The organism is Amycolatopsis saalfeldensis (assembly GCF_900110575.1).
Taxonomy (GTDB): Bacteria; Actinomycetota; Actinomycetes; order Mycobacteriales; family Pseudonocardiaceae; genus Amycolatopsis; species Amycolatopsis saalfeldensis.
Genome location: NZ_FOEF01000025.1, coordinates 1 through 115,343, shown reverse-complemented (window position 1 = coordinate 115,343; position 115,343 = coordinate 1). Strand labels below are relative to the sequence as shown.

At 72.2% G+C, this 115,343-nt stretch carries 90 protein-coding genes, 1 rRNA gene and 2 pseudogenes (1 of these 93 running past the window's edge); 33 read left to right on the top strand and 60 right to left on the bottom strand.

The features are described 5' to 3' along the window. A protein-coding gene (locus BMY97_RS48860; RefSeq protein ID WP_091627797.1) for a helix-turn-helix domain-containing protein crosses the window boundary here: on the top strand, window positions 1-834 show its 3' portion. It extends 177 nt beyond the left edge of the window; 834 of the gene's 1,011 nt are visible here — the last part of the coding sequence; its start codon lies off the left edge, out of view; the stop codon is at window positions 832-834. 35 nt (window positions 835-869) lie between these two features. Here BMY97_RS48860 and BMY97_RS49445 read toward each other — a convergent pair whose 3' ends face one another. From BMY97_RS49445 to BMY97_RS39015, 14 genes and pseudogenes are all read right to left on the bottom strand, one after another. Then, window positions 870-1,127, bottom strand: a complete 258-nt coding sequence (locus BMY97_RS49445; RefSeq protein ID WP_342744082.1) for a maleylpyruvate isomerase N-terminal domain-containing protein — start codon at window positions 1,125-1,127, stop codon at window positions 870-872. A 209-nt stretch (window positions 1,128-1,336) separates the two neighbouring features. Further along, window positions 1,337-2,185: pseudogene (locus BMY97_RS39070) on the bottom strand (glycoside hydrolase family 16 protein); the annotation flags it as partial. Window positions 2,186-2,376: 191 nt separating this feature from the next. Further along, complete coding sequence (gene glgB, locus BMY97_RS39065) at window positions 2,377-4,578, bottom strand: 1,4-alpha-glucan branching protein GlgB (RefSeq protein ID WP_091627794.1); 2,202 nt, start codon at window positions 4,576-4,578, stop codon at window positions 2,377-2,379. Window positions 4,579-4,581: 3 nt separating this feature from the next. Beyond that, on the bottom strand, window positions 4,582-5,973 hold the full coding sequence (locus tag BMY97_RS39060; protein ID WP_091627792.1) for a maltokinase N-terminal cap-like domain-containing protein: 1,392 nt from the start codon (window positions 5,971-5,973) through the stop codon (window positions 4,582-4,584). Between the two features lie 5 nt (window positions 5,974-5,978). Further along, complete coding sequence (treS, locus tag BMY97_RS39055; RefSeq protein WP_091627854.1) at window positions 5,979-7,793, bottom strand: maltose alpha-D-glucosyltransferase; 1,815 nt, start codon at window positions 7,791-7,793, stop codon at window positions 5,979-5,981. A 127-nt stretch (window positions 7,794-7,920) separates the two neighbouring features. Continuing rightward, window positions 7,921-9,897, bottom strand: coding sequence for a maltotransferase domain-containing protein (locus tag BMY97_RS39050; protein ID WP_091627791.1), 1,977 nt, complete (start codon window positions 9,895-9,897; stop codon window positions 7,921-7,923). A gap of 245 nt (window positions 9,898-10,142) precedes the next feature. After that, window positions 10,143-12,290 (bottom strand): glycogen debranching protein GlgX, encoded by a 2,148-nt coding sequence (glgX, locus tag BMY97_RS39045; RefSeq protein WP_091627789.1) that lies wholly within the window; start codon window positions 12,288-12,290, stop codon window positions 10,143-10,145. Between the two features lie 80 nt (window positions 12,291-12,370). Next, window positions 12,371-14,101 carry a malto-oligosyltrehalose trehalohydrolase gene (gene treZ, locus BMY97_RS39040; RefSeq protein WP_091627852.1) on the bottom strand — a complete coding sequence of 577 codons (1,731 nt, stop codon included), beginning with the start codon at window positions 14,099-14,101 and terminating at the stop codon, window positions 12,371-12,373. Beyond that, window positions 14,098-16,380: a malto-oligosyltrehalose synthase gene (gene treY, locus BMY97_RS39035; RefSeq protein WP_091627788.1), complete on the bottom strand. Its 2,283-nt coding sequence runs from the start codon at window positions 16,378-16,380 to the stop codon at window positions 14,098-14,100. Before treY ends, treZ begins: the two co-directional genes overlap by 4 nt. After that, window positions 16,377-18,506 carry a glycogen debranching protein GlgX gene (glgX, locus tag BMY97_RS39030; RefSeq protein WP_091627786.1) on the bottom strand — a complete coding sequence of 710 codons (2,130 nt, stop codon included), beginning with the start codon at window positions 18,504-18,506 and terminating at the stop codon, window positions 16,377-16,379. The genes treY and glgX (BMY97_RS39030) overlap by 4 nt, the downstream gene beginning before the upstream one ends. A 57-nt stretch (window positions 18,507-18,563) precedes the next feature. Then, complete coding sequence (malQ, locus tag BMY97_RS39025) at window positions 18,564-20,540, bottom strand: 4-alpha-glucanotransferase (protein ID WP_091627784.1); 1,977 nt, start codon at window positions 20,538-20,540, stop codon at window positions 18,564-18,566. A gap of 227 nt (window positions 20,541-20,767) precedes the next feature. Then, window positions 20,768-21,790: a M1 family aminopeptidase gene (locus BMY97_RS39020; protein WP_218156977.1), complete on the bottom strand. Its 1,023-nt coding sequence runs from the start codon at window positions 21,788-21,790 to the stop codon at window positions 20,768-20,770. Next, a complete protein-coding gene (locus tag BMY97_RS47910) occupies window positions 21,762-22,028 on the bottom strand; it encodes a hypothetical protein (RefSeq protein ID WP_218156976.1) in 267 nt (88 codons plus the stop codon). Before BMY97_RS47910 ends, BMY97_RS39020 begins: the two co-directional genes overlap by 29 nt. Before the next feature lie 86 nt (window positions 22,029-22,114). Beyond that, window positions 22,115-22,975 carry an LLM class F420-dependent oxidoreductase gene (locus BMY97_RS39015; RefSeq protein ID WP_091627783.1) on the bottom strand — a complete coding sequence of 287 codons (861 nt, stop codon included), beginning with the start codon at window positions 22,973-22,975 and terminating at the stop codon, window positions 22,115-22,117. A 97-nt stretch (window positions 22,976-23,072) separates the two neighbouring features. Here BMY97_RS39015 and BMY97_RS39010 point away from each other — a divergent pair, with 97 nt between their 5' ends. Further along, complete coding sequence (locus BMY97_RS39010) at window positions 23,073-24,218, top strand: permease (RefSeq protein WP_091627851.1); 1,146 nt, start codon at window positions 23,073-23,075, stop codon at window positions 24,216-24,218. A gap of 96 nt (window positions 24,219-24,314) precedes the next feature. Continuing rightward, window positions 24,315-24,623 carry a DUF3040 domain-containing protein gene (locus BMY97_RS39005; RefSeq protein ID WP_091627781.1) on the top strand — a complete coding sequence of 103 codons (309 nt, stop codon included), beginning with the start codon at window positions 24,315-24,317 and terminating at the stop codon, window positions 24,621-24,623. A gap of 12 nt (window positions 24,624-24,635) precedes the next feature. Here the strand turns inward: BMY97_RS39005 and BMY97_RS39000 are convergent, their stop codons facing one another. Then, window positions 24,636-25,118 carry an Lrp/AsnC family transcriptional regulator gene (locus BMY97_RS39000; RefSeq protein WP_091627779.1) on the bottom strand — a complete coding sequence of 161 codons (483 nt, stop codon included), beginning with the start codon at window positions 25,116-25,118 and terminating at the stop codon, window positions 24,636-24,638. A gap of 133 nt (window positions 25,119-25,251) precedes the next feature. Between BMY97_RS39000 and BMY97_RS38995 the strand changes: the two genes are divergently transcribed. Further along, complete coding sequence (locus tag BMY97_RS38995; protein ID WP_091627777.1) at window positions 25,252-27,564, top strand: transketolase-like TK C-terminal-containing protein; 2,313 nt, start codon at window positions 25,252-25,254, stop codon at window positions 27,562-27,564. A gap of 15 nt (window positions 27,565-27,579) precedes the next feature. Here BMY97_RS38995 and BMY97_RS38990 read toward each other — a convergent pair whose 3' ends face one another. Together BMY97_RS38990 and BMY97_RS38985 are read right to left on the bottom strand one after the other, a co-directional pair. Then, complete coding sequence (locus BMY97_RS38990) at window positions 27,580-28,662, bottom strand: alcohol dehydrogenase catalytic domain-containing protein (protein WP_091627775.1); 1,083 nt, start codon at window positions 28,660-28,662, stop codon at window positions 27,580-27,582. A 34-nt stretch (window positions 28,663-28,696) separates the two neighbouring features. Then, entirely contained in the window at window positions 28,697-30,112 is a 1,416-nt protein-coding gene (locus BMY97_RS38985; RefSeq protein ID WP_091627773.1) for an aldehyde dehydrogenase family protein, read from the bottom strand. A gap of 218 nt (window positions 30,113-30,330) precedes the next feature. On the opposite strand from BMY97_RS38985, the gene BMY97_RS38980 reads away from it, so the two are divergent. The 3 genes from BMY97_RS38980 (at window position 30,331) to BMY97_RS38970 (ending at window position 32,740) form a co-directional block, all read left to right on the top strand. Next, window positions 30,331-30,777, top strand: coding sequence for a hypothetical protein (locus BMY97_RS38980; RefSeq protein WP_091627772.1), 447 nt, complete (start codon window positions 30,331-30,333; stop codon window positions 30,775-30,777). 158 nt (window positions 30,778-30,935) lie between these two features. Continuing rightward, complete coding sequence (locus BMY97_RS38975) at window positions 30,936-31,733, top strand: trypsin-like serine peptidase (protein WP_091627770.1); 798 nt, start codon at window positions 30,936-30,938, stop codon at window positions 31,731-31,733. Window positions 31,734-31,780: 47 nt separating this feature from the next. Then, window positions 31,781-32,740 (top strand): SDR family NAD(P)-dependent oxidoreductase, encoded by a 960-nt coding sequence (locus tag BMY97_RS38970; RefSeq protein WP_091627768.1) that lies wholly within the window; start codon window positions 31,781-31,783, stop codon window positions 32,738-32,740. A 12-nt stretch (window positions 32,741-32,752) separates the two neighbouring features. Here BMY97_RS38970 and BMY97_RS38965 read toward each other — a convergent pair whose 3' ends face one another. The 3 genes from BMY97_RS38965 to BMY97_RS38955 form a co-directional block, all read right to left on the bottom strand. After that, window positions 32,753-33,562 carry a hypothetical protein gene (locus BMY97_RS38965; protein WP_091627767.1) on the bottom strand — a complete coding sequence of 270 codons (810 nt, stop codon included), beginning with the start codon at window positions 33,560-33,562 and terminating at the stop codon, window positions 32,753-32,755. Between the two features lie 96 nt (window positions 33,563-33,658). Next, window positions 33,659-35,179 carry a CehA/McbA family metallohydrolase gene (locus BMY97_RS38960; protein WP_091627765.1) on the bottom strand — a complete coding sequence of 507 codons (1,521 nt, stop codon included), beginning with the start codon at window positions 35,177-35,179 and terminating at the stop codon, window positions 33,659-33,661. A gap of 398 nt (window positions 35,180-35,577) precedes the next feature. Further along, window positions 35,578-36,027 carry an Lrp/AsnC family transcriptional regulator gene (locus BMY97_RS38955; RefSeq protein WP_091627763.1) on the bottom strand — a complete coding sequence of 150 codons (450 nt, stop codon included), beginning with the start codon at window positions 36,025-36,027 and terminating at the stop codon, window positions 35,578-35,580. A gap of 92 nt (window positions 36,028-36,119) precedes the next feature. Between BMY97_RS38955 and BMY97_RS38950 the strand changes: the two genes are divergently transcribed. Continuing rightward, window positions 36,120-36,971 (top strand): LLM class flavin-dependent oxidoreductase, encoded by an 852-nt coding sequence (locus BMY97_RS38950; protein WP_091627761.1) that lies wholly within the window; start codon window positions 36,120-36,122, stop codon window positions 36,969-36,971. After that, window positions 36,968-37,384, top strand: coding sequence for a nucleoside deaminase (locus BMY97_RS38945; protein WP_091627759.1), 417 nt, complete (start codon window positions 36,968-36,970; stop codon window positions 37,382-37,384). The genes BMY97_RS38950 and BMY97_RS38945 overlap by 4 nt, the downstream gene beginning before the upstream one ends. A gap of 48 nt (window positions 37,385-37,432) precedes the next feature. Here BMY97_RS38945 and BMY97_RS47425 read toward each other — a convergent pair whose 3' ends face one another. Further along, on the bottom strand, window positions 37,433-37,594 hold the full coding sequence (locus BMY97_RS47425; protein ID WP_177231749.1) for a hypothetical protein: 162 nt from the start codon (window positions 37,592-37,594) through the stop codon (window positions 37,433-37,435). A 169-nt stretch (window positions 37,595-37,763) separates the two neighbouring features. Between BMY97_RS47425 and BMY97_RS38940 the strand changes: the two genes are divergently transcribed. Beyond that, a complete protein-coding gene (locus BMY97_RS38940) occupies window positions 37,764-38,285 on the top strand; it encodes a 2'-5' RNA ligase family protein (protein ID WP_245787727.1) in 522 nt (173 codons plus the stop codon). Here the strand turns inward: BMY97_RS38940 and BMY97_RS38935 are convergent. Genes BMY97_RS38935 through BMY97_RS38925 form a run of 3 tightly spaced genes read right to left on the bottom strand, consistent with a single transcriptional unit; the run spans window position 38,227 to window position 40,359 of the window. Then, the gene (locus BMY97_RS38935; protein WP_091627756.1) at window positions 38,227-39,297 is read right to left on the bottom strand and encodes a hypothetical protein; all 1,071 of its coding nucleotides are present in this window, start codon (window positions 39,295-39,297) and stop codon (window positions 38,227-38,229) included. The genes BMY97_RS38940 and BMY97_RS38935 overlap by 59 nt on opposite strands. Before the next feature lie 10 nt (window positions 39,298-39,307). After that, complete coding sequence (locus tag BMY97_RS38930) at window positions 39,308-39,898, bottom strand: hypothetical protein (RefSeq protein WP_245787726.1); 591 nt, start codon at window positions 39,896-39,898, stop codon at window positions 39,308-39,310. Between the two features lie 11 nt (window positions 39,899-39,909). Then, on the bottom strand, window positions 39,910-40,359 hold the full coding sequence (locus BMY97_RS38925) for a helix-turn-helix domain-containing protein (RefSeq protein WP_091627754.1): 450 nt from the start codon (window positions 40,357-40,359) through the stop codon (window positions 39,910-39,912). Window positions 40,360-40,575: 216 nt separating this feature from the next. Between BMY97_RS38925 and BMY97_RS38920 the strand changes: the two genes are divergently transcribed. Then, window positions 40,576-41,505 (top strand): NAD-dependent epimerase/dehydratase family protein, encoded by a 930-nt coding sequence (locus BMY97_RS38920; RefSeq protein WP_091627752.1) that lies wholly within the window; start codon window positions 40,576-40,578, stop codon window positions 41,503-41,505. 10 nt (window positions 41,506-41,515) lie between these two features. Then, window positions 41,516-43,687, top strand: coding sequence for a glycosyltransferase (locus BMY97_RS38915; RefSeq protein WP_091627749.1), 2,172 nt, complete (start codon window positions 41,516-41,518; stop codon window positions 43,685-43,687). Here the strand turns inward: BMY97_RS38915 and BMY97_RS38910 are convergent. Beyond that, on the bottom strand, window positions 43,617-44,123 hold the full coding sequence (locus tag BMY97_RS38910) for a GtrA family protein (RefSeq protein ID WP_091627747.1): 507 nt from the start codon (window positions 44,121-44,123) through the stop codon (window positions 43,617-43,619). The two genes, BMY97_RS38915 and BMY97_RS38910, sit on opposite strands and share 71 nt — an antisense overlap. Before the next feature lie 180 nt (window positions 44,124-44,303). Here BMY97_RS38910 and BMY97_RS38905 point away from each other — a divergent pair, with 180 nt between their 5' ends. After that, window positions 44,304-45,458 carry an NAD-dependent epimerase/dehydratase family protein gene (locus tag BMY97_RS38905; protein ID WP_091627744.1) on the top strand — a complete coding sequence of 385 codons (1,155 nt, stop codon included), beginning with the start codon at window positions 44,304-44,306 and terminating at the stop codon, window positions 45,456-45,458. A gap of 53 nt (window positions 45,459-45,511) precedes the next feature. On the opposite strand, the gene BMY97_RS38900 is transcribed toward BMY97_RS38905, so the two are convergent. Next, complete coding sequence (locus BMY97_RS38900; protein ID WP_091627741.1) at window positions 45,512-46,105, bottom strand: maleylpyruvate isomerase family mycothiol-dependent enzyme; 594 nt, start codon at window positions 46,103-46,105, stop codon at window positions 45,512-45,514. Between the two features lie 141 nt (window positions 46,106-46,246). Here BMY97_RS38900 and BMY97_RS49250 point away from each other — a divergent pair, with 141 nt between their 5' ends. The 6 genes from BMY97_RS49250 to rpmJ all read left to right on the top strand — a co-directional run bounded on the left by BMY97_RS49250 (window position 46,247) and on the right by rpmJ (window position 54,530). Further along, on the top strand, window positions 46,247-47,929 hold the full coding sequence (locus tag BMY97_RS49250; protein WP_281246958.1) for an SWIM zinc finger family protein: 1,683 nt from the start codon (window positions 46,247-46,249) through the stop codon (window positions 47,927-47,929). Window positions 47,930-48,148: 219 nt separating this feature from the next. After that, a complete protein-coding gene (locus tag BMY97_RS38885; protein WP_091627739.1) occupies window positions 48,149-49,591 on the top strand; it encodes a DUF5691 domain-containing protein in 1,443 nt (480 codons plus the stop codon). After that, window positions 49,588-50,673: an ATP-binding protein gene (locus tag BMY97_RS38880; protein ID WP_091627737.1), complete on the top strand. Its 1,086-nt coding sequence runs from the start codon at window positions 49,588-49,590 to the stop codon at window positions 50,671-50,673. Before BMY97_RS38885 ends, BMY97_RS38880 begins: the two co-directional genes overlap by 4 nt. Beyond that, complete coding sequence (locus BMY97_RS38875) at window positions 50,670-52,850, top strand: DUF5682 family protein (protein WP_091627734.1); 2,181 nt, start codon at window positions 50,670-50,672, stop codon at window positions 52,848-52,850. Before BMY97_RS38880 ends, BMY97_RS38875 begins: the two co-directional genes overlap by 4 nt. A 332-nt stretch (window positions 52,851-53,182) precedes the next feature. Continuing rightward, window positions 53,183-54,322, top strand: coding sequence for a VWA domain-containing protein (locus tag BMY97_RS38870; protein WP_425425396.1), 1,140 nt, complete (start codon window positions 53,183-53,185; stop codon window positions 54,320-54,322). Window positions 54,323-54,407: 85 nt separating this feature from the next. Beyond that, window positions 54,408-54,530 carry a 50S ribosomal protein L36 gene (gene rpmJ, locus BMY97_RS38865; protein ID WP_091627732.1) on the top strand — a complete coding sequence of 41 codons (123 nt, stop codon included), beginning with the start codon at window positions 54,408-54,410 and terminating at the stop codon, window positions 54,528-54,530. 64 nt (window positions 54,531-54,594) lie between these two features. On the opposite strand, the gene BMY97_RS38860 is transcribed toward rpmJ, so the two are convergent. Next, window positions 54,595-55,068 (bottom strand): TetR/AcrR family transcriptional regulator, encoded by a 474-nt coding sequence (locus BMY97_RS38860; protein WP_091627845.1) that lies wholly within the window; start codon window positions 55,066-55,068, stop codon window positions 54,595-54,597. Window positions 55,069-55,074: 6 nt separating this feature from the next. Between BMY97_RS38860 and BMY97_RS49440 the strand changes: the two are divergent. Further along, window positions 55,075-55,440, top strand: a pseudogene (locus BMY97_RS49440) (alpha/beta fold hydrolase); the annotation flags it as partial. 533 nt (window positions 55,441-55,973) lie between these two features. Here the strand turns inward: BMY97_RS49440 and BMY97_RS38850 are convergent. The 5 genes from BMY97_RS38850 to BMY97_RS38830 form a co-directional block, all read right to left on the bottom strand. Continuing rightward, window positions 55,974-58,316, bottom strand: coding sequence for a polysaccharide lyase 8 family protein (locus BMY97_RS38850; RefSeq protein ID WP_177231747.1), 2,343 nt, complete (start codon window positions 58,314-58,316; stop codon window positions 55,974-55,976). 115 nt (window positions 58,317-58,431) lie between these two features. Then, a complete protein-coding gene (locus BMY97_RS38845; RefSeq protein WP_091627726.1) occupies window positions 58,432-59,886 on the bottom strand; it encodes an aldehyde dehydrogenase (NADP(+)) in 1,455 nt (484 codons plus the stop codon). A 32-nt stretch (window positions 59,887-59,918) separates the two neighbouring features. After that, window positions 59,919-61,064, bottom strand: coding sequence for a hypothetical protein (locus BMY97_RS38840; protein ID WP_091627724.1), 1,146 nt, complete (start codon window positions 61,062-61,064; stop codon window positions 59,919-59,921). Window positions 61,065-61,068: 4 nt separating this feature from the next. Beyond that, complete coding sequence (locus BMY97_RS38835; protein WP_091627721.1) at window positions 61,069-62,325, bottom strand: glucarate dehydratase family protein; 1,257 nt, start codon at window positions 62,323-62,325, stop codon at window positions 61,069-61,071. Next, entirely contained in the window at window positions 62,325-63,266 is a 942-nt protein-coding gene (locus BMY97_RS38830; protein WP_091627718.1) for a 5-dehydro-4-deoxyglucarate dehydratase, read from the bottom strand. The genes BMY97_RS38835 and BMY97_RS38830 overlap by 1 nt, the downstream gene beginning before the upstream one ends. Before the next feature lie 221 nt (window positions 63,267-63,487). Between BMY97_RS38830 and BMY97_RS38825 the strand changes: the two genes are divergently transcribed. The 5 genes from BMY97_RS38825 to BMY97_RS38805 all read left to right on the top strand — a co-directional run bounded on the left by BMY97_RS38825 (window position 63,488) and on the right by BMY97_RS38805 (window position 69,943). Then, window positions 63,488-64,303: an IclR family transcriptional regulator gene (locus BMY97_RS38825; RefSeq protein ID WP_091627716.1), complete on the top strand. Its 816-nt coding sequence runs from the start codon at window positions 63,488-63,490 to the stop codon at window positions 64,301-64,303. Window positions 64,304-64,392: 89 nt separating this feature from the next. Continuing rightward, on the top strand, window positions 64,393-65,217 hold the full coding sequence (locus BMY97_RS38820) for an NAD-dependent epimerase/dehydratase family protein (RefSeq protein ID WP_091627712.1): 825 nt from the start codon (window positions 64,393-64,395) through the stop codon (window positions 65,215-65,217). Window positions 65,218-65,284: 67 nt separating this feature from the next. Next, window positions 65,285-66,169, top strand: a complete 885-nt coding sequence (locus BMY97_RS38815; RefSeq protein WP_091627709.1) for a helix-turn-helix domain-containing protein — start codon at window positions 65,285-65,287, stop codon at window positions 66,167-66,169. Between the two features lie 95 nt (window positions 66,170-66,264). Continuing rightward, the gene (locus BMY97_RS38810) at window positions 66,265-68,175 is read left to right on the top strand and encodes a maleylacetate reductase and hydroxyquinol 1,2-dioxygenase domain-containing protein (RefSeq protein WP_091627708.1); all 1,911 of its coding nucleotides are present in this window, start codon (window positions 66,265-66,267) and stop codon (window positions 68,173-68,175) included. A 13-nt stretch (window positions 68,176-68,188) separates the two neighbouring features. Then, window positions 68,189-69,943, top strand: coding sequence for an FAD-dependent oxidoreductase (locus tag BMY97_RS38805; protein WP_091627705.1), 1,755 nt, complete (start codon window positions 68,189-68,191; stop codon window positions 69,941-69,943). A gap of 30 nt (window positions 69,944-69,973) precedes the next feature. Here BMY97_RS38805 and BMY97_RS38800 read toward each other — a convergent pair whose 3' ends face one another. From BMY97_RS38800 to cmk, 7 genes are all read right to left on the bottom strand, one after another. After that, the gene (locus BMY97_RS38800; RefSeq protein ID WP_091627703.1) at window positions 69,974-71,518 is read right to left on the bottom strand and encodes a hypothetical protein; all 1,545 of its coding nucleotides are present in this window, start codon (window positions 71,516-71,518) and stop codon (window positions 69,974-69,976) included. Window positions 71,519-71,570: 52 nt separating this feature from the next. Further along, window positions 71,571-72,371, bottom strand: a complete 801-nt coding sequence (locus BMY97_RS47905) for a peptidylprolyl isomerase (RefSeq protein WP_245787725.1) — start codon at window positions 72,369-72,371, stop codon at window positions 71,571-71,573. Between the two features lie 790 nt (window positions 72,372-73,161). Continuing rightward, window positions 73,162-74,565 carry a M1 family metallopeptidase gene (locus tag BMY97_RS38790; RefSeq protein ID WP_091627697.1) on the bottom strand — a complete coding sequence of 468 codons (1,404 nt, stop codon included), beginning with the start codon at window positions 74,563-74,565 and terminating at the stop codon, window positions 73,162-73,164. An 82-nt stretch (window positions 74,566-74,647) separates the two neighbouring features. Further along, complete coding sequence (locus BMY97_RS38785; RefSeq protein ID WP_091627694.1) at window positions 74,648-78,541, bottom strand: Pls/PosA family non-ribosomal peptide synthetase; 3,894 nt, start codon at window positions 78,539-78,541, stop codon at window positions 74,648-74,650. Window positions 78,542-78,814: 273 nt separating this feature from the next. After that, the gene (der, locus tag BMY97_RS38780) at window positions 78,815-80,302 is read right to left on the bottom strand and encodes a ribosome biogenesis GTPase Der (RefSeq protein ID WP_091627843.1); all 1,488 of its coding nucleotides are present in this window, start codon (window positions 80,300-80,302) and stop codon (window positions 78,815-78,817) included. A 15-nt stretch (window positions 80,303-80,317) separates the two neighbouring features. Continuing rightward, the gene (locus BMY97_RS38775; RefSeq protein WP_177231746.1) at window positions 80,318-80,977 is read right to left on the bottom strand and encodes a lysophospholipid acyltransferase family protein; all 660 of its coding nucleotides are present in this window, start codon (window positions 80,975-80,977) and stop codon (window positions 80,318-80,320) included. After that, a complete protein-coding gene (cmk, locus tag BMY97_RS38770; protein WP_091627690.1) occupies window positions 80,974-81,687 on the bottom strand; it encodes a (d)CMP kinase in 714 nt (237 codons plus the stop codon). Before cmk ends, BMY97_RS38775 begins: the two co-directional genes overlap by 4 nt. 187 nt (window positions 81,688-81,874) lie before the next feature. Here cmk and BMY97_RS38765 point away from each other — a divergent pair, with 187 nt between their 5' ends. The 3 genes from BMY97_RS38765 to BMY97_RS38755 are packed head-to-tail and all read left to right on the top strand — an operon-like array spanning window position 81,875 to window position 83,969. Further along, window positions 81,875-82,243, top strand: a complete 369-nt coding sequence (locus BMY97_RS38765; protein WP_091627687.1) for a DUF4267 domain-containing protein — start codon at window positions 81,875-81,877, stop codon at window positions 82,241-82,243. Window positions 82,244-82,290: 47 nt separating this feature from the next. Further along, window positions 82,291-82,773, top strand: a complete 483-nt coding sequence (locus BMY97_RS38760; protein WP_177231745.1) for a cation:proton antiporter regulatory subunit — start codon at window positions 82,291-82,293, stop codon at window positions 82,771-82,773. Beyond that, window positions 82,773-83,969, top strand: coding sequence for a cation:proton antiporter (locus tag BMY97_RS38755; RefSeq protein WP_091627681.1), 1,197 nt, complete (start codon window positions 82,773-82,775; stop codon window positions 83,967-83,969). The genes BMY97_RS38760 and BMY97_RS38755 overlap by 1 nt, the downstream gene beginning before the upstream one ends. Before the next feature lie 53 nt (window positions 83,970-84,022). Here BMY97_RS38755 and BMY97_RS38750 read toward each other — a convergent pair whose 3' ends face one another. From BMY97_RS38750 to BMY97_RS38710, 9 genes are all read right to left on the bottom strand, one after another. Further along, window positions 84,023-85,918, bottom strand: a complete 1,896-nt coding sequence (locus BMY97_RS38750; RefSeq protein WP_091627840.1) for a Xaa-Pro dipeptidyl-peptidase — start codon at window positions 85,916-85,918, stop codon at window positions 84,023-84,025. Between the two features lie 139 nt (window positions 85,919-86,057). After that, entirely contained in the window at window positions 86,058-86,810 is a 753-nt protein-coding gene (locus BMY97_RS38745) for a pseudouridine synthase (protein WP_091627679.1), read from the bottom strand. Continuing rightward, on the bottom strand, window positions 86,800-87,669 hold the full coding sequence (gene scpB, locus BMY97_RS38740; RefSeq protein WP_425425398.1) for an SMC-Scp complex subunit ScpB: 870 nt from the start codon (window positions 87,667-87,669) through the stop codon (window positions 86,800-86,802). Before scpB ends, BMY97_RS38745 begins: the two co-directional genes overlap by 11 nt. Window positions 87,670-88,208: 539 nt before the next feature. Then, the gene (locus tag BMY97_RS38735) at window positions 88,209-89,132 is read right to left on the bottom strand and encodes a segregation and condensation protein A (protein WP_091627676.1); all 924 of its coding nucleotides are present in this window, start codon (window positions 89,130-89,132) and stop codon (window positions 88,209-88,211) included. Beyond that, on the bottom strand, window positions 89,132-89,536 hold the full coding sequence (locus tag BMY97_RS38730; RefSeq protein ID WP_091627672.1) for a cobyrinic acid a,c-diamide synthase: 405 nt from the start codon (window positions 89,534-89,536) through the stop codon (window positions 89,132-89,134). The genes BMY97_RS38735 and BMY97_RS38730 overlap by 1 nt, the downstream gene beginning before the upstream one ends. Next, a complete protein-coding gene (locus tag BMY97_RS38725) occupies window positions 89,533-90,540 on the bottom strand; it encodes a ParA family protein (RefSeq protein ID WP_091627670.1) in 1,008 nt (335 codons plus the stop codon). The genes BMY97_RS38730 and BMY97_RS38725 overlap by 4 nt, the downstream gene beginning before the upstream one ends. Before the next feature lie 216 nt (window positions 90,541-90,756). Beyond that, a complete protein-coding gene (gene xerD / locus BMY97_RS38720) occupies window positions 90,757-91,659 on the bottom strand; it encodes a site-specific tyrosine recombinase XerD (protein WP_091627837.1) in 903 nt (300 codons plus the stop codon). 101 nt (window positions 91,660-91,760) lie between these two features. Beyond that, window positions 91,761-92,393: an NUDIX domain-containing protein gene (locus BMY97_RS38715; RefSeq protein ID WP_091627667.1), complete on the bottom strand. Its 633-nt coding sequence runs from the start codon at window positions 92,391-92,393 to the stop codon at window positions 91,761-91,763. Further along, complete coding sequence (locus tag BMY97_RS38710) at window positions 92,390-94,090, bottom strand: CTP synthase (RefSeq protein ID WP_091627664.1); 1,701 nt, start codon at window positions 94,088-94,090, stop codon at window positions 92,390-92,392. The genes BMY97_RS38715 and BMY97_RS38710 overlap by 4 nt, the downstream gene beginning before the upstream one ends. Window positions 94,091-94,210: 120 nt before the next feature. On the opposite strand from BMY97_RS38710, the gene aroA reads away from it, so the two are divergent. Further along, window positions 94,211-95,491 (top strand): 3-phosphoshikimate 1-carboxyvinyltransferase, encoded by a 1,281-nt coding sequence (aroA, locus tag BMY97_RS38705; protein WP_091627662.1) that lies wholly within the window; start codon window positions 94,211-94,213, stop codon window positions 95,489-95,491. A 6-nt stretch (window positions 95,492-95,497) separates the two neighbouring features. Here aroA and BMY97_RS38700 read toward each other — a convergent pair whose 3' ends face one another. Further along, window positions 95,498-96,184: a GntR family transcriptional regulator gene (locus BMY97_RS38700; RefSeq protein ID WP_091627659.1), complete on the bottom strand. Its 687-nt coding sequence runs from the start codon at window positions 96,182-96,184 to the stop codon at window positions 95,498-95,500. A gap of 144 nt (window positions 96,185-96,328) precedes the next feature. Between BMY97_RS38700 and BMY97_RS38695 the strand changes: the two genes are divergently transcribed. Further along, window positions 96,329-97,768 (top strand): NCS1 family nucleobase:cation symporter-1, encoded by a 1,440-nt coding sequence (locus BMY97_RS38695; protein ID WP_091627656.1) that lies wholly within the window; start codon window positions 96,329-96,331, stop codon window positions 97,766-97,768. Then, a complete protein-coding gene (locus BMY97_RS38690) occupies window positions 97,768-98,487 on the top strand; it encodes an aspartate/glutamate racemase family protein (protein WP_091627652.1) in 720 nt (239 codons plus the stop codon). The genes BMY97_RS38695 and BMY97_RS38690 overlap by 1 nt, the downstream gene beginning before the upstream one ends. On the opposite strand, the gene BMY97_RS38685 is transcribed toward BMY97_RS38690, so the two are convergent. Then, complete coding sequence (locus tag BMY97_RS38685; RefSeq protein ID WP_091627649.1) at window positions 98,484-99,626, bottom strand: acyltransferase; 1,143 nt, start codon at window positions 99,624-99,626, stop codon at window positions 98,484-98,486. The genes BMY97_RS38690 and BMY97_RS38685 overlap by 4 nt on opposite strands. 287 nt (window positions 99,627-99,913) lie before the next feature. Between BMY97_RS38685 and BMY97_RS38680 the strand changes: the two genes are divergently transcribed. Together BMY97_RS38680 and BMY97_RS38675 are read left to right on the top strand one after the other, a co-directional pair. After that, entirely contained in the window at window positions 99,914-101,188 is a 1,275-nt protein-coding gene (locus BMY97_RS38680) for an alginate lyase family protein (protein ID WP_177231744.1), read from the top strand. Window positions 101,189-101,425: 237 nt separating this feature from the next. Continuing rightward, window positions 101,426-103,297, top strand: a complete 1,872-nt coding sequence (locus BMY97_RS38675; protein ID WP_245787724.1) for a glycosyl hydrolase family 18 protein — start codon at window positions 101,426-101,428, stop codon at window positions 103,295-103,297. A gap of 84 nt (window positions 103,298-103,381) precedes the next feature. Here BMY97_RS38675 and BMY97_RS38670 read toward each other — a convergent pair whose 3' ends face one another. The 10 genes from BMY97_RS38670 to rrf form a co-directional block, all read right to left on the bottom strand. After that, window positions 103,382-104,329 carry a copper transporter gene (locus tag BMY97_RS38670; RefSeq protein ID WP_091627643.1) on the bottom strand — a complete coding sequence of 316 codons (948 nt, stop codon included), beginning with the start codon at window positions 104,327-104,329 and terminating at the stop codon, window positions 103,382-103,384. Next, window positions 104,326-105,510 (bottom strand): putative cytokinetic ring protein SteA, encoded by a 1,185-nt coding sequence (gene steA / locus BMY97_RS38665; RefSeq protein ID WP_091627834.1) that lies wholly within the window; start codon window positions 105,508-105,510, stop codon window positions 104,326-104,328. The genes BMY97_RS38670 and steA overlap by 4 nt, the downstream gene beginning before the upstream one ends. A 96-nt stretch (window positions 105,511-105,606) precedes the next feature. Further along, on the bottom strand, window positions 105,607-106,761 hold the full coding sequence (locus tag BMY97_RS38660) for a DUF1266 domain-containing protein (RefSeq protein ID WP_091627641.1): 1,155 nt from the start codon (window positions 106,759-106,761) through the stop codon (window positions 105,607-105,609). A 9-nt stretch (window positions 106,762-106,770) separates the two neighbouring features. Then, complete coding sequence (recN, locus tag BMY97_RS38655; protein WP_177231743.1) at window positions 106,771-108,552, bottom strand: DNA repair protein RecN; 1,782 nt, start codon at window positions 108,550-108,552, stop codon at window positions 106,771-106,773. Window positions 108,553-108,652: 100 nt separating this feature from the next. After that, on the bottom strand, window positions 108,653-109,579 hold the full coding sequence (locus BMY97_RS38650) for an NAD kinase (protein WP_091627830.1): 927 nt from the start codon (window positions 109,577-109,579) through the stop codon (window positions 108,653-108,655). Then, complete coding sequence (locus tag BMY97_RS38645; RefSeq protein ID WP_091627638.1) at window positions 109,579-110,412, bottom strand: TlyA family RNA methyltransferase; 834 nt, start codon at window positions 110,410-110,412, stop codon at window positions 109,579-109,581. Before BMY97_RS38645 ends, BMY97_RS38650 begins: the two co-directional genes overlap by 1 nt. A 5-nt stretch (window positions 110,413-110,417) precedes the next feature. Then, window positions 110,418-110,618: a hypothetical protein gene (locus BMY97_RS38640; protein ID WP_091627636.1), complete on the bottom strand. Its 201-nt coding sequence runs from the start codon at window positions 110,616-110,618 to the stop codon at window positions 110,418-110,420. Between the two features lie 16 nt (window positions 110,619-110,634). Then, entirely contained in the window at window positions 110,635-111,621 is a 987-nt protein-coding gene (locus tag BMY97_RS38635; RefSeq protein WP_091627633.1) for an HAD-IIA family hydrolase, read from the bottom strand. Further along, the gene (locus BMY97_RS48835) at window positions 111,614-112,870 is read right to left on the bottom strand and encodes a tetratricopeptide repeat protein (RefSeq protein ID WP_245787723.1); all 1,257 of its coding nucleotides are present in this window, start codon (window positions 112,868-112,870) and stop codon (window positions 111,614-111,616) included. The genes BMY97_RS38635 and BMY97_RS48835 overlap by 8 nt, the downstream gene beginning before the upstream one ends. Window positions 112,871-115,062: 2,192 nt before the next feature. Then, window positions 115,063-115,179: ribosomal RNA gene (gene rrf, locus BMY97_RS38625) — 5S ribosomal RNA — on the bottom strand. Window positions 115,180-115,343: the final 164 nt, after the last annotated feature.

The window sequence follows — 115,343 nt, the reverse complement described above, 5'->3', positions numbered from 1 at the left end:
TCGCGGCTGGCCACCGGCGGCCTGGCGAGCCGGGTGCCCGGACGGCCCGCGCGCTACCTCGCGGCGCCGCCGGACATCGCGCTGGGCGGGCTCGCGGCCGAGCGGGCCGCCGAACTGCGCGGTGCGCGCGCCGCGATCGAGGACCTGATGGAGGTGCACCGCGAGGCCAGCCGGTTCACGCACCCGGCCGAGCTGGTCGAGGTGGTCACCGGCGCCGAGAACATCGACAGCCGCGTCCGCCGGCTCCAGGACGGCGCCCGCACGCAGATCCGCGGCTTCGACCGCCCGCCGTACGTCAGCCCGCCCGGCGCGAACCTCGGCCACGAGCACCGCCGGCTGACCGACGGAGTGGTCTACCGCGTGATCTACGACCGCGAGGCGATCGCCCTGCCCGGCCGTCTGCACGGCGACATCCTGGTCAGCGGCACCCACGGCGAGCGCTCGCGGGTGCGCCCGCACCTGCCGATCAAGATGGTGCTGGCCGACGAGCAGACGGCCGTGATCCCGATCAGCTCCTCCCCGCACGTGGTGGACGCGGCGTACATCATCCACGCCTCCGCGTTGCTCGACGCGCTGGTGACGCTGTTCGAGGCGGAATGGGACCGCGCGGTGCCGCTGAACGAGGCACTCAGCCCCGCAGCCACCGGCCGCGACCCGGAGACGAAGGAGCTCCTGGCGTTGCTCGCGGCCGGCCAGACCGACGCCGGCATCGGCCGCGCGCTGGGCTGGAGCCCGCGCACCACGCAACGCCGCGTCCGGGCGCTGATGACCGAACTGAACGCCACCACGCGCTTCCAGGCCGGGATGAACGCCCGCGAGCGCGGCTGGCTCTGACCGGCGGTGGCTGCGGCGCTAGACGGCGCGGCCGGTCAGCGCCTCGCCGAACGAGAACCGGTAGGTGCCCGGCAGGTCGGTGCCGAGCCAGGCCTTCCGGGACCGCTGTGCCGCGTGCTCCCGGGCCGTTGCCGAGCAGATCGCCGTCGTAGCGGTCGCCGACCTGTGCGGGGTTCGCCGGCGAGGATGTGCGGTGCCCGAAGGTGCTCGCCGACCAAGTGGTTGACCGAGTCGCGGACGGTCCATTCGATGCACGGCGTCGGATCGTCCCAGACCCCGTCCGGGCTGCCCACGCGACGGCGATCCGGCAGTGCTCCGGGGCCTCGCCCGGCCTGGGGTGAGCCAGGCCGGGCGAGCCGCGGGGACCCGCGCCAACGGGATCCCCGCCCGCCGCCGTGGAGCGAGCAGCGCCACCGGCGGCGTCCGGTGGGGTGGCGGTCACCGGAGGTGGGCCCGGCCCGCGCCGTGCACGGCCGATCCCTTGCCCGCCAAGGACTTCTCAGCTCACGTGCACGTAGTCCACGACCAGCTGCTGCGGGAACTGGGTGCTGCCGTCCGGGTCGCCCGGCCAGTCGCCGCCCACGGCGAGGTTCAGGATCAGGAAGAACGGGTGGTTGTAGACCCACTGGTTGCCGTTGAGGTCCGCCGGGGTGCGGGTCTCGTAGGCGTTGCCGTCCACCGACCAGGTGATGCTCTCGCCGTTCCAGTCCACCGCGTAGGTGTGGAAGTCGTCGGAGAAGTTGGGGCCGTTGTACGCGGCGCCGATGCCGTTGGCGCCGGAGTAGCCCGGGCCGTGGATCGTGCCGTGCACGGTGGTCGGCTCCTTGCCGATGTTCTCCATCACGTCGATTTCGCCGTCGGTCGGCCAGTTGCTGCCGCCGAGCATCCAGAACGCCGGCCACATGCCCTGCCCGCGCGGCAGCTTCATCCGCACCTCGATGTGCCCGCCACTGGTGGAGAACTTGCCGGAGGTGTTCAGCCGCGCCGAGGTGTACTCGCACGCGCCGTACCAGCAGTTGTTGCCGGAGTTCTCCTTCTTGGCGGTGATCACCAGGTGGCCCTGGCCGTCGAGCGCCGCGTTGGCCGCGCCCGCGGTGTACCACTGGCGTTCGTGGTTGTTGCCGCCGTTGTCACCGGTCTCGTAGTTCCACTTCGAGCCGTCGGCCGGGCTGCCCGCCGGGCCGTCGAAGTCGTCGGTGAACGAGTCCAGGACTTTCGCGTCTTTCGCCGGCGACGGCGTCGGGGCCGCGCTTCCGGCCGGGGCCGCCGCGAGCGTGACCGCCGCCGCGACCGACAAGGCTGCCGGAATCGCCAGCAACCGCCACCGTGCGGACGTTTTCAGAGACTTCATCGTCATCCTCGTCCCTCGAGGAGCGGCCTGGCGGCGCCACCCCGGGTTTGTTGTGGATGGCAACAAAGTATGCCCGCGCCGTTCTTCACAGGCAAGACAAGACGTGAGACATTTTCCGACATCCGGTGCGGGCAGGACGGATCCGGGGTGCGTCCGGGCAGACCCGGCCGTCCCGCCCTGCGGCGGTCCGCTCAGCCCAGCGCCGGGGTGACCTCCTCGGTCAGCCACAGCACGCCGCTCGGCGGGAGTTGCAGCACGGCCGACGCGGGCTGGCCGTGCCACGGCTCCGCGGTCGCCTCCACCGAGCCGAGATTGCCGACGCCGGAGCCGCCGTAGGCTTCCGCGTCGGTGTTCAGCAGCTCGGTCCAGCGGCCCGCGGCGGGCAGGCCGACGCGGTAGTCGTGATGCGGCACGCCGGCGAAGTTGGCGACGCAGGCCAGGCGCGAGCCGTCGGAGCCGATGCGCAGGAAGCTCAGCACGTTGCCGCCCGAGTCGTTCGCGTCGATCCACTGGAAGCCCTCGGGCCGCACGTCACCGCTGAACAACGCCGGGGTGTCGCGGTAGATGCCGTTGAGGTGGCGCATCAGGTCGCGCACGCCGCGGTGCAGCGGCTGCTCCAGCAGGTGCCAGTCGAGCGAGTCCGACTCCGACCATTCCCGCGGCTGGCCGAACTCGCCGCCCATGAACAGCAGCTGCTTGCCCGGGTGCGCCCACATGAACGCCAGCAGCGAGCGCAGCCCGGCCGCCTTGTTCCAGTCGTCGCCCGGCATCCGCTGCCACAGCGATCCCTTGCCGTGCACCACTTCGTCGTGAGAAAGGGGCAGCACGAAGTTCTCGCTCCAGGCGTACACGAGCGAGAAGGTCATCTCGTTGTGGTGGAACGCGCGGTGCACCGGCTCGTGCCCGAGGTAGCGCAGCGTGTCGTGCATCCAGCCCATGTTCCACTTGAAGCCGAAGCCGAGGCCGCCCAGGTGCGTCGGGCGCGTGACGCCGGGCCAGGCGGTGGACTCCTCGGCCACCATCACCACACCCGGGTGTCGCTTGTAGACAGTCGCGTTCAGCTCCTGCAGGAACCGCACCGCGTCGAGGTTTTCGCGGCCGCCGTACTCGTTCGGCAGCCACTCCCCCTCCTTGCGCGAGTAGTCGAGGTAGAGCATCGAGGCGACGGCGTCCACGCGCAGGCCGTCGAGGTGGAACTCCTCCAGCCAGTACAGCGCGTTGGCCACCAGGAAGTTGCGGACCTCGTTGCGGCCGAAGTTGAACACGAGCGTGCCCCAGTCCGGCTGCTCGCCGCGGCGCGGGTCCTCGTGCTCGTAGAGCGGGCTGCCGTCGAACCGCGCCAGCGCCCAGATGTCGCGCGGGAAGTGCGCGGGCACCCAGTCCACCAGCACGCCGATGCCGCGCTGGTGCAGGTGGTCGACCAGGTAGCGGAAATCGTCCGGGTCGCCGAAGCGCGAAGTCGGCGCGTAGTAGGAAGTGACCTGGTAGCCCCAAGAACCGCCGAACGGGTGCTCGGCCACCGGCAGGAACTCCACGTGGGTGAAGCCGGTTTCCTCGACGTACTCGGCCAGCTGGTCGGCCAGCTCGCGGTAGTCCAGGCCCGGCCGCCACGATCCGAGGTGCACCTCGTAGACGCTCATCGGCGCGTCGGCCCAGTTCGTCGCCTCGCGGCGCGCGGCCCACTCCTCGTCGGCCCAGGTGTACGAAGACTGCGTCACCTTCGACGCGGTGGCGGGCGGGACCTCGGTGGCGAACGCCATCGGGTCGGCCTTCTCGTGCCAGTGCCCGTCCGCGCCGAGGATCCGGAACTTGTAACAGCTGCCGACCGCGACGTCCGGGATGAACAGCTCCCAGACGCCCGACGAGCCGAGCGAGCGCATCGGGTGCCCGCGGCCCTCCCAGGCGTTGAAGTCGCCGATCACCCGCACCCCGCGCGCGGTCGGCGCCCACACCGCGAAGGACACGCCCTCGACGGTGCCGTTCGGGGTCTCGTACGCGCGGACGTGCGCGCCGAGCACGTCCCACAGCCGCTCGTGCCGGCCCTCGCCGATCAGGTGCTGGTCCAGCTCGCCGACGGTGGGCAGCCAGCGGTACGGGTCGTCGGTGACCACGGTGTGCCCGTCGTAGTCCACCTCGATCCGGTAGTCGCCGGGGTGCTCGGCCAGCTCGGCCGCGAACAGCGCGTCGGCCACCCGCTCCAGCGGGAACCGGGTCTCCCCGGCCAGCACCGTGACGGATTTCGCGCCAGGGCGCAGGAAGCGCGCGTAAATGCGCCCGCCGTCCGAGTGCACGCCGAGCACCGAGTGCGGGTCGTGGTGGGATCCGGCGAGCAGGTTGTCGATGTCCTGCGGCGACGGGGCGGCATCGGGCAGGTCCCGGGGAGCCGTGGTCACTGGTCACTCACCTCCGTGCGTGATGCGGGCGATCGCCGCGAGCGGGACGGCCAGCCAGTCCGGCCGGTTCGCGTGCTCGTAGGCGACCTCGTACACCGCTTTGTCGAGTTCGAAGGCACGGAGCAGTTCCCCGTGCTCGCGCGGGTCGCCCAGCGGCGCGGCGGCGCCGAGTGCGTAACCCTCGCAGAAGGCGGCGCGGTTGCGGCGCGCCCACTCCAGGGCCCGCTCGGTCAGCGCCGGGTCGTCCGGCTGGCCGACAAGCAGTTGCTGGGCCGCGTAGTCGAACGAGCGCAGCATGCCCGCGACGTCGCGCAACGGCGAGCGCAGCGCGTGCCGCTCCGCCACCGGCGCGGCCGGCTCGCCCTCGAAGTCCAGCAGCAGCCAGCCGCCGACGGTGCGCAGCACCTGGCCGAGATGCAGGTCGCCGTGGACGTACTGCATCGAGATCGGCGAGGAGCCCGGCGGCAGCTCACGCACGGCGTCGAACGACGCGCGCAGCGCCGGCACGTGCTCGGCCAGCTCCGGCACGGCGTGGGCGACCTCGTCCAGCCGGTCGGCCATCGCCTTCACGGTGCGGTCCAGCTCGTCGGCGTCGACCGGCTCGGTGCCCAGCGCCGACGCGAGGTCCGCGTGCACCTTCGCCACGGCCGTGCCCAGCCGCTCGGCCTCGCCGGCGAAGTCGCCGCCCAGCTCCTCCGGGTGCAGCTCGGACTCCGCCATCAGGTCGCGGACGCTGGTGGTGGCCATCGCCCAGCCGTCGACGGCGTCGGGCAGGTACACCTGCAGCATGCCGATCGTGGTGGGCTCCCCCGCCAGCTCGCCGGTGATCGAGCCGACCACCTCGGCGATGTGCTCGCAGCCCGCGGTCTGCAGCGCGCGGTGCAGCAGCAGGTCCTTGTTGAGGCCGGGGCTCAGCTTGCGGAACAGCTTGAGGATGTACTGCCCGCCGTAGACGAGCGAGGTGTTGCTCTGCTCGGAGGTGATCGGCCGGGCCCGCAGGCCGCCGGTCAGCTCGGCGCCCGGTTCGTGCTCGAAGACCAGCGGGCCGACGCGCCCCTGGGCCACGATCTTGTCCAGCAGCAAGGCGGTCAGGTCCGCGTCGCCGCTCGCCTCGTAGAAGTTCAGCCCGCCGTCGGCCCCGATCCACGACGAAGACGCGATCTCCGGCGGGTGCGACCGACGGCCGACCAGCAGCTGGTACGGCTCCTGCCGGTCCCCCTGGATCACCTCGACGACCACGTGCAGCAGCTGCGGGTCGCCGTCGATCAGGACCGTGGCCCCGAGCGGCCGCACCGCGGTCACCGGCCGGTCCTTGCCCGCGAACCACCGCTGGGACGGCAGCCAGCCCGGGAGCTCGGTGACCAGTTCGTCGACCAGGTGACCGGGGTCGGTCAAGGGACTCACCTCATCTCGCCTTCGTCTTCCGGCTCGAGGAGCTGGAACCAGTAGAACCCGTGACCGGGCAGCGTGAGCAGGTACGGCAGCTCGCCGATGCCCGGGAAACGGACCCCGCCGGTCAGCTCGACCGGCACCCCGCCGCGGTGCGCGGCGAGGTCCAGCTCCACCGGCTGCGGGAAGCGCGAGAGGTTGTTCACGCACAGCACCACGTCCTCGCGCCCGTCCGGGCGCCGCCACTGGCGCTTGTAGGCGAGCACGCTCGGGTTCGACCCGCCGAGGTCCACGAAGTCGCCCTCGGCGAACGCGTGGTGCTGCTTGCGCACCTCGATCATCCGCCGGGTCCAGTTCAGCAGCGAGGACGCGTTGTTCGACTGCGCCTCGACGTTGAGCGCCTGGTGGCCGTAGACCGGGTCCATGATCACCGGCAGGTAGATCCGGCCGGGGTCGCAGGCGGAGAAGCCGGCGTTGCGGTCCGGGGTCCACTGCATGGGGGTGCGGACCGCGTCGCGGTCGCCGAGCCAGATGTTGTCTCCCATGCCGATCTCGTCACCGTAGTACAGAACGGGCGAGCCCGGCAGGGACAGCAGCATCGCTGTGAACAGCTCCTGCTGGTTGCGGTCGTTGTCCAGCAGCGGCGCCAGGCGGCGGCGGATGCCGATGTTGGCCTTCATCCGCGGGTCCTTGGCGTACTCGGAGTACATGTAGTCGCGCTCTTCGTCGGTGACCATCTCGAGGGTCAGCTCGTCGTGGTTGCGCAGGAAGATGCCCCATTGCGTGCCGCTCGGGATCTGCGGGGTCTGCAGCAGGATCTCCGAGATCGGGAACCGCGACTCGCGGCGCACGGCCATGAAGATGCGCGGCATCAGCGGGAAGTGGAACGCCATGTGGCACTCGTCCCCGCCGGTCGCCGGGTCGCCGAAGTACTCGACCACGTCCGAGGGCCACTGGTTCGCCTCGGCCAGCAGGATCCGGCCCGGGTACTCGTCGTCGACCACCTTGCGGCAGCGCTTGAGGAACTCGTGCGTGCGCGGCAGGTTCTCGCAGTTGGTGCCCTCCTGCTCGAACAGGTAGGGCACGGCGTCCAGGCGGAACCCGTCGATGCCGAGGTCGAGCCAGAACCGGAGCACGTCCAGCATCGCCTCCTGGACCTCGGCGTTCTCGAAGTTCAGGTCGGGCTGGTGGGAGAAGAAGCGGTGCCAGTAGAACTGCCCGCGCACCGGGTCGTAGGTCCAGTTGGACGTCTCGGTGTCGACGAAGATGATGCGCGCGTCGGCGTAGCGGGAGTCGTCGTCGCTCCACACGTAGTAGTCGCCGTACGGGCCGTCCGGGTCCGAGCGCGACTGCTGGAACCACGGGTGCGCGTCGGAGGTGTGGTTCAGCACCAGGTCGGTGATCACCCGGATGCCGCGTTTGTGCGCCTCGGTGAGCAGGTGCACGAAGTCGTCCACGGTGCCGAACTCCGGCAGCACGGCGCGCCAGTCGCTGATGTCGTAGCCGCCGTCGCGCAGCGGCGAGGCGTAGAACGGCGGCAGCCAGAGGCAGTCGACGCCCAGCCACTCCAGGTAGTCGAGCCGGCCGGCCAGCCCGCGCAGGTCGCCGGTGCCGTCGCCGTTCGAGTCGGCGAACGCGCGCACCAGCACCTCGTAGAACACCGCGCCCTTGAACCAGTGCGGGTTGCTGGGCGCCTGCTCGGCCGGCTCGAAGTCGCCCGCCTGCGGTTCGACCAGCATGCCGTCGGCGTCCATCGCCTCCCCGGTGTGGGGCACGCCCTCCAGGGTCGTTCCCAGAGTCGCGTCGGGCCGGTCACCCTTGTCCATGAACTCCACCTCGTCCCGCGTTCGCTGGGTACGTTCGATCGTCCCTGCCGCATGCCGCGGGCGCAGGGTGGTTGATGAATCCGCTGAGTTGCCGGGGTGCTGAGTTGTCGAGAAGCGCCGCGAGTCGTTACGCGAGCCGGCGCCGGACGGAGACCACGTGGGCCACCGCGCGCCACGGTTCGAGCCGGACGAAGTTCGCCTGGCCCCAGTCCCAGGTTTCCCCGGTGACCTCGTCGTGCGCGATCAGCCGCTCGTGCCACTCGAACCCGAGCGCGTCGAGGTCGAGCCAGAGGGTGCCCTCCTGGGCGCCGTGCGGGTCGAGGTTGACCACCGTCACCACGGTGTCGCCGGTGGCCGGGTCCTGTTTGGAGTAAGCCAGCAGCGCGCCGTTGTCGATGTGGTGGAACCGCAGCGACCGCATGCCGTGCAGCGCCGGGTGCGCGTGCCGGATCGCGTTCAGCTTGGTGATCCACGGTTCCAGCGAACGGCCTTCGGCCAGCGCCCTGGCGAAGTCGCGCGGGCGCAGCTGGTACTTCTCCGAGTCGAGGTACTCCTCGCTGCCCGGGCGCACCGGCTCGTGCTCGAACAGCTCGTAGCCGGAGTACACCCCCCAGGTCGGCGACAGCGTGGCGGCGAGCGCCGCCCGCAACGCGAACATGCCGGGGCCGCCGTGCTGCAGCGACTCGTGCAGGATGTCCGGGGTGTTGACGAACAGGTTCGGCCGGCCGTGGTCCCAGTGCTCCACCAGGTCGACGCCGAACTCGACCAGCTCCTCCTTGGTCGTGCGCCAGGTGAAGTAGGTGTAGCTCTGGGTGAAGCCGAGCTTGGCCAGCCCCCACAGCCGCGCCGGGCGGGTGAACGCCTCGGCCAGGAACAGCACGTCCGGGTGCGCGTCCTTGACCGACTGGATCAGCCAGGCCCAGAAGTCCGGCGGCTTGGTGTGCGGGTTGTCCACCCGGAAGATGCGCACCCCGTGCGAAACCCAGTGGAGCACGACCCGCAGCACCTCGTCGTAGATGCCGCGCGGGTCGTTGTCGAAGTTGACCGGGAAGATGTCCTGGTACTTCTTCGGCGGGTTCTCGGCGTACGCGATCGAGCCGTCCGGGCGGGTGGTGAAGAACTCGGGGTGCTTGAGCACCCACGGGTGATCGGGCGCGGCCTGCAGCGCGAGGTCGAGCGCGACCTCCAGGCCGAGGCCCTCGGCGCGCGCGGTGAACTCGTCGAAGTCCTCCATCGTGCCGAGGTCCGGGTGGATCGCGTCGTGGCCGCCCTCGTCGGCGCCGATCGCCCACGGCGAGCCGACGTCCTCCGGCCCGGCGCCGAGGGTGTTGTTGGGGCCCTTGCGGTTCACTCGCCCGATCGGGTGGATCGGCGGCAGGTACACGACGTCGAAGCCCATGCCCGCGACGCGATCGAGCGCGTCGGCGGCGGTGGCGAAGGTGCCGTGCACCGCCCGGCCGTGCTCGTCGACCCCGCCGGTGGACCGCGGGAACAGCTCGTACCAGGAGCCGAACGCGGCGCGCTTGCGGTCGACCCACAGCTTGAGCGGCTTGCCCTTGGTGATCAGCTCGCGCACCGGGAACTCGTGCATCAGCCGGCGGATCTCCGGCGACAACGCGGGGCCGACGCGCCCGGCCAGGTCGCACTCGTCGTCGCGCAGCGCCGCGGCGGCGCCGGCCAGCAGGCCGCGCTCGGCGCGGCGGTCGGGGCGGCGGGACACGCGGTCGAGCAGGCGCGCGCCGTTCTCGAGGTCGTTCTCCAGCTCGCCGGGCCCTTGCCCGGCCGCGATCTTGACCTCCACGGCGTGCTCCCAGGTCGCCCAGGGATCGCTCCACGCGTCGACGCGGTAGGTCCACATGCCCTCGGCGTCGGGCACCACCACGGCGGCGAACCGGTCGAGCCCGGTGCCCTGCTCCACCATCCGGGTCTGGCGCGACACCCGGTCGCCCGGCCCGCGCCAGGCGACGGTGGCCGACACCGCGTCGTGGCCTTCGCGCCACACCGTCGCGGACACCGGGAAGTGTTCTCCCACAACGGCTTTGGCCGGATACCGGCCACAGCTCACGGTGGGCGTGACCTCGTCGATACCGAGCCGGCCGGTCATGGCAACGCCCCTTTAACCGAATTCGTGACTGTGCGGACGCGAGCACGGTCAGTGTGCCTGATTCGATCAAAGCCCTTGACAGCGGGGCCTTTCCCCGAACCTACCCGCCACCCGGACGGGCGACACGACTCCATCGGAGCGGAAGTTCTTTCACGTTACGGGTTTCGGCACGCCGGGACCCGCGCAGCGAAATCGTGAACATCACGCGACTTTTGTGTTTCGCGGCTGTGTTCGAGCCGGGTTCCTCACGGCGTCTGCGGCCCTTCCACGAAATCGCGCGGGGCCCGCAAAAGCAGCAGCGACCGGGCCTCGACGGTGATGCGCGCCTTCGGCTCCAGCACGGCGGGATGGCCGGAAACCCCGTCGGCGGTGCTGGTGTCGAGGGTGGGCTTGTAGGTCTCGCCGTACTCGCGGCCGGGCAGCACCACCTCGAGCGGCTCGTCGCCGGCGTGCAGGACGAGCAGCCACGAGTGGTCGGTGACCAGCGCGCCCTCGCGGTTGCGGGCCTGGCTGTTGGAGCCGTCGATCCACAGGCAGAGCGAGCGGCGGTCCTCGTCGAACCAGTCGACCTCGTCGAACTCCTCGCCGTCGGGGCGGAACCAGATCAGGTCGGGCTTGCCGGTGGGCGTGGTCCGGCCCTCGAAGAACTCCGGCTGGCGCAGCGCCGGGCTCTCGGCGCGGATGCGGACCAGCCGCCGGGTGAAGGCGAGCATCGGCTCCGAGGCCGCCGAAGGCGTCCAGTCGAGCCAGGACGTCTCGTCGTCGAGGCAGTAGGCGTTGTTGTTGCCGCCCTGGGTGCGCCACATCTCGTCGCCCGCGGTGAGCATCGGCGTGCCGGTGGACAGCAGCAGCGTGGCGAGCAGGTTGCGGGCCTGGCGGGTGCGCAGCGCGAGCACGGCCGCGTCGTCGGTCTCGCCCTCCACCCCGTGGTTCCACGAGCGGTTGTCGTCGGTGCCGTCGCGGTTGTCCTCGCCGTTGTCCTCGTTGTGCTTGTCGTTGTAGGACACCAGGTCCCGCAGGGTGAAGCCGTCGTGCGCGGTGACGAAGTTGATCGACTGCCACGGGCGGCGCAGGTTGTGGTCGTAGAGGTCCGACGACCCGGAAAGCCGGAAGGCGAGGTCGCGCACGCCCGTCGCGCCGCGCCAGAAGTCACGCAGGGTGTCGCGGTAGCGGCCGTTCCACTCGGCCCACTGCGCGCCGAAGTCGCCGACGCGGTAGCCCTCCCCCGTCGCGTCCCACGGCTCGGCGATGAGCTTGCAGCCCGAGAGCACCGGGTCGGTGGTGATGGCCGTGAGCATGGTCGAATCGCGGTCGAACATGCCGCCGCGCGGGCGGCCCAGCGTGCTGGCCAGGTCGAAGCGGAAGCCGTCCACGCCCAGCTCCTGCGTCCAGTACCGCAGGGAGTCGGTGACCAGGCGGACGACGGTGGGCGAGCCCGCGTCGAGGGTGTTGCCGCAGCCGGTGATGTCGGCCATGTGCCCGCGTTTGGTGTGCAGGTAGTAGGCCGGGGCGTCGAGCCCGCGCAGCGACAGCGTCGGCCCGTCCGGCCCGCCCTCGCAGGTGTGGTTGAACACGACGTCGACGATCACCTCGATGTTGGCCGCGTGCAGCGCCGCCACCATGGTGCGGAACTCCTCGACCTCACGCCCCGGCTCGCTCGCGTAGCGCGGGTGCGGCGCGAAGTAGCCGAGCGGCGAGTAGCCCCAGTAGTTGTGCCGTCCCGCGCGGATCAGCGACGGCTCGTCGGTGAACGCGTGCACCGGCAGCAGCTCGACCGTGGTGACGCCGAGCCGGGCCAGGTGCTCGATCGACACCGGGTGCGCGAGGCCGAGGTAGGTGCCGCGCAGCGCCTCCGGGATGAACGGGTGCTGCTCCGTGAACCCCTTCACGTGCACCTCGTAGATCACCGACTCCTCGAACGGCACCTCCGGCTTCGCGCCGGTGTCCGGCCCGCCCGGCGACATCACCACCGAGAGCGGCACGCTGCCCAGTGAGTCCACAGTGGACGCCGGGCCGCGGGCCGGGTCGCCGACGAAGCCCTGCGCGGCGTGCAGGTTCGTGAGCCGTCCGGTGATGCGGTAGGCGTACGGGTCCACGAGCAGCTTCGCCGGGTTGCAGCGAAGCCCGCGCGACGGGTCGTACGGGCCGTGCACGCGGTAGCCGTACCGCTGCCCGGGAGTCACGCCGGGGACCAGGCCGTGCCACACGCCGAAGGTGCGCTCGGTGAGCTCGATGCGGCGCTCGGACCCGTCGTCGGCGATCAGGCAGACCTCCACGGCGTCGGCGACGGCGGAGGTGACGGCGAAGCGCACGCCCCCGGCCTCGGGGTGGGCCCCGAGCGGGAACGGTCGTCCGGCGAGGACCTGGGTGTCGGATGCGGGTCGCGTGGCCATGCGCAGATCTTCCCAAAGTCCGCGCCCGAACGGGACCGGTGCACGTCCGGGTCAGGGGTTCGGCCAGACCCTGGCGGGCCTCAGGGACCGGTGCTGACCAGCGCGAACGACTCCCCCGGCAGGCGCACGGCCGCCTGGCCCGCCAGGTCGGGCCCGGGCGCGCCCCAGGTCAGCAGCACCTCGTCGGCCGTACCGCCCAGCGGGACGGTGACCTCTTCGGCACCGAAGTTGCACGCCAGCCGCAGCGCGCCGCGGTGCAGCACGAGCCAGGAGTCGTCCGGCGCGGCCTCCACCACGAGCCCGGCCAGCCGCGGGTCGGCCAGCTCCGGACGCTCCCGCCGCAACCGGATCAGCGTCCGGTACAGCTCGAGCATCTCGCGGTGGCCTTCGCGGCCGGGCTCGGCCCAGTCGAGCCGGGAGCGGGCGACGGTGGCCGGGTCCATCGGGTCCGGCACGTCGGCCTCGCCCCAGCCGTGCCGGCCGAACTCGCGCCGCCGCCCCGTGCGCACCGCCTCGGCCAGCACCGGGTCCGGGAACGAGGCGAAGAACTGCCACGGCGTGCTCGCGGCCCACTCCTCGCCCATGAACACCATCGGCGTGTACGGCGAGCAGAACACCACCGCCGCGCCGCAGGCCAGCTTGCCCGGCGAGACCGTGGCCGAGAGCCGGTCGCCGGTCGCGCGGTTGCCGATCTGGTCGTGGTTCTGCAGGTAGGCGAGGAACCGGTGGCCGAGCGCCTTGCGGGTGTCGAGGGGGCGCCCGTGCGTCCGCTCGCGGAACGAGGACCAGGTGCCGTTGTGGAAGAAGACCTCGCGCAACGTCTTCGGGAGCGCGCCCGGCGCGGCGAAGTCGGTGTAGTACCCGGTGGTCTCGCCGGTGAGCCGGACGTGCAACGCGTGGTGCAGGTCGTCGGACCACTGCGCGCCCAGCCCGTAGCCGCCGCCTTCGCGGGTGGTGACGAGCTTCGGGTCGTTCTGGTCGGACTCCGCGATCAGCGTGAGCGGCCGCCGCACCGCCGCGGACAGCTCCTCGACCTCGGCGGCCAGCTCCTCCAGCAGGTGCGTCGCGCGCTTGTCGACCAGGGCGTGCACGGCGTCGAGGCGCAGGCCGTCGGCGTGGAAGTCACGCAGCCAGCCGAGCGCGTTGTCGATCACGTACCGGCGGACCTCGTCGGAGCCCGGGCCGTCGAGGTTCAGCCCGGCGCCCCAGTCGGTGGCCCCGGCGAAGTACGGGCCGAACCGGTCGAGGTAGGCGCCGGACGGGCCGAGGTGGTTGTAGACCACGTCGAGCACCACCGCCAGACCGCGTGCGTGGCAGGCGTCGACGAAGCGCTTCAGCCCGTCCGGCCCGCCGTACGGCTCGTGCACCGCGCCCCACAGCACGCCGTCGTAACCCCAGCCCGCGGTGCCGTCGAAGGAGTTCACCGGCAGCAGTTCGACGTGGGTGATGCCGAGGTCCACCAGGTGGCCCAGCCGTTCGATGGCCGAGTCGAACGTGCCGCCTCCGGTGAACGTGCCCAGGTGCAGCTCGTAGACGACACCGCCGGGCAGTGGGCGTCCGGTCCAACCGCTGTCGGTCCACGCGAACGCCGAGTGGTCGTACACGCGGGAGGCCTCGTGCACGCCGTGGGGCTGGCGAAGCGAACGCGGGTCCGGCAGTGGCTTTTCGTCATCGCCGAGCAGGAACGCGTAGTCGGTGCCGGTGACGTCGGCGCGCCACCAGCCGCCGGTCGCCGCTGTCATGGCGTGGTCGGCGCCGTCGACCCGCACCCGCACGCGTTCGGCCTCGGGCGCCCACACCGTGAACATCAGGAGTCCCCTCGTACCAGCAAAGCCACCGGGTAGCGGTCGAACAGCGAGAGCGCGGCCGGCCGGTCGCCGACAGCGCGGCCGGTGAGCACGTCGGTCCAGACACCCTCGGTCAACGGCAGCACGGTGTCGCGCCAGCCGCCCTCGCGCGCCAGCCCGACCGGCAGCCGGGTCACAGCCACGGCCAGGTCCTCGCCGCGCTGGAACGCCAGCAGGTGGTCGGCTGCGGCGCCCTCGGCGTGCAGCGGCCGGTAGCCGGTGAACAGTTCGGGCCGATCCCGCCGCAGCGTCAGCGTTTTCTGCACCACCAGCAGCTTGGCCGCGCCGGTCTCGTCGACCTCCGGCTGCTCGCCCGCCAGCACCCGGCCGAGGGCCTCGCGGCGCACGCCGTAGTCCACCTCGCGCCGGTTGTCCGGGTCCACCAGCGAAAGGTCCCACAGCTCGGTGCCCTGGTAGACGTCCGGGACGCCGGGGCCGGCCAGCTGCACCAGCTTCTGGCCGAGCGAGTTCACCCAGCCCGGCCCGCGCACGCGCTCGACGAACGCCTCGACGTCGGCGGCCAGCTCGGCGTCGCCCAGCACCTGCCCGGGCCACGCGGCGACGGCCCGTTCGAACGGCTCGTCGTGGTCGGTCCAAGTGGTGCGGAGCTTCGACTCCTTGGCCGCCTTGTCCAGGTAGCCACGCAGCCGCTCGGCGCTGATCGGCCACGCCCCGACGAGCGTCTGCCAGGCCAGCAGGTTCAGCGCGGGCTCGTCGACCGGCCGGCGCGCGGTCCACCGCCGGACCGCGGCGGCGAACTCGTCCGGCACCTCCGACAGCACGGCCAGGCGCGCCCGCGTGTCCTCGGAACGCTTGGTGTCGTGGGTGGTCAGCGCGGTCATCGTCGCCGGGTACGCCGCGGCGCGGTTCTCCGCCAGCACGTGGAAGTCCGCGACGCCGAGGCCGAACCGGTCCGGGTTGCCGCCGACCTCGTTCAGCGCGGCGAACCGGGTGAACCGGTAGAAGGTGGTGTCCTCGGTGCCCTTGGCCACGACCATGCCCGAGGTCTGCTGGATCCGCGTGGCCAGCTCGCCGCCGGGCTCGCCGCGCACCTGCGCGTCCAGCGCGTCGAGCGCCGCGCCCAGGTCCGGCCGCCGGGTCCGCGCCAGCTCGAGCGCCGCGGCCCAGTTTTCGCCGCCCTCGGGCAGATACGAGCGGTAGACCGGGAACGCGATCATCACCTCGGCCACCGCCGCCCGTGCCGCTTCGGTCTCCACGCCGCTCAGCAACGCGGCGATCCGGCGCACTTCGGCGACCAGGATCCGGTCGGTGACCAGGCGGCGGGCCTGCTCCTCCACTGCGTGGTAATCGGTGCGGCCGCCCAGTTCGGCGGCCAGCCGGGTGAACGCGGGGCCGGCGGCCGGGTCGACGAACACCCCCGCGATCTCGCGCAGCGCGTCGTATCCCGTGGTGCCGTCCACCGGCCAGCTCTGCGGCAGCGCTTCGCCGGGGTGCAGGATCTTCTCGGCCACCAGCCACGCGCCCGGCGCGCCCTCGCGCAGCCGCGTCAGGTAGCCGCCGGGGTCGGCGAGGCCGTCCGGGTGATCCACGCGCAGGCCCTGGACGTCGCCGTCGGCCACCCAGCGCAGCACCTCGCCGTGCGTCTCGGCGAACACCCCGGGCTGCTCGACGCTGACCGCGGCGAGGTTGGTGATGTCGAAGAACCGCCGGTAGTTCAGCTCCGCGTTGCCCCGGCGCCAGCCCACCAGCTCGTAGTGCTGACGGCCGTGGACCTCCTGCGGACTCCCCTGATCGGTGCCGGGCGCGAGCGGGAAGCGGTGGTCGTAATAAACGAGTTCGTCGCCTTCCACGGCCAGATCGGCGACGGCGTCATCGTCACCGAGGACCGGCAGCAGCAGGCGGCCACGGCTCCAGTCGATGTCGAAGTACCCGGCGTGCGCGGACTCACGGCCGTGGCGCAGCACGTCCCACCACCACGCGTTGGCCTTCGGCACCTCGACGGACATGTGGTTCGGCACGATGTCGACGACCAGCCCGAGCCCGGCCGCCTTGAGCCGCGCCGACAACGCCTTCCGGGCCTCTTCGCCGCCCAGCTCGGGCCGCGCGCGCGTCGGGTCGACCACGTCGTAGCCGTGGGTGGAGCCGGGAGTCGCGTCGAGCACCGGCGAGACATACATCGCGCCGACGCCGAGCGCGCGCAGGTAATCGACCAGTTCCGCGGCGTCGGTGAAGGTCAGCTCCGGGCGCAGCTGAACCCGGTACGTCGACGAAGGCTTGTTCACTCGTCGTCCTCTCCGGCGGTCCGCTGCAGCACGACCAGCGACCGCGCGGCCAGGTTCAGCTTGCCGCCGCCGGGCACCAGCTCGCCGTCGGCGTGCCCGACCTCGCCGGTCGCGGTGTCCACGACCACGGTCCACTCGCGGCCGTAACCGTTGCCCGGCAAGGTCATCGCGATGTCCTCGTAGTGCGCGTTGAACGCCAGCAGGAACGAGTCGTCGACCACCCGCATGCCGCGCGGGTCGAGGTCCGGGATGCCCTCGCCGTTGAGGAAGATGACCACGGACTTGCCGAAGCCGTCGTCCCAGTTCTGCTCGGTCATCTCCTCGCCGGCCGGGGTGAACCAGGCGATGTCGCCCAGCTCCTCGCCCTTGCGCAGCGGCTTGCCCTGGAAGAACCGGCGGCGCCGGAACACCGGGTGCGCGCGGCGGAACGCGGTCAGCCCGGCGGTGAACTCGACCAGGTCGTGGTTGGCCGAGGCCAGCTCCCAGTCCATCCAGGACAGTTCGGTGTCCTGGCAGTAGGCGTTGTTGTTGCCCTGCTGGGTGCGGCCGAACTCGTCGCCGTGCAGCAGCATCGGCACGCCCTGGGAGAGCAGGTTGGTGGCGAGCAGGTTGCGGCGCTGGCGGGCCCGCAGCGCGACCACCTCGGGGTCGTCGCTCGGGCCTTCGACCCCGCAGTTCCACGAACGGTTGTCGTCGGCGCCGTCGCGGTTGTCCTCGCCGTTCGCCTCGTTGTGCTTTTCGTTGTAGGACACCAGGTCCGTCAGGGTGAAGCCGTCGTGCGCGGTGACGAAGTTGATCGACGCGAACGGGCGGCGGCCGTCGTCCTGGTACAGGTCCGAGGAGCCGGTGATCCGGGAGGCGAACTCGCCGAGCGTGGCCTGCTCGCCGCGCCAGAAGTCGCGCACGGTGTCGCGGAACTGCCCGTTCCACTCCGTCCACAGCGGCGGGAAGTTGCCGACCTGGTAGCCGCCGGGGCCGACGTCCCACGGCTCCGCGATCAGCTTCACCTGGCTGACGATCGGGTCCTGCTGCACCAGGTCGAAGAACGTGGACAGCCGGTCGACGTCGTAGAACTCGCGGGCCAGCGCCGAGGCGAGGTCGAACCGGAACCCGTCGACGTGCATCTCGGTCACCCAGTACCGCAGTGAGTCCATGATCAGCTGCAACGTGTGCGGGTTGCGCACGTTCAGCGAGTTCCCGGTGCCGGTGTAGTCCATGTAGTACTGGGGATCGTCCTCGACCAGCCGGTAGTAGGCCTCGTTGTCGATGCCGCGCATGGACAGCGTCGGGCCCAGGTGGTTGCCCTCGGCGGTGTGGTTGTAGACGACGTCGAGGATCACCTCGATGCCCGCCTCGTGCAGCGCGCGGACCATGCCCTTGAACTCCTGGACCTGGCCGCCCTGCCCGGGCATCGCCGCGTAGCCGTCGTGCGGGGCGAAGTAGCCGATGGTGTTGTAGCCCCAGTAGTTGCGCAGGCCCTTCTGGTCCAGCCCGTGGTCGGTGACGAACTGGTGCACCGGCATCAGCTCGACCGCGGTCACGCCCAGCTTCTTCAGGTGCTCCACCACCGCCGGGTGCGCCAGCCCCGCGTACGTGCCGCGCAACCGCTCCGGCACGAAGGGGTGCGTCATCGTCATGCCCTTGACGTGGGCTTCGTAGATCACCGTCTCGTGGTACGGGGTGCGCGGCGCGCGGTCGTTGGCCCAGTCGAAGAACGGGCTGACCACCAGCGAGTACGGCACGTGGCCCGCGGAGTCGTCGTCGTTGCGCTGCTCCGGGTCGTCGAAGCGGTAGCCGAACAGCGCCTCGGTCCAGTCGACGCCGCGGGAAAGCGCCTTGGCGTACGGGTCGATCAGCAGCTTGGCCGGGTTGCAGCGCAGGCCGCGCTCCGGGTCGTACGGGCCGTGCACGCGGAACCCGTAGCGCTGGCCGGGGCCGATGCCGAGCAGGTAGCCGTGGTGGACGAAGCCGTCCACCTCCTCCAGGCGCGCCCGCGTCTCGGTGCCGTCGTCGTCGAACAGGCACAGGTCGACGTGCTCGGCCACCTCGGAGAACAACGCGAAGTTGGTCCCCACCCCGTCGTAGGTCGCGCCGAGGGGATAGGGCGTTCCGGGCCAGGGGCGCACGGGGCTCTCCTTGTGTTGCTTCGGTTCCGACGACAGGGACTGGGTTCGGCGATCCCGCTAGGGCAGCGGCCGGGCGGCCTTCAACGGCGCCACGGCCGCGTGCACCCGGGGATCGGCGAAGAACCCGTCGACGGTGACGGGCAAGGGAATCCGCCAGTTAGGGTACTGGTCGACGGTGCCGGGCAGATTGGGCTGCCGGAGCTGCCCCACCACGTCCGCGGGCGAGGTCAGTACCAGCCGCGAAGCCGCCGAGGCCAGCAGCGTGTGCAACGCCACGACCAGGTCGCCGTCGGAGATCCCCTCCCGCGCAACGAGGTCCAGCAACGCAGCGCGTTCGGCCGCTGCCTCGGCGTACTCGTCGGCGGCCGGCCGGTCGAGCAAGCCCAGCTCGGCGCGCACCCGCACGTGTTCCGCCGCCAGCCAGCCCGCGACCGTGGGCAGATCGTGGGTGGAGATGCTGGCCATCGCCTCGGGATCCCACTCCGCCGGGCGGACGAACGGCTGGCCCGGCGCGTCCCAGTCGCGCTGGAACCACAGCACGGCGGAGCTGAGCAGCCCGCGCGCGTGCATGGTCTCGGTGACGGTGTCCTCCACCGTGCCCAGGTCCTCGCCGACCACCACGGCGCCCGCGCGGTGCGCCTCCAGCGCGAGCACCCCGAGCATCGCCTCGGCGTCGTAGTGCACATACGTGCCGCGGCCGGCGGGCTCGCCCGGCGGGATCCACCAGAGCCGCCAGAGCCCGGCGATGTGGTCGACGCGGATGCCGTCGGCGTGCTGGAGCACCCCGCGCACGACGTCGCGGAACGGCGCGTAGCCGGCCTCGGCCAGCCGGTCCGGGCGCCACGGCGGCAGGTTCCAGTCCTGGCCCTGCTGGTTGAACGCGTCCGGCGGCGCGCCGACGCGGACCTTCGCGGCGAAGACCTCCCGCAGCGCCCAGGTGTCCGCACCGCCGGGGTGGACGCCCACGGGCAGGTCGTGCACCACGCCGACCGGCATCCCGGCCTCACGGGCGGCGCGGCGGACGTCGTCGAGCTGCTCGTGGCAGAGCTGCTGCAGCCAGCCGTGGAACTCGACGCGCCCGGCCAGCTCCTCGCGGGCCGCGGCGACCGCGGGGCTCGACGGGTCGCGCAGCGGTTCCGGCCACTCGCGCCAGTCGGCGCCGTGGACCTCGGCGAGCGCGCCGAACGTCGCGAAGTCCCGCAGGTCGCCGTCCAGCTCGACCGGGCGCGGGTGGTGCGGGCGGAGCAGTTCGAGGGCGCTGTTCTTGGCCGTCCAGACGGCGTCGTAGTCGATCAGCTCGCCCGCGCCGGGCGCGAGGGCCAGCACCTTGGCGCGGGTTTCCCCGTCGGCGTTCGCGAAGGCCTCGGTCGCGGTGACCCGCAGGTAGACCGGGTTGGCGAACCGGCGGCTGGACGGCGAGTACGGCGAGCGCTCGACCGGGTGCGCCGGGCTGAACGCCTGCACCGGGTTGACCAGCAGCACCCCGGCGTCCAGCTCGGCGGCCGAGCGCGCGGCGACGGTCTTGAGGTCGCCGAAGTCGCCCATCCCCCACGACTCGCCGGAGTGCAGCGAGTAGAGCTGGAGCATCCAGCCCCAGGCGGGCGGCACATCGGGCAGCTTCGCCGGGACGACCGCGAGCGGCACGCGCCGGTCGGCGGTGAGCACGTGGTGCCAGCCGAGCGGGAGGTCCGCGGGCAGCGAGGTGCCGACGTCGCGGGTGGTGCCGTCCTCCAGCTCGACCGTGGCGGCCCGGCCGAGGTCCCGTTCCTGCCCCTCGCGCACGACCAGCGTCGGCGGCAGGGCGGTGGTGTCCCGGCTTGCACGGACTTCGGCCAGCCCCGCCGCGACGGCCTCGGGGGTACTGGCGTCGACGTCGAACTGCGCGAGCACCGCGACGACGACTTCGGCCTCCACCTGGACCTCGACCTGGTCGGAGTTCTCGTAACGGGTCGCCACGCCATAGGCGGCGGCCAGCTCGGCCAGCTCGGGCGGGACGGCGTTCTCGGGTGCCTCGTCGGCGGCGGGGCTCTGCACCGGTCCAGTCTCTCGGGCGGTGCGGTGGCGCGCCAATCGCCCCGCCGGGCGGCACCCGAATGCCGCTGTTTCCCGGCTGTGAACAGGCAACAGCGGTAACCGGCCAGTCGGGGGGCGTGCCGGCCGGTTACCGCCACACCACCACAGAGGGCAGTGGACCACCGGAATGACGGCCGAACCGTGACTTCACTCGTTCAGGTGAACCGACTGGTTCAGGGGTGGTGGGCTCAGCCGTGGAGCGGTCCCGGGTGCAGGTACGGCTCCGGCGGGATCACCGTGCTGTGCGCCCACGCCCGGAAGAACCCCGACAGGTCCTGCCCGGCGTCGTGGGCGGCGAGGCGTTCGAAGTCGGGCCAGGAGGCATTGCCGTCACGGTGCGTGGTGGCCCAGTGCCGGAGCAGGCCGAAGAACCTGCCGTCGCCCATGGTGCGGCGCAGCGCGTGGAGCATCAGCGAGCCGCGGTCGTACAGGGCGTAGTCGAGCGGGCGATCCTTGCCCGGGTCGTAGATCGGCACCGCCCAGTACGCCGCGTCGCCCGCATGGCTCGCGACGATCTCGCGGTAGGACCTGTCGAGGTCGGCGCCGTTCTCGGCCTCGTCCCAGAGCTGGCCGGTGTACTGGGCGAAGCACTCGGCGAAGCAGCCGTCGCGCCAGTCCGAAAAGGACACTGAGTCGCCGAACCACTGGTGGGCCGGCTCGTGCACGGCGGAGGCGTCGAAGGGGTACGGGCCGAACGCCTTCGTCAGGAACGCCATGATCTTCGGCACCAGCGCCTCGGAATCCGGCAGGTAGGTCGTGTTCTGCCCGTACGCGTTGATCACCGGTGTGCCGTCGGCCAGTTTCGAGGTGTGCACGGTGAACTTGTCGATCGCCATCGTCGTCGCGTAGGAGACGATCGGGTGATCTTCGTTCCAGCGGAACGTCTTCAGCCCGTCTCGCTCCGACGTCGGCCCCGGCCGGCCGTTGCCGATCACCGTCCACGCCGCGGGCACGGTCGCCTCCAGGTGCAGCGCCGCCTTGTCCGACGGGTGGTCGTTCAGCGGGAACCACGCGGTGGCCGAGTGCGGCTCGCCGGTGACGTCGACGCCGCCGCCCTGCAGCTGGTGCCAGCTCGCCCCCGTCGGCTTGCCGGAGTAGACCACCCGCACCGCGAACGCACTCCCCCGCCGGACCCGTGCCGGCGGCGTGATCACGGGTTCGTGCGCGCCCGAGCGCGCGACCTCACGCGCCGGCACCCCGTTCACCGTCACCGAGCTGACGGCGAAGCCCTCCAGGTCGAGGTCGAAACCGGTCGAGATCCTGTTTCGCCGTTGCCCGCACCGTGGTGTCACCGGCGAAGGAATCCGGCCTCGCGGGGTCGCCGTCCTGCGGGAAATACGGGTCGCCGACGCCGTCCGCGCCGATCGAAGACGGCGGCGCCAGGCCGGGGGCGGCGGTGCTGCCGGCGACGACAGCCAGCGCGATGGCCTTGTGCCACAACGGGTTCACTGCTGATTCTCCTTCACCCGGCTGGGCGCGAGACCCCGCCGGGCGCCGGAATCGCAGAAAACCGGTGGGCACCGGTCAGCAAGTTGTCAGGATCCGGTAATCCTTTCCCGGCCGAGCTTCCCGGCCAGCCGGCCGAGCCACGCCTCGACCTCGGCGGGCTCGCGGTCGGGCAGCCCGAAGATCGTCTCGGTCACGCCCGCGGCTTCCATCCGGGCCAGCAGATCGGGGTCGGGCCGCGGGCCCAGCGCGGCCACCTCGGGCTCGCCCTCGCGGCCCTCCTCGCGCCAGATCCGCCGCAGCAGCGCGACGTTCTCCTCGATGTCCATTTCGGACGGAGTGGTGAGCCAGCCGTCGGCCGAGCGCGCGATCCAGCGGAACGTCTTCTCCGTGCCGCCCGCGCCGACCAGCACCGGGATCCGCGGCTGGACCGGTTTCGGCCACGCCCAGCTGGGACCGAACTCGACGAACTCGCCGGAGTAGCTGGCCTCGTCGGCAGTCCACAGCTCGCGCATCGCTTCGAGGTACTCGCGCAGGGCGGTGCGGCGCTTCTTGCCGGGCACGCCGTGGTCGGCCAGCTCGTCGGTGTTCCAGCCGAAGCCGACGCCGAGCGTCACCCGCCCGCCCGAGAGGTGGTCGAGGCTCGCGACGGTCTTGGCGAGCGTGATCGGATCGCTCTCCACCGGCAGCGCGACGGCGGTGGCGAGCCGGATCCGGGTGGTCACCGAGGCCGCGGTCGCGAGCGCGACCCACGGGTCCAGCGTGCGCAGATACCGGTCGTCCGGCAGGGTTTCGTCCCCGGTGCGCGGGTGGGGCGCCGAGCGCCGCACCGGGATGTGCGTGTGCTCGGGGACGTAGAAGGCGTCGAAGCCCGCGTCCTCCGCCGCCCGCGCCGCGGCCGCCGGGGTGATGCCCCGGTCGCTGGTGAAAAGCACGATCCCGTATTTCACACCTCCGCACATTATTAGAACGTGTTTCAGTTTGCAACGGGCGGCGGCGCCCGCGATGATCGGCCGGTACCAGCGACGGGTCGGGCAGGAGGCAGCCGTGGACGCGATCGGCCGGGCGCTGGCGCTCGCGGGTTCGATGGCGTGGGAGATCCTCTGGGCGCTGATCCTCGGCTTCGCCCTGTCCGCGACGGTGCAGGCGGTGGTGCGCAAGTCGACGATCGTGCGGCTGATGGGCGACCACCGCCCGCGCACCCTGGCCACCGCCACCGCGCTGGGCGCCGCGTCTTCCTCGTGCTCCTACGCCGCCGTCGCGCTCGCGCGGTCGCTCTTCCGCAAGGGCGCGGACTTCACCGCGGCCATGGCGTTCGAGATCGGCTCGACGAACCTGGTGGCCGAGCTGGGCATCATCCTCGCGCTGCTGCTCGGCTGGCAGTTCACGCTGGCCGAGTTCGTCGGCGGCCCGCTGATGATCGTGCTGCTGGCGCTGCTGTTCCGCCTGTTCGTCCGCACCGGGTTGGTGGCGCGGGCCCGGGAACAGGCGGAGCGGGGCGTGGCCGGTTCGATGGAGGGCCACGCCGCGATGGACATGTCCGTCGGCGGCGAGGGCTCGTTCCTGCGCCGGCTCAGCTCGCCGGACGGCTTCACCGCCGTGGCGCACGTTTTCGTGATGGAGTGGGCCGCGGTGCTGCGCGACATCGTGCTCGGCCTGCTGATCGCCGGCGCGGTCGGCGCGTGGGTGCCGGACTCGTGGTGGCAGGCGCTGTTCTTCGACGGCCACCCGCTGGCTTCCGCGCTGTGGGGCCCGCTGATCGGGCCGGTGGTGGCGATCCTGTCGTTCGTCTGCTCGATCGGGAACGTGCCGCTGGCCGCGGTGCTGTGGAACGGCGGCATCAGCTTCGGCGGCGTCGTCGCGTTCCTCTTCGCCGACTTGCTGATCCTGCCGATCCTGAACATCTACCGGAAGTATTACGGCCTGCGGGTGATGTTCGTGCTGCTCGGCACTTTCTACGCCGCGATGGCGGGCGCCGGCTACCTCGTCGAGCTGCTGTTCGGCGCCGCCGGGCTGGTGCCGTCCCAGCGCGCCGCGCGCTTCGGCGAGGACGGGATTTCCTGGAACTACACCACGTGGCTGGACCTGGCCTTCCTCTTGCTCGCGGCGGTGCTCGTGGTCCGCTTCGCCCGCACCGGCGGCCTGCCCATGCTGCGGATGATGAACGGCTCCCCGGACCATCCGCGCCGTTAGCCGATTATTCCGGCAAAACCGGTGCTTGACGCAGGGGTGGGTCGGGTACTCAACTGTAGGTGCGATCACCGGCCCGATCCGTCCCGAGGAGGGGTCATGCTGCCCTATCGAGACCGCAGCGCGCTGCGGAAGATCGAAGAAGAGCTGGCCGCGAGCGATCCCGCGTTCGTGGCCGCGTTGAGCCAGGGTGTGCCCGCGACACGCTCACGGCTATGGCTGACCACTCTCGTCCTGGCCGACGTCACCGTCGTGCTGATGGTCGTGTTCGGCCTGCTCACCGGCAGCAGCGGCCTGTTCTTGTGGGGCTTCGCCGCCGTCCCCGCGCTCGTGTGGGTTCACCACGACCTGCTGATGCGCAAGCGGGAACGGCAGTCCGGCGAGGCGCTGAACCGGTCGAGCGACTAGCCGGCGAAGGTCTTACTTGCCAGCGGCGGCCCGCTCCAGCAGCGGGGTGATCCGGTACGGCACCATCTCGCGCATCACGAGCGCGTTGTTCGTCCGCTCCACGCCCGGGATCTCGAGCATCTGCCCGGCGATCCGGTACAGGTCGTCGGCGTCGGTCGCGACCACGTGCACCAGCAGGTCGGACGGCCCGGTCAGCCCGTGCACGCGCAGCACCTCCGGCACCGCGGCCAGTGACCGGCCGACCTCGTCGAGCAGCCGCTGCACGACCCGCACGGTGACGAACGCGGTGAGCGGGTAGCCGAGCGCCGCCGGGTCGATCCGGTGCTCGGCCGAGCGCAGCGCCTCGCCCTGTTCCAGCCGCGCGAGGCGGCTCTGCACGGTGTTGCGGGAAAGGCCGAGTTCGTCGGCGAGCGCGACGGCGGTGGCGCGGGGCGCGCGCCCCAGGGCGAGCAGGATGCGGGCGTCGGTGGCGTCGAGCCGCTGGGCACTGGGCATGCTGCGCAGTCCTCTCCACGCCCGGAGGCGCCGTTCTGGGCGTTCTGCTCAACGAGCAACGCTTCAGTTGTGCAGCCTAACCAGCTCTGTTGGACTGGCGAAGACGTTCCGCCCAAGAGAGGTCCACGAAGCCGTGAGCAGCCCCGCCCCCGAGCGCACCAGCGAGACCGGCACCGAGATCCTGCGCGAGGTGCAGGACCGGGTGCTCTGGCTCTCCACCGCGATCATCGACCACGCCAACCGGGTGCGCCCCAACCCGACCGGCCTCAAGGTCGGCGGGCACCAGGCGTCCAGCGCCTCGATGGTGTCGATCATGACCGCGCTGTGGTTCGCCCGGCTGCGCGCCGAGGACCGCGTTTCGGTGAAGCCCCACGCCTCCCCCGTGCTGCACGCGATCAACTACCTGCTCGGCGACCTCGACGAGCGCTACCTGACGTCGTTGCGCGAGTTCGGCGGGCTCCAGAGCTACCCGTCGCGCTCGAAGGACCCGGACCGGGTCGACTACTCCACCGGTTCGGTCGGCATCGGCGCCACCGCGCCGTTGTGGGGCGCGATGGCCCGCCGTTACGTCGAGTCGAGCACCGGCGGCGCGGGCACCGGCCGTCAGTACTCGCTCGTCGGCGACGCCGAACTGGACGAGGGCGCCGTCTGGGAAGCGGTGCTCGACCCGACCGTCGCCGAGCTGGGCGAGGTCGTGTGGATCGTCGACCTGAACCGCCAGTCGCTCGACCGCGTGGTGCCCAACATCGGCGCGACCCGCCTGCAGGGCATGTTCGACGCGGCCGGCTGGCAGGTGCTGACCGTCAAGTACGGCCGCCTGCTGCAGGAGCTGTTCGAGCGCCCCGGCGGCGAAGCGCTGCGCCGCCGCATCGACGAGATGGCCAACCCCGAGTACCAGCGGCTGCTGCGCTGCACCCCGGCCCAGCTGCGCGAGCGGCTCGCCTCACCGGAGCTGTCGCCGTTGCTGGGCACGCTCGACGACGCCACCCTGCACGCGGCGATCCGCAACCTCGGCGGCCACGACCTGCCGGCCCTGCTGGACGCGTTCGACGCCATCGAAGACCGCCGTCCGACGGTGATTTTCGCTTACACCGTCAAGGGTTTCGGCCTGGCCAGCGAGGGCCACCCGCAGAACCACTCGTCGCTGCTGACCGCCGAGCAGGTCGGCGAGCTGGCCGCCCGCGTCGGCACCTCGGCCGACGACCCGTGGCGGAAGTTCGAAGACGGCACGGCCGCCGCCCGGCTGTGCACGGACACCGCGGCCCGGTTGCGACGGGAACCCGTTGCGCCGCACCAGGTTCCGCCGATCCCGGCGGACATCGGCCGGACCCCGTCCGGGCGCGCCACCACGCAGGCCGCGCTCGGGCGCGCGCTGCTGGACCTGACGCGTGAGGCGCCGGAGGCCGCGAAGCTGGTCGTCACGCTGTGCCCGGACGTCTCGTCGAGCACCAACCTCGGCGGCTGGGTCAACAAGGTCGGCGTGTGGTCGCCGCAGGAGCGCGTCGACTGGTTCGCCGACGACCCCGAAACGATCCTGCACTGGCGCGAGCGGCCCACCGGCCAGCACCTGGAGCTGGGCATCGCCGAGACGAACCTGGTGGGCGCGCTCGGCGAGCTGGGCGCGACCTGGTCGCGCTGGGGACGCCCGCTGCTGCCGATCGGCGTGCTCTACGACCCCTTCGTGGAACGGGCGCTGGAGCCGTGGTCGTTCGGCATCTACGCGGGCGGGCAGTCGATCCTGGTCGGCACGCCCTCAGGGGTCACGCTGGCCCCGGAGGGCGGCGCGCACCAATCGGTGACCACCCCGTCGGTGGGCCTGGAGCAGCCGGGCTGCATCACCTACGAGCCGGCGTTCGCGCTCGACGTGGAGTGGACCCTGCTGGCGTCGCTGGCCCGCCTCGGCCGGCCCGACGGGACCTCGGCGTACCTGCGGCTCTCCACGCGGCCGGTGGAGCAGCGCCTGGCCGCGGTGCCCTCGGACCCGGCGGCCCGCGAACGCCGCCGGCGCCAGGTCGTGGCCGGCGCGTACCCGCTGCGCACCGCCGCGGTGGCGCGCCCGGACGTCACGATCGTGACGATGGGCGCGCTCGTCACGGAGGCGCTCACCGCCGCGGACCGCCTGGACGCGCTGGGCAAACACGCGGACGTGGTCTGCGTGACCAGCCCCGGGCTCCTGTTCCGCGCGGTGCAGGCCCGCGCCGGGCAGGGCCGCGCCGACACCTGGATCCTCGACTCCGCGCTGCCGGCCGAGCGCTCCGCGCCGATGGTCACGGTGCTCGACGGGCACCCGCACACCCTCGCGTTCCTGGCCAACGTGCACCGCGTGCGCGCCGCCCACCTCGGCGTCACGCAGTTCGGCCAGTCCGGCGACCTCGACAGCGTCTACCGCCACCACGGCATCGACGCGGACAGCACGATCCGGGCCGCGCTGGACGTCGCGGACTGACCGTCTGCAGAGGACTCAGGCACCGATCATGATCAGTGACCGGGCGCCCTGGCCCGCGCGCATCCGGGCGAACGCTTCGGGCACCTCGTCGAGCGAGATCCGGTGGGTCACCAGGGTTTCCAGGTCGAGCGCGCCGGAGCGGACCTCCTCGGCGAGCAGCGGGATGTCCCGGTCCGGGTCCGAAGCGCCGTACACGGTGCTGGTGAGCGTGCGCGCGAAGTGGAAGATCTCCAGCGGGTTGAACACCACTTCCTGATCGCGCCGCCCGACGCCGACCACGGTGCAGTGCCCGCCCCGGCGGACCGAGTTCCACGCCGCGCGGATCGTGGTCGCCGCGCCGACGCATTCGAACGCGTGGTCCGCGCCGCGGCCCTCGGTGAGCCCGCGGACCTGCCGGGCCAGTTTGCCGTCGCTGAGCAGGAAATGCGTGGCCCCGGCGGCCCTCGCCAGCTCTTCCTTCTCCGGCGAGACGTCCACGGCGATGATCGGCGACGCGCCCGCGAGCTTCGCCCCGAGCACCGCGCACAACCCGATGCCGCCCAGGCCGAGCACGAGCACCGACTGTCCACTCCGGACCTTCGCGGTGTTGCGCACCGCGCCGATGCCGGTCAGCACGGCGCAGCCCATCAGCGCGGCGAGGTCCAGCGGGACGCCGTCGGGCAACGGCACCACGGACTTGCCGGGCAGCACCGTTTCCTCGGCGAAGCCGCCGACGCCGAGGACCACGTGCAGCTGCTCGCCGCCAAGCTCTCCACGCGGCAGCGTGGTGACGCCCTCGATCGCGGCGCAGAGCCACGGCTCGCCGGCCCGGCAGAACCAGCACTCCCGGCAGGCCGCCGCCCAGTTCAGCACCACGCGGTCCCCCGGACGGACGTGCGTCACCTCCGCGCCGGTCTCGGCGACGATGCCCGAGGCCTCGTGCCCGGGCACGAACGGGTACTGCGGGCTGAGCGTTCCGTCCACCATGGACAGATCGGAGTGGCAGACGCCCGCCGCGGTGATCCGCACCCGCACGTCGGACGGCCCGACGGGCGGCAGCGTGACGTCCAGTACCTCCGGCCCGGCTCCGGGCTCGCGCACGACAACGGCTTTGACCACGGCGTCTTCTCCTTTGCCTGGCGCGGAAAACGACTCAGAGCTGGATGGACTTGACCTCGGTGAACTCGGCCAGCGCGTGGCGGCCCATCTCCCGGCCGACCCCGGACTGCTTGTAGCCGCCGAAGGGCGCGAGCGGGTTGTAGGCGCCGCCGTTGACGTCGATCTGGCCGGTGCGCACGCGCCGCGCGAAGGCCAGCGCGCGGTCCTGGTCGGCCGACCAGACGGCGCCGTGCAGGCCGTACCGCGAGTTGTTCGCGATCCGCAGCGCGTCGGCCTCGTCGTCGAACGGGATGATCGACAGCACCGGGCCGAAGATCTCCTCCTGCGCGATGGTGGCGTCCGGGTCGACGTCCGCGAACACCGTGGGCGCCACGAAGTAGCCGGTGTCCAGCCCGGCTGGGGCTTCGGCGCCGCCGGTCACCAGCGTCGCGCCCTCGGCCACGCCCTTGGCGATGAACTCGCGGACCCGCTCGCGCTGCACGGCCGAAACCATCGGGCCGAGCTTCGTCTTCGGGTCCAGCGGGTCGCCGGGGGTGAAGCCCTCGGCGAACTTCTTCGCCAGCGCCACGGCTTCCTCCTGCTTCGCGCGCGGGACGAGCATCCGCGTCCAGGCCGTGCAGGTCTGGCCGCCGTTGAGGAAAGCGTTGGAAACGCCCACTTTCACCGCCATCGCGAGGTCGGCGTCGTCGAGGATCACGTTCGCGGACTTGCCGCCCAGCTCCAGCGTCACCCGCTTGACCGACCGCGCGGCCAGCTCGGCCACGCGGGTGCCGGCGCGCACGGACCCGGTGAAGGACACGACGTCGACCTCCGGGTGCGTCGCCAGCGCCTCGCCGACCACCGGGCCGAAGCCGGTGACCAGGTTGACCACGCCGGGCGGGAAACCGGCCTCGTGGATCGCGTCGAACAGCCGGTACGCGCTCAGCGGCGCGACCTCGCTGGGCTTGACCACCACGGTGCAGCCCGCCGCCAGCGCGGGCGCGATCTTGCAGGTGATCTGGTGCAGCGGGTAGTTCCACGGCGTGATGGCGGCGACCACGCCCGCGGCCTCGCGCACGATCAGCGAGTTGCCGACCGGCTCGTCGGCCTCCTCCTCGGCGAGCAGGTCGACGAACGTCTGCACGTCCGTCTGCGGCAGCGCGGCCTGGATGCGCGTGGCGATGCGCAACGGCGTGCCGACGTCGCGGGCGATGGTCTCGCCGATCTCCTCGGCGCGCGCCACCAGGCCTTCGTGCAGGCGCCGCAGGCAGTCCGCGCGCTCGGCCCGGCTGGTGGCGGACCAGGCGGGGAAGGCCTCCCGGGCCGCGCGCACCGCCCGGTCGGCGTCCTCGGCGGTGCCCTCGGGGATCACCGCGAGCACCTGTTCGGTGGCCGGGTTCTCCACCGCGATCGTGGCGCCGGCCCCCGGCACCCACTCGCCGCCCACGTACAGCACGTCGCGCTCTTCCACCGAGTCTCCTTCGACCGGAACCGTTCGCGAGGCGACTCTATAGAAAACGGCCCGGGCATGGTGTGCGAGCGGATCACCGGACCCGATCGTGACCCCGGTCACATTTGCCTGCCGGCAGAACCTCGCGTGCCGCCCCGGCGACTACCCGGATGAGCCCCCCGGGCAACCGGGGCGGCCGAGCAGCTGTCCGAAGTGGACACCAACCCAGGGGAGAAGTCATGGCGCTGACACGCAAGCAGGGATTCCTGATGTCCGGAGCGGCCGCGGCGGTCCTGCTGACCGCGGGCACGGTCGGCATCACCACCGCGTCGGCGGACCCGGCGCAGAACACGGGGAGCAACCAGAACATGACGCAGCACAGCCAGACCGCCGCCCAGCCGCCGAAGGGCGCCCGCGCGGTCGTCCAGGTCAGCCCGAACCCGACCACCGAGCGCGGCCAGGAGGTCACGATCACCGGCAACTGCGGCGGCGGCACCGGGCTGAAGGCCGTGGTCGGCAACTCGTTCGAGCGCCCGTCGCTGGTGAACATCAAGATCCTCAAGAGCGACGCGGACGGCTTCCTCGCCAAGGCCAACCTCGCGCCGAACATCGGCAACGGCGTCGGCCCGGTCCTGGTGGACTGCGGCGGCGAGGCCGGCGTGACCCTGCTCGTCACGCACGTCTGACCCGCCGCGGGGGCCGGCCGGGGGCGCACCCGGCCGGCCCCGTGGTCACCCCGATGGCGGCTTTCGCCCCTGTCCGTGGGCTGTCAGGCCACTGTGAGGTTGCTGTGCATCCGCCTTTCCATGGTGCCCCGCGGCCCGAAGCGTGCTGATCTGGACAGGTGACGATCAACGTTTCCCGGGTGGCACTGGCGGTCTCGACCGCGGCGGTGCTGGCGTTGGCGGGTGGGGCCACGGTCAACCCGGCCGACGAGGCGACCGCCCTCGCGGCCGGCAACCCGGTGCCGACCCCCGGGGCCGGCGACGTCACCCAGCCCTCGGCGGCCACCACCACCGCGCTCACCGCGACTCCCGCGGTCGGCGCGTTGTTCTCCGGCGGCAACCACTTCTGCTCGGCGAGCGTGGTGCACAGCCCGGCCGGCGACCTCGTCCTCACGGCCGCGCACTGCCTCGGCGGCGGCACCAGTGGCCTGACTTTCGTGCCCGGCTACCACGACGGCGCTTCGCCGTACGGCAGCTGGACGGTGACCGCCGAAGCGGTCCCCGCGGGCTGGACGGCGTCTTCGGACCAGGACCTCGACTTCGCGTTCCTCACCGTCACGCAGCCGGGCAACCCAGCGTCGCTGGAGAGCCTGACCGGCGCGAACCAGCTCGGCGTCAGCGAGGGCTTCGTCAACCGGATCACCCTCACGGGCTACCCCGACACCACCGACGCCCCGGTGGTCTGCGCGAACACGACCACGCAGTCGGACGTCTACCAGGAGCGCGTGGCCTGCCCCGGGTTCCCGGACGGCACCAGCGGCGGCCCCTGGGTCACCGCCGCCGACCCGGCGACCGGCCTCGGCACCGTCGTCGGCGTGATCGGCGGCTACGAACAGGGCGGCGACACCCCGGACGTGTCCTACAGCGCCTACTTCGACGACGACATCCAGCAGCTGTACAACTCCGCGGTGAGCTGACCTGGGGATTTGACCTGGAGTGCGCTCCAGTTCCTAGCCTGGTGGCCATGACCGCGACCCAGCAGCACAAGATCGGCTCCGGCTTCGGCCCGGGCAGCACCGCCACCGAAGTCCTCGGCGGGATCGACCTCACGGGCAAGCTCGCGATCGTCACCGGCGGCTACTCCGGGATCGGCATCGAGACCACCCGGGCCCTGACCGCGGCCGGCGCGCACGTCGTCGTCCCCGCCCGCCGCCCGGACGTCGCCACGGCAGCGCTTGCGAACGTCGAAGGCGCCGAAACCGCCACGCTCGACCTCGGTGACCTCGACAGCGTCCGCGCCTTCGCCGACGGTTTCCTGGCCTCCGGCCGCGGCATCGACCTGATCGTCGACAGCGCGGCCGTGATGGCCTGCCCCGAGACCCGGATCGGCCCGGGCTGGGAGGCCCAGTTCGCCACCAACCACCTCGGCCACTTCGCCCTGGTCAACCGCCTCTGGCCCGCGGTCCGCCCGGGCGCGCGCATCGTCTCCGTCTCCTCCCGCGGCCACCACCGCTCCGACCTTCACTGGGACGACCTGCACTTCACGCAGCGCCCTTACGACAAGTGGGAGGCCTACGGCCAGGCGAAAACCGCGAATGTCCTCTTCGCCGTCCAGCTCGACGCCCTGGCCCGCGAGAGCGGTGTACGCGCCTTCGCGCTGCACCCCGGCGGCATCATGACGCCGTTGCAGCGCCACCTTTCGCGCGAGGAGATGGTCGAGCGCGGCTGGATCGACGAAAACGGCGAGTTCCTCGTGGCGTTCAAGACCCCGGAGCAGGGCGCGGCGACCCAGGTGTGGGCCGCCACCTCACCCCGGCTCGACGGGCTCGGCGGGCTGTACTGCGAAGACTGCGACATCGCGGAACTCACCGAGCCCGACGCGGACGACGGCGTCCGCGCCTACGCCCTCGACCCCGCCCAGGCGGCGCGGCTGTGGGCCCTGTCCGCGGAACTGACCGGGGTGGACGCCTTCGCCGATCGCTGAAGCAGCGCCGCGTCAGCTGGTCGGCGGAGTCGTCACCTGGTGCAGCGACAGGTCGGGCCCGGCGGCGGAATCCGCGGTCCAGGCGCCGGAGTCCGCGGTCCAGGTCTGGCCGGCGAAGCTGACCTTGTCGATGCCCAGCGGGATCGCGCGGGCGACCAGCCAGCTGCTGAACGCCCAGCCCTCGGCGGCCGGATGGGGGCCGCTGAGCTTGGCCGTGCCCAGCTCGGCCTCCGCGGTGTTCACCAGGTTCGCCGTGGGCAGGCCGACGGTGAGGTTGCGGCAGGTCAGCGCCGCCGGGTACTCGCCGGTCAGCGCGGACGCCGCGGCGCGGGCCTCGGGCTCCCACTGGGCGTAGGCGTCGGGGGCGCCCGAGCGCTGCACGGACTGCGCGACCTCGGTGATCGGCAGCGTCTGCCAGTTGTCCAGCTTCACGAGCTTTTCGTAGAACGCCGTCGACGCGTAGACCGGGTCCTGCAGCTGCGCCGGGGTGCCCCAGCCCTGGCTCGGCCGCTGCTGGAACAGCCCGATCGAGTCCCGGTCGCCGCCGGGGAGGTTGCGCAGCTTCGACTCCTGCAGCGCCGTGGCCAGCGCGATCGTCACGGCGTGCCCGGGCAGCCGGCGCTGGGTCCCGACGGCCGCGATCGTCGCCGCGTTCCCCATCTGGTCCGGTTGCAGCGTGAACTGCGTGGCCGCGGCGGCGTTGGCGTCCTTCGGCAGCGTGACCGTGCACCCCGGCGTCGAGACGCCCTTCTGGTTCAGCACGACCACCACCACGACGACGGCGGCGAGGACTACCACGACCGCCGCGATCGCCGCCCGCACGCCGCACCCGCGCACCCGGAACTCCCACCTGTCGACCCCGCCTGACCGGAGCAAGTCTGCCCGGCACCCCGGTAGGGCGAGCGTGTGGGTCCGGCGCTAGGAGGCGGCGCCCAGGAAGATCGGGTTGGACATGGCCACCATCGCGTTGGGCGTGGTGGTGTTCGGCCCGCCCGAGGGACGGCGGACCTCCACCCGCACCCACCGGCTGTAGCGCGGGTACGTGGTCCAGGTGACCGTGGCGCTGCCCGACGCCGGCACCGTCTCGGTGTGCTCCGGCCCGAGCTGGTCGAGGAAGGTGACGGTGGTGCCCGGGGCCCCGCTCACCGTCGCGCTGACCGTGACCGGCGTGCCGGTGCCCACCGCGATCCGCTCGCCGATGCCCGCACTGCGCCCGCCGCCGGAGGCGCCGAACTCCAGGTTCACGTCCTTCGACTCGGCCAGCCACGAGCGCCCGGCCTTCAGCCCGGCGAGCAGTTCGGCCTGGCGCAGGCTGCCGGCCTGCACGACGGTGTGCGGCAGGGCGACGGTCTGGTCCGGGTTGTGCGCGTCGGAGTCGCCGATCGCCGGGATCCAGCGGCCGCCGCGCAGCAGCCCGTCCCAGTGCGTGACGCTGGCCTCGTCGTCCTGCGTCCAGGGGCCGTTCCACACCTCGACCAGGTCGGCGATCTCGTAGGCGAACTCGTACGTGCAGCCGAAGCAGTTCGCGAACGGGTGCGCCGCGGTGACCAGGCCGCCCGCCCGGTGCACCTGGTCGGTGAACCGGCGGAAGTCGGCCGCGTCGGACGCGCGGTAGCGCCAGTCGATCCAGGTGCCGGCGGGCAGCCCGATCGCGGGCCAGTGCCCGGACCGGGTGGTGACCTCTTCGCCGTTGAGGATCAGCAGGTCGTCGGTGGCGTAGTCTCCCCACACCAGCTGGGAGCTGTTCGTGTTGTGGTCGGTGGACACGATGAAGTCCAGGCCGGCCGCACGCGCGTCGGCGACCAGCTGCCCGGGGGTGCGCTTGCCGTCGGAGTAAACGGTGTGCAGGTGGCAGTCGCCGCGATACCAGGACTTTCCGCGCTGGCGGGCGGGCGCGCTGACCGGCGCCGGGTTCGGCCGGAACGGCGCGCCGTCCGCGCCGAAGGTCAGTGTGACGTCCACCCGGTAGTTCATGCCCTGCGGCGCCACGGTGTACGGGCCGAGGATTACGTGCCAGCGCCCCGCCCGGACCGGCCCCGCGACGTAGCCGGGGGTGGCGTCGGTGGCGCTGATCGAGAACCGGTCGCGGAACCCGCCGGACCAGCCGCGGAACCCGCGCGTGTTGCCCAGCTCGTGCCCTTCCGGCCCGAACATCCCGATGTCGCAAGCATTTCCGCGGACCCCGGCGGGCACGGTGGGCCGGTCGTAGGAGTAGACGACGTCGATCTGCTTGACCCCGCGCGGCACGTCCACGGGCAGGTAGTACCAGTCCGGCACGTCCGGTTTGAACGTGCCGGTGACGGTTTTGGTCTGCTGCTGCGCCGCGCCGGGCGCGGGCGCCGCGAACGCGACACCGGGCAGCAGCCCCGTCGCCGCCCCGGCCGCCACGATCCCGCCCGCACGCAACAGGTTCCGCCTGCTCAGATCCCCAGTGGACATGCACACCTCCGCATAGGAACGACGGCCCGACGCTAGGCGCACCGGGTCGCCGCCAGCAAGGACGCCCAGGTGAACACTCGGCGACCCGGTCGGCGTGGCTGGTGGAAGAGTCCGCCCTGACGCACCGGTCGGCCCCGGTTTCGGTACGGCTGACCGGTTTCCGGCACGACAGCGCGCGGCCGCCGGCGTGGTCCGCGGCTCGTCGAAGAAGCGATGTGTCGCGAAGGCCCGGCTGAAGGAGCTACACAAGCAGACCGAGATCGCGCAGGCGCAAGCCCGAGCCGCGGGCGCACCGTCGCCGGGCTGGTACCCGTCACTGCCCGACCGCACCGGCAGTTTCCGCCCGATAGGCCGGAAACCCAGCAGCAGCAACACATCCACCCCGCCACCGACACCCGTCACGAGGGCTTGCGCGGCCCTCGATACGGCAGCGTCCGGCTGTAGACGACGTTGGTCGTAGTGCTGCCGAACTGCGCCAGCTCCCCCATCACCCGCTCCAGGTGTGCCATCGAGGTGGCCGCGACCTTCAGCGTGTAGCAGTCGTCGCCCGTGGTGCGGACGCACTCGAGCAGTTCGGTGCGCTCGGCCAGCAGCCGGTGCAGGGGCTCGTGCCGGTTGCCGGGGTACTTCAGCCGCACCACGGCGAGGACGGTGAAGCCGACCTTCTCCAGGTCCACCTCCGCGCGGTAGCCGCTGATCACGCCGAGGGACTCCAGCCGCCGGACGCGCTCGGTGGTGGCCGAGGCGCTCAGGCTGACGCGTTTGCCCAGCTCGGTGAGCGGGAGCCGGCCGTCCTGCTGCAGTTCGGCGAGGATCGCCCAGTCGGTGTCGTCGAGACTCTCGGCCATCCCGGCAATCTACCGGCAGATCCACGGCGCCGGCCCGGAAATGCCGGAAGGAGTCCCTTCACCGAGCGGCGCCGCCTGGATAGCGTTTTCCCGTGCGACTCGGCGTGAACATCCCGAACTTCGGCCCCGGCACCGACCCGGGGATGCTGCGGGCGTGGGCCCAGACCGGCGAAGGGCTCGGTTACGACCTGCTGATGGTGTCCGACCACGTGGCGGTGACCCCGGACGTCGCCGCGCAGTACCCGGCGCCGTTCTACGAGCCGTTCACCGCGCTGTCCTGGCTGGCCGGGGCGACGACCCGGGTCCGGCTGGGCACGACCGTGCTGATCGTGCCCTACCGGCATCCCCTGCTGACCGCGCGGATGGCGGCGAACCTCGCCGGCCTCAGCGGCGGCCGGCTGGTGCTCGGGGTGGGCGTCGGCTGGGCGAAGCAGGAATTCGCGGCACTGGGGGTGCCGTTCGAACGCCGCGGAGCCCTGACCGACGAGTACCTCGCCACGATCCGCGCGGCGTGGGCCGACGAGCGGGACTATCGCGCCGGCCCCATCCCGTTGTGGATCGGCGGCGGGAGCGACGCCGCGTTGCGCCGCGCCGTCCGGCTCGGCGACGCCTGGCACCCGCTCCGGTTCGAGCTGCCCTGGCTTCGCGACGCCGTCACGCGGCTCAAGGCGTTCGCCGACGCCGCGGGCCGGCCGGTGCCCGGACTGGCCCCGCGGATCGCCCTGCGGCTGACCGAAAAGCCGCTCGATGAGCGTCTGGCCGGCGAGGGCACTGTCGAGCAGGTGATGGGCGACCTCGAGCAGCTGCGCCTGCTCGGCGCCGCCGACGTGGTGCTCGACCCGTTCACGGGTGACCCGGAGGAGACCCGGCGGCCCACCGCCGCCTGGCGAGCGCTCGCGGCCGTCGCGGACGCCTGGAAAACAGCCACAGAAGGAAAAAGATGACCCACGAACTGCTCCGCCACGCGATCGGCCTGGCCGCGAAGGCACGCGAAAGCGGCAATCCGCCGTTCGGCTCGCTGCTCGCCGCCCCCGACGGGACCGTGCTCGCCGAAGCGCGGAACACCTCGGTCACCGACCGGGACATCACCGCGCACCCGGAACTGAAGCTGGCGCGCTGGGCCGCACGCGAGCTGGATGCCGCCACGGCCGCGAAAACCACCATGTACACCAGCTGCGAGCCGTGCGGGATGTGCGCGGGCGCGATCGAGCGCTCCGGCCTGGGCCGGGTGGTGTTCGCGCTCTCGACCGCTCAGCTGGGCACCCTCAAGCCCGCCGCCGCGGGGGCGGGCTTCACGAAGGAGGGCCCGGCGTTGTTCGACGAGGCCCAGGTCCCCGTCGACGGTTATTACCGGTGAATCCCCCGTTAATGCTTATTACCCACCCCTGGGCGCGGCCCCGTAATGTCAGCCGCGGGTACTGATCAATTCTCTTTCCGGCGCTCCCCGCTCGGTCCGGCGGCGCACCGGAAGGCAGGCCAGGAGCAGGGAAACCGCCACGACGCCCAGGAGCACGTGGCCGGCGAGGGCGCACAATCCGCACAATGCGGTCCATAGGACGATCTTCATCAACCGAGTGTAGGGCGGCCCGGAATGGGCGGCGAAAAACTTGGGGAAGACTTAGGGTTTCGGTCCGGCCACATTCCCGCGCCGGAAAACCCCGCCCATGGGCCCTTCAGGTCCACAGTGGACAAACCCCGGCCGCGCCCGGTGCTCGCGGGTGCGGGAGGATCGGCCCGTGCCCACTCCCGGAACCAGCGCGCTCGTGGTCGAGCTGCCCGCCGCCGAAGGACTGCTCGACGCCGCCCGCGCGGTGAACCCCGCACTCGTACGGCCGGGCCTGTCGCCGCACGTCACGGCGCTGTACCCGTTCCTGCCCGCCGCGCAGCTCACCGAAGCGGTCGACGAAGCCGTCGCCGCGCTCGCCCGCGAGCACCGCGCCGCCGACGTGCCCCTGACCGAACTGGTCGTCACGGCCGGGTTCGTCGCGGCCGCGGCGCCCGCGCTGCAGCCCCTCGCCGACGCCGTCTGCGGGCAGTGGCCGGACGTCCGGCCCTACGGCGGCCGGTTCGGCCCGCGCCCGCCGGTGCACCTGACCATCGCGATGGGCGGCACGGAAGCCGAAACCCGGGAGGTGGCGAAAGCGGCGGAAACGCTGCTGCCCATCACCGGCCGCGCCGAGGCGCTGCACCTGGTGGTCCTCACCGAGCAGGGCTGGCAGCTCCGGCTGACGGCTCCGCTCGGAACGCCCGCGCGATAGCCCGCAGCCGCGCCACCTCCGCGGCAAACGTGGCGTCCCCGTCAGCGGGAACGCCGGCCTCCGCGGGCGCGCCCGAGCGCAGCGCCCGCGCAGCCGCGTCCGGTGGCATCGACGGCGCGACCCCGGCCAGGATCAGCCCGTCGTTGACCTCGCTCATCACCGTGAGCAGCCGCTCCCGCCCGGTGACGCCGGCGGAGCCGAGCCGCACCACGTCCGGGAAGCGCCCCACCAGGTGGGTCCGCAGCGGGCGCAGCGCGGCGCGGGTGCGCGCGTCCCGGATCGCCCGGCCCGCGGCGGGCAGCACGGGCAGGGTCAGGCCGATCACGATCAGCAGCACCGACACCGCCGGGAACCCGACGTCCAGCGTGCACTCGAGGTTCGAGAAGGCGCCGCTGCACGACATGGCGACGGGGTGCGCCGAGCTCAGGTCCCCGATCAGGCCGGCGATCTTGCCGGCCAGATAAGCCAGCGCGAACGCGCACGCCACGAGCATCACACCGAGCCCGGCCCGCAGCGCACCCGTGCCCGCGCGGATCGCCCCGGCCGAAACGATCGCGATGTCCACCACCGCGAAGCCGAGATAGAGCGTGTACACGAAGATGTAGACCACCAGCGTCGGGTTCGAGCGGTACAGCTCGTCGAACAGCCCGATCCCGGTCGGCAGCCCGGACGTGGCGAAGAACGAAACCACCAGCACCACCAGCGCGACGGCGAGCGCGGCCTGCCGGCTCCGGCGGCGGCGGTGCGCGACACCGCCTATCTCCGCGACCGTGACCTCGATGCCGTACGCGGCCACCATCGTCGCCAGGTTCGACAGCAGCCGCCCGAGGCTGGGGTAGATCCGGCTCTCGATCGCCTGCGCGCCGTCGGCCAGGAAGCAGAACGCCACGCCGAGCGCGATCAAGGTGATCGCGAGGCCCGCGCCCGCGCCGGTGCGCCGGGCCCGCCGCGCGCGCCAGAGCCCGGCGGCCAGCGCGAGCAGGCCGACCCCGAAGAAGAGGACGTCGATCATCACCGGGCGGCTACCCGAGCAGCGACGCGAGCCGCTGGGCCTGGTCGGCGGAGCGGCCGGACGCGCCCGGACGCAGTGGCGCGAGACCGGCGGTCGCCTCGCTCATCAGCAGCACGGCGATCAGCTCGGCCTCGTATTCGTCCTCGTCACTGGTCACGCGGGTGAGCAGGTGGGAAAGCAGGTGCGCGCTCAGGTCCGGGGCGACCGCCGCGGCTTCGGCCTTCGACATCAGGCAGACACCGCGGTGCTCGCACAGCAGGTGCGCGATCTCGTGGGCGATGATGTGGTCCTGGTGCAGTGGCGAGGCGGCGGCGGTGTAGGCGATCAGGTCGTAGTCCGCGCGCCGCTGCCAGGCCCCCGACGGAAGCCCGGGCGCGTACTCGACGGCGACCAGGTCGATTTCCCGGCCACGCCGCCGTTCCAGCCGGTCCACCCACTCGTTCATCGACCACGGGCGCGGCAACGGGACCTCACGCAGCAGCTCGCGCACGCGCACCCGGGCGCGTGCCCGCAGGCTCGGGTCGATGACCCCTCCCGAAACGATCGGCGGTCGGACCAGCCGGGTGCATTGGGCGCGGCCCGCACCGGCGCCGATCAGCATAGCGGGCAGCGCTACTCCGCCTTCCGCCCGCGACGGGACCCGTCGCGGGCCGCGTCGTAGCTGTTCAGCTGGTCCACCAGCGTGGTCACGGTTTCCCGGTCGCGCGGGGAAAGGCGCATCGCGCGCTGGGCGAGGTCGCGTGCCTCGGTGTCGCGCCAGGCCACGACTTCGGCGACCTGGCCGTCGACGCGCTCGGCCACGTCCTCGTCGAAGAAATACGTGACGGGCACGCCGAAGAACCGCGCCAGCGCCTGGATGTGCGAACGCTTCGGATCACGCCGCGCGCCCACCGCGAGCTGCTGGACGTGCGTGGCCGACATGCTCACGCCGGTCAGGTCGGCGACCCCCTTCGCGATCTCGCGATAGGAGTACGGCTTCCGGTCCGGCGGGTGCACGGTGGCGATCAGATTCCCCAGCCGCTCGGCGAAGCTGCGTTCACCGTCTTCCGGTGTCCCGGCCATCAACGCCCCCAAATCGTCCTGCGCCCGTGACGTGGTCGAGCATAACCGTCACGAAAGCTTGACACCAGCTGTCCCGTCAAGGATACACTTCGCACCGGTGGTGTGAAGAAAACTAAACACGGTTCGTCCGCGTGTGGTCACTGGGGGTGGCCGCACGCGGGCGCCCGGGCCGCTCCACCAAGGAGGCGCACAGCTCTCGCGGGTAGGTTGTCCGCCATGTCACTCCCGAGCGGTCCGGAAAGGACCTCCGTCCTGGTCACCGGCGGCAGCGGCTTCATCGGCCGCCCGGCCGTGCGCGCCTTCCGCGACCAGGGCTTCCCGGTCACGGTCGTGGACCGGGTTCCGTACGAGACCACCGACGAAGGCATCCGCGTGGTGGTCGGCGACCTGCGGGACGCCGCGACCCGCGAAGCCGCGGTCACCGCGGAGACCGCGGGCATCGTCCACCTCGCCGCGCTCACGTCGGTGCTGAAGTCGGTCGAACGCCCCGCCGAAACGTTCACCGAGAACGTCGCCGTGACCCACGAGCTGCTGGAGCTGGCGCGGCGGCGCGAAGTGCCGCAGTTCGTGATGGCCTCGACGAACGCGGTGGTCGGCGACGTCGGCACGTCGACGATCACGGTGGACCTGCCGCCCCGGCCGCTCACTCCGTACGGCGCCACGAAAGCCGCCTGCGAGATGCTGCTGTCCGGCTACTCCGGCGCGTACGGCATGACCACCTGCGCGCTGCGGTTCACCAACGTCTACGGGCCGGGCATGTCCCACAAGGACAGCTTCGTCCCGCGCATGATGCGCGCGGCGCTGGCCGGCGAGGGCGTGCGCGTGTACGGCACCGGCGAGCAGCGACGGGACCTCGTGCACGTGGACGACGTCGTGCGCGCGATCCTGCTGGCGTTCGAAAGCAAGTACAGCGGCCGCGCGATCGTCGGCGCCGGGCATTCGGTTTCGGTGCTGGAGATGGTCGAAACGGTGCGCGAGGTGACCGGCGCCGAGCTGCCGGTGGAGCACGTCGCCGCGCCGGCGGGCGAGATGCCCGCGGTGCTCGCCGACATCTCGGCCAGCGCGGAGACCATCGGCTTCACCCCCGCGATCTCGCTCGCCGACGGACTGGCCACGGCGTGGAAGTACTTCTCCGAACTGGACTGAAAGCAACCCCGTGACCCTGTTCCTCCGCCGGCACGCGCTCCTGCTGGCCCTGCTCGCCGCCGGCACCGCGCTCCGGGTGCTGACCTGGGTGGCCTACCGGCCCGCCCTGCTCTACATCGACTCGTTCCGCTATCTGAGCAACCTCGGGCTGCGCGGCGACCAGATGAACCCGATCGGCTACGACCTGGTGCTGCGGCCGCTGCTGGCGGTCGGCGGGCTGGCCTTCGTCGCGGCCGTGCAGCACGTCGCCGGGCTCGCGATCGCCGTCGGGATCTACGCGCTGGCCCGGAAACTCGGCGCCCGCCGGTGGGTTTCCGCGCTCGCCGCCGCGCCGATCCTGCTGGACGGCTACCAGCTGCAGATCGAGCAGAACATCATGTCCGAGGTGCTGTTCGAGGCACTGCTGCTCGGGCTGCTGTGGCTCCTGCTGGCCCGCGGGAAGCCGAACTGGCGGCGGATCGCGCTCGCCGGGCTGGTGATCGGCTTCGGCGTGCTGGTGCGGCTGATCGGGATCTCGCTCGCCGTGCCGTTCCTGCTCTACGTGCTCGCGGCCGGCCGCGCGTGGCGGCACTGGCGAGGCTGGCGCAACGCGGCGGCCGGGCTGCTCGCGATCGTCGTCGTGGTGGTGCCGTACGCGGTGGAAGTCAAGGCGCAGACCGGGAAATGGGGCCTGAGCGGGCCGTCCGGCAGCATGCTCTACGGGCGGACCGCGGCCGTCGCGGACTGCGCGAACCTGCACCTCGACCCGACGTTGCAGGTGTTCTGCCCCACCGAGCCGATCCCGGAACGGCTCGTCGACAACTACACCCACGCCGACCAGGACCCGCTGTGGCCCGGGCCGCTGCCGCCGGGCGCCGACCGCACCGCGCTGGCGGACGAGTTCGCGCACGACGTGCTGAAGGCGCAGTGGTGGGACGTCGCGAAGGCGGTCATCGGCGACTTTTCCAAGAGCTTCCGGTTCACCCGCTCCACCGCGATCAACGACGTGCCGCTCGACCGCTGGCAGTTCCAGCAGACCTACCCGCTGTGGGCCGACCCGCCCGGCGTCGCGATGGTCACGCAGTCCTACGACGGCATCGACCCGACCGTGAACGAGCCGATCGCGACTTTCCTGCGGGACTACCAGATCAACGGCGGGTTCGTGCCCGGCGCGGTGCTCGGCTTCTTCGCGCTGCTCGGCCTGCTCACCTTGCTGCGGCGCAAGAAACCACGGGACCAAGCCCGCAGTGGCGCGCTGTTCGCCGCCGGCACCGGGCTGTTCCTGCTCTTCGCGTCCGCGGTGTTCGAGTTCTCCTGGCGCTACCAGCTGCCCGCGCTCGTGCTGCTGCCGGTGGCGGGCGCGCTCGGCTTCACGACGCTGACCGCCGCCAGCCGCCGCCGGCTCGGGGCGTACCCGGACGCGGTGGACGACGGCGCGGTCGCGGACTTCGAAGGCCGGCACCCGGACGCCACGCTGTCCGAGCTGACCGTGGTGATCGCCGCCTACAACGAGGCCGGCGGCATCGGGCAGGTGCTGGAGAAGATGCCGGACGAATGCCTCGGCCTGCCCGTCGACGTCCTGGTGGTGGTCGACGGCGGCACCGATGACACCGCGCGCATCGCGCAGGAGCACGGCGCGTACGTCTGCGTCGTACCGACCAACCGCGGCCAGGGCGCCGCGCTGCGCGTCGGGTACCACCTGGCCGCGGGCAAAGGCGCGAAGTACATCGTCACCACCGACGGCGACGACCAGTGCGACAACAGCGAAATGCCCGAGCTGGTCGCCCCGCTGCTCGACGGCACCGCGGATTTCGTCACGGGCTCGCGCCGGCTGGGCTACGAAGAGGCCGACAGCCGGATGCGCTGGCTCGGGGTGCGGCTGTTCGCCTGGCTGGCTTCGGCGCTGACGTGGCGGAAGATCACCGACACCTCGTTCGGATTCCGTGGCATGCGGGCGGAACTGGCCTGCGCCGTCCCGCTCAACGAGCCGCAGTACCAGTCATCGGAACTGCTACTGGGGATCACCGCGCGCGGCGCCCGCGTGCTGGAGCGGCCGATGAGCATGCGGCTGCGCAAGGCGGGCAAGAGCAAGAAGGGGAGCAGCCTGGTCTACGGCGCGAACTACGCCCGGGTCATGACGGGGACGTGGTGGCGGGGGTACGTGCTGCGCCGCGGCCGAACACGAAGCGGTCGAGCATCGTGAACTTCACGACGAACACCAGCGCGTAGCTGCCGATGTAGGCGGCGTCGATGAGCACGACCCACCAGAAGTGCGGCAGGTCCAGCGGCGCGAGCAGGTGGCCGGTGAGCGTGGTCAGGCCCACCGAGGCGAGCCCGCCGAGGGAGATCACGGCGACGTACGGCACCAGCTCGGCACCGATCCGCGGGCGGCCGCGCCGGCCCCACACCCAGCGGCGGGTGAGGAAGAAGTTCAGCACGGCGCCGGCGGCGAACGCGAAAACGCTGGCCAGGGCCGGTGCACCGCCCAGCGTGAGCACCGAAATCAGCGCCGCCTGGCTGAGCAGCGTCGCCCCGACCGAGCTGGTCGCGGCCCGAAAGAACCGGATTGTGCCGCGTCGCCGGGATCGGGGTGATTCCTCCGTCGTGCGAGGCTTCGCCGGATTGGCTACCGTCGTCATGTCCCCAGTCTCCCCTCGGCCGTCCGCCACGGCCGCCCGGCCCCCCGACGCATAGGAGATTCACAGCTCATTGCCAGGTCTTCATCAGCACCTGGTCGATAGGTTCGAGCGCGGTCATGGCGTCATGTACAAAGAGGAATCAGCGTGCTTGTCGCGTAAACAATACGGAAAGGCTCCTCTATGCGAGTGCTGGTTCTCGGTGGCGACGGATACCTGGGGTGGCCCACGGCACTGCACTTGTCGGACAAAGGCCACGAAGTGGCTGTTCTCGACAATTTCGCCCGCCGCCAGTACGACGTCGAACTGGAAGCCGAGAGTCTCGTCCCCATCGAAGACCTGGCGACCCGCATCGATGCCTGGCAGGAGGTGTCGGGCAAGAAGATCATTTCCTACATCGGCGATCTGCTCGACGCGGAATTCCTCTACAACGCGGTGCGCGAGTTCGCGCCCGACTCGATCGTCCACTACGCGGAGCAGAGTTCCGCGCCGTACTCGATGATCGACCGTGAGCACGCCGTGTACACGCAGAACAACAATGTGGTCGGCAATCTCAACCTGCTGTACGCGATCGCCGAGATCAACCCGGACATCCACCTGGTCAAACTCGGCACGATGGGCGAGTACGGCACGCCCAACATCGACATCGAGGAAGGCTGGCTCGAGGTCGAGCACAATGGTCGCACGGACCGGATGCTCTACCCGAAGAAGCCCGGCTCGTACTACCACCTGTCGAAGGTGCACGACTCGCACAACATCGAGTTCGCCTGCCGCATCTGGGATCTGCGCGCCACCGACCTCAACCAGGGGGTCGTCTACGGCCAGGAGACGCCGCAGACCACGCTCGACCCGCGCCTGGCCACCCGCTTCGACTACGACGGGGTGTTCGGCACGGTGCTGAACCGCTTCGTCATCCAGGCGGTGCTGGGCCAGCCGCTGACCGTGTACGGCAAGGGCGGCCAGACCCGCGGCCTGATCGACATCCGCGACACCGTGGAGTGCATCCGGCTCGCCGTCGAGAACCCCGCCGAGCGCGGCGAGTTCCGCGTGTTCAACCAGCTGACCGCGACCATGTCGGTGAGCGAGATCGCGGACCTGGTGGCGGAGGCCTTCCCCGGCCCGGTGCAGATCGAGCACCTGGACAACCCGCGCGTCGAGCAGCCGGAGCACCACTACAACGTCAAGCACACCGGGCTGGTCGGGCTGGGGCTGAAGCCGCACCTGCTGTCGGACACGCTGATCGAGTCGATGTTCGACATCGTCGGCGCCAACAAGCACCGGGTGAACATCGACCGGATGCTCCCGCAGGTCAGCTGGCGCGGGGCGATCAAGAGCTGACGCTCTCTCGTGCTGAAGACGCCGGGCCGCCTTTCGTGGCCCGGCGTTTTCCGTCAGTAGGTGGGCCAGGGGCCGAGCGGGGGCAGCGGCCCGGTGAGGCTCGCGCCGTCGCCACGGCCGGCGAGCCAGGCGGCCAAGTCTCGGACGGGCCCGGCGGTGGCGGTCAGGCTCGTGCCCGCCGGGATCCGCTCGCGCAGGAAGCCGACGGCGTGGGCGGCGAAGTCCTCGGGCCAATCGGCCGGGCCGATGCCGGCGTCGAGGTCCACGAGGTGGATCCAGACCTCGCGCCAGCGGGTGTACACGGCCGGTTCGCAGGCTGGCCAGTCCTCGACGCGCGACCAGACCCGTTCCAGGGCCCCGGCCTGGGTGGCGACGGCGACGCGGTGCTCGTCGGCGGTCCGGCCGGACGTGGCGTCGATGATCGAGTCCCGCTCCCCCGGCGCCCACATCGCGACGGTCTCGCCGCGCAACGCGTGCTCGACGACCCGGGTCCGGGCGCGCGCAGCGTCGGCGAGGTGGGCGAGCACGTGGCCACGGGTCCAGCCGGGCAGCAGCGAAGGCTCCCGCACCGCGTCGTCCGTGAGCCCGGCGAGCGCGGCGCCGAGCCGCCGGTGGGCCTCGGCGACGGCGGTGAGCGGTGGGGTCACGGGGCCAGATCGTAACGGGCGGATCGTGGCGGCCGCCGAAAATGTCGGTGCCGGATGGGATGCTTCTCCGGTCAGCCCCGCCAGGGGAGGAAACGATTGTGCGGCAAGGGAACAGTGGCCAGGGAAACGTTGGGGGGACCGGTGGCGGCGCGCTGGAGCACCGAGCGCGTGCTCGGGCTCGCGCCGGACGCGTCGTCGGCGAAGGCCGGGCGCGGCCAGGCGGTGCCGGCGAGGTGGTCCGGCGCGGGCGCGTCGGCGCGGGCTGTGTGGGGTGCCTGCCAGGGCAGCGGGCAGAAGCCGTACCAGGCGGCGGTCGAGCTGGCCGGGCCGGCGTTCCGGTGCACCTGCCCGAGCCGGAAGTTCCCGTGCAAGCACGCGCTGGGTCTGTTGCTGCTGTGGTCGTCGGGGCAGGTGCCCGAGACCCCGGACGAGCCCGGATGGGTACGGATCTGGTTGGAGGAGCGGGCTTCTCGCGACGCCCGCGCGGAGAAGCGGCCGGAGGCGCCGAAGGACCTCGAGGCCGCGGCGAAGCGCGCGCAAGACCGGATGGCCCGCGTCACGGCGGGCGCGGCCGAGCTGCGCGGCTGGCTGACCGACCGCGTCGAGGCCGGCTTCGCGGGCTTCGAACGCGGAGGGGCCGGAGAGCTGCGCGGCGTGGCGGCGCGGATGATCGACGCTCAGGCAACCGGCCTGGCCAATGGGTTGCGGCGGGCCGCGGGCCTGGTCGGCCGGGGCCGCGACTGGCCGGGTGACCTGCTGGCGGAGCTGTCGCTGCTGTACGTGCTCGCAGGCTCGGTGACCCGCCTCGAACAGCTGCCGCCCGACCTGGCCGAGACGATCCGCACCCGCCTCGGCTTCGCCACGAGCACCGCGCAGGTGCTGGAGTCCGGCGAGCGCGTCGCCGACCAGTGGCTGGTCACCGGCGCGGTCGACGAGGAGCTGGACGCGCTCCGCACCCGCCGCACCTGGCTGCGCGGGCGGCACTCCGGCCGTCCCGCGCTGGTGCTGTCGTTCGCCCCGCCGGGCCGCCCGCTGGACAGCTCGCTGCCACCGGGCCACATCGTGCCGGGCGAGCTGGCCTTCTACCCGGGCGCCGTGCCGCTACGTGCCCTGTTCGCCGACCACACCGAGCCGGTAACCTCACCTCCCCCGCGAGGCGACACCGTCGCCGAGGCCCTGTCGTCCTACGCCGAGGCCCTCGCTGCGGACCCCTGGCTCGACCGCTGGCCCATGCTCCTCGCCGACGTGACCCCAGCCCGCTACCCCGGCCCTGGCACCGGCCCGGTTGTCCCGTCCACCGGCCCGACCGGCCTGCCCATCAGCCCAACCGGCAGCGCCACCAACCCGACCGGCCTGCCCACCAGCCCAACCAGCAACGCCACCAACCCGACCGGCCCAGTTGTCCCGTCCACCGGCCCTGCCGGCAGAGCCGCCGGCCCAACCGGCAACGCCACCAACCCGACCGGCCTGCCCACCGGCACAACCGGCAGGGCCACCGGCTTGGCTGGCCCGTCCACCGGCCCAACCGGCAACGCCACCAACCCGACCGGCCTGCCCACCGGCAGCGCCACCGCCCCGGCTGGCCCGCCAACCGGCCCAGCCCGCCCGACCACAGACTCGGCCGGTCACCCGACCACTGGCCGGACCGGCTGGGCACTGTCCGATGTAGACGGATCCGCCCTGCCCCTGACCCCGGGCACCGACCCGTGGCGCCTGCTGGCCCTGGCCGCGGCACACCCGGTGACCCTCGCGGCCGAATGGACCCCCGCCGGCCTCCGCCCCCTCACCTGCTGGCACCCCGATGGCGTGGTGCGCCTTGACTGAGCAGCCCTTCCCGGCCGTGCTGCCCGGCGCCACCGCCTCTGCCACGCTCGCCGCGATAGCCTCTTCAACCACCGACTTCCCTTACACCGCAACAGCAATCACCACCACAGCACCCGAGATCACCACTCCCGGCGCAGCAAACACCCCCATCCCCGAAGGGACCCCTCCCCTGCCGTCCGCGGCCCTCCACCACCACTCCCCAGCCCAGGCGGTGCCCCGATGAAGGCCTGGGAGGACCTCGTCAGCACCGCCTTGCTCGGCACCCGCCGCCGGGCGCTCGACCGCACCGGGCAGCCGGCCGCGATCCGGGCGCTCACCGAAGGCATCCGTGACCCCGCGGACGGAGTGCTGACCACCGCGGCGCTCGTCACCAACTACCGGCGAGCCGGGCAGCTACCGGTCCCGGGGGCGCGGCGCGAGGATCCCGCCGAGCCGGACGGGCGGCCGCCGGTCCCGCCCGTGGCGCGCGAGCGGCTGGCCCGGCTGCTCCACGCGAACCGGCCCGAGCTGCTCGAAGAGTGGCTGAACGCCGTCGCCGCGGCCGGTTTCCGGGTGCCGCCCGACCAGGTGCCGCAGCTCGCCGAGAAGGCGCGGTCGCGGGTTCCGCTGCGGGCGCCGCTGGCGGCGGTCGCCGGGGCCGTCGGCACCTGGCTCGGCGAGCGGAACCCCGACTGGGCCTTCCTGGTCGCCACGGTCGCGGACGACAACGACGACGCCTGGCAGTACGGCACCCCCGCGCGGCGCCAGGCCTGGCTCGCGCGCGCACTCGCCGAGGACCCGGACGCCGCCCGGGCCGCGCTCGCGGCCACCTGGCGCAGCGAGCCCGCCGACCAACGCGCCGTTTTCCTCGGCCTGCTCGGCGAACACCTGACCGAGGAGGACGAGCCGTTCCTCGACGCCGCGCTCGCCGAGCGGGCGGCGGGGGTCCGCGACACGGCCACGCATCTGCTCGGCCGGCTGCCCGAAGCGGACCTCGGCCGGCGCATGGCGGCGCGCCTGCAGGACTGCGTCACCGTCCGCAGCCGGGAGTTGCGGGCCGATGTCCTGCAGCTGACCCGGCCCGAAGCGGACGACACGCTGCTGCGCGACGGCGTCCGCGTGCCGCACGGGCCGGACCAGGGCACCGGGCGGCTGCGCGCGATCATTTCCGCCACCCCGCTGGGTTTCTGGGCGAAGTTCGGCACGCCGGCCGACCTCGTCGGCATGCTCGTGGAGGGCTGCCCGCTGCCGGTGCTGCGCGACAGCTGGGCCACGGCGGCGATCCGGCAGGGCGACGAGGCGTGGGCGCAGGCACTGGTCGAGGCGGAGCCGGGCGGGCGCAGCACGGCCGCGCTGATCGGCGTGCTCGCCCCGCAGCGGCAGGCCGCCACCGTCGCGAAGCTCGCGCGGGGCCTCAAAGTCGAGGCTCTCACCCGGCTCATCCTCGACCTGCCGCAGCCGTGGCCCGAAGAACTGGGCCGGGTGCTGCTCGACTGGGTCGCCGCGCAGCAGGACCACCGGCTGGTCGCGCACGCGGCCACCCTGATCGCCAAGGCGGTGCCGCCGGCCTGCCTCGGCCACCGGCTGGCCGTGATCCCCCTGCCCGGCGAGGCCGCCCCGTGGCGGCGAGCCGTCGCCGAAACCCTCACCTTCCGCCGCGAAATGCACGAGGAGCTCTCATGACGTCCGCAGTCCTCCGGCCCCACGCCGAGCAGGAGTACGCCGGTGAACTGGCCGCGCTGGCCGCGGCCGACGACCGGGCCAGGCCGCCGTCGTGGCTGCTCTCGCCGTGGGCCGTGGTCACCTACCTGCTCGGCGGCCGGCTCGACGACGGCACCGAGATCACGCCCAAGTACGTCGGCCCGCGCCGGCTGGTCGAGGTCGCCGTCGCGACGCTGGCCACCGACCGGGCGCTGCTGCTGCTCGGGGTGCCCGGCACGGCGAAGACGTGGGTGTCCGAGCACCTGGCCGCCGCCATCAGCGGCGATTCGACCCTGCTGGTGCAGGGCACGGCGGGCACCGCCGAGGAGTCGATCCGCTACGGCTGGAACTACGCCCGCCTGATCGCCGAAGGCCCGAGCGAGCGGGCGCTGGTGGAAAGCCCGATCCTGCGCGCGATGCGCGACGGCAAGGTGGCCCGGCTGGAGGAGCTGACCCGCATCCCCGCCGACGTGCAGGACTCGCTGATCACCGTGCTGTCGGAGAAGACCCTGCCGATCCCCGAGCTGGGCAGCGAAGTACAGGCGCGGCCCGGCTTCACGCTCATCGCCACGGCGAACAACCGCGACAAGGGTGTGAACGAGCTGTCCAGCGCCCTGCGCCGACGGTTCAACACCGTGGTGCTGCCGCTGCCGGACACCGCCGAAGCCGAGGTGGAGATCGTCAGCCGCCGTGTCGCCCAGCTCGGTGCCGCGCTGTCGCTGCCGGCGGAGGCCGCGGAGCTGGCAGAGATCCGCCGGGTGGTCACGGTGTTCCGCGAGCTGCGCGCGGGCCGGACCGAAGACGGGCGTACGGCGGTGAAAACACCGTCCGGCACGCTCTCCACCGCCGAGGCGATCAGTGTGCTCACCGGTGGTCTCGCGCTGGCGGCCCACTTCGGCGACGGCGTGCTGCGCGCGCAGGACGTGGCCGCCGGCATCCACGGCGCGGTGGTGAAGGACCCGGTGGCCGATCGCGCGATCTGGATCGAGTACCTGGAGACCGTGGTACGCGAGCGCGACGGCTGGGCCGACTTCTACCGGGCGGGCCAGGAGATCAGCGGATGACCACGCACCTGCTCGGGATCCGGCACCACGGGCCGGGCTCGGCGCGGGCGGTGGCCGCGCGGCTCGCCGAGCTGGAGCCGGACGTGGTGCTCATCGAAGGCCCGCCCGAGGCCGACGCGCTGGCCGGGCTGACTGCCGACGAGGGCATGCGCCCACCCGTGGCGCTGCTGGCGTATGCGGCGGACGACGTGTCGAGCGCCGCGTTCTGGCCGTTCGCGGTGTTCAGCCCGGAGTGGCAGGCGCTGCGGTACGCCACCGCCGCGGGGGTGCCGGCGCGGTTCTGCGATCTCCCCGCGGCGCACCAATTCGCGCTCGGCGAAGAAGGCAGCACCCGCTCCGGCGACCCGCTAGCCGAGCTGGCGGCGGCCGGCGGGTACGACGATCCCGAGCGCTGGTGGGACGACGTCGTCGAGTCGCGGCGCGACGCCGAGCCGCCGTTCGAGGTGATCGCCGAGGCGATGACCGCGCTGCGGGAAGACGAGCGGCCGGAAGACCTCCACGAACGGCGGCGCGAGGCGTACATGCGCACGGTGCTCCGCAAGACGCGCAAGGAAGGCTTCGAGCGGATCGCGGTGATCTGCGGCGCCTGGCACGTCCCGGCGCTGGCCGACCCGCTGCCGACGGCGGCCGCGGACCAGTCCGTCCTCAAAGGACTCCCGAAGCGGAAGGCGGTGTGCACCTGGGTGCCGTGGACGCACGGCCGGCTCGCGACCGGCAGCGGTTACGGCGCCGGGGTGCGCTCTCCCGGCTGGTACCACCACCTGTTCACCACGGCCGAGGACGTCACCGCCCGCTGGCTCACCCGCGTGGCGGGCGTGCTGCGTGAGGAGGATCTGCCGGTCTCGACCGCGCACGTGATCGAGGCGGTGCGGCTGGCCGACACGCTGGCGACGCTACGAGGGCGGTCTTCGGCCGGGCTCGCGGAGGTCGACGCCGCCACTCGCGCGGTGCTGTGCGGGGGCGACGACGTGCAGGCCGACCTGGTCACCCGGCGGCTGGTGGTGGGCGAGCTGCTCGGCGAGGTGCCCGAGAGCGTCCCGCAGGCACCGCTCGCGGCCGACCTGATCGCCACCGCGCGGCGGCTGCGGCTCAAACGCGAGCCGGAGCCGCGGGAGCTGGACCTCGACCTGCGCATGCCCGCCGGCGTCGACCGGTCCCGGCTGCTGCACCGGCTGCGGGTGCTCGGCATCCCTTGGGGCACAACGGAAATCTCGGCGACGCGCAGCAAGGGCACGTTCCGCGAGACCTGGACGCTGTGCTGGGAGCCCGGCTACGAGGTGGACCTGGTCGCGGCGGCGGTGCACGGAACCACGGTCGGGTCGGCCGCGGCCACGGTGGTCCGCGAGGTCGTGGCCGGGAAGCCGCCGCTGGCCGACGTCACCACGGCGGTCGAGGACTGCTTGCTGGCGGACCTGGGTGACGCGCTGCCCGAGGTGCTCACCGCGCTCGACACCCGCGCGGCGGCCGACGCGGACGTCGCCCGGCTGATGGCGGCGCTGCCCTCTCTGGCGCGGGCGACGCGCTACGGCGACGTCCGCGGCACCGACACGGCGCGGCTGCGGGAGGTCGCGGACCGGATGCTCACCCGCGTGTGCGCCGGCCTGCCACCCGCGACCCACGGCATCGACGAGGACGCGGCCGAACGCTTCTGCCGCCTGGTCGACGACGTGCACGAGGCGACGACCCTGCTGGGTGAAGCGGCGCGCGAGCGCTGGCTCTCCGCGCTGTCCGGCCTCGCCGGGCGCGACACCCTGCCGCCGCTGCTGGCCGGACGGGTCGTCCGCCTGCTCCACGACGCCGACCTGCTGGACGGCACAGAGGTCGAGCTGCGGCTGGGCCGTGCGCTCACGCCGGGCGTCGAGCCCTCGGCGGGCGCGGCGTACGTCGAGGGCTTCTTCGCGGGCGGCGCCCTGCTGCTGGTCCACGACGAGCGCATGCTGCGGGTGATCGACACCTGGCTGGGCGGCATTCCCCCGGAGGTCTTCACCGAGGTGCTTCCCTTGCTGCGCCGTACTTTCGGCGCCTTCACAGGCCCGGAGAAGCGCGCCATCGGCGAGCGCGCCGCCACCCTGTCCGGCACCGCCCCAAAGGCCGCGACACCCACCGACGACCTGGACGACCCCCGCGCCGAGCTCGCCCTGCCCGTCCTGGCCACCCTCCTGGGAGCGACGCCGTGACCGAACCGAGCGAATCCGCCGCACCGACCCCAGCAACCGCACCGGCCCACCTCGCCCAGCCGAACCCGCCGACCGGACCGGCAGACGCCGCCGGATCCAGCGGACCCACCGCGCCGAACCCACCAACCGCACCCGACACGCCCGGCGGACTCACCGCGGGTAGACCACCCGCCGCACCCGCCGGGGCGAGCCCACCGGCCGGACCAGCTGAACCGGCAGGCCGCATCGGATCAGCCGAACCGGCCGAACCCGCCCGGCCGAACCCACCGACCGGACCGGCAGACGCCGCCGGGCTCGCCGGGCCGGGCGGGTCGGCAGCCATCCCAGACCGGTTGCGCCGCTGGCGGCTGGTGCTGGGCGGGGGTGACGACGGCACCGGTCGCGTGCTGTCCGAAGAGGACAGAGGTGTCGACGCGGTGTTGTCGGCCCTCTACGACGAGCGGGAGGAGAGCACTCGCGGCGGCGACCGGCGCGGGGCGAACCTGGCGGCGTCGGCGCCGCGGGTGGCGCGGTGGCTGGGCGATATCCGGCGGTACTTCCCCGGCTCGGTCGTCCAGGTGATGCAGCGCGACGCCGTCGATCGGCTCGGGCTCACGCGGATGCTGCTGGAACCGGAGCTGCTCGCGGCCGTCGAGCCGGACGTCCATCTGGTCGGCACGCTGCTCTCACTGAACGGCGTGCTGCCCGAGGAGACGAAGGAGACCGCGCGCACCGTGGTGCGGACCGTGGTCACGCAGCTCGAAGAGCGGCTGGCCGAGCGGACCCGCGCGGCCGTCCGCGGCGCGCTCGACCGGGCGGCCCGCACCCAGCGCCCGCGCGCGGCCGACATCGACTGGGCGCGCACCGTGCACAAGAACCTGAAGCACTACTCCCCCGAGCTGAAGACCATCGTGCCCGAGCGGCTGGTCGGGTTCGGCCGGCGTCAGCACAGCGTGCAGCGCGAGGTGATCCTGGCCGTCGACCAGTCGGGCTCGATGGCGGAATCGGTGGTGTACTCGGGTCTGTTCGGCGCGGTGCTGGCGTCGATGCGGGCGCTGAGCACGAAGTTCGTCGCGTTCGACACCGCGGTGGCCGACCTGACCGAGCACCTCGCCGACCCGGTCGACCTGCTCTTCGGCACCCAGCTGGGCGGCGGCACGGACATCAGCCGCGCGCTGGCCTACTGCCAGGGCCTGATCGAACGCCCCGAGCAGACCCTGCTGGTCCTGATCAGCGACCTGTACGAGGGCGGGGTGCGCGAAGACCTGCTCCGCCGCGTCGGCGAGCTGGTCGGCTCGGGGGTCCAGGTGGTGACCCTGCTGGCCCTCTCCGATTCCGGCGCCCCGTTCTACGACCACGAAAACGCCGCCGCCCTCTCGGAGCTGGGCGTCCCGGCCTTCGCCTGCACCCCGGACCTCTTCCCGGACCTGATGGCGGCCGCGATCCGCGGCGAGGACCTGGCCCGCTGGTCGGCCGCCGCCGCCGCGACCTGAACCAAGCGACACGACGACACCCGGGACTAAACCGACCGGTCATGCTGTTGAACCGGCTGTCAGACTTCCAGAGAGGACGGTAGCCATGAAGGTTCGCACGTCGGTCCGCTCGCTGGCCCGCCAGCCGGGCGCCCAGGTGATCCGCCGTCACGGCAAGGTTTTCGTGATCAACCGGGACAGCCCGCGGAACAAGGCCCGCCAGGGCTGAGCCGTTTCGCCCAGCGCCGTCCGGTCCCTCGGCCGGGCGGCGTCGTCGTGTCCGGGGCCGGGAGTCAGCCGTCGGCCAGACGCTGGATGGTGGTGGCCAGCCAGGCCTGGAGGTCGCCGGGGTCGCCGAGTTCGGCCCGCAGGACCCTGCGGCGGGTCGAGACGCCGAGGACAAACGCGTCGATCGCGGCGGCTCGGCTGCGGGCTTCCGCGTCGTCCAGACCACTGTCACGCAGGTAGCGGTGCAGCGGGTCCTCGCCGGGCGCGCCGAACCAGCGCTGCACGATGCTCGCCGCGAGGCGCGTGCCCAGCTCGGCCCGATCGCCGTCGAAGGAGTCCGCGACCGGGATCTCCACCCGGGTCGCCGCCAGGAAAAGACCTTCCTTGCTGCCGAAGTACCGCGTGATGAGATTCGGCGACACGCCCGCCGCGTCGGCCACGCCCTTGACCGTGATCGTCGCGTACCCGTACTGGGCGAATTGGCGTTGTGCCTGCTCCAGGATCCGCTGCTGGGTGGCGGCGGCGTTGCGCGAAGTCACGACCCCGTGGACCGACGACGGGACGCGCGGCATCACCGGCGCCAAGCTCGACGAACTGCTCGAACGCAGCGGGCCGCGGAGCCCGGCGCGCCGGTCGTCGTGCTGCTGCACGGCTGGCCCGACTCGGTGCTGCGGTTCGAACGTCTCCTGCCGCTGCTCACGGACGTGCAAGTGGTGGCGCCGGCGCTGCCGGGCTTCCCGTTCGCGGCCCCGCTCACCGCGCCCGGCATGTCGGCCGGCCGGATCGCCACGATCGTCGCGGACGCCCTGGCCGCACTGGGTTACCCGCGGTACACGGTGTCCGGCGGCGACGTCGGCGCCACCGTCGCGGAACTCCTCGCGGCCGGACACCCGGACCGGGTAAGAGCCCTGCACCTCACGAATATCGCCCCGCAGCACGCGTTCACCGCGGACCCGGCGAAGCTCGCGCCCGACGCGGCGGCCTACCTCGGCCGGGCGGCACAGTGGTTCCGGACCGAGGGCGGCTACATCGCGGAGCAGTCGACGCGGCCGAACACCCTCGCCGTCGCGCTCGGCGACTCACCGGCCGGCCTCGCGGCGTGGATCGTCGAGAAGCTCCAAGCCTGGTCCGGCGACGCGGCCTTCACCCCGGACGAGCTTCTCACCTGGGTCACCGCCTATTGGGTCAGCGGCACCGCCACCTACGCCGAGCCGGTCACCCTCCCCGACCGGATCGACACGCCGACCGTGCTTTCGGTCTTCCCGCACGACACCAAGCCGGCGGTCACTTCGCCGCCGGGGAACAGCCCGAGGCCTACGCCGCCGACGTACGCCGCGCGATCAGGCTGGGCGGCTGAAGCTCCCGATATGACTCCGCCGGACCGGGTCGGGGTACACCGGCCCGGCGGAGAGTCTTACGCGACACCGCTGTGCCGCTGCGCATTTCAGCGCAGCGGCACCACCTGGGTCGCACCGAACGTGCCCTTGAGGGGCACCTTGACTGTGCTACGCCGCACCGTCACCTCGACGCTGTCCTGGAGCTGCGTCGGATCGGACACGGCGATCGACCAGCTGCCGCCGCTCCGCCCCAGTGCCACCGACGCCGGTCCTGAGACAGTTACCTCATCAACAGTACCCGCACCGTAGAAATTAGCGAGCAGCGTGTGGTCCGCCAGCCGAATCGCCTGCGCTCCAGCGGTGTTCGCGCGCACCCGCCAAGCCAGCACCGACGCGACAGTCCCCACCACCGACGCGCCCGGCAGCACCGCGTACGCGTAACGGGCGTCGGCGGGTTTCACCCCGTGCTCGATCACCAGCTTCTGATACCGCCGGGTGTACGGGTCCGTGGTGCCTTTCGTGTTGGCGCCGGTGTCGACGTCGCGCCAGGTGCCCGTGCGATCCTCGCGCAACGCGGTGACCTGGGCGTCTTCGAGCAGCACGTAACCGGCGACGCCGTCGAGGTGCAGCCAGCGCGGCTGGCGCAGCGCGTTCGCCTTGCCCGGCGCGGTGGAGATGAGGCGGGCGTCGGCCAGCAGGGTGCCCCGGCCGTTCTCGCCGAGGTTGCGGTTCTCGATGGTGGTCCGGACCTGCTGGCCGGACGTGTCGGTGATCCCGGCGCCGAGGCAGACGATCCCGGACGGGGTGAAGAACCAGGACTTCTTCGCCGTCAAAGTCCCGTCGGCGGAAACGAAATCCATCGCGTACGCGCCGTGCCGCGCGTCCCAGCGGACGCCGCCGACGTGGGCCTTGGTGCTCAACGGCGTGGCGCCGAGCGCGCCGGTCGGACCGGTCTTGGTGGTGGTGCCGGGCAGCAGCAGCGGGTCGACCGTCGGCCAGTACGCGTCGGAGTAGTGGCCCTTCGCGTTCGGCAGGAACGTGTAGAGCACCCCGTCGCCGACGTACCAGCCGTGCTGGTTCATGCCGTTGATCGACTCGTAGCGCGAGATGCGCGTGGAGCCGACGCCGAGCGCGCCGGACCAGCCCTCGGTCACGTGCACCATCCGGTCCTGCTGGCCGAAGATCCGGTGCGTGGCCACGATCTTCGCCGGCCGCGGGCGGGACGCCAGCATCTCCTGCGCCAGCTCGATGCCCGGCGTCGCCACCAGGTCCGGCCCGGGCGCGAACCGCTCGGGGTCCGGGATCCGCAGGAACGGCGCGTACGTGCCTTCGCCGATCCACTTGGCCGCGAGGCCGGACAGCTCGTCCTTCGCCGCACCGGTGGCCGAACGCGCCAGCACCAGCGTGGAAACGGTCAGCTGGTGGCCGATGTCGTGCCCGGTTTCGCCCTGGCGCGAGAGCATGCGCCCGCGCACCGGCTCCATCAGCGCGCCCGCGTAGACGAACGGCGCGAACGTGTCGCCGACGAGCGCGTACACCTTCTGCTTGAGGTCGTCCGGCAGCGCGTAGCCGGTCCCCTCCGTGACGTGGATGGCGCCGGCCAGCGCGGTGAGCAGCACGATGCCGTAGTGCCCGGGGTACGGGATGGTGTCGTGCTGGATGAACGAGCCGTCCACGTGGAAGCCGTCGCCGGCGGCCTTGTCGAGTTTCGCGACGACGCTCGCCGCGCCGCCGCCCGCGACGTCGGTGATCGCGTCGATGCCCGTCTTGATCCACGCCGCGTCGCCGGTCAGCGCGCCCGAGACGATGGAGATCAGCGCCTTGTCCGCCCGGTTCGCGCCGGTCTCGACGACCGAGGGGTTGTTGGCCCGCACGTTCGGATTGCCCACGAACCGCTTGATCGGGCTGACGTAGCGGGCCAGCTCGTCGGCGGTCAGCTCACCGGCGACCGTGACGAGCGTGTGCAGGACGTAGTACGGCACCCCGATCTCATACGTGTACCAGTTGCCGATCTCGCCGACCTGCGGGTTGTACTGGCTGGTGTAGATCAGCTCGAGCGCCTGCTTGATCCGGGCCAGCACCGCCGGGTCGCCGGACAGCGTGCCGCCCGGGGTGCCCCAGTCGACGGCGATGGCGCGCAGCCGCCCGTACATCGACGTGGTGTAGTCGCTGCCCGGCCCGAGCGGCAGGTCGGTCCACAGTGGACCGCCGGTGACCGTCATCGTGTCGTTGTAGGACTTCGCGACCCGGCCCAGGTTCGTCAACGCCGCGGTGCGCTCGGGCGAGGGCCGGTTGATGCCGGTCTGCAGCTCGCGGTACCCGGCCACGATGGCCTGGTACGGATCAGGGGTGGGGCCGGCCGCGAAAGCGGGCCGGACGGTGCCGGCCAGCGCGACCGCAGCGGCCGTGATGGCGCCGCCGCGCAAGGCGGTTCTCCGGTTTACGGGCATGACAGTGCCTCCCAGGATCAAGACGTCCTTGGCTTGCGGGGACCCCGGTGAGCGGCGGACGGCCCCTCACCAGGGGTTGGGCGGCGGCGGATTCAGTTGTGGGAGCGGGAAAAGCTCAGCGGGCCCCGTCCGTGCGCCGCGGCAGCTGCCACGGGTTGTCCTCGCGCAGCGGCTCGGGCAGGAGCGCGTCGGGGAAGCCCTGCCAGGCGACCGGGCGCTGGAACCGCTCGATCGCCGCGGTGCCGACCGACGTGGTCGTCGGCGCCGTGGTGGCCGGGTACGGGCCGCCGTGCTGCTGCGCCCAGCTCACGGTGACGCCGGTGGGCCAGTCGTTCCAGAGCAGCCGTCCGGCCAGCCGGGTCAGCGGCGGCAGCAGCGCGCGGACGTACTCGGCCTCGTCCTCCTCGCCCTGGATGGTGGCGGTGAGGCCCGGCTCCAGCGTCTCCAGCACCTCGATCAGCTCGGCCTGATCGCGGTAGGTGACGATCAGCGAGGCGGGGCCGAAGTGCTCCTCGCGCACCGCTTCGCCGCCGGCCAGGAACTCCTTCGCGGTGGTGGCGAGCAGGCTCGGGGTGAATTCCTCGCCCTGGTGCGTGCCGTCCACGATCGTCTCGACGCCCGGCGCCGAGCGCAGCTCCGAAAGCTTGTGCGCGAATCCGGACGCGATGCGCTCGTTGAGCATCGGCTGGCGCGCGACCCCGGAGACGGCCTCGCGCAGGGTGTCCTCGAGGTCGTGGCCCTCGGGCAGGAGCAGCAGGCCCGGCTTGGTGCAGAACTGGCCGGCGCCGAGGCTGAACGAGCCGCTGTACGCCTTCGCCACGGCCTCGCCGCGCGCGGCGACCGCGCCCGGGGTGACCACCACCGGGTTGACGCTGCCCAGCTCGCCGTAGAACGGGATCGGCGTCGGGCGGGAGACGGCGATGTCGAACAGCGCGCGCCCGCCGGGCACGGAGCCGGTGAACGACGCCGCGGCGATCCGGGGGTCCTTCAGCGCCGTGATCCCCTGCTCGAAGCCGTGGATCACCGCGAAAGCGCCCTCGGGAGCGCCGGCGGCGGCCAGCGCGGAAACGACGATTTCGCCGGTGCGCGTGGACAGCTCCTCGTGGCCCGGGTGCGCCTTGAGCACCACCGGGCAGCCCGCGGCCAGCGCGGACGCGGTGTCCCCGCCGGCCACGCTGAACGCGAACGGGAAGTTGCTGGCCGCGAACACCAGCGCCGGCCCGATCGGCACCAGCACGCGGCGGATGTCCGGGCGCGGCCCCATCGGCCAGTCCGCGTCGGCGTGGTCGACGGTGGCGCCGAGGAAGGCGCCGTCGCGCAGCACCCGGCCGAACAGCCGCAGCTGGAACGTGGTGCGGGCCAGCTCGCCCTTGAGCCGCGGCGCGGCGGGCAGGTGGGTCTCGGTGTGGGCGAGGGCGATCAGCGCTTCGGCCTCGGCGTCGAGCGCGTCGGCGACGGCGGTCAGCCAGCCGGCCCGCTCGGCCGGGGTCGAGGCCGCGAACGGCCGGGCGGCGGCCGCGGCCGCGGTGAGGATCTGCTCGAGCTCCGGGGCGGAGGTCTCTCGGCTCATGGGGAACGGTTCTCCTCGGTGGATCAGTGCGTTCAGGGCGCGCGGTGGGCGGCCGCGGTGGCGGTCTGCAGGTCCGGCCGCCGGCCGGGGCCCGCCAGTCCCAGATGGTAGAGGTGCAGCTCGGTGGTCCCGGCCCGGCCGAGCTCGGTCACGTACGCCCCGATGCCGGGCACCGGGTTAGCCGCGACGGCCGTGATGTAGCTGCCGATCGCCACGTCCGCGGGCAGCGCGGCGCGGGCCGCGGCCACGGCGTCGACACTGCCCTGTCCGGGCGCCCAGTTCTGCAGGACGACCGAAGCGGCATCATCGGCAGCTGTCGGCGTGAGGCCGGGCAGCGCGCCGGTGACCCACGGGTCGAGCGCGCCGTGCAGCACGATCCGCGTGCCCGGCTCGAGCACCGCGAGCACCGCGCCGCGCAACGCATCCGTGGCCCGCTGGCGGCCGGCCAGCAGCACGTCCTTCAGCGACGCCGGGAGCCCGTCTTCGGTGACGCTCAGGTCACCCGTGTCCAGCAGCCGCCGGACCTCGGCGCGCAGCTGCTCGCGCACAGTGGCGGCGTCAAAGCCGTCCCAGCCTTCGGCGCAGGCCGCGCAACAGCAGATCGACAGCAGGCGCGCCACGGCAGGCGCCCACACGCCGTCGGTCTTCTCGTGCTGGTGCTGGTGCACCACGCCGAGTGGGCCGCAGGCCTCGAGGATCACCGACGACAGCTCCAGGCCCGCGACGGCTTCGGCGGTCAGCGTCGCGGCGTACTCGCGGACCGCCGGCTGCGCCGGGCACAACGCCCACGGGTAGCTCTCGCCGAAGCAGTTCTGCACCGTGTACTGCGGGAAAGCAGTGCCCAGCTGCGAATTATGGGTCAGCACGAGCCACGCGGCAGCCGGGAGGCCGACGGTGTTGAGCAGCCGCACGGCCTCGCCCCCGCTGTCGGGCTGCGCGACCCAGTCCGCAGTGGACGGACGGAGTTCCTGACGCTGCCAGGCTTCTTCGCGCACTGGCCGGTAAATCGCCGCGTGCCGCGCCAGCACCGAAGTGCGGTCTCCGGACGACGGCGTGGCCGCGCGGGTGCTGTGGTAGGTCAGCGCGACCGCGACCTCGTCCACCCGGAGTTCCCTTGCCCGCTCGACGAAGCCGGGCTCGAGGACGTCCCAGGAGTAGGCGTATCCGGTGACCTTCACCGCGTCACCACCTCGCCGTGTTCGGCTCGAACCCCGGGGTCCACCGGCGCATGTACGTCACGTCGTCCCGCTTCGTCAGTCCACATCGGACATAGTCCTCGTGCGCGCGGGCCAGCGCGTCGGGGTCGATCTCGATGCCCAGCCCCGGCTTGTCCGGCACCGCGACCGCGCCGTCGGCGAACTCCAGCGCGCCCGGCGCGATCACGTCGGCGGTCTTCCACGGCCAGTGCGTGTCGCAGGCGTACGTCAGGTGCGGCGTCGCGGCGGCGACGTGCACCATCGCGGCGAGGCTGATCCCGAGGTGGCTGTTCGAGTGCATCGACAGGCCCACGCCGAAGCTCTCGCAGGTCACCGAAAGCGCCTGCGTGTCCCGCATCCCGCCCCAGAAGTGGTGATCGGACAGCAGCACGCCGATGGCGCGGGCGCGGAACGCCGGCTCGATGTCGCCGAAGTTCACCACGCACATGTTGGTGGCCAACGGCATGCTCGCGCGCTCGGCCACCTTCGCCATGCCCTCGATGCCCGGCGTCGGGTCTTCGAGGTACTCCAGGACGCCGTCCAGCTCTTCGGCGACGCGGATGCTCGTCTGAGGAGTCCACGCGGCGTTCGGGTCGATCCGCAGCGGGTGGCCGGGGAACGCCTCGGCGAGCGCGCGGATGCCGTCGACCTCTTGCGCCGGCTCGAAAACACCGCCCTTGAGCTTGATCGAGCGGAAGCCGTACTCGTCGACCATCCGCTTCGCCGCGCCGACCAGCTGCTCCGGCGTGACGACCTCGCCCCAGCTGTCCTCCTTCGCGCCGATGTGGGCGCCGTACTTGTAGAACAGGTACGCGGAGAAGTCGACGGCGTCACGCGCCTTGCCGCCGAGCAGGTCGGCGACCGGGCGGCCGAGGCAGTGGCCCTGCGCGTCGAGGCAGGCGACCTCGAACAGCGCGTACACGCTGGCGATCGTCTTGCGGATGGAGAACCCGCCGATCAGGCCGTGCTCGTCGGTCAGCACGGTGCCCGCGAGCACCCGCGTGACGATCCGCTTGAGCCCCGGCAGGTCGAACACGTCGTGCCCGGCCAGCTCCGGCACCACCTTGCGGACCTCGCCGAGGAACGCCGAGTCGCCGTAAGACTCGCCGAGGCCCACCACGCCGTCTTCACACCGGACCTGAACGACGCTGCGCAACGCGAACGGCTCGTGCACGCCCATCACGTTCAGCAGCGGCGGGTCGGCGAAGGCGACCGGGGTGAGCACCACGTCCTGGATCTTCATCAGCGGCCCTCGATCCCCTTCAGCACGGCGAAACCGTCCTCGACGACCTTGCCCAGCCGGTCGATCTGCTCGGCGGTCGGCTCGATCAGCGGCGGCCGGATCGTGCCGACCTTGTCACCGCGCAGCCGTGCGGCCGCCTTCACCAGCGAGACGGCGAAGCCCGGCGTCTCGTCGCGAAGGGAGACCAGCGGCAGGTAGAAGCCGGCGAGCAGGCGGTCCATCACGGCGGTGTCGCCCTCGCCGAGCGCGCGGTGGAAGCGGTGGGCGATCTCGGGCGCGAAGCAGTGCACCGCCGAGGAGTAGCGGGCGACGCCGATGGCCGCGTACGCCTTCGCCGACACCTCGGCGGTGGGCAGGCCGTTGAAGAACAGGAACCCGTCGGAACGCTCGGTGCCCAGCGAGCGGATGGTGGTCACGATGCGGGTCATCACCTCGACGTCGCCGTAGCCGTCCTTGAGACCGACCACCGACGGGATGTCGAGCAGCTTCGCGGCCGAAGGCGCGGTGAACACGCCGGTGCCGCGGTGGTAGACGATCACCGGCACGCTCGTGTCGCCGACGGCGTAACGGACGTAGTCGACGAGCCCGGACTGCGGGCCGGTGACCAGGTACGGCGGGAGCAGCAGCACCCCGTCGGCGCCGCCCGCCTGCGCGGCCGCGACCCCCGCGCGCGCGGCCGCGGCACCGCCGCCGGCACCGACCCACACGGGGACCCGCCCGGCGGCCACCTCACGTGCTTTCGCCAGCACAGCAGCGACTTCGCCGGCCGAGAGCGAGCTGAACTCACCGGTCCCGCAGGCGACGAACAGCGCGCCCGCGCCGGCGGCCACGTGGCTCTCCACGTTCTCCGCGAACCCGTCGAGGTTCACCTCGAGGTCGTCGGTGAACGGGGTCAGCGGGAACGCCAGCAGGCCGTCCAGCTCGATCTCGGTCTGTGCCATCAGTTTCTGCTCTTTCCGTCCTCGTCGGGTGTGGCCGGGGCGGCGTGCCCGGTGCCCGGGTTCGACGATCCCACTGGTGTCCCCAGCGTGCTCGGGACACTCCCCGGTGTTCACATTCCTGAATGGAGTCTGTTATGGTGACTATGTTCATCCATAAGAATGCTGTTCGGGACGCTAATATGGCCGGAGTCACAAGTCAACGGCCGGTGGGAGGACGCACCATGCCGCAGAAGCTCGACACCGCCGTCGCGGCGAGCGGCACCACGCCCAGTGCGGAGCCCGCGGGTGTGAAGTCCGCGCGGCGCGCGATCGACCTGATCGAGACCTTCGCCGCGAACGACGTCTGGCTCTCGCTCTCGGACCTGCACACGCGCACCGGTTTCCCGCGCTCCAGCCTGCACGGCCTGCTGCGCACGCTACTGGAGGCGGGCTGGCTCGAGGCGGACGCGAACACCGCGCGGTACCGCCTCGGCGTGCGGGCGCTGATCTGCGGCACCGCGTACCTGGACCGCGACGCGATCGTCCCGTTCGCGACCGAAGCGCTGGAGCGGATCCGCGAGAAGACCGGGTTCACCGCGCACTTCGCCCGCCGCAACGCCACCGAGGTCGTCTACCTGGAGACACGCGAGTCCCAGCATTCGACGCACCTGGTCTCCCGCGTCGGCCGCACGCTGCCCACCCACGCCACGGCGCTGGGCAAGGCGCTGCTGGCCGAGCTGACGCACGACGAGATCGAGAACCTGATGCCGGCCGAGCTGCCGCCGCTCACCCCGAACACGATCACCGACATGGCGGCGCTGCACGCGGACCTCGCGCGCACCCGCGAGCGCGGGTACGCGTCGGAGAGCGAGGAGGGCACCCTCGGCGTCCGCTGCGTCGCCGCGGTGATCCCGTACCGCATCCCCGGCACCGACGCGATGAGCTGCTCGATGCCGATCGGCCAGGTCACCGACGCCGACGTCCGGCGCGTCGGCGAGCTGCTGGCCGAGACCACCGCCGAGCTCGGGCAGCAGCTGCGCCGGGCCGGCATCCGCTGACCGCCGCCACCCGTCCCCGGGCGCAGCACCGGCACTGACCGGCGCCGCGCGCGAGGGCGTTTCCCGTTCCCCTTCGCGAGAGGACCCCCATGGCAGACCAGCGCGTGCTGATCACCGGATCGGCAGGCATCGTCGGCACCCTGATGCGGCCGCGGCTGCGCCGTCCCGGCCGGGTGCTGCGGCTGCTCGACCTGGCCGCGCAGCCCGCCGCCGAGGACGGCGAGGCCGCCGAGATCGTGACCGGCTCGGTCACCGACCCGGCCGTGATGGCCGGGGCCTGCGCGGGCGCCGACGCCCTGATCCACCTCGGCGGGCACAGCCGCGAGAACTCGTGGGAAGCCACGCTGGACGTCAACATCAACGGCACCCACACCGTGCTGGAAGCGGCGCGCCAGGCCGGCGTCAAGCGCGTGATCCTGGCGTCGAGCAACCACGCGGTCGGCTTCCGCCGCAATGCGGACGCGGGTGAGGCCGGTCTGCCCGCCGACTCGAGCCCGCGCCCGGACACCTACTACGGCGTGAGCAAGGCGGCCATCGAATCGCTCGGCAGCCTGTACCACTCGCGGTTCGGCATGGACGTCATCGTGGTCCGCATCGGCTCGTGTTTCGAGACGCCGCTGCCGCTCGGCCCGCGCGGGCTGATCACCTGGCTCTCGCCGGACGACGGCGCGCGCCTGTTCGAGGCCTGCCTGAGCGCTCCTTCGCCGGGCTACCGGCTGATCTGGGGCGTCTCGGACAACACGCGGCGGATCTACTCGCTGGCCGAAGCCGAGGCGCTGGGCTACAAGTCCCTGGACAACGCCGAGGCGTACGCCGGGCAGCTCGCGGACAAGCCCGGCCCGACCGGCGCGGCCGCCGAGTTCGTCGGCGGCCCGTTCTGCACCGCGCCGCTGGGCGAGTTCAACCCGATCTGACGCGCGGCCCGGCCGGCGCCGGGCCGCCTACACTGGTCCGCACACCTCGAAGCCGAGGGAGGACAGCGTGGGCGAGCTCGGGCCGGCCGACACCAACGGCATCCTCGCCCTGCCCTGGATGCGCCCCGAGCGCACCAGCGCGGGACTGGGCTGGGAGCACGTCTACCTCTCCAAGCAGCACGAGCACCCGTACCGCGGCGAGTTCGGCGCGGCCCGCACGCACCAGCTGATCCTGCACCTCGCCGGTCCCGTCACCGTCCGCCGCCGGGCCGGCACGCCGGCCGAGCTGAGCCGCCGGATGCAGGCGCGCGAGCTGTTCCTGCAGCCCTCGGGCACCGACCTGTCGGTGGAACTGGGCGGTGAGCTGGACACGCTGCACGTCTACGTCGCCGACACCGCCGTGCAGGAGGCCGCTGGCGCCGAAGCGCCGATCCGGCTCTCGGAGGAGCTGGGCAGCGTCGACCCGCTGCTGGAGCAACTGGTGCTTTCCCTCGACGGCGTGGTCCGCGAATGGGAGCCGGCCGCCCGGACCTACGCCGACCAGCTGTGCGCGCTCGTCGCCGCTCAGCTCGCCCGCCGTCACCGGGCCGGAAACGCGCCTGCACCGGAAGAACCGCCCGCACCCGCCGCGTTGTCGGACCACCAGTTCGCACGGGTGCGGGAGCTGATGGCCGAACGGCTGGGCGAGCCGCTCGGGCTGGCCGAACTCGCGGACGCCACCGGGCTGAGCGTCAGCCGGTTCTCGCGGCGGTTCAAGGCCCGCACCGGCCTGCCGCCGCACCGGTACCTGCTGCGCCTGCGCGTGGAGCAGGCCGGGCTGCTGCTGCGCACCGGCACCGACCCGATCGCGGACATCGCCGCCCGATGCGGATTCTCGCACCAGGAACACCTCACGCGCGTGCTGCGCAGCCACCTCGGCACCACCCCCGCCGCCCTGCGCCGCGCGGGCTGAGCCGCGCGTTTCGTGCAGCCCGCACGGCCGGATCGTGCAGGAAACCACCGCGCGGGGCGCCGATACTCGACAGACCCCGCGTGGAAGGACCATCGATGTTCAGCTACACCGCCAACCCGGCCCGGGTCGTCTTCGGCAGCGGCGCGCTGGCCACTTTGCCCGACGAGGTCCGGCGCCTCGGCGTGAGCCGGGTTTTGCTGGTGGCGAGCCCTTCGCGGGCCAAGCCGGTCGCGGCGGCGCTCGGGTCACTGCTGGCCGCCGAGTTCCACGACGCCGCGATGCACACGCCGGTCGACGTCACCGAGCGAGCGCTCAAGGTCGTCGCGGACCACGACGCCGACGCGGTGGTCGCCCTCGGCGGCGGCTCCGCGACGGGCCTGGCGAAGGCGATCGCGCTGCGCACCGACCTGCCGCAGATCATCGTGGCGACCACCTATTCCGGCTCCGAGATGACCCCCGTGCTCGGCGAGACGGCCGGCGGGCGCAAGACCACGCAGTCCTCGCCGAAGGTCCTGCCCGAGGTCGTGCTGTACGACGTCGACCTGACGCTGGGCCTGCCCGTCGGGCTTTCGATGACCAGCGGCGTCAACGCCATCGCCCACGCGGTCGAGGCGCTGTACTCGGCGCAGGCCAACCCGATCGTCGACCAGTTCGCGCTGGAGGCCATCCGGCTGCTCGCCGGCGCCCTCCCCCGGATCGCGGCCGATCCGTCCGATGTGGACGCCCGCACGGACGCCCTGCGCGCGGCCTGGCTGGCCGGCTCCTGCCTCGGCTCGGTCGGCATGTCGCTGCACCACAAGCTGTGCCACACCCTCGGCGGCAGTTTCGGCCTGCCGCACGCGGAAACGCACACCGTCGTGCTGCCGTATGCCATGGCGTACAACACTTCCGGAGCACCGCAGGCCATGCGTCGGATCGCCGAAGCGCTGGGCGCGCCCGACGCCGCGACCGGGATGCACGACCTCATCGCCGGCCTGCCCGCACCGCGCTCGCTGGCGGAGCTGGGCTTCGCCGAGGCCGACCTGGCCATGGCCGCGGAGCTGGCGACATCCGCGCCGTACCCGAACCCGCGCGAGGTCACCCGCGAAGGCATCGAAGACCTGCTGCGCCAGGCTTGGACGGGCGAGCGTCCGGCCGCGGCGGCCGGGAGCCTGCCGGACGTGCGCGCGTTGACCGGGCAGGTCGTCGACAGCTTCGCCGCCACGCCGGACCCGCGGCTGCGCGGGCTGCTCTCGGACCTGGTCCGCACGCTCCACTCGTACGTGCTGCGCAACGACCTCACGCAGGAGGAGTGGGAGTACGCGATCGGCTTCCTCACGCGCACCGGCCAGATCTCCAGCGACACCCGCCAGGAGTTCATCCTGCTGTCCGACACCCTCGGCGTGTCCAGTGTGGTCGACGTGCTCACCAACTCACGCACGCCGGACACCACCCCGTCCGCCGTCCTCGGCCCGTTCTACGTGCAGGGCCCGCCCGAGACCGAGCAGGGCGCCGACCTCGCCGAGGGCCTGCCCGGCACTCCACTGTGGACCGACGTGCGGATCGTCGACCTGAACGACGCCCCGGTGGCCGGCGCCGTGGTGGACGTCTGGCAGTCCAATGAGGACGGTTTCTACGACGTCCAGCTGCCCGACCTCGACGGCCCGGTGCTGCGCGCCCGCTTCCGCACCGACTCCGGCGGGCGGCTGCGGTTCTGGACGATCGTGCCCTCGGCGTACCCCATCCCGGCCGACGGCCCGGTCGGCCAGCTGCTCGACGCGGTGGGCCGGCACCCGTACCGCGCGCCGCACGTGCACTTCATGATCGCACACCCGGGCTTCCGGACGCTGGTCACGCAGGTGTTCGTCCAGGGCGGCGACTACCTCGATTCCGACACGGTCTTCGGGGTCAAGGACGGGCTGATCGTCGACTTCGCCGAACAGTCCGGCCCCGCGCCCGACGGCCGCGAACCCGCCGAAGGCTGGCGCCGCCTCGACTTCACCTTCCGCATCTCCCCCGCCGAGTGAGCAAGGACCCGCCATGACGCGCTTCGACACCGACGTCCTCGTGATCGGCAGTGGCCCCGCCGGCGGTACCGCGGCGCTGGCGCTCGCCACCTACGGCGTGCGCACCGTGCTCGCGACCAAGTACGGCTGGACGGCCAACACGCCCCGGGCGCACATCACCAACCAGCGCGCGATGGAGGTGCTGCGCGACCTCGGCGTCGAGGAGCAGGCGCTGGCGCAGGGCACCCCGCCGGAGCTGATGGGCGACACCGTGCTGTGCACCTCGCTGGCCGGCGCCGAGATCGGCCGGATCGCCAGCTGGGGCACCGGCGACCGGTCGGCCGCGGAGTACACGGCCGCCAGCCCGTGCCACATGATCGACCTGCCGCAGACCTATCTGGAGCCGATCCTCGCCGCCAACGCCGCCGCGCGCGGTGCGAAGCTGAGGCTGGACACGGAATTCCTGGACTTCACCCAGGACTCCGATGGCGTCACCGCCCGGCTGCGCGACCGCGTGCGCGGCGACGAGTTCACGCTGCGGGCCCGCTACCTGATCGGCGCGGACGGCGCGCGCAGCCGCGTCGCCGAGCAGGCCGGCCTGCCGATCGCGGGACAGACCGGCAAGGCCGGGAGCATGAACATCACGTTCACCGCCGATCTTTCCCGCTACGTCGCGCACCGGCCGAGCGTGCTGTACTGGGTGATGCGGCCCGGGGCGCACCTCGGCGGGATCGGCATGGGCCTGGTCCGGATGGTGCGGCCGTGGCGTGAATGGCTGCTCACCTGGGGCTACGACATCGAGCAGCCGCCGCCGGAGGTCGACGTCGCCGAGGCCACGCGGCTGGTGCGCGACCTGGTCGGCGACGAGGGCCTGGCCGTCGAGATCACCTCGACTTCACTGTGGACGGTCAACCACAACTACGCCACCGAGTACTCCCGCGGCCGCGTGTTCTGTGCCGGCGACGCGGTGCACCGGCACCCGCCGTCCAACGGGCTCGGCTCCAACACCTCCGTGCAGGACGCGTACAACCTGGCGTGGAAGCTCGCCATGGTCGTGCGCGGCGAGGCCGGCGAAGGCCTGCTGGCCAGTTACACGGCCGAGCGTGCGCCCGTCGGACGGCAGGTGGTCGACCGCGCGAACCTGAGCCGCGAGCAGTTCGGCCCGATCTTCGAAACGCTGGGCATCACCGGCGAAACCGACGCGGACGGCATCACCGCGGGCCTGGCCGCCTGCGTCGCACCCGACGCCGAGGGCGCCCGGCGGAGGCGGTTGCTGGAGCAGGCGATCGAGCTCAAGCACTACGAGTTCAACGCGCACGGCGTGGAGCTGGACCAGCGTTACGCCTCGGGCGCGGTCCTCCCGGACGGCGCGGAGCCGGACAGCCAACGGGACGCCGAGCTGTTCCACCGGCCCACCACCTTGCCGGGCGCGAAGCTGCCGCACGTCTGGCTGGTCGGCGCCGACGGCCGTCGGGTGTCCACTTTGGACCTCGTCGGCGGCGGCCGGTGGACTGTCCTCACCGGACTGTCCGGCACGGCATGGCCCGAAGCGGCGGCGAAGGCGGCGGCCGAGCTGGGCCTGGACCTGCGCGTGGTCACCATCGGCGCCCCCGCCGCCCGCGACTCCTACGGCGACTGGACCCGCGTGAGCGCCCTCGACGAGGCCGGCGCCCTCCTCGTCCGCCCGGACGGCTACATCGCCTGGCGGCACCCGGCCGCGGACAGCCAGACCGCCGTCACGGCGCTGCTGACCGCCCTGCGTTCGGTGCTGGACCGCCCGGGCACCTGAGCCCGGGCGGTTCGATCGCAACCGCTTGCGCTACAAGGATTCCAGGTCGACGGCCTCGCGGGAGAGGCTGAACCCGTCCGGCGGAACGCCCTTCGGCCGCGTCAGCCAGCTGCCTCGGGCGTGCGGACGGCCGTTCGGCCGGTCGAGGATCAGCGCGACGTAACAGCCGTAGTCGATGGCGAAGCCGTCGTAGAGGGTGCCTGGCCGGCCCGGGTCGGTGAGGCCACGACGCAGGACGTGCAGCAGGCGCGCGTCGTAGAGGTCCGCGATGATCGTGTGGCGGGCGCTGGGGCGCCGGTCGAGCAGGAACGTCCTCGAGCGGCGCCGTCCGACGACCTCGTCGACGAGCCGGCTCAGCAGACTGGCCGCGTCGTCGTCCCCGCTGATCGCGCCCTGCTTGTCGCGCAGGTACCAGTCGCGGGCGGCGAGACGGACGTCCCGCAGGCTGATCGGCTCGTCGTGGGCATACTGCGCGGACAGCGCGGCGATGTTGATCGCGTCCCGTGGCACGCCCTCGGCCGCTCGGACCAGCTCGGTGAAAGCGTTGTCGTGAAAGGCTTCTTCGACGAAGGCGGCCGCGTCCGGCGGCGGCGCGGCGATCATCGTGGCGAGCCGGACGGAAGCGTGGTTGTGGAACATCTGCGCGAAGAACTCCTGGGCTCGGCTGCTGGAGTCGTCGAGGATCATGATGTCGTCGAGGCTCACCGCGGATGCCGCGTCGGCACCGACCTCGATGCCCAGGTGGTCCCCATCGGGGAGCCGCTCCCGGAAGCGTGACCGCCGCTCGATGGCGGCGATCTTCACCGTGACCCCGGGCGTGGGCAGGAAAGTGCGCCGCAGCAGGTCCGCCAGCAACGGCTGCAGCTCCAGCGGCACCGAACTCCATTCGTCCAGCAGCACCCAGATCCGGCGGCCGCCCAGCGCCCGCGTCACGGCCCGCAGCGCCCGGCCGAGCGGGCCGAACACCACCCGGTGGTGCTCGGTCCCGGTCCGCCGCAGCCGGCTCTCGCCGCTCACGGAACGGTGGTGTGCCAGCGAAACCCGGGCCGCCGGCGGCAATCCCAGCTCCAGCCCGTGGCCGGCCTCCTCCGTCGCGCCCGCGCGGGTTTCCCGCTCCACCTCGCCGACCACCTCGACGTCCGTCGCCGCCTCGGCGAGCGCGTCGAGCGCGGGCAGCAGTGTGCCCGGGTCGCCGAGTTCCCGCTCGACCGCGATCGACAGCAGCTCCTCGTGCACGGCCTCGAGCGTGTCCACGAGCAGCTGCGTGCCGCGAACGGTCGCGGGGACACCGCCGTCGGAGTACAGCCCGCCGGCGCTGCCGAGTGTCCGCAGGTCGAGGTAGACCGCGACCTCACCCGTGTGGTCCACCAGTTCGCTGAGGTAGAGCAGCGCGTGGGTTTTCCCCGCGCCGCGCCGGCCGTAGAGGATCTGGTGGTCGGTGGAGTGCAGCATCGCCGAGAACGAGCCCGATGCGACGAATGTCCGGCCCAGGGTCGCCCGGTCGGTCGACTCCGCCCGCCGCGAGATGCGCATCAGCGCCTGGTTCAGATGCCGCTGCCGCCCGACAGTGCCCATCAGTCGAGCCTGCCGCTCTCCGATGCGGCGGGCAGCCGCCGTCCGGGTCGGTTCAGCCGACCGCGACCGAGCTGAACGTGACCGGGATCCGCGGCGGCCCGGTGCCGTCGCCCGCGTTGCCGGCGCTCGCGATGCCACCGCGGGCGACCTTGTCCAGCACGGCCAGTCCGGCGTCGGAGATGCTGCCGAAGACGGTGTAGGTCGGCGGGATCGGGGTGGTGCCGAACATCATGAAGAACTGGCTGCCGCCCGAGCCCGGCTGGCCGGTGTTGGCGAGCGCGATCAGGCCGCGGCCGTAGGCCAGGCCCGGGAAGAACTCGTCGGGCACGGTGTAGCCGGGGCCGCCCGTGCCGTCGCCCGCCGGGTCGCCGCACTGCAGCATCTGCAGGTCCGTGACGCCGAGCCGGTGGCATTTGGTGCCGGTGTAGAAGCCCTGCTGCGCCAGGCTCACGAAGCTCGCCACCGTGCACGGGGCCAGCGCGCGGTCGAGTGAGAGGACGATGTCACCGGCCGTGGTGCGAAGGGTGACGCCGACAGTGCCGCTGGCCGGCTGCGGACCGTCGGTGGGCCGGGTCGCCTGCTTGGCGGCGGGCCCGTTCGGGTCGGCCGGGAAACTGCAGGTGGAGGGGTCCGGCAACGGCGTCGCCCGATGCGGCTCGGGCGTGCGCGTGGTCGGAATGGTGACGTTGCCGCTCGGCGGCGGCGCACTCTCCGACGGCGGCTCCGACGGCGACGTCACGGGCGCCCCGCCGTCCACCGCCGTCCCGCTCCCATCCCGCGACGGCAGCAGGAACCCGGGCGTGACGAACCCGGTCACCACGAACGCGGCCAGCAGCACCACCACCGCGGCCACCACCCCGACGATCAGCCCAGTCCGCTTCCCCGGCGGCGACTGCGGCGGCCCCCAACCCGGCACACCCCCCTGCTGCGGCCACCCTCCCGGCCCCGGCTGTTGCGGCCACCCCTGAGCACCACCCGGCCCCGGCTGCTGCTGCCACCCCGGCGCACCCGACGGCTGCCCACCCGGCGCACTCCCGGGCGACGCCTGCTGCCAACCAGCCCCCGACGACGCCTGCGGACCAGGCCCACTCCCGGGCGATGCCTGCTGCCAACCCGCCCCAGCCCCCGGTGACGGCTGCCCACCCGGCCCGCTCCCCGGCGGCGCCTGCTGCCAACCCGCCCCAGCTTCCGGCGACTGCTGCCCACCCGGCGCACTCCCGGGCGGCGCCTGCTGCCAGCCCGTACCGACTCCCGGCGACGGCGGCTGCGAACCCGCACTCCCCGGCGACGCCTGCCCACCCGGCGCACCCGGCGACTGCGGCGAACCCGGCGCGCCCCCAGGTGACGGTTGCTGCCACCCCGGCCCGATCCCCGGCTGCGGCGAACCCGGCGCGCTCCCGGACGACGGCTGCTGCCAGCCCTGCCCAACCCCCGGCTGCGGCTGCGCGTCCGTCGAAGGCTGATCCCCCGGCGACACCGACGACACCGGCGACTCCGGCGCCACCCCGCCGGAAACCCCGCCCGCTGCCGGTTCCCGCGGCGGTTGTGCGCCTGGCTGGTCACCCGGTTGCTCCGGCCACGTCATCGGGCACTCCCCTCACGTCGGTGCGGTCATTCTGCACCGAAGTGAGCCCGGCCGTGGCTCAGGGCAGCGGCGGGAGCGCGGGAGTGTCGAGCCAGGTGGTGAAAAACGCGGCCAGCGAACGCCCCGCGTACGATTCCGCCAGGGTGACAAAGGCTTCCGTGGTCACCGTGCCGTGCCGGTTTTCCGCCACCCACGCCTTCACCAGCGCGAAGAACGCCGGGTCGCCGGTTTCGGCGCGCAGGGCGTGCAGGGTGAGGCCGCCGCGTTTGTACACGCGTTCGTCGAACATGCGGGACACGCCGGGGTCGCTGATGCGCACGTCGGCCGGCTTGGTCTTCAGGCGGGTGTGCCAGGCGCGGGCCAGCGAGCGCGCCGGCTCGCCGCCGGACTCCTCCGACCACAGCCATTCGGCGTACGTCGCGAAGCCCTCGTTGAGCCAGATGTGACGCCAGTCCGCCACGGTCAGGCTGTTGCCGAACCACTGGTGGGCCAGCTCGTGCACGACGAGCCGCTCGTGGGTGCGCCGTCCGTCGACGTGGTTGGCGCCGAAGATCGCCATGCCCTGGGCCTCGATCGGGTCGTCCAGGTCGTCGTCGGTGACGACCACGACGTACTCGCCGAACGGGTAAGGCCCGAAGATCCGTTGCAGCGCCTCCATCATCCGGTCCTGGCGGCCGAAGTCGCGCGCGAACTGCCGGCGCAGCCGCGGCGGCACGGCGGCGCGCTGCGGCACGACCGGCACCGGCGTCTTGTTCCGGCCGAAGCCGACGAAGGCCCGCACCTGCGAGTGCGTGAACCAGCCGGCGTCCGGGCCCGCGACCAGCTCGACGTCGTCGTACCGGCCGATCTGGACGCTCATCAGGTACGCGGCCGTCGGCTCCTTGCGCTCGTACACCCACTTCGTGGTGCTCGCCGCGTTATAACGCGACACGAGGTCGCCGGTCACCGCGACCAGGTACGGCGAAGACGTGGTCACCGCGACCCGGTAGGCGGCCTTGTCCGAGGGCTGGTCGTTGCACGGGAACCAGGACGGCGCGCCCACGGGCTGGCTGGCCACCAGCGCGCCGTCGGTCAGCTCGTCCCAGCCGATGTCACCCCACCGGCTCGACACCGGGGTCGGGTTGCCGACGTAGCGCACCTCGACCCGGAACTCCGCGTCCACCGGCACCGACTTGGCCGGCCGGACCTGCAGTTTCAGCCCGCGCCGCGCGAACTTGGCCGGTTTGCCGTCCACCAGCACCCGCGAGACGCGGAACTCGCCGAGGTCCAGCGAGAGCCGGGAAAGCGCCTGCGTGGCAACGCAGGTGAGCACCGCGGTGCCGGTCAGCCGGTTGGGCCCGATGCGGTAGTCGAGGTCCAGGTCGTAGTGCCGGACCCGGTAGCCGCCGTTGCCGTGGGCCGGGATGTAGGAGTCGCTGGAAATCTCCGCGCCGGGAGCGGGGGTGGCTGGCTTCGAACTCACCCGCGCAGAACCCCGCTTTCCCGTACGTGATCGTCTCGCCCCAGCATCGCGCGGATCCGGCCCGCCCGCAACGGTCGTCGGCTCACCGGCGCCAGGCCGCGATCGGGTTGCCGAGCCAGCGGCCGTCGGCGGGCACCTCGTCGCCGCGGGTCACCAGCGAGCCCGGGCCGACGGTGGTGCGCGCGCCGATGCTCGCGCCCGGCAGCACGATCCCGTGCGGGCCGAGGGTGGCGCCCTCGTCCAGCGTCACCGGCGACATGCTCATGATCCGGTCGTGGAACAGGTGCGTCTGCACGACGCAGCCGCGGTTGATCGTCGCGCCGTCGCCGAGGCGGACCAGGTCCGACTCCGGCAGCCAGTACGTCTCCAGCCACACCCCGCGGCCGATCTTCACGCCCATCGTGCGCAGCCACGCGGGCAGCAGCGGCGTGCCGCCGACGGACCCGATCAGCCACGGCACCGCGAGCGCCTCGACGAAGGTGTCGGCCAGCTCGTTGCGCCAGACGAAGGAACTCCACAGCGGGTGCTCGATCGCCCGGAACTTCCCGACCAGCAGCCACTTCATGACCGTCGCGGTGAGCGCGGCGACGATCCCGGCCACCAGCAGCACCGGGCCCGCGAGCAGCGCGGCCACGGCGAAGCCGAACAACGACGCCAGCGTCAGCAGCCCGGCGGCGACGCCCACGGTCAGCGCGACCGCGCACATCACCGGCACGATCCGGCACAGCTCCACGAACGCGCGCGCCGCCTTGAGGTGCAGCGCCGGCGTGTACGTGCGGCTGGTGTCGGCGTCACCGACCGCCCGGCGGACGGGCAGCGGCGGCATGCCGAGGTACGACGAGCCCTTCTTCGCCTTCAGCGGCGTGGAGGACAGCACGCCCACCAGGCCGCGCTTGGGCACCGAACGGCCCGGCGCGGTCATCCCGGAGTTGCCCAGGAAGGCCTGCTTGCCGATCCGCGCCGGGGCCACGTGCAGCCAGCCGTGGCCCAGCTCGTAGGTCGCGACCATGGTGTCGTCGGCCAGGAACGCGCCGCTGTCCACCTTGGTCATCTTCGGCAGCGCGAGCACGGTGGACGCCTCGACGTTGCGGCCCACCTTCGCGCCGAGCAGGCGCAGCCACACCGGCGTGAACAGGCTGGCGTACAAGGGGAACAGCCCCTCGCGGGCCATGCCCATCAGCCGCTCGGTGGCCCAGACCTGCCAGGCGACGCGGCCGTGCACGGGGTGGTAGCCCTCGACCATGCCGACGCTCAGCACGCGCACACCGACCAGCACGAGCAGCGCGTACGCGAGGAAGTACGCGACCGTGGCGACCGGGACGAACACCAGCGCCTGCGTCAGCGCGGCGCCCGGGGCCATGGTGCCCGCGATGGCGTAACCGAGCACCGCGACGCCGGCCAGTCCGGCGATTCCCGGCAGCAGGCCGAGCACCACCGAGGTCGCGCCGTACACGGCCGACCAGAAGCGGGAGCGCGGCGGGCGGCTCGACGGCCACTTCAGCGCGTCTTTGGCGGTGCGCGCCGCGGGCGAGCCCGCCCAGTGCTGACCGCCGGGCACGGCGCCGCGGACGGTCGAGCCGGCCGCGATCTCCGCGCCCTTGCCGACGCGGGCGCCCGGGAACAGCGTGCTGCGCGCGCCGATCCGCGCCTCCGCGCCGATCCGGATCTTGCCGATGTGCACCAGGTCGCCGTCGACCCAGTGGCCGGTCAGGTCGACCTCGGGCTCGACGGCGGCACCGCGGCCCAGCTTGAGGAAGCCGGTGACCGGCGGCGGCGAGTGCAGGTCGACGTCACGTGAGATGCGCGCGCCGAGCGCCTTGGCGTACGTGGTCATCCACGACGCGCCGGCGACGCTGTCCGCGCCGCTGAACTCGGCGAGCTTCTCGGCCGTCCACAGTCGCAAGTGGACACTGCCGCCCCGCGGGTAGGTGCCGGGGCGGACGCCCGACAGCAGCACCCGGGCCCCGCCGGCGGCGATCGCGATGCGCCCGGCCGGGCTGAACAGCACCAGCCAGGCGAGCACCAGCCAGGCCCAGTTCAACGTCGGCGCCCAGCCGAAGCCGAGCAGCGCCAGCACGTTCGACGCCGCGGCGGCCAGGCTCGCCCAGCGCAGCCCGGCCAGCCCCATCAGCGGGACCATCAGCAGCGTCTGGATCACCCCGGCCCGGCGCGGGGTCGGCGCGATCTCGCGCCGCTCGGTCTCCTGGCCGCTGAGCGCGTCCAGGTGCGTGGCCAGCGCGCCGAGCTTCGGGTACTGGTAGATGTCGTTGACCGACACCTCGGGGTGCCGGGTGCGGATGCGCGCGATGAGCTGCGCCGCAGTGAGACTGCCGCCGCCGTGGGTGAAGAAGTCGGCCTTCGGGGTGCGCACCGAGACGCCGAGGATTTCGGCCCAGCCTTCGGCCAGCCACGCCTCGGTGGCGGACAGCCCGGCCGCGCCGGCGTCCACAGTGGACAGCGGCCACGGCAGCGCGGCGCGGTCCACCTTGCCCGAGGTCCGGGTCGGCAGGTCTTCGACGACAGCCAGCAACGGCACCAGCGCGGCGGGCAGCTGCCCGCGCAGCTGCGTCGCGGCGTCGTCGAGGTCCAGCTCGGTGCCCGCGGCCGGCACGACGTAGCCGACCAGCACCTGGTTGCCCGCCTTGGTCCGGCGGACCGCGGCGGCCGCGCCCTGGACGCCGGGCAGCGACTGGAGCGCGGAGTCGACCTCGCCCAGCTCGATCCGGCGGCCGCCGAGCTTGACCTGCTCGTCGAGCCGGCCGAGGAACAGCAGGCCCTCGGACTCGGCGCGGACCATGTCACCACTGCGGTAGGCGCGCTCCCAGCCGAGCGACGGCAGCGGCGCGAACTTCTCCGCGTCCTTCTCGACGTCGAGGTAGCGGGCCAGGCCGACGCCGCCGATGACCAGCTCGCCCGTCTCGCCCATGGCGACCGGCTCGCCCTCGTCGTTGACGACCGCGAGCTGCCAGCCGGCCAGCGGCAGGCCGATGCGCACGGGTCCCTCACCGGTCATCTGCGCGGCGCAGGCGACGACGGTGGCCTCGGTGGGGCCGTAGGTGTTCCACACCTCGCGGCCCTCGACGGCCACGCGCTCGGCCAGCTCCGGCGGGCAGGCCTCGCCCCCGAAGATGAGCAGGCGGACGTCCTCCAGCGCGTCGGCGGGCCACAGCGCGGCCAGCGTCGGCACCGTGGACACCACGGTGATGCCCTGCGCGACCAGCCACGGGCCGAGGTCGACGCCGGTGCGCACGAGCGCGCGCGGGGCGGGCACCAGGCAGGCGCCGTGCCGCCAGGCGAGCCACATCTCTTCGCAGGAGGCGTCGAACGCGACGCTCAGGCCCGCGAGCACGCGGTCGCCGGGGCCGATCGGCTCGTCGGCGAGGAACAGCCGGGCCTCGGCGTCGACGAACGCGGCGGCCGAGGCGTGCGTGACCGCGACGCCCTTGGGCTTGCCGGTGGAGCCGGAGGTGAAGATGATCCAGGCGTCGTCGGCCGGGCCGGCACCCCGGCCGTCGCGGCCGCCCGGGGTGCCGGAGACGGTGATGATGCCGTCGGTCGCGACGGCGGCGACGCCCGCCTCGCCGAAGACCAGCTCGGCGCGTTCCTCGGGGTCGTCCGCGTCGACCGGCACGTAGGCGGCGCCGACGGACAAGGTGGCGAGGATCGCGATGTACAGCTCGGCGGTGCCCGACGAGAGGCGGATGCCGACCCGGTCGCCGAGGCCGACGCCGTGCCCGCGCAGGCGGCCGGCGTAGACCTCGACCTCTTCGAGCAGCCTGCGGTAGCTCAGCGTGGTGGTGCCGTCGTCGACGGCGGGGGCGTTGGGGTGCTCGGCGGCCGTGGCGGCCAGTACGTCGAGCAGGGTGCGCTCGGCGGCGCCGGGCCCGGAGCGGAACAGGGCGGGCGGGGTGACGAACGCGAGGGGAAGTTCCGCGACGGCGGCCAAGGCGCTGTCGTGGTCGGCCGTGAGGGTCACAGCGAGACCCCGGCCGGTCGAACGGGAACCCGTTTCGAACGGGAGACGTGCAGGATCGAATCGTGGGCGCGCAAGCCCATCACTCACCTTCCGCGAGCTTCATTCGGGCTGGCTCTCCGAATGAGGCGCCCGGGTACAGCCGTCCACCTTACGACAACATGAAGCCCAGGTAGCGCAAGGGTCACGGTTGAGTGTCGGACATCACCGGCGCCTGACCTGGGGAAGAAGGCCCGCCGGGGTGGTGGAAACCCCCGGCGGACCCGGTGAAAAACCTCAGCGGTTCTTGCTCGCCTTGCCGCCGGCCTTCGGGCGCGCCTTCTTCTCGCGGACGCGCACGTTCACCCGGACGGGGCTGCCCTCGAAGCCGAACCGCTCCCGGAACTTGCGCTCGATGAACCGGCGGTACCCGGCCTCGAGGAAGCCCGTGGTGAACAGCACCAGCGTCGGCGGCCGGATGCCGGCCTGCGTCGCGAACAGCACCTTCGGCTGCTTGCCGCTGCGCACCGGCGGCGGGGTGGCGGCGATGAGGTCGGCCAGCCAGCCGTTCAGCTGGCCGGTCGGCACCCGCTGGTCCCACGACTTGAGCGAGGTCCGCAGCGCCGGCGCGAGCTTGCGCACCGAGCGCCCGGTGAGCGCGGAGATGTTGACCTTCTCCGCCCACGGCACCCGCACCAGGCCGCGGTCGAGCTCGCGCACCATGGCGTGGCGGCGGTCCTCGTCCACCAGGTCCCACTTGTTGAACGCCAGCACACACGCGCGGCCCGCCTCGACCACCATGGTGAGCACGCGCAAGTCCTGTTCGGACAGTGGCTCGGCGGCGTCGAGCAGGACGATCGCGACCTCGGCCGCGTCGATCGCGGTCTTGGTGCGCAGGGAGGCGTAGTACTCGGCGCCGTTGGCGGAGTTGACCCGCTTGCGCAGCCCGGCGGTGTCGACGAACCGCCAGGTGTCGCCGTCCAGCTCGACCAGCGAGTCGACCGGGTCGACGGTGGTGCCGGCGACCGAGTCGACCACCGAGCGCTGCTCGCCCGAGAGCTTGTTGAGCAGGCTGGACTTGCCGACGTTCGGCTTGCCCACCAGCGCCACGCGCCGGGGCCCGGCGGTGGCCCGCTCGCCCTCGCGCGGGGCCGAGGGCAGCGCCTTCACGATCGCGTCGAGCAGGTCGCCGGAGCTGCGCCCGTGCAGCGCGCTGACCGGGTGCGGCTCGCCGAGGCCCAGCGACCAGAGCGAAGCGGTGTCGGCCAGCAGCCGGTCGTCGTCGACCTTGTTCGCGGCCAGCAGCACCGGCTTCTTCGAGCGCCGCAGCACCTTCGAGACGGCCTCGTCGGTGGCCGTGGCCCCCACCGAGGCGTCGATCACGAGCAGCACCGCGTCGGCGGCCGCCATCGCCAGCTCGGCCTGCGCGGCCACCGCGGCCTGCAGCCCGGTGGCGTCGGGCTCCCAGCCGCCGGTGTCCAGCAGCGTGAAGCGCCGTCCGCCCCAGTACGCGTCGTAGGCGACGCGGTCGCGCGTCACGCCCGGCACGTCCTGCACCACGGCCTCACGGCGGCCGAGGATCCGGTTGACCAAAGTGGACTTGCCCACGTTGGGGCGGCCAACCACGGCCAGCACCGGCTGGGCGAGGTTCGCCTCGTCGGCCGCCTCGCCCGCCTCGATCTGCGCGTCGAGCGCGGCGAACTCGGTCTCGTCGGACCAGGTGCCGTCGATCTCGCCGACGCCGTCGAGTTCCGCTTCCGCCGCGGCGGGTTCAAAGCCTGTCATCATTTCCCACTTCACCTACGGCGAGCCGATTCGGTTCTCGGCCCGCCAATCGTCCAAAGTCAACACGAGCGCCGCGAGCTCTCCGCGGAGCTCTTCGGTGCCCTGGTCGAGTCCCGTGCGGCCGGGCCCCACCTTCGGCGTGAACGGCTCCCCCACGAGGATGTCCACGCGCGGGCGCCAGCGCCGTTTGCCGTCCGCGGGCTTGAGCGTCCCGCGGGTGGCGACCGGCAGCACGGCCGCCCCTCCCGAGCGCACGAGCCACGCGGCGCCGCGCTCGGCCGCCGCCACGTCACCGGATCCGCGGGTGCCCTCGGGGAAGATCCCGACGACGCCGCCCGCCTTCAGCACGCCGACCGCGGTCATCAGCGGCTTGCGGTCGATCTCGCCGCGCTTGACCGGGATCTGGCCGATCGCCCGCAGGAACCGCCCGGCGGCGCCCTTGAACATCTCGTCCTTGACCAGGAACGCCGAACGCCGCGGCAGCATTCCGAAGATCAGCTGCGGCTCGATCATGGAGCTGTGGTTGGCGACCACCACCACCGGCCCGGTGGCGGGCATCCGCTCCCGGCCGTGCACGCGGATCCGGAACGCCGAACGCAGATGATACCGGGCGAAGACGCGGCCCGCGTCGTGCAGGAGGCCGATCGCGCCCTCGGGGAGAGCGCTTCCGGTCACCGCGTGACCTCGGCGGCCTCGGCCGCACAGCCCTCGAGCAGGCCGCGGCGGCAGGCGAGCTCGGACAGCGCCACGATCACCTGGTCGATGGTGAGCTCCGAGGTGTCGACCGGCACCGCGTCCTCGGCCGCGCGCAGCGGCGACGTCGCGCGCGTCGAGTCGAGGTGATCGCGGCGCTGCACGGACTCGCGCGCGGCCTCCACTGAGGACTGCCGCCCGGCGGCGCTGTCCTGGCCGCTGCGGCGCGCGGCGCGGACGTCGGCGGAGGCGGTGAGGTAGACCTTCAGCGGCGACTCGGGCGCGACGACCGTGCCGATGTCCCGGCCCTCCACCACGATGCCGCCGGTCTCGGCCAGCACGTCGGCGATGATGCGGCGCTGGCGCGACACGAGCAGCTCCCGCACCTGCGGCACCGCCGAGACGGCCGAAACCGCCTGCGTGACCTCGGGCCCGCGGATGTCGGCGGCGACGTCCTCGCCGGCCAGCCGCAGCTCCGGGTGGTCGGGGGTGGTGCCGATGGTGAAGTCGGCTTCGTGCGCGCGATGGCCGACGGCGTCGGAGTCGGCCGGGTCGTCGCCGGCGCGCAGCACCGCGAGCGTCACGATGCGGTACATCGCGCCGGTGTCGAGGTAACCCGCGCCGAGCCGGGCGGCGAGCTTGCGCGCGACCGTGGTCTTGCCGGTTCCCGACGGGCCGTCCAGCGCCACCACACCACGTAGGGCTCCCGTCACCGATGCTCTCCTCGCGTCGTCCTGCTCACCGTCTTGCCGCCTTCATTCTGCCCGCCGCCCGTCCCGGCCGGTCAGGCGGCTCACCTACGAATGCTAGACAATCTAGCGTCGCTAAGTTAGCGTCGGCACTGTTACTAGCAACGCTAGATCTTCGGGAGGGACCACCATGCTCGTCACCGCCTACGTCCTCGCCGGCCTCGTCGGGCTCGGGATCATCTACGTCGGCCTCAGCTACCTGTTCGCGCCGGAGAAGACCGCGAAGGGCTTCGGCCTGGCCACGATCCCCACCGGCACCACGGCGTTCTTCCAGATCAAGGGCGTCCGCGACATCGGGACCGGCCTCGTGGCCGGCGCGGCCATGCTGGCGGGCGGCCCGCACGTGGTCGGCTGGGTCCTGCTCGCCGAGGCGTTCATCCCCGTCGGCGACATGCTGATCATCTTGCGCCACAAGGGAAACCGCGCCATGGCGTTCGGCGTGCACGGCCTCACGGCCGCGGTGATGGTGGTGGCCACCCTGCTGCTCGTACTCGGCTGAGCCGTACGAAACGGACAGCGAAACGGACACTGGGTTACCGTGGGAGGGTGAACGTCGAAGTCACCCCCCTGCCCGGAATCGGTGTCCGCAAGGACTTCGCCACCCGCAACGGCCGCCGCATCGGTGTCGTGACCCAGCGGGACGGCCAGATCGAGCTGATCGTCTCGAAGTCCGAGGATCCCGACGCCTGCCTCGCCTCACTGCCGCTGACCGCCGACGAAGCGGGCGCGCTGGCCAACCTCCTGGGCGCGCCGCAGCTGGTCGCCCAGCTCAACGAGGAGCATCGGGAGCTGCCGGGGATCAACACCAAGCAGCTGCCGATCACCTCGTCCAGCCCGTTCGACGGCCGGACGCTCGGTGACACGGCGATGCGCACGCGCACCAGCGTGTCGGTGGTCGCGGTGATGCGGGCGGGCCAGGTGCACCCCTCGCCGACCCCGGACTTCACCTTCACCGCGGGCGACCTGCTGGTCGCGGTCGGGACTTCCGAGGGACTGGAAGCCGCCGCCAAGATCCTCAAGCACGGCTGATGGATCACACCGCACTGTCCCTGATCGAACTGGGAGCGGTCTTCTTCGGCCTCGGCGCGCTCGGCAGGCTCGCCGGCCGGATCGGCCTCTCCCCCATCCCGCTCTACCTGATCGGCGGCCTGTGCTTCGGCTCCGGCGGGCTGATCCCGCTCACCGACATCGGCGACTTCACCCACCTGGCCAGCGAGATCGGCGTGGTGCTGCTGCTCCTGCTACTGGGGCTGGAGTACTCGGCGGCCGAGCTGTTCACCGGGCTGCGCAGCTCCTGGATGGCGGGCCTGCTCGACATCGTGCTGAACGCGGCGCCCGGTGCCGCGGTCGCGCTGCTGCTGGGCTGGGGCCCGATCGGCGCGATCGTGATGGGCGGCGTCACCTACATCTCCTCGTCCGGGATCATCGCGAAGGTGCTCGGCGACCTCGGCCGGCTCGGCAACCGCGAGACGCCGGTGGTGCTGTCCATCCTCGTGTTCGAGGACCTGGTGATGGCGCTCTACCTGCCGATCCTCACCGCCATCCTGGGCGGGGTGAGCTTCTTCGGCGGGCTCGAGGCGGTCGGCATCTCGCTGCTGGTGATCACCGTGGTGCTGGTGATCGCGCTGAAGTTCGGCCGGTACGTCTCCGCGCTCGTGGACAGCGACGACCGCGAGGTGTTCCTGCTCAAGATCCTCGGCGCGGCGCTGCTCGTGGCCGGGCTCGCCTCGGCGATGCAGGTCTCGGCGGCCGTCGGCGCGTTCCTGCTCGGCATCGCGGTCTCCGGCTCGACGGCGCACAACGCGACCCGGCTGCTCGAGCCGCTGCGGGACCTGTTCGCCGCGGTGTTCTTCGTGGTGTTCGGCCTGAACACCAACCCGGCGTCGATCCCGCCGGTGCTCGGCTGGGCCGTGGTGCTCGCCGTGGTGACCACGCTGACGAAGGTCGCCACCGGCTGGTGGGCCGCGCGGAGACAGGGCATCGGGAAACTCGGCCGGTCCCGGGCCGGGGCCGCGCTGGTGGCCCGGGGCGAGTTCTCGATCGTCATCGCCGGGCTGGCCGTGACGGCCGGCGCGGTCGACGGCGAACTCGCCGCACTGGCCACGGCGTACGTGCTGCTGATGGCGATCCTCGGCCCGACCGCGGCCCGGATCGTCGAGCCGGTTGCCAAGGCGCTGCAACGGAAGCGCACGTCGGCCAAGACCGCCCCGGCGACCACCAACTGAAGGCCACCAGGAGGGCGTTTCGGGCCCTCGTGGTGGCCTTCAGGGATGCCGGCTCAGCGGAGGTCGAGCGGTGCCCGGCTCTCGATGTGGGCGAGCGGACCAGCGGGTGCCTTCGGCATTCGCGGGGAAGCGGGCGGCGTGCCCACCAGCGGCACCTGCACCGACGTCTTCGCGAGGTCGATCGTCAGCTTCGGCCCCTTCGCCGGGCCGGTGATGACGTCGGTGTCGGTGCCGCCGACGATCAGGGCCAGCGAGTGTCCCTGCGGCACCACGTGGTCGGTGCTCGCCAGCCGGAACGTCATCGTGTACGGCTGCCCCGGCGTCAGCGGCTGCTCCTGGCTCAGCGACTGGTAGTTCGCCAGGTCCGCCCAGCCGCGGCTGATCACGGTGTAGCCGACGTTCGTGGTGTCGGCGCTGGTCACCTCGTAACAGGCGTCGTCACCGGGCGCGTTCGAGCCCCAGCACGTCTCGTTCGTGCCGGTCTTGATGCCCTCGCCGGCGCCCGCGTAGTTGCGGATGGTGGCGGGGCCGTAGTCCACCAGCATCGCCGAAAGCCGCGCCGACGACGTGCTCGGCGTGGCCGTGACGGTGATCGACGAGGTGCCCGAAACCTGCAACGGCGACGAGAGCGTGCCGGTGCTGTAGAGCACGCGGTTCGCCGACGTGGTCGCCGGGTTCCCCGCCCACCCGTCTTCGGTCCCCTTGAGGTTGTCGGTGAACGAAGCGGTGCCCGAACTCGCGGACGTGCTCAGCGTGCCCACGCCTGCGGTGCTGCCCGCGCGCGGACGCAGCGTCGTCGCCGCGACCCCGGCCGCCGGGTACGAAGACTGGTCGGCCCACTGGTCCGGCTGCCGCTCGACGGTGGCCATCGGCTGCTTCTCGATGCCGTTGTCGATGCCCATCAGATAGTGGTCGAACCACTGGTGCAGCGTGTCCACCCACTCCGCGCGCCGGTAGTCGAAGGGGTCGACGTGCCCGGTCTGCGCGAGCCAGATCTTGCGTTGCACGCCGCTGGCCGCGAGCGCGTCCCACCACTGGCCGAAGTTGATGGTCTTGACGTTCAGGTCGTTCACCCCGTGCGAGACGAACACGCTGGCCTTCACGTTCTTCGCCTGCTTCACGTAATCGCGCTCGGCCCAGAGCGGGCCGTAGTCCCCGTTCGCGGTGGCGCCCTGCGCGAGCTTGCTGTTCTCCGCCGAGCAGTCCTGCCCGCCGTTGCGTGCTTCCACGGTCTGCGCGAGCCCGTCCGGGCCGAAGCCGAAGGACGCGCCGTCGGAACGGTAGTAGTCGTACCAGGAGCTGATCCCGGAGATCGGCACGATCGTCTTCAGCCCGTCGACACCCGTGGCGGCCACGCCGTTGGCGATCGTGCCGTCGTAGGACTTCCCGATCATGCCGACGCTGCCGTTGGCCCAGCCGGCGGTGACCTTGCTGCCGCCGGACTTCGCGCTGTAACCGGTGGCGCGCCCGTTGAGCCAGTCGATCACCGTCTTGGCGGACTGGACGTCGGAGGTGCCGCCGACGTCGACGCAGCCCGTGGATCGGTTGGTGCCCGCGAGGTCCACGAGCACGACCGCGTACCCGCGCGGCACGAAGTAATTGTCGTAGTAGAGCGGGAAGCCGACCGGGCGGCCCTGCGCGTCGTAGGTCTTGAACTCGCTCTCGTTGCCGCGCCCGACCGACGAGTAGTACGGGCTCGCGTCCATGATCACGGGGATCTTGGTGCCCTGCGCGGCAGGCTCCTTCGGGCGCACGATGTCGGCGGCGACGCGGTCCGGCTTGCCGTCGCCGTCCCCGTCGCGCCCGATGTCCACCCACACGGTCTCGCGAACGGCGCCGGCGAAGTCGTACACCGGGTCGGTGCCGGTGGCGGCCGACGCCGCCGGGACCGGGACCACGAGCGCCGCGGCGACGACCACCGCGGCGCAGAGCCCTCTGAGCACACGCATGAAATAGCCCTCCAAGCCGTCTCGGATCCGATCAAGCTAGGAGGGCGGCCGCACGGGCGTTAGAGCGGAAAGTGGGGTCCTTTCCGGCGAACCCCCGAACAGCTCGGGGTTTCACGGCACGGGGGTCGATTCGGGCGGGTCACAGCTCGACGGTGCGGTACAGCGAGCCGACCTCGCCCCGGGTCAGGCGGCGGATCGAGCCGGGGCGCTGGTTGCCGAGCTGGACGTCGCCGACCGCCGTGCGCACGAGCTTGCGCACCGGGTGCCCGGTGGACGCCATCAGCCGCCGCACGATGTGCTTGCGGCCCTCGTGGATCACCAGCTCCACCATGGTCTTGCCGGAGTGCATGTCCTTGACCCGGAACTGGTCGACCTTCACCAGGCCGTCCGGCAGCTCCCAGCCGTTACGGAGCTCCTTGCCCAGGCCGCGCGGCACGAGGCCGTCGACCTCGGCCAGGTAGGTCTTGAGCACGCGGTACGACGGGTGCATCAGCCGGTGGCCGAGGTCGCCGTCGTTGGTGAGCAGCAGCAGGCCCTCGGTGTTCTCGTCGAGCCGTCCCACGTGGACGACGCCGGGGGTCTCCTCCCAGCGGCCGCGCAGGTAGTCGCCGACGCACGGGCGCCCGCGGTCGTCCGACATCGTGGAGTGCACGCCCTTGGGCTTGTTGAAGGCGAGGTAGACGAGGTCCTCGCGGAGGTTCACGCGCGTGCCGTCGACGTGGATCACCGCCTCGACCGGGTCGACGCGGCGGCCCAGCTCGGTGACGACCTCGCCGTTCACCTCCACCCGCCCGGCCACGATCAGGTCCTCGGCCGCGCGCCGGGAGGCGACGCCGGCCTGGGAAAGGACCTTCTGCAGCCGGACGCCGTCGGCGTGTTCGTCAGATGTCATCGATGGTGTCCACTTCGGGTAGCAACGGAGCGATCGGGGGCAGGTCGTTCAGTGACGACAGCCCCAGTCGCTCCAGGAACAGCTCGGTCGTCACGTACAGCGTTCCGGTCGTCTCGGGATCGGTGCCCATCTCCTCGATGAGCCCGCGCGCGAGCAGCGTCCGGATCACGCCGTCCACGTTCACGCCCCGCACCGCGGCGACCCTGGCCCTGGTCACCGGCTGCCGGTACGCGATCACGGCGAGGCTCTCCAGCGCGGCCCTGGTCAGTTTCGACCGCTGGCCGTCCAGCAGGAGCTTCTCCACGAACGGGGCGTAGGTGTCCCTAGTGTAGAACCGCCACCCCTCACCGACTCGCCGCAGGTCGATCCCGCTGGCCCGCTCGGTGAACTTCTGCGCCATCGTCCGCAACGCAACGGTGACCCGCGCCACGGACACCCCGACGGTATCCCCGAGCGACTCCTCGTTGATCGGCGAATCGACCACCAGCAGCAACGCCTCGAGCGCCGCCTCGAGCGCCTCGTCGGAACTGACGTCGGGCAACTCGTTCTCATCCCCGGCAGCGACCAGGCCGGACTCGGGATCGTCGGGGGGGAGGTGGTTCTCGGCTGTGGGGTTGGTCGCCGGGTCTGCTGTCGGGTCGGTTGAAGTGCCAGCTGTGGACTCGGTCGCGGAGTCACTTGTGGACTCGGTTGCGGACTCGGCCGGGGCTTCTTCCTGGACTGCTTGGGGTTGGGCAGCCGCCTCGTCCGAAGACGCCACGTCACCAAGCGAAACCGCTTCGCCCACCGAGGCCCCTTCGCCCACCGAGGCCCCTTCGCCCACCGAAGCCGCTTCGTCTACCGTCGCCGCTTCGCCCACCGTCGCCGCTTCGTCCACGGTCGCCGCCTCGTCCACGGTCGCCGCCTCGTCCACCGAAGCTGCTTCGCCCACCGGCGCCGCTTCGTCCACCGAAGCTGCTTCGCCCGCCACCACTTCTTCGCTCGGCGCGGTCGCATCGCCCCCCGAAGCAGCATCGCCCACGGAAGACTCCTCACCCACCGAAGCTGCTTCGCCCAGCGCCGCTGCTTCACCCAGCGAAGACTCTTCGCCCGCCGAAACTGCTTCGCCCGCCGTCGCCGCTTCGCTCAGTGCTGCGGCGTCGCTGGCCAGCTCTGCTTTGTCCCCAGCAGCCTCTTCGCCCGGCGAAGTCGCTTCGCTCGCCACGGCCGCTTCGCGCGATGGCGCAGCCTCGCCAGCTGCGCCCACGTCACCAGCCGAAGCCGCGTCGCCGCTCTCCCCTGCCGACGCCGACGCCGACACCGACGCCGGCTCCGGGGCGGAAGCCGGCAAGCCCGCCGAGGCCAGGGCGTCGAGATCGGGGATCTCCGCGTCGGTGGCGGGTGTGGGGTTTTCGGTGCTCACCCGTACTCCTCTTCCTCCGCCAGGGTGCGGTCCTGGTCCGCGGCGGCCGAGGCCTCCGCCATGGTGCCGCCCGTCCAGCGGACGTGCAGTTCGGCCAGGGCCTCCAGCTGTTCGAACTGCACCGTGGACTCCCGGTACAGCTCCAGCAGCGCGAGGAACCTCGCCACGATCTCGACCGTGTGCTCGCAGTCCTCGACCAGTTCCTTGAACGTCGCCTGCCCGGCGGCGGCCAGCTTGACCCGCAGCAGCGCCGCGTGCTCGCGCACGGACACGCGGCCCATGTGCAGGTGGGCGAGCGACACCGTCGGCGGCGGCTTGGGCCGGAACACCGCCACGGCGATCTCCGCGAACTTCTCCGGCGTCACGCCCAGCATCACCTCGGGCAGCAGCCCGACGTACCGCTCCTCCAGCGCCACCGAGCGCGGATACCGCCGCAGCGCGCCCTGCTCGAGTTCGCCGAACAGCGCCGCCACCTGCTTGTACGCGCGGTACTGCAGCACGCGCGCGAACAGCAGGTCCCGTGCCTCCAGCAGCGCCAGGTCGTCCTCGCTCTCCACCTCCGCCGCCGGCAGCAGCCGCGCGGCCTTGAGGTCGAGCAGAGTGGCGGCGATGACCAGGAATTCCGTGGTCTCGTCGAGGTTCCAGTCCGCCCCGAGCGCGCGCGTGTAGGCGATGAAGTCGTCGGTGACGCGGTGCAGCGCGACCTCGGTGACGTCCAGCTGGTGCTGCGAGATCAGCTGCAGCAGCAGGTCGAACGGGCCCTCGAAGTTGGCCAGGTGGACCTTGAACTTCGACGTGCTCAGTTCCTCGGCGACGCCTTCGGGAATGGTCCCGCCGTGCACGGTCTCATGCTGGATCGGCGTGTCCGCCGCGTCCTCCGGGCCCGGCTCCGGCTGCTGGGCCGATGCCGGTTCGTCCATCAGCCCTCGGTTTCGCCTTCGTCGTCCTCGCCCGCGCGCAATCGGCGGACCAGCACCGACTCCTCGCCGTGCAGGTCGAAGTCCGCGAGCAGCACCGCGACGGCCTCACGCACCAGCCGGCCGCGGTCGACGATCAGGCTGTGCTTGGCCCGCAGGTTCAGCCGGGTCTGCTCCATCGCCAGCAGCTCGTCGCCCGACACGTACACGGTGATCTTCGCGTCGTGCTTCGTGCGGCCCGAGCCGCTGCGTGCCGCGGCTCGGGAAAGCTGCCCGGATTCCGGGTCCGGCTCGGGGAGCGGTTCCGACGGGGCGGGCACGGGCGGCCGGTCGAGCGCCGGCGTCGACGGGCTGGAGGTGAGGCGGAAGAGCTCCGACGCTCCGGGCAGGGAAGCGCGCCTGCTCACCGAGCGATCACCTCGCGGGCCAGCGCGCGATAAGCGGCCGCGCCGGCGGACTTGGGTGCCCAGGTCGTGATCGGCTCACCCGCGACCGTCGTCTCGGGGAACCGCACCGTGCGGTTGATCACCGTGTCGAACACGGTGTCGCCGAATGCCTCCACCACGCGAGCCATGACCTCCTTCGAATGCAGGGTTCTCGGGTCGTACATGGTGGCGAGAATCCCGACTATGTCCAGTTTGGGGTTGAGGCGTTCCTGCACCTTCTCGATCGTGTCGATCAGGAGCGCAACGCCTCGCAGACTGAAGAACTCGCATTCCAGCGGGATGACCACACCGTCCGCGGCGGTCAGTGCGTTCACCGTCAGCAGGCCGAGCGAGGGCTGGCAGTCGACAAGAACATAGTCGTAGTCGTTCATGACCGGACGAAGGACCCGTAACAACGTGTGCTCGCGCCCTACCTCTGCGACGAGCTGGACCTCCGCCGCGGACAGGTCGATGTTGCTCGGCAGCAGGTCAACGCCGTCGACGCGGGTTTTGCGGAGCACGTCCTCGACGTTGACCGAGCGCTCCATGATGACGTTGTAGACCGTCTGGTCGAGTTCGTGCGGCTGGATGCCGAGGCCGACCGACAGGGCGCCCTGCGGGTCGAAGTCCACGAGCAGCACCCGGCGGCCGCACTCGGCGAGCGCCGCGCCCAGGTTGATGGTCGACGTGGTCTTGCCGACGCCGCCCTTCTGGTTGCACATCGCGAGGACCTTGGCCGGCCCGTGCCGCTCCAGCGGCTGCGGCTCGGGGATCTCGCGCAGCGGCCGCCCGGTGGGCCCGATCCCGCTCTCCTCGCGCTCCCTGGCCCGCGCCCGCGCTCGCTCCGCGCGGCTCAGCGGCCGGGACGGCTCGTCGCCGTCGTGCTCGGCCGGAGTCGCGATGGTCGCCTGGCTGAGGCTCGCCGCGGCCGACCCGGCGGACGCGGCCGGCCTGGCCGGCTGGTTCGGCTGGTTCGGTGTCGACATGGCGGGAAAGCTCCTTGTCTCGGCAAAGTCCACGGCAGCCTATGCGCGGAGTCGGAGCCCCGGCAAAGCGCCGCGCCGGGACGGTCGCGCGAAGTCACCACAGCTAGCGACAGTGCTGGTAGATACCAAACCGACCGGAAGCAAGCAGTACGTCCGGTCGGCCGCCTCTCCGGGTCGGCTTACTTCCGGTCTTTTTGGTATGCCCTTCTGCGCCGTTCAGCCCAGTGCACGGGGGTGCGCGGTCGCGTAGACCTCGCGCAGTGTATTGACCGTGACGAGCGTGTACACCTGCGTTGTGGTCACCGAGGCGTGGCCCAGAAGTTCTTGGACGACACGGACATCCGCGCCGCCTTCGAGCAGATGCGTGGCGAAGGAGTGGCGCAGCGTGTGCGGCGAGACGCCCGCGGTGATGCCCGCGCGCTCGGCGGTGTCCTTGAGCACCTGCCACGCGCTCTGCCGGGAAAGCCGGCTGCCGCGGGCGTTGAGGAAGATCGCGGACGTGCCGCGCCCGTGCGCCGCGAGCACCGGCCGGGCGCGCACGAGGTAGGCGTGCAGGGCTTCGACGGCGGGACGGCCGATCGGCACCAGCCGCTGTTTGCCGCCCTTGCCGTCGAGCAGCACGGTGCGGTCGCCGTCGTCCACGTCGTCCACGTCGAGCCCGACGGCCTCGGAGATCCGGGCCCCGGTGGAGTAGAGCAGTTCCAGCAGCGCCCGGTCGCGCAGCGCGCGCTCGCCCTCGGGCGGCGGGGTTTCGAGCAGCTTCAGCACGTCGCTCACCGGCAGCGCCTTCGGCAGCCGCTTCGCCGGCGCGGGCGGGCGGACCTCGCGCGCCGGGTCGTGCTCGGTGATGCCGTCGGCGTGGGCGAATTTGTGCAGTCCGCGCACGGCGACCAAGGCCCGCGCGGACGAAGACGCGGCGAGCGGCCGATGCTCGGCGTCGCCCTCGCGCAAGGCCGCGCCGAACGCCGTGACGTGCGCGGAGGTGACGTCCGGGAACCGGGTGACGCCGGCCGCGGCGAGGTGCGCGTCGTACCGGCGCAGGTCGCGCGCGTAGCTGTCCAGGGTGTTGCGGGCGGTGCCGCGCTCGACGGCGAGGTGGTCCAGGTACGCGGCGATCACCTCGTCCACCCCGGTCCTGCCCGCGCCCGTCACCCGCGACACTCTAAACCGCTTCCCCGCCCGTGGCCGCCGACGCGCGGCAGGCCCGGGCGGGGAGGGTTTCAGCCCTCGGCGCGGCGGCGGGCGAACCGGGTCGGCCGGTCCCGCCACGGCGCGTCGGCCGGGCGGGTCCGGGCCGCCCCGGTGACCACGGCGTGCGCGGCGAGCACGCCGGAAACCGTCGCGCCGTTCACCAGCTCGCCGGACAGCGCCATCGCGACGGCGCCGGCCAGCGGGAACTTCGCCACGACGAGGTCGGCTTCCTCCTCGCCGAGCATCTCACGGTCCACATCGGACACGTCGCGGGCGAGGAACACCCGGACCACCTCGTCGGTGAACCCGGGCGACGCGGCGACGTCGACCAGCGTCGACCAGTCCCCGGCGGCCAGCCCGGCTTCCTCGACCAGCTCACGCTTGGCGGCCTCGACCGGCTCCTCGCCGGCGTGGTCGATCAGCCCGGCCGGCAGCTCCCACAGCCGGTGCCCGAGCGGGTGCCGGTACTGGTGGACCATCGTGACCGCGCCCTCGGCGTCGAGCGCGAGGATCGCGACGGCGCCGAGGTGCTCCACGACCTCCCGGGCCGCGGTCTCTCCGCCCGGCATCACCACATCGTCGACCCGCAGGCCGACGACCCGTCCGATGTGGACGACGCGGCTGCCCGCGACGGTGAACTCGTGGGTGCCCGGCTCGGTCACCGGGCCGCCACGGGGGCCTCGGCCAGCTCGACCGGCAGCCGCTCGGCGACCTTGCGGTCCACCACGGCCTTGACGAACGCGCTGAACAGCGGGTGCGGCCGGGTCGGGCGGCTCTTCAGCTCGGGGTGCGCCTGGGTGCCGACGAAAAACGGGTGCACGTCGGCGGGCAGCTCCACGAACTCCACCAGCCGGTCGTCCGGCGAGGTGCCGGAGAAGACCAGGCCCGCGTCGGAAAGCTGCTTGCGGTAGGCGTTGTTGACCTCGTAGCGGTGACGGTGGCGCTCGGAGACCTCGGTGCTGCCGTACGCCTTCGCGACCTGCGAGCCCGCCTTGAGCTTCGCCGGGTACGCGCCGAGCCGCATGGTGCCGCCCATGTCCCGCTCGCCCGCGACCACGTCGCGCTGGTCGGCCATCGTGGAGATGACCGGGTGCCGGGTGTTCTCGTCGAACTCCGCCGAGTTGGCGTCCTCGACGCCGGCCAGGTGCCGCGCCGCCTCGATCACCATGCACTGCAGGCCGAGGCACAGGCCCAGCAGCGGAACGCCGCGGGTGCGCGCGTACTCGATCGCGCCGACCTTGCCCTCGATGCCGCGGATGCCGAACCCGCCCGGGATCAGCACACCGTCCACATCGGACAGAACCGAGGCGGCGCCGGACGCGGTCTGCGCGTCGTCGGAGGCCACCCAGACGATCTCGACCTTGGCGCGGTGGGCGAACCCGCCCGCGCGCAGCGCCTCGGTGACCGACAGGTACGCGTCCGGCAGGTCGATGTACTTGCCGACCACGGCCACGCGCACCGTCTCGCTCGGGTTGTGCACCCGGTCGAGCAGGTCGCCCCACACCGTCCAGTCGACGTCGCGGAACGGCAGCCCGAGGCGGCGCACCACGTACGCGTCGAGCGCTTCGCTGTGCAGCACCTTCGGGATGTCGTAGATCGAGCGCGCGTCGGGGCAGGCGATCACGGCCTCCGACTCGACGTCGCACATCAGGCCGATCTTGCGCTTGAGGTCCTCGGGGATCTCCCGGTCGGCGCGGCAGACGAGCGCGTCGGGCTGGATGCCGATGTTGCGCAGCGCCGCCACCGAGTGCTGCGTCGGCTTGGTCTTGAGCTCGCCCGACGGCGCGAGGTAGGGCACCAGCGACACGTGCAGGAAGAAGCAGTGGTCGCGCCCGACGTCGTGGCGCACCTGGCGGATGGCCTCGAGGAACGGCAGCGACTCGATGTCGCCCACCGTGCCGCCGACCTCGGTGATCACCACGTCCGGGGCGCCGCCCGCCTCGTCCGGCACCGCGGCGGCGGTGATCCGCGCCTTGATCTCGTCGGTGATGTGCGGGATCACCTGCACGGTGTCGCCGAGGTACTCGCCGCGGCGCTCCTTGGCGATCACCTCGGAGTAGACCTGGCCGGTCGTGACGTTGGCCTTGCCGTCGAGGTCGCGGTCGAGGAAGCGCTCGTAGTGCCCGATGTCGAGGTCGGTCTCGGCCCCGTCGTCGGTGACGAACACCTCACCGTGCTGGAACGGGTTCATCGTCCCGGGGTCGACGTTGAGGTACGGATCAAGCTTCTGCATCGTGACCCGGAGCCCACGTGCGGTAAGGAGTTGTCCCAGGCTGGACGCCGTCAGACCCTTACCCAGAGAGGAGGCGACGCCTCCGGTGACAAAGACAAATTTGGTAGCCCGCGACTGAAGTCCCACGGGCCGCCAGCATATCCCACTCGCGGCGAACCGCTCACCGACGGGCCCGCCCGGGCGTTTCGCGGCGGCGAAGGAGCACGGCCGGACACCGGGTGGACGGGCGGCGCTAGGCTTCGGCGCGTGACGAATGCGCACGAAGACCACTGGATCGCGCCGGTCGCGACGGCTCCCCTGGACGCCGGAGTGCGCGTCCCCGGCTCGAAGTCGATCACCAACCGCGCCTACGTGCTCGCCGCCCTCGCGGGCGCCCCGACCCGGGTGCGCGTGCCGCTCGACTCGCGGGACACCCGGCTGATGCTCGGCGCGCTCACCACGCTCGGCGGCCGCTCCGAGGCGACCACCGACGGGTTCCTCGTGCACCCGCTGTCGGGCAGCCGAGCCGAGCCGGCGACGGTCGCGCTCGGCAACGCGGGCACAGTCGCGCGCTTCACGCCCGCGCTGGCCACCCTGGGCCAGGCGCCGGTGCTGTTCGACGGTGACGAGGCGATCCGCCGCCGCCCGATCGGCCCGCTGCTGACCGCCCTGCGCCGGCTGGGCGCCCGGATCGACGACGACGGCCGCGGCGCGCCGCCGTTCACCGTCCAGGGCGACGCCGGGCTGCGCGGCGGCAAGGTGGACCTGGACTCCTCGGCGTCGAGCCAGTTCCTGTCCGCGCTGCTGCTGGCCGGGCCGTCGTTCGACCAGGGCGTGACCGTGCGGCTGGTGGGCGACGCGCCGCCCAGCGAGCCGCACATCGCGATGACGCTGGACATGCTTCGCCGCTTCGGCGCCACGGTGGCGCGCGAGGGCATGGAATTCCACGTCGCGCCGACGAAGCTTTCCTGCCCCGAGTACGTGGTGGAGCCGGATCTCTCGACGGCCGCGCCGTTCCTGGCCGCCGCCGTCGCCACCGGCGGCACCGTGCGCGTGAAGGGCTGGCCGAAGCACACGACCCAGCCGGGCGACTGGCTGCGGACACTGCTGCCGGCGCTGGGCGCTTCGGTGGAGCCGGACGACGCGGGCCTGACCGTCACCGGGGGCTCGTCGATCCCGGGCGTCGAGCTGGACCTGCACGAGGTCGGCGAGCTGACCCCGGTGGTCGCCGCGCTGCTGTGCTTCGCCGACGGGCCTTCGGTGATCACCGGCGTCGCCCACCTCCGCGGCCACGAGACCGACCGGATCACCGCGCTGGCGACGGAGCTTTCCGCGCTGGGCGCCGAGGTCACCGAGACCGACGACGGCCTGCGCATCACCCCGGCGACGCTGCACGGCGGGGTCTTCCACACCTACCAGGACCACCGTCTCGTCATGGCGGCCGCCGTACTGGGACTGCGCGTCGACGGCGTCCGCGTGGAGAACCCGGCCACGGTGGGCAAGACGTTCCCGGAGTTCGTCGAGACCTGGACCTCGATGCTCGGCTGAGGTCCCTCAGCCGGCCGGGCGCTCGCCGGCAGCGTCGGGGTCGTCGCCGAACAGATCCCGCAGGGTGACCGCGCGGTTCACCCGCACGTGTTCGGCGGCGTACTCGCGGGCGCGGGCTTCATCGCCGGACGCGATGGCGTCCATCAGCCGGTGGTGCTCGTCGAGCAGATCGGTCCAGTGCTCGTTCTGGCTGGTCAGCCAGCGGAGCCGGCCTTCGAGCGGCTGCAGCAGCGAGGTGAGCAGGCCGTTGCCGGCGATGGCCACGATCTCGTCGTGGAACCGGCTGTTCAGCACCGGGATCCGGGCGGCGTCGCCGCGAGCGGTGGCCCGGGCGGCGTCGGACAGCAGCCGTTCCAGCCGGCGCAGCTCGGGCTTGCCCGCGCGCGCCGCGGCCAGTCCCGCGGCCAGGCTCTCCAGCGCCTCGCGGACGTCGAACAGCTCCTCCACGTCGACCCGCGCCAGCTGCCGGACCACGACCCGGCGCGGCGACTGCACCACCACGAAGCCCTCGGCCTCCAGGCTGCGGATCGCCTCGCGGACCGGCACGCGGGAAACGCCGAGCCCCTCGGCCAGCTCGCGCTCGACCAGCCGGTCGCCGGGCTTGAGCCGCCCGGCGAGGATCCGTTCGCGCAGCTCGTCGCGCACCCGCTGCCGGGTCGCCGCGAGCGGCTGCCGCTCCGGGACTGTGGCCACTGAGCCCTCCCCCTCAACACCGCTGTAACCGGCCGTTACACGAGTTTATCGGCCGGAGGGTTGACCCAGGCGGACCTCGGGGTGATATTTGGGATACCAATTTTTGGGATACCAAACTGCCCGGCACGTCGACCGGAGGCCCGCATGACCGCCGCCCCGCTCACCGGAACCCAGCAGGACGCCACCCCGCCGCCCGATCCCGGGCTGTGGAACGAGGACCTCGCGCCGGCCAAGGACCGTCGCTGGAAGGTCTACGACATCTTCGCGCTGTGGATGTCCGATGTGCACAACCTCGGCAACTACACCTTCGCCGCCGGGCTGTTCGTGCTCGGGCTTTCGGCCTGGCAGGTGTTCACCGCGCTGCTGTTCGGCTTCGTGCTGATCTACGTCGGCATGAACCTGATGGGCCGCATCGGCCAGCGCACCGGCGTGCCGTTCCCGGTGGTCGCGCGGATCAGCTTCGGCACGTTCGGCGCGAACCTGCCGGCGCTCATCCGCGCGATCATCGCTATCTTCTGGTACGGCATCCAGACCTACCTCGCCAGCGTCGCCATCACGCTGCTCGTGCTGGCCATCGACCCGGGGCTGAAACCGTTGACCGAGCACGGTTTCCTCGGCCTGCACGCGCTCGGCTGGATCTGCTTCATCGCGCTCTGGACGGCGCAGGCGCTGATCCTGACCCGCGGCATGGAGTCGGTGCGCAAGTTCCAGGACTGGTGCGGCCCGCTGATCTGGGCCGTGATGATCGCGCTCGCGGTGTGGATCCTGGCCGCCGGGCACTGGCAGATCTCCTTCACCAGCAGCCCGAAACGGCTTTCCGGCGGGGAGCAGGTGCGCCAGTGGTTCGGCGCCACCGGGCTGATCCTGTCCATCTACGGCACGCTGATGCTGAACTTCTGCGACTTCTCCCGTTTCGCCCCGGACCAGAAAACGGTGCGGCGCGGCAACTTCTGGGGCCTGCCGATCAACTCGACGGCGTTCGCGCTGCTTTCGGTGATCGTCACGGCGGGCAGCCTGCAGCTGTTCGGCGAGGCGATCACCGACCCCGCCGAACTGCTCGCCCGGGTGCACAACACCCCGGTGCTCATCGTCGGGGCGCTCACCTTCGCGATCGCCACGATGGGCGTGAACATCGTGGCGAACTTCGTCTCCCCCGCCTACGACCTGGCGAACATCTGGCCGAAGCGGATCTCGTTCACCGTCGGCGGGATGATCAGCGCCGTCGCCGCGCTGTGCGTGCTGCCGTGGAAGCTGTACTCCTCCCCGGCCGTGGTCAACTACTTCCTCGGCGGCCTCGGCGCGTTCCTCGGGCCGCTGTTCGGGATCATGATCGTGGACTACTACCTGATCCGGCGGGCCCGGGTGGACGTCGCGCAGCTGTTCGTGAAGGGCGGGCCGTACCACTACCGGCACGGCGTGAACCCGCGCGCGATCGTGACGTTCCTGCCCACCGCGGCGCTCTCGGCCGTGATCGCGCTCGTGCCGTTCTTCGCGCCGGCCTCGCCGTACTCGTGGTTCATCGGCACGGCGTCCTCGGGACTGCTCTACTGGGCCGTCGCGCGGAAGCAGCGGGCGGCGGCCTGATGCGCATCCTCGTCACCAACTGCAACACCACCGAGGCGATGACCAAGGAGATCGAGGCCGGGGCACGCGCCGCCGCGAGCCCCGGCACCGAGATCCTGGCGCGCACGCCCGGCTGGGGCCCGGAGTCGGCGGAGGGCTGGCTCGACAGCTTCCTCTCCGCCGCCGCCGTGCTCGATCTGCTGCGCGGCCTCACCGAAGACGCAGAATCATTCGACGCCGTGGTGCTGGCCGGCTTCGGCGAACACGGCCGCGAGGGCGCGCGAGAGCTGCTCGACGTGCCGGTCGTCGACATCACCGAGGCCGCCGCGCACCTGGCGTGCCTGCTCGGGCGCCGCTACGGCGTGGTGACCACGCTGGACCGCACGTGCGGGCTGATCGAGGACAGCCTGCACACGGCGGGCGTCGCGCGGAACTGCGTGGCCGTCGTCGGCGCCGGGCTGGGCGTGCTGGAGCTCGACGACGAGCGCCGCACCGAGTCCGCGCTGCTCACCGCCGCCCGCCGCGTCCGCGACGCCGGGGCGGAGGTGCTGGTGCTCGGCTGCGCCGGCATGACCGGCCTGGACCGCCGGATCTCGACGATGCTGGACATCCCGGTGGTCGACGGCGTCGCCGCGGCCGTGCGGCTCGCGGAGTCGCTCGTGGCGCTGAAGCTGACGACCAGCCGCGCGGGCTCGTACGCGCGGCCGCTGGAGAAGAAGCGCACGTGGCCGAGCGGCTAAGCCACCTTTGCCGCCACCGCCCGTAAGGACGGGCGCCCGGTCAGCACCTTGCTGACCGGGAGGCGCCGCAGGATCTCGACGATCAGGAGGGTCAGCGCCACCGTGGCCGGGAAGACCACGATGGTCGTCCACGGCGCGCCCGCCCCGTCGCCGACCAGGGCGATCAGCGGGCTGAGCAGGGCCAGCGCCAGCGGGTGCGAGAGGAAGATGCCGAACGACCGGTCCACCGCCCACGAGATCGCCTTGGAGCCGCGGCGGCGGCCTTCGCTCCAGCGCGCGCCGGCCAGGTAGATGGCCGCGATGGCCGCCACGAACCACGGGATCAGGTAGAGCCGGAACGCGTCGCTCGCCACCTCCGGCCACAGTCCGTTGTGGACATTCCAGAAGTAGCCCGCCTCGGCGATCCCGAGCGAAACCACCAGCCCGCCGAGCACCAGCCAGCGGTGGCGGAGCACCCAGCTGTGCACGGCCTTCAGGTGCACGCCCGCGACCGCGCCCAGCACCGAGTAGAACTGGTACGGCAGCAGCGTCGTGTAGAACCGCGTGATGGTGGTGTAGTCGACGCTGGCGGGCGGGTGGCTCAGGAAGAACGTGACCGCGATCTGGACCGCGCCGGAGACCGCCAGGACCAGCCACGGGTGGCGCCGGATCACCCCCACCAGCTTCATCAGCAGCGGGAACAGCAGATACACCTGCAGCGTCACGAGCAGGAAGTACAGGTGGTACCAGGCGGTCCCGGTGGCGATCTCGATCACCAGCGCCCGCAGCGACGCACCGGTCGAGGCCGGCGGCTGGTCGGCGGTGGCCAGCGAGTAGGCCCAGTAGATCACCGACCAGAGCACGTACGGCACGGCGACCAGCGGCACCCGGCGGCGCCAGAACTTCCCCACCGCCATCGGGCGGTCCCGGTACTGGAAGACCAGCACGAAGGTGCTCAGCGCGAAGAACGCCTGTCGGGTGAAGTGCAGCAGCCCCTCGATCGCGTCCGAATGCACGTCCTGCGGGAACGTGGTGGCGCCCAGCACGTGCATGAAGATCACGAACGCGAACGTGATCACCCGGAACAGGTCCAACTGGTACAAGTGGGACGGCCGGGCCGAAGCGCGCGCTGCCGGGCGGGCGATCTGGGTGGTGCTCATGGTTCGGGCACGCTCCTGGGTCGGAAATGGTCTTGGCGCCAGCCTCGCCACCCCGGCTGTGAATGGACTGTGTGGTCCCTGAGAGTGGCCTGTTCCATCGGGCTCCACAATCTCATTCCCCCCGCGCCGGCCGCCGACCGGAGCCCGGATTCGGCGGTCCACGTCACAGTCGGCGGATTGACACCGGCCGCACCGCCCAGCAGAATTCCGTGCGCCACAGCCGCACCGCCGCCCGGTAGCCAGTGGGGAATCGTCGGCATCCCCACGACTCGAAAGGCGTTCGAGAAGTGCGAAGGTTATTGCGCGGGCTCGCCCCGGCCGTTCTCACCGCCCTGCTCGCGATCGTCCCGCTCAGCGCGGCGGCCGCCACCCCCGGAGTGCCGCACACCGTGGTGACGGACGGCAGGAAGCTGGCCGCCGTCCGGGCGGCGCTCGACCACGGCACCGCGACCCCGGCCCAGCGGGCCGCGCTGAAGACGGTGCTGGCCAAGGCGGACGAGGCGCTCACCACCGGGCCGTGGTCGGTCATGGAGAAGCCCACCACCCCGCCCAGCGGCGACAAGCACGATTACCAGAGCCAGGCCCCATACCAGTGGGCCAGCCAGCCGAAGACCCCGGACAACCCGCAGGGCTGCCCGTACGTCAACCGCGACGGCCAGCGCAACCCCGAGGCCGACGCGATCACCGACCACACCTACCGGATGGTGGCGTGGGACGCGATCTACTACCTCAGCAGCGCCTGGTACTACACCGGCGACGCGAAGTACGCCCGTCGCGCCGCGCTCGACATCCGCACCTGGTTCCTCGACCCGGCCACGCGGATGAACCCGAACATGACGTACTCGCAGATCGTGCCGTGCAAGGACACCGTCTCCGGCACCGGCATCATCGACTCGACCCAGTCGTTCACCCAGGTGCTCGACGCGTTCGCACTGCTCGACAGCGGGGCGCCCGGCTGGACCGGCCAGGACCGCTCCGGCGTCCGCTCGTGGCTCTCGCAGTACCTGAACTGGATGCAGACCAGCCCGCAGGCGAAGCTGGAACTGGCCGCCACGAACAACCACGGCACGTTCCTCGACCTGCAGAACGCCGCCACCACCGCGTACCTCGGCCAGACCGCGACGGCGAGGAAGATGGTGCAGGACGCGGAGAAGAAGCGTTTCCCCGTGCAGTTCGACGCGAACGGCGACCAGCCGCTCGAGCTGACGCGCACCATCTCGTGGCACTACGTGAACTTCAACCTCACGGCGTGGGGCCGGATGGCGGAGCTCGGGCACAACCTGGGCGTCGACGTCTGGAGGTACCGGGCGCCGAACGGCGTCACGCTGCGCAAGGTGGTGGACCGGCTGATCCCGGCCGCGCTGCACGGGGCCGATTCGTGGCCGCACCAGCAGATCGGGGTGTTCGACCAGTCGATCGCCGCGGACATCTTCCACGCGGCCGCCGAGGAGGCCCACGACACCGCCGCGGCCGCCGCGCTGAAGCAGATGCCGCTGCCCGCCGGCGGCGACACCTGGGCGGTGCGGGTGTCCTGCTTCCCGCTCGACCCGCCGCTCAAGTGAGCCCGCTTCCGACCATCGGAGGGATTTCCGGACACCAGGGGCGATAGCGCCCACGCCCCGGAATTGGTCTAGTCCAAAGTATTGACTCTCCCCCAGCACGGGTTCACATTCAGGACGGGCTGGTACCGCTCACGTTGTGATCCACGAGTTCGCGGACCCCCGCCGCGCACCCCGGTGCGTGGCGGGGCGCTCGCCTGCGTGAGGGAGAACACCATGCAGCACAAGGTATCCAGACGGATGGCCTGGCTATCCGCGGCGGGCGCCGCGGTGATCGTGGCCGGGCTGACGACGCTGGGCGGACCGGCCGCGGAGGGCGCGGCGAGCGCCCCGGCGGCCGCCCCCGCGGAGTCCGGCGGCACGCGAATCGCCTATTACGACCAGTGGAGCATCTACCAGAACGCCTACTACCCGAAGAACGTCGACGCCCTCGCGAACAACGTCGACTACCTGCTCTACGACTTCGAGAACGTCGATCCGACGAACCTCACCTGCTTCGAGAACACCAAGGCCAGCGACCCCGACCCCGGCGGCGAGAACGACCCGAACGCCGGTGACGGCGCGGGCGACGCCTTCGCCGACTACCAGAAGTCCTTCGGCTCCGACATCAGCGTCGACGGCACGGCCGACGCGTTCGGCATGCCCATCGTCGGCAACTTCCACCAGCTGCAGGAGCTGAAGGCCCGCCACCCGAACCTCAAGGTGGTGCTCTCGCTCGGCGGCTGGACCTACTCGAAGTACTTCTCCGACGTCGCGGCTTCCGACGCCTCGCGCAAGAAGTTCGTCAGCTCCTGCATCGACATGTTCATCAAGGGCAACCTGCCCTCGCAGGGCGGTTACGGCGGCCCGGGCACCGCGGCCGGCATCTTCGACGGCTTCGACATCGACTGGGAGTACCCCGGTTCCACCACGGGCCACCTCGGCAACCACGTCAGCCCGAACGACACCGCCAACTACACCGCGCTGCTCGCCGAATTCCGCTCGGAGCTCGACGCGCTCGGCGGCAAGCACTACTCGCTCTCGGCCGCCCTGCCGGGCGGGCAGGACAAGATCGCGAAACTGCAGACCGACAAGATCGGCAACTACCTCGACTTCGGCGACGCGATGACCTACGACATGCACGGCGCCTGGGACGCGACCGGCCCGACGAACTTCCAGGACCCGCTCTACAGCTCGCCGAACGACCCGTCCGGCACGATCCCGCCGGGCAGTGAGAAGTACACGATCGATTCGGTGGTGAAGGCCTACACGAACGGCGATCCGCCGTACGGCATCCCCGGCGGGTTCCCGGCGAACAAGCTCACGCTCGGCATCCCGTTCTACTACCGCGGCTGGACGGGCGTGCCCGCCGGCTCGAACCACGGGCTGTACCAGGCGGCGTCCGGTCCTTCGGCCGGGAAAACCTTGAGCGGCAACGTACCCGGCGTCGCGATGTACAAGGAGCTGTCCGGGATCGTCGACAACCCGGCCGACACGTTCTACGACCCGACCACCCAGTCGGCCTGGTTCTACGACGGCACGAACTTCTACGGCGGCTCGTCCGCGCAGTCGATCAAGGCGCGCACCGACTACATCCACTGCAACGGCCTGGCCGGCGCGATGATGTTCTCGCTCTACGACCTCGATCCGAACTCGACCCTGTTCAACGCGGTCGTGAACGGGCTAGCGGCCTCGACACCGAACTGCACCACTCCGCCGCCGACCAGTCCCACCACCCCGACCACACCCACGACGCCCACCACTCCGACCACGCCGACCACCCCCGGCGGCGGCTCGTGCTCGGCTGCGGCGTGGGTGGCCACGCAGGCCTACAACGGCGGCGCGGTCGTGTCCTACAACGGCCACAGCTGGACGGCCAAGTGGTGGACGCAGGGCGACACCCCCGGCGGCAGCCAGAACGTCTGGACCGACAACGGCGTCTGCTCGGGCAGCGGCACCCCGACGACCGGGCCGCCCGGCACCTGCGCGGCCGCGGCGTGGGTCGCCACCCAGGCCTACAGCGGCGGCGCGGTGGTGTCCTACGGCGGCCACAAGTGGACGGCCAAGTGGTGGACGCAGGGCGACACCCCGGGCGGCGCCCAGAACGTCTGGACCGACAACGGCGCCTGCTGACGCCGTCCCGCTCAAGTCGGCGGCGGACCGCGGATCTCCCACCCTCGAAGAGATCGCGGCCCGCCGCCGACGTGCGTGGGGCGTCTAGTTCCCGGCGGAGCCGATGCCCGGGGCGGGCGCCTGGGCGTTGCCGGCGATGCCGTAGCGGCCGGCGCCGCCATCGAGCTGCTCGCGCAGGGCCATCAGCGTCGCGACCCGGCCGGCGGCCGAGTCCACGTTGTCCACAGTGGACAGGATCGAGGTGGCGGAGGTGTCCGCGCGCACCACGCCGAGCGCGCCGGAGCCCTCGGCCGAGCCCTGGTCTCCGGCCAGCACGGTGCCCGCGCCGGAACGGTCGAGCTGCGTGGCGAACCGGGCGATCGTCGCGGCCCGGTCGCCCGCGCCGTCACCGGTCTGCTGCGAGCCGGTCAGCACGATCGCCAGCTGCGCGGGCTGCACGCCCTGGCTCGGCTTCACGAACCCGCCGTCGGTGAGCCCGCCCAGCGCGGCCGCCAGCTCGTCCCCGGTGGACTGCGGCTTCGCGGTGGTCTTGTCCAGCAGCAGCACCGAGCCGAGCAGCGCGCCGGCCAGCGTGCCGGAGTCGCCCGCGGTCGGGAACTTGGAGCCGGCCGGCTGCAATCGCGTGACGACGTCGCGCAGCTGGTCGGCCTTGTTCGGGTCGGTGAACGCGCTGGTGAGCTGCAGCTCGCCGGTCACCGAGGCGCCGGACTGGGAGACCAGCTGCTTGAGCGCGTCACGGTCGGCCGGGCGCGCGTCCTCGGTGGTCACCAGCACCACCGTGCGCTTGTCCAGCTGCCCGGCGACGACCTTGGGCCCCATTGCGCCGGCGAACGCGTCGGCGTCGGACAGCCGGGCGTTGAGCGCGTTGCGCTGGGCCTGGAGGTCGGAGACCTGTGTGCCGAGGTCCTTCTTCTGGTTCGACAGCCCCGAAAGCAGCGAGCCGTTGAGCGCGGTGGACCCCAGCACCACGCCGACGGCCAGCGCGAGGAAGCACGCCGTGATGGAAACGATGTGGTACCGCAGGGAAATCACCTGAAGAGCCCCTTCACCCAGGTCGTGAACGTGGTCCAGGTGTGCTGGATCCAGTCCAGGTAGACGGAGCCGACGTCGGAGACGAGCAACGCCGCGATCACCACGACGACGGCGGCGAGGACGAGCAGCGCGACGGCGCCCAGCGACACCCGGCTGCGGTGCAGCGTCGCGACGGCCTTGCCGTCGACGAGTTTCGTGCCCAGCTTCAGCCGGGTCAGGAACGTCGAGGGGTTGGAGCCGGACCGGCCGTGGTCGAGGAACTCCCGCAGCGTGGCCTGGAACCCGACGGTGACCACCAGGCTCGCGCCGTGCGCGTCGGCCAGCAGCAGCGCGAGGTCCTCGGAGTTGCCGGACGCGGGGAAGGTCACCGCGCCGATGCCCAGGTCCTGGATCCGCTCGACGCCGGGCGCGTGGCCGTCCGGCTGCGCGGGCACCACGACCTCGGCGCCGCTGCGCAGCGTCCCGGCGCCGATGCCGTGCGGGTCGCCCACGATCACGTCCGGTGTGTGGCCCTGCGCGCGCAGGGTGTCGGCGCCGGCGTCGACGCCGACCAGCACCGGGCGGTGCTCGCCGATGTACTTCTTGAGCCGCTTGAGGTCCTCGGCGTGGCCGTTGCCGCCCGCGACCACCAGCACGTGCCGGTCGCGCAGCTGCATCCGCAGGTCCGGCACGCCGACGCCGTCGAGGATCAGCGTGCGCTCGCGGCGCAGGAACTCGATGGTGTTGGCGGAGAACGCCTCCAGCTGCGTCGACATCCCGGCCTTGGCCTCGATCATCTGGTCCGCGACGCTCTCGGCGGTCTGCTCGTCGCCCGAGGCGAGCTGCCGCTCCCCGAGGTAGACCACGCCCTCGAACACCCGCAGCTTGGTGCCGTCCTTGACCGTGCGCAGCAGCTCGCCGCCGACCGAGTCGACCAGCGGGATGCCCGCGGCGACCAGGATCTCCGGGCCCAGGTTCGGGAACCGGCCGGAGATCGACGGGGACGCGTTGACCACGGCCGCCACCTCGGCCGCCACCAGCGCGTCGGCCGTCGCGCGGTCGAGGTCGAGCTGGTCGAGCACCACGATGTCGCCGGCGCTGACCCGGCGCAGCAGCTCCCGCGTGCGGCGGTCGACGCGCGCGACGCCGGTGACGCCGGGGAGGGCTTCCTGGTTTCGCGCGAGCAGACCGGTGAGCTTCATGTGGCTGATGGTGACAAATTTGTGCGTGGGACGGCGCACGACGCGCCGAAGCCGACGTGACTCATTGTGGTGAGCCATGTCGCCGAACGCGCTGGTTCAGGGTTGGATGGTGGGTTCCGCCTGCTCGAACACGAGGTTCACCCACGGGCTGGCGGGGTCGGAAAGCAGCAGGTGATGAACCCGCAACGCGGACAGGTACGCCTCGCCGAACTCCTCGCCGTCCAGGGCGAGCACCCGGCCCAGGAGATAACTCGCGGACAGCTCGGCCCATGACTGGTGGTAGCGGCGGGCCACGGCGCCGGCTTCGAGCACCATCAGCTCGGCCGTCAGCGCGTCGCAGTGCCCGACCGCCAGGCCCCAGCGCGCCAGGCCGACCGCGCGGCCGACGTCCCAGCCGATCGTGGTGCCGACCGCGCCGTCGGGCTCCAGCACCCCGTCGGCCCGCAGCCGCTGCTCGTACCGGACGATCCGGCGGACCGCCCGGGTCAGCTCCTCGGCCTGGCGCGCCGCGTCGTTTTCCGCGCACCAGTGCAGGACCAGCTCGGACCAGGTCCCCGGGTCCAGCTCCGCGTCGTGCTGCGCCCGCAGGATCAGCACCAGGTTTCCCGGCGTCAGCACGTACCGGTCGCCGAGCAGGCGGGCCATCGCCTGGCGCCAGCCGGCCGCGTCCGAGACGCCCCACCAGTCGCGCAGGCCGCGGACCTCGGCGACGTAATCGTGGTAACGCGGGTCGAGCACGTTCCACGGCTCGGCGGTGAGCGCGGCCTGCTGCGCCCCGCAGGCCAGCGCCCGCGCGACCGGGCCGTCGAAATGGCCGTAGCGCGCGGTGTTGAGCCGTTCCACCTGCTGCTCGACGGCCGTGACGCGGTCCGGATTCGCGTCGAGCCAGTGCAGCGCGGCCGCGCCGGGCACCCGCCATTCGCCGAGCGTGCCGCGGTTGAACACCACCTGGTCGTCGCCGGCCAGCCCGTGCAGCGCCCAGTCCAGGTCACCGCCGAGGAACACCACGTCCGCGCCGAAGTCCGGCAGCGCGCCCCGGGTGAACACCTGCAGCGACGGCTCGCCGTCGTGCTCGCAACACGCCTTCGCGAACGACCACGAGCGCTCGTCGGCGAGCTTCTCGGCGTCCTCCCGGTGGATCGGCACGAACAGCTCCTCGTCGCCGAGCAGCCCGAGGAACCGGTCCAGGTCGGCTTCGCGCCGCGCCTCGGCGAGTTCGGCCTCCACGTCGGCCACCGCGGCCCAGATCATGTGGTGTGGTCAGCCCTTCTTGGCCTTCTTGCGCTTCGGCGCCGGCGCCGACTTGTCCTTCTCCGCCACCGCCAGCAGCTCCTCGGCGTGCGCGCGGCCGGTCTCGGTGCCGTCCATGCCGGCGAGCATGCGGGCCAGCTCCTGCACGCGGTCGGCCGGCTCCAGCAGCTTCACGCCGCTGCGCGTGACTCCCCCGCTGGTGCCCTTGTCCACCACCAGATGCTGGTCGGCGAACGCCGCCACCTGCGGCAGGTGCGTCACCACCAGCACCTGGTGGGTGCGGGCCAGCCGCGCCAGCCGCCGCCCGATCTCGACCGCGGCCCGGCCACCGACCCCGGCGTCGACCTCGTCGAACACCAGCGTCTGCACGGTGTCGACGTTCGCCAGCACGACCTCGATGGCCAGCATCACGCGCGAGAGCTCACCGCCGGACGCCGCCTTGTGCACCGGCAGCGGCGGCGCGCCGTCGTGCGCGCGCAGCAGCAGCTCGACCTCGTCGACGCCCTCGGAGCCGGCGTGCACCGCGCGGCCGTCGATGGCCAGCGCCTGCCGGTCGCCGTGCTCGGCCGGGCGCTGCTCGACGGTGATCTCCAGCTCGGCCTGCCCCATCGCCAGGCCGGACAGCTCCTGGGTGATCGCCGACGCCAGCTCGGCGGCGGCCTTGCCCCGCGCGGCCGAGACCTCGGCGGCGAGCCCGGCCAGGCGCACCCCCAGCTCGTCGCGGCGGCGGGCCAGCTCGGCCAGCGCCTCGTCGGAGGTGTCCACGGATTCCAGCCGGCGACGGGCGTCGTCGGCCCAGGCCAGCACCCCGTCGACGTCGGCCGCGTATTTGCGGGTGAGCCGTTTGAGGTCGGCCTGGCGCGCCAGCACCTTCTCCAGCAGCGCGGGGTCGGCGTCCAGCGTCTCGACGTAGCTGCCCAGCTCGGTGCCGACGTCGCCGAGCAGCATCGACGCCTCCTCCAGCCGCGGCGCGAGGTCGCGCAGCACGGGGTCCTCGGCGGTGGCGAGCCGCCGGACCGCCTCGCCGACCAGCCCGAGCGCGCCCGGCGCGTCCGGATCGCCGTCCTGGGAGCCGGACACGGCGGCGTGCGCCTCGGTGGCCGACGCGCGCAGCTCGTCGACAGCGGCCAGCCGCTTGATCTGCTCGGTCAGCTCGACGTCCTCACCCGGCTCGGGCGCGACGGCGTCGATCTCGTTCAGCCCGTGCTTGAGCAGGTCGGCCTGCTGCGCCATCTCCCGCGAGCGGCTGGACCGCTCGTCCAGCTCGGTGATCACGGCCAGCCACTCGGCCCGGATCTCGCGGTACTCGGTGAGCGGCTCGCCCACGGACTCGCCGGCGAACCGGTCGATCACCGCGCGCTGCTCGGCCGGGCGCAGCAGCCGCAGCTGGTCGTTCTGCCCGTGCACGGCGATCACCTGTTCGGACAGGTCGGCCAGCACCCCGACCGGCACGGACCGGCCGCCGAGGTGGGCTCTGGACCGCCCGTCGACCGACACCGTGCGCAGCGCGATCACGCTGCCGTCCTCGTCGATGTCGGCGCCCGCGTCGGTGACGATCCGGCTCGCGGCCTCGGCCTTGTCGAGCGTGAACCGCCCTTCGACGAACGCCTTGAGCATTCCCGTCCGGACCTTGGAGGCCTCGGCCCGCCCGCCGGAGAGCAGGTGCAGCCCGGTCACGACCATGGTCTTCCCGGCACCCGTCTCACCGGTCACGACGGTGAAGCCCGGGTGCAGTTCCAGCAGGGCTTCCTCGATCACTCCGAGGCCCTGGATGCGCATCTCGGCCAGCACGACGCCTACGGTAGCCGCCCCCACCGACGTTCCGTGCGCTCGACCACCGTTAAATGTTCTTTTCCCTGGTCGAACACCTGTGCGGGCGAGTCGCGGCGGGTCAGACGGCTCGGCCGCCGGTCCGGCGCTCGCGCCAGCTGCGCACCGGCAGGCCGAACTTGTGCACCAGCCGGTCGGTGAACACCCCGTCCCACAACCGCACCAGCCGCACCGGCCGCTGCCCGCACACCACCCGCACCCGCGAGCCCGGCGGCATGTCGAAGCTGCGCAGCCCGTCGCAGGTCAGCACGGCCTTGGGGCCGGTCGGGTCGATCGCCACGGTGATCACCGAGTCCGGCGAGACCACGAGCGGACGCGAGAACATGGCGTGCGCGTTGCTCGGCACGACCAGCAGCGCCTCGACGTCCGGCCACATGATCGGGCCGCCCGCGGAGAAGGCGTACGCCGTGGAGCCCGTCGGCGTCGCGCACAGCACGCCGTCGCAGCCGAAGGACGAGACGGGCCGGCCGTCGACCTCGATCAGCGCGTCCAGCACCCGCTCGCGCGTGAACTTCTCCACGCTCGCCTCGTTCAGCGCCCAGGTGCGGTACAGCTCTTCGCCGTCGGAAGTCACCGTGACGTCGACGGTCATCCGCTCCTCGACCTGGTACTCACGGTCGACCACCTGCTGCACGGCGTCGGCGAGCGCGTCGGAATCGGCCTCGGCGAGGAAGCCGACGCGGCCCAGGTTCACGCCCAGCACCGGCACTCCGGCCGGGCGGGCCAGCTCCGCCGCGCGCAGCAGCGTGCCGTCGCCGCCGAGCACGAACACCAGCTCGGCCCCGCGCGCGGGATCGTCCTGCGGGGCGACGATCGTGCACGGCATCGCCATACAGCCGTCCGGGTCGATCAGCTGCCGGACTTCCTCGTCGGTCACGCGCAGCCGGATCCCGGCCTTGCTGAACCGCGCGGAGACGTCACGCGCCGCGTCCCGGGTGGTGTCCCGGTCCGGGTGCACCACGAGGAGCACTTCACGTTCGGTGCTGATCACTGGGGTCCTTCCTGGACGGCGGCCCGCACGAGCCGCTCGGCACTGTCCACAGTGCCATCGCCAGCACCCTCGGCGCCCGGATCCTGACGCCGAAGCCACACGAAGTACTCGACGTTGCCCGAAGGCCCCGGCAACGGGCTGGCCACCACCCCGCGCAGCGCCAGCCCCAGCTTCGCCGCCGCGTCGAGCACGCCGAGCACGGATTCGGCGCGCAGCTCCGGATCGCGCACCACGCCGCCGCTGCCGAGCCGGTCCTTGCCGACCTCGAACTGCGGCTTGACCATCGGCACCAGATCGCCGCCGTCGCGCACGCAGGCGACCAGCGCGGGCAGCACGAGCTTGAGCGAGATGAACGACAGGTCGCCGACCATCAGGTCGACCGGCCCGCCGAGGTCGTCCGGGGCCAGGTTGCGCACGTTGGTGCGGTCGAGCACGACCACCCGCTCGTCCGTGCGCAGCCGCCAGTCCAGCAGCCCGCGGCCGACGTCGGCGGCGATCACGGTGGCCGCGCCCCCGCGCAGCAGCACGTCGGTGAAGCCCCCGGTGGACGCGCCGGCGTCGAGACAGCGCTTTCCCTCGACCGCGAGCCCCTCGGGACCGAATTTCTCCAGCGCGCCAAGGAGTTTGTGCGCGCCGCGCGAAGCCCAGCCCGGGTCGTCTTCGTCCTTGACCACGATGGGCGCGTCGGATTCGACGCCGGTCGCGGGTTTCGAGGCCACCATGCCGCGCACGGTGACCTTGCCGCCGGTGATGAGCGCCGAGGCCTGTTCGCGGGAGCGGGCGAGGCCGCGCCGTACCAGCTCCGCGTCCAGACGGGCCCGTCTGGGCACGGCGGTCAGACCTTGTCGATGCTGGACAGGGCCACGGTGAGCTCGCTGTGCACGGCCTCGAACCGGTCGACGTGCTCGGCCAGCGGCAGTGTGTTCAGCTCGTCCAGGCCCGCGACGGCTTCGTCGATCCCCGCGCGGGGATCGGTCTGCTGCGGCCCGGGGGCCGGCGGCGGGCCCGGGACGGGCCGCGGGACGTTCGGGTACACGCCGTAAAACTACCAGTCAGGCCAGTCCGAGCTCGGCCAGCGCCGCGGCCGCCGCGTCGCCGTCCGCGCGGACCGTGGTCACGCCCGTCTCCCACGCCGCGTGGCACAGCGCCCGCAGCAGGTCGAGGGCGTCACCGCTGCCCGCGGCGGCCAGCTCGTCCACGGCGGTGACGTCCCAGCCCGGGCGCGGCCCGATCTTCAGGTCGTCGGCGCGCCGGGTCAGCGCGGTGAGGTCGGCGGCGAGGTGCGTCGGCCGTTCCGCCGCGATCGCGGTGAGCAGCCCGACCGGCGTGGCGACGCCGGTGAGCACGACGAGCGAGTCGACCCCCGCCGCGACCGCGCCGGCGATGTCGGTGTCCAGCCGGTCTCCGACCACCAGCGGGTGGCTCGCGCCGGCCGAGCGCGCGGCCGTCTCGAACAGCAGCGGCTGCGGTTTCCCGGCCACCACGGGCTCGACGTCGGTGGCCGTGCGCAGGGCGGCGACCATCGAACCGTTGCCCGGCAGCAGACCGCGCTCCGACGGCAGGGTGGCGTCGACGTTGCACGCCACCCAGAGCGCGCCCGCGCGGATGGCGAGGCACGCCTCGGCCAGGTCGGCCCACGCGTTGTCCGGCGAGTGCCCCTGCACCACGGCGGCGACTTCGGGCCCGTTCTCCCGCACCGTCGTGAGGCCGGCCGCGACCACCTCCGCCACCAGCGACTCCGTGCCGACCACCAGCACCCGCGCCCCGGCGGGCAGGCGCTCGCCGAGCACGCCGGCGGCGGCCTGAGCGCTCGTGTGGACCTCCGCGGACTCGGCCGGCAGGCCCAGCTCGCGCAGGTGCGCCACGACGTCACCGGGGGCTTTGGACGCGTTGTTGGTGACGAATCGGACGGCCGTGCCGTGCTCGCGCACGGCGTCGACCGCTTCCGGCGCGCCCGGGATCACCTGCGTGCCGTGGTAGACGGTGCCGTCCAGGTCGAACAGCACCGCGTCGTAGCCCGCGAAGAGCGCGTCACTCATTCGAAAGCTCCGCCGCCCGTTCCGCCGCGTCGGTCTCGTCCTCGGCGTCGGCCTCGGAAGCGTTGAGGAACCAGCGCACGGCTTCGTCCTTACGCCCGGCGGCCGCGAGGTTGTCGGCGTACGCGTAGAACAGGCGCGCACTCCACGGGTCCCGCTTGCTGGGGATCAAGTCGGCGCCCTGCAAGGAAACGACGGCTGCGTCAAGCTGTCCGAGGTCACGCCGTGCCCCCGCCGCGACGATCGCGAGCTCGACCTGCGTGGCCTTGGCCAGCTTCGTGGTGTCGGTCTCCTTGGCGAGGTCCAGCGCCCGCTCCGGCCGCCCCAGCGCCCGCTCGGCGTCGGCGATGATGGCGATGTGCTCGTCGCTGCGCGTCATGCGCCGCACGGCCCGCAGCTCCGACAGCGCCTCCTGCCAGTTGCCGGAGTGGTAGGCGACGAGCCCGAGCGCCTCCCGCACGATCGGCACGCGCGAGGCCTTGGCCTTCGCGTACTTCGCGTGCTCGAGCGCAGCCTCGGGATCACTGTCTATCAGCCCGCCCGCGGCGACCAGGTGCTTCCCGACGGTCTCGGCCAGCCCCTTCGGCAACGTCCGCAGCTCCCGGCGAGCCTCCTCGTCGAGGTCGGAGAACTCGATGTCCTCGGGCAACTCGGGCGCGGCGAGCAGCTCACGAGCCATGGCCTCGTCGTCGAGCGTGGTATCCGCTCCCGCCCGCACGAAGCGGCTGCCCCGCTGGGGCCGGTCGTCACGCTGGGGCCGGTCATCACGCCGAGGCCGCTCGTCGCGCTGCGGCCTTTCGGCGCGCTGCGGCCTTTCATCCCGCTGCGGCTGCTCGGAACGCTGTGGCCGATCAGGCCGCTGTGCCCGATCGTCCCGGTCGTCCCGCTCGTCACGACGGGGCCGCTCATCCCGCTCGTCCCGCCGGGCACGGTCGTCGGACCGGTCCTCAGCGCTGCCCTGGCTGCCACCATCCGCCCGGTCATTCCGGTCGTCCGCGTCGCCGCTGTCCTCGGGGGTGTGGTCGTCCTCGGCGGAACGGTCGCTGCGCTCGGAGTCTTCGACAGCGCCGCCTTCCTTGGCCGGCCTGCTGTCCTCGGCGGTGCTGCTGTCCTTGGCCGGGCCGTTGTCCTCGGCAGTGCTGCTGTCCTCGCTGGTGCCGCGGTCCTCGGCTGAACTGCTGTCCTCTGCCGAGCCGCTGTCCTGCGCGGCACCGGACTCGGCCGTGCCGCCATCCGACGCAGCCTTCGCCATGACGGCACCCGCTCCGGATCCAACCTCGGCCGAACCGGGCTGCGAGGTCACCTCGTCGACAAAGGTGGACGACATGGTGTCGTCGGTGATGTCGTGGTCGGTCCCCTCGAACCCAGTGGTGTCAACGCCGCGGTCACTCTGATACCCACCGGAACCGCGGTCGTCCCCAGCCCGGGAACGGTCGTCACGCCGGTAGCCACCACGGTCGCCCCGATTGTCCTCACGGCTGAACGAACCGCCGCCCCGACGCTCGAACCCCCGGTCACCCCCGCCCCGCGAGTCACGGGAACCGCCCCGCTCGTCCCGGCGGAAGCCGCTGCCGGAGCCCCGGTCATTCCGGAACCCACTGCCACCCCGCTCATCCCGACGGTCCCCACCGCTGCGGAAACCACCGGCACCCCGATCGCCAGCCCGCGAATCGCGGTCGCCTTTGTACCCGCCAGTGCCCCGATCACCACCGGTACGCGAGTCACGATCACCCTGGTACCCGCCAGTGCCCCGATCACCACCGGTACGCGAGTCACGATCACCCTGGTACCCGCCAGTGCCCCGATCGCCACCGGTACGCGAATCGCGGTCACCCTTGTACCCGCCGGAGCTGCCGTTACCGCCCCGGGACCCACCCGAGTCGCGGTTGCCCTGGTAACCACCGCTACCGCCCCGGTCATCGCGCCGATCTCCGCCACTGCGGAAACCACCACTGCCCCGGTCGTCACGACGGTCCCCACCACTGCGGAAACTGCCACCACGATCGTCACGACGGTCCCCACCGCTACTGGAGCCACCACCACGCGCGTCGCGATCGTCCCGGTCGCCGCGGTACCCGCTGGTGCTGCCACCGCGCGAATCGCTGCTCGAGCCCCGGCTGTCGCGGAAGCCGCCGGAACGGTTGTCGCCGCTGCTGCGGAAGCTGCCACGGTCGTCACGCGAACCGCCGGCGCTGCCACCGCGGTAGCCACCGGAGCCCCGGTCGTCCCGGTTACCGCCCGAGCTGCCCTTCGAATCGCGGAACCCACCGGAGCCGCGGTCGTCCCGACGGTCACCCTTGAAATCACGATTGCCCTGGTAGCCGCTCGAGCCCCGGTCGCTCTTGAAGCCACTCTTGCCCTGATAGCCGCCGGTGCCCCGGTCGCCGCCAGTCCGCGAATTACGGTCGCCCTTGTACCCCCCGGTACGCGAGTCGCCCTTGTACCCACCGGAACTCTTGTACCCACCGGAGCTGCTGCCGCCCCGGGAACCGCTCGAACCGCGGTCCCCCTGGTAACCACCACTGCCGCCGCGGTCTTCCCACCGACGGCCGGAGTCCTTGCGGTCGCCATAGGCCGACTTGCCCTGCGGACGGCCGGCGCCACGGTCGTCGGAACGCCCGCCGCCCCGGTTGTCATAACCGCCGCGCGAGCTACCTCCGGCGCCACCGCGATAACCACCGGAGCGGCTATCCCCGGAGCTCCCGCGGTAACCACCGGACCGGCTGTCATCCGACCCGCCCCGGGAACCACCGGACCGGCTGTCATCCGACCCGCCCCGGGAACCGCTGGACCGGTTGTCATCCGAACCACCGCGATAACCGCCCGAACGACTGTCGTCCGAACCGCCCCGCGAACCGCCCGAGCGACCGTCGTCCGAACCGCCCCGGGGACCGCCCGAGCGGTTCCCGTCGGAGCCGCTGCGGTAACCGCCGGAGCGGTTGTCGTCCGAGCCGCGGTAACCGCCCGCGCGCCCGCTGTCGCGGTTGCCGGCGTAACCACCGCGCTGGTCACGGGGGCCGTCGCCCTGCGAAGGCCGGCCCTGGTAGCCGCCGCCGGTGCCACGGGCGCCCGCGCCGCGGTCGTCACGACGCGGTCGGCCCTGGTGGCTGCTGTCGCGTCCGCCTCGGTCCTGCCGCGCGCCGCGCCGGTCTCCCCGGGGCGCGTCCGGCCGGTTGCCGCGGGAGCCTTGGTCGCGGCGAGCCGACCGGCCGGACCCATCATCCTCTGAGTCACGTCGACCGAACTCGGACACCTGGCCTCCTGCCATCGAAAAAAATCTTGGTTTGATACGTATGCCCCGCTAGGGGGCCAACTGACTATCCTACGGGTCCTCGCGGACCGTCCCCCGGGCGGCGTCGTCGCCGGCGCCGGGGCAGACATAGCAGTAGGGCCCCGGGAGAACCGTTGCGGGTTCTCGACCGGGGCCCTGACTGTCTAGGTAAAGTTCGGCGGCGTCCTACTCTCCCACAACCCTTCGGTTGCAGTACCATCGGCGCTTCCAGGCTTAGCTTCCGGGTTCGGAATGGGACCGGGCGTTTCCCTGGCGCTATAACCACCGAAACACTACGAAACAACACACACCCACCACCAGAATCGATGGTGCCGGTGTGGTGTTTCAGAGCTGTAGAGTGGATGCGTAACATCTTCGTGGGCAAGTCCTCGGCCTATTAGTACCAGTCAACTCGACAACACATTACTGTGCTTCCATTTCTGGCCTATCAACC

What these genes read in the sequence shown, in the direction of transcription:
- BMY97_RS48835 (WP_245787723.1), bottom strand. Translation starts at nt 112,870, where the DNA reads ATGGCGAAGGCTGCGTCGGATGGCGGCACGGCCGAGTCCGGTGCCGCG.
- BMY97_RS38875 (WP_091627734.1), top strand. Translation starts at nt 50,670, where the DNA reads ATGACCACGCACCTGCTCGGGATCCGGCACCACGGGCCGGGCTCGGCG.
- BMY97_RS38920 (WP_091627752.1), top strand. Translation starts at nt 40,576, where the DNA reads ATGTCACTCCCGAGCGGTCCGGAAAGGACCTCCGTCCTGGTCACCGGC.
- BMY97_RS38980 (WP_091627772.1), top strand. Translation starts at nt 30,331, where the DNA reads ATGGCGCTGACACGCAAGCAGGGATTCCTGATGTCCGGAGCGGCCGCG.
- treS (WP_091627854.1), bottom strand. Translation starts at nt 7,793, where the DNA reads ATGGACAAGGGTGACCGGCCCGACGCGACTCTGGGAACGACCCTGGAG.
- glgX (WP_091627789.1), bottom strand. Translation starts at nt 12,290, where the DNA reads ATGGCCACGCGACCCGCATCCGACACCCAGGTCCTCGCCGGACGACCG.
- BMY97_RS38825 (WP_091627716.1), top strand. Translation starts at nt 63,488, where the DNA reads ATGCCGCAGAAGCTCGACACCGCCGTCGCGGCGAGCGGCACCACGCCC.
- BMY97_RS38905 (WP_091627744.1), top strand. Translation starts at nt 44,304, where the DNA reads ATGCGAGTGCTGGTTCTCGGTGGCGACGGATACCTGGGGTGGCCCACG.
- BMY97_RS38755 (WP_091627681.1), top strand. Translation starts at nt 82,773, where the DNA reads ATGGATCACACCGCACTGTCCCTGATCGAACTGGGAGCGGTCTTCTTC.
- BMY97_RS39000 (WP_091627779.1), bottom strand. Translation starts at nt 25,118, where the DNA reads ATGCCCAGTGCCCAGCGGCTCGACGCCACCGACGCCCGCATCCTGCTC.
- BMY97_RS38690 (WP_091627652.1), top strand. Translation starts at nt 97,768, where the DNA reads ATGCGCATCCTCGTCACCAACTGCAACACCACCGAGGCGATGACCAAG.
- BMY97_RS38970 (WP_091627768.1), top strand. Translation starts at nt 31,781, where the DNA reads ATGACCGCGACCCAGCAGCACAAGATCGGCTCCGGCTTCGGCCCGGGC.
- BMY97_RS38800 (WP_091627703.1), bottom strand. Translation starts at nt 71,518, where the DNA reads ATGGGCACTGTCGGGCGGCAGCGGCATCTGAACCAGGCGCTGATGCGC.
- BMY97_RS38830 (WP_091627718.1), bottom strand. Translation starts at nt 63,266, where the DNA reads ATGGCACAGACCGAGATCGAGCTGGACGGCCTGCTGGCGTTCCCGCTG.
- BMY97_RS38955 (WP_091627763.1), bottom strand. Translation starts at nt 36,027, where the DNA reads ATGGCCGAGAGTCTCGACGACACCGACTGGGCGATCCTCGCCGAACTG.
- BMY97_RS38850 (WP_177231747.1), bottom strand. Translation starts at nt 58,316, where the DNA reads ATGCCCGTAAACCGGAGAACCGCCTTGCGCGGCGGCGCCATCACGGCC.
- BMY97_RS38745 (WP_091627679.1), bottom strand. Translation starts at nt 86,810, where the DNA reads ATGACATCTGACGAACACGCCGACGGCGTCCGGCTGCAGAAGGTCCTT.
- BMY97_RS38685 (WP_091627649.1), bottom strand. Translation starts at nt 99,626, where the DNA reads ATGAGCACCACCCAGATCGCCCGCCCGGCAGCGCGCGCTTCGGCCCGG.
- BMY97_RS47425 (WP_177231749.1), bottom strand. Translation starts at nt 37,594, where the DNA reads ATGAAGATCGTCCTATGGACCGCATTGTGCGGATTGTGCGCCCTCGCC.
- BMY97_RS39050 (WP_091627791.1), bottom strand. Translation starts at nt 9,897, where the DNA reads ATGACCGGCCGGCTCGGTATCGACGAGGTCACGCCCACCGTGAGCTGT.
- BMY97_RS38945 (WP_091627759.1), top strand. Translation starts at nt 36,968, where the DNA reads ATGACCCACGAACTGCTCCGCCACGCGATCGGCCTGGCCGCGAAGGCA.
- BMY97_RS38930 (WP_245787726.1), bottom strand. Translation starts at nt 39,898, where the DNA reads ATGCTGATCGGCGCCGGTGCGGGCCGCGCCCAATGCACCCGGCTGGTC.
- steA (WP_091627834.1), bottom strand. Translation starts at nt 105,510, where the DNA reads ATGAAGCTCACCGGTCTGCTCGCGCGAAACCAGGAAGCCCTCCCCGGC.
- BMY97_RS38880 (WP_091627737.1), top strand. Translation starts at nt 49,588, where the DNA reads ATGACGTCCGCAGTCCTCCGGCCCCACGCCGAGCAGGAGTACGCCGGT.
- BMY97_RS39005 (WP_091627781.1), top strand. Translation starts at nt 24,315, where the DNA reads ATGCTGCCCTATCGAGACCGCAGCGCGCTGCGGAAGATCGAAGAAGAG.
- BMY97_RS38910 (WP_091627747.1), bottom strand. Translation starts at nt 44,123, where the DNA reads ATGACGACGGTAGCCAATCCGGCGAAGCCTCGCACGACGGAGGAATCA.
- BMY97_RS38960 (WP_091627765.1), bottom strand. Translation starts at nt 35,179, where the DNA reads ATGTCCACTGGGGATCTGAGCAGGCGGAACCTGTTGCGTGCGGGCGGG.
- BMY97_RS38805 (WP_091627705.1), top strand. Translation starts at nt 68,189, where the DNA reads ATGACGCGCTTCGACACCGACGTCCTCGTGATCGGCAGTGGCCCCGCC.
- BMY97_RS38820 (WP_091627712.1), top strand. Translation starts at nt 64,393, where the DNA reads ATGGCAGACCAGCGCGTGCTGATCACCGGATCGGCAGGCATCGTCGGC.
- der (WP_091627843.1), bottom strand. Translation starts at nt 80,302, where the DNA reads ATGACAGGCTTTGAACCCGCCGCGGCGGAAGCGGAACTCGACGGCGTC.
- BMY97_RS38835 (WP_091627721.1), bottom strand. Translation starts at nt 62,325, where the DNA reads ATGAAGATCCAGGACGTGGTGCTCACCCCGGTCGCCTTCGCCGACCCG.
- BMY97_RS38765 (WP_091627687.1), top strand. Translation starts at nt 81,875, where the DNA reads ATGCTCGTCACCGCCTACGTCCTCGCCGGCCTCGTCGGGCTCGGGATC.
- BMY97_RS38885 (WP_091627739.1), top strand. Translation starts at nt 48,149, where the DNA reads ATGAAGGCCTGGGAGGACCTCGTCAGCACCGCCTTGCTCGGCACCCGC.
- BMY97_RS38925 (WP_091627754.1), bottom strand. Translation starts at nt 40,359, where the DNA reads ATGGCCGGGACACCGGAAGACGGTGAACGCAGCTTCGCCGAGCGGCTG.
- BMY97_RS38750 (WP_091627840.1), bottom strand. Translation starts at nt 85,918, where the DNA reads ATGCGTGTGCTCAGAGGGCTCTGCGCCGCGGTGGTCGTCGCCGCGGCG.
- BMY97_RS38735 (WP_091627676.1), bottom strand. Translation starts at nt 89,132, where the DNA reads ATGGACGAACCGGCATCGGCCCAGCAGCCGGAGCCGGGCCCGGAGGAC.
- BMY97_RS38695 (WP_091627656.1), top strand. Translation starts at nt 96,329, where the DNA reads ATGACCGCCGCCCCGCTCACCGGAACCCAGCAGGACGCCACCCCGCCG.
- rpmJ (WP_091627732.1), top strand. Translation starts at nt 54,408, where the DNA reads ATGAAGGTTCGCACGTCGGTCCGCTCGCTGGCCCGCCAGCCGGGCGCC.
- BMY97_RS38810 (WP_091627708.1), top strand. Translation starts at nt 66,265, where the DNA reads ATGTTCAGCTACACCGCCAACCCGGCCCGGGTCGTCTTCGGCAGCGGC.
- BMY97_RS38660 (WP_091627641.1), bottom strand. Translation starts at nt 106,761, where the DNA reads ATGATCTGGGCCGCGGTGGCCGACGTGGAGGCCGAACTCGCCGAGGCG.
- BMY97_RS38725 (WP_091627670.1), bottom strand. Translation starts at nt 90,540, where the DNA reads ATGTCGACACCGAACCAGCCGAACCAGCCGGCCAGGCCGGCCGCGTCC.
- BMY97_RS38675 (WP_245787724.1), top strand. Translation starts at nt 101,426, where the DNA reads ATGGCCTGGCTATCCGCGGCGGGCGCCGCGGTGATCGTGGCCGGGCTG.
- BMY97_RS38935 (WP_091627756.1), bottom strand. Translation starts at nt 39,297, where the DNA reads ATGATCGACGTCCTCTTCTTCGGGGTCGGCCTGCTCGCGCTGGCCGCC.
- BMY97_RS38845 (WP_091627726.1), bottom strand. Translation starts at nt 59,886, where the DNA reads ATGAGCCGAGAGACCTCCGCCCCGGAGCTCGAGCAGATCCTCACCGCG.
- BMY97_RS38635 (WP_091627633.1), bottom strand. Translation starts at nt 111,621, where the DNA reads ATGAGTGACGCGCTCTTCGCGGGCTACGACGCGGTGCTGTTCGACCTG.